Source organism: Phycisphaerae bacterium (assembly GCA_019636475.1).
Taxonomy (GTDB): Bacteria; Planctomycetota; Phycisphaerae; order UBA1845; family UTPLA1; genus JADJRI01.
The window spans coordinates 230,686-334,070 of the sequence record JAHBXN010000006.1 but is presented as its reverse complement, the minus strand read 5'-3'; the positions used below and the strand labels follow the sequence as shown (position 1 = coordinate 334,070).

The window sequence follows — 103,385 nt, the reverse complement described above, 5'->3', positions numbered from 1 at the left end:
GGGCGGCGCCTCGTGTCGAAGCGCCGCCCCGGTCATGTCAGCCTGAATGCCGGTGGCGGCCGACCTCGGACAGAATCCGAGCGGCTCATCCGGTCAGACGCGTTTAGTCCGCGTCTTCGACAAGCCACAACTGCCGCGGCGAGAAGAGATTCGTATCGTTGCCTTCGATTGTCCGGGCAGGGTTCTGGGTGTTGTCGAGCGTCCCGATGTTCAGGTAAGCATGAATTGCGTGGTTGCCGCTATCGGCGACGAAACACACATCATTGCTGCTGATGACAATTCCGCGAATCGCGACGTTTGTCCCGGGCACGGTGATGGTCGCGCCGGAGGTGACTGCGCCGGACGCCTGATTCTTGGCATCATCGACACGGTGAATTTTCTCAGTGCCGTCCACGACATACATATGGTTCAGCGAATCGACCGCGAGGTCCTCGATGACGGTCCAGGACGGGTTTGTGAGCACGATATCGGCCGGGTTCTCGCCTTGAAGGTTAGCCGGAGTCAGATAGATGAGAACCCGACTGCTGTTCTGATTGAGTCCAGACGTGTCGGCGACGTAGAGAGCGCCATCGGCGTCGAGCCACATTGCATTGATCGTCATTTCCGCGGTATCACTTGGCGCGCGGTCCGGCGGATTGAACGTTCTTGAGGGCATCACGTCGCCGTCGAAACTCATCGATGAAACATCGTCGAAGACAAGAATGCCCTGGTCGGCATTGATATTGCCGACATAGAGCGTGTCTGTCGCAGCATCGTAGGCGAACGCGATCGGCGAATCGAGATGGGAGTCGGTGCCTTCAACGATGCGATCCGCCAGAGTCGCGCCGGTTGTGACCAGCGCGTCGTCGTGCGCGGTGATTCCGCCGTTCTGCCGGCTGACGAGCAGTACCTCGTCCTTCGTCACCACGACGCTGCGCGCCTGGAAGATGTCAGTCGAAGCGCCGAGAGGCAACTCGGTGATTGGAGGCACGTCGCCGTCGGCCGTGGCGAGGAAACTAGAGACGCTGAATGCGTTGTTCACGACGAATAGGCGCGGCACATTGTTATCGTTGTTGTTGTTATTGTTGTTATTGTTGTTGCCATTATTGTTGTTGTTGTTGTTGTTCGGGCATTCGGCACCGAGCATGGCAACGACGAATGGAACAGCCAGCAGTCGCAATAGAAACGGCATTGAATTTCTCATCAACTTCTCCTTAAGAGCGAGGTTACGGCCGAGAGCGGGCCTCGACCGAGCGAAATACTAGATGGACGACCGATGTGGTGTCCAGCAACCCGCAGCCAGTTTTTAAGCTCGGCAGTTTGGCGGCAGACGCCGCCCACAAGGTATAACGAAATTGGCCGTCCCAATCCTCAAAAAAAGATCGAAGGCGCTCCGCATTTCGTCAGAAATTCAGGCAGAAACTGCGCGGCCCGGCGAGTCGCCATAATCGCTCGTGTTCACGGATTTTCCGTTTCATTGCGAAAAACGTTCGAGGGATTCCTCGAGGATGGCGGCCAGACGATCGCAGCCATCGAGCAGCGCGTCGATGAATCGAGCGTCTCGATCGAGCTGGCTGAGGGCCCGGCGTTGCTCGTTGCCGGCATTCGGATTGATTCTGCGATCGGCGGCGATCCGCTGAAACTCCGCCAACTGCGACACATCGCGGACCATTTGATAGATTGTCTCGTGTCCCTGCACGAGCGTTCTCAATTCGTCGATGCGAACCAGGCAGCGGTTGAACTCGGCGGGCCGATCGACAAGGCCGCGAAGGCGCGGCAGCAGGTTTCGCGTTTCGTCGCAAAGCGCTCTGAAGGCTTCCAACTCTTCGATGCGCGCCTGTATGGTCTGCGCGGCCGTGGCGAGCTTTGACGCGTCGTACCAATCGGACTTCAGGTAATCGAATCGCGCCGGGTCGATCGGTTTGGTGCAGAAATTCTGAATGACGTGTTCGAGCTTCATCGTCGCGGCGCCGCGTTTGCTTGCGCCGCCTTCGGTGGCATCAATCACCCGGGCGGTGGTTCGTGCGAAATCCCGCTCGAACTGCTGGAGGTAGGTGAACATCTGTTCGTCGGTATAGATCGGGCGGCCTTCGATGTCGGTCGTCTTTCGCAGGATGCCGCGATTGCGAACGATTCGCTCCCACTCCTTCATCTCCAGGGTTCCGTAGCGTCCCAGTTCCGCTGACCAGGCACGGTGTATCGCGACGCCCGGGGAATAGTAGCAGTGCCCGGTGAATGCGAGGTCCTGACCGATCATGATGATCGGATCGCACCCGAGCCACTCGGCGAGGTAGAACGCCAGGTGCATGACCGTCGCTCCGGCTTCGAGCGCGGCGCGCTTTGCGAGTCGCTCGGTCAGGCATCGATGGGCAAAAGGACTGTCGAGCAGAATGACCCGGCGTGTTTTGTCCGGACCGCGAAACGCATCGACCACCTGCCAGGCCGCCTTGGGCTCCGCGACGAGCACCAGATCGTCCGGGATGTCGATGCCGTCGAAGAACTGACGTGACAACTCGCTGTAGTCCAGCGACGTGACGAAATGCGGGCGGATCCCCCGGGACAGCAGCGGCCGCAGCGTGGTCTGTGCCGCGATGATGACCGCGCGGTCCTGGATTCCTTTCAACTGTTCAATATTCCTCGCCAGAGATGGTCCTGCCGCGACAAGCACGGCCGGCGACCCGGCAAAGCGGCGTCGCAGCACATCGAGCGACGGAGCCGTGACATAGGTCGGCAGATTGTTCGCGATATTGCGGCAAGTCACGCCCGCGTTACGCACGAGGGTCATGAGCGACATTCGTGCAAACGCGGCAAAGTCGGTGACGGCCTGCCGAAAGGCCGAGTGAAAATCGGCGTGAAGCTCTTGCGAAACGGGCGGCGCGACGATGTGGGTTCCGAGCATCATCGTGGCCCAGTCGTTTCGCAACCGTTCGTGGAGCATTGCGGTTTCGTGCGTCGGCAGAATTTCGAGCCGACCCTGGGCGATGTCGCTGGACAGATCGGTATTCTCGATTGCAGATTTGATTACCGCGAGGTCGGGTTCGCCGACGATGATTCGGGTTTCATCGCCATACCGACGGACGAGCGATTTTGCGATGTACCCCAAACCCAGTCCGCTCAGGATGATGCAGGCTGCGTCGTCGAATTCGAGCGTCCGCACGAATTCGTCGGCCTCTCGTTCCGGGTCGTAGCGGCTGTGCAGGAAAATTCGTCGCCCGTCGGTCGTTCGGGCGCTCGCGGTGGGCGGGCCCTTTCTTGATGGCTGGACATCGAGCCCGACATCAAAGGGCAGTTCATCGATCTGCTGCGCCAGCCTCGGATTGCGCCGCCAGAGGGCGCGCATGTTCTCGACGAAGATCGGATTTAGGGCGATATGGGCGGTCACGGAGCGGGATTCTAAGGCAAACAGGGCGGTTTGAGCATCCACGGTCGACGAGGGTAGTCTGCGTAAGGCGTCGAGCGTGAGTCGAAACGTCCAGGCAAATTCCGCATTGAGCCGCTACGCCCTGCGGTTTGGCACTCATGTTGCTGGTGGATATCATATCGAACCACAGAACAGAGGCCTTTCCACCACGGAGTGACTCCCATGATGAAGCTGCGACTTTTTACGCCCGGTCCCACGATGGTCAGCCCTGAGGCGCTGCTCGAGATGGCCTATCCGCTCGATCATCATCGCACGCAGGGCTTCAAGGACATGTTCAAGGAATGCACCGAGCTGCTTTCCTACGTATTCCAGACGAAATCGCTGCCGCTGATTCTGACGGGGAGCGGCACGGCCGCAATGGAGGGCGCGATCCTTGGCTGCTGCAAGCCGGACGCCAAGACGCTGGTGTGTCACGCCGGCAAGTTCGGCGAACGCTGGGTCAAGATTCTGAAGCGGTTCAAGCTGCCTCATGTCGAGTATTCAATGGAGTATGGCCACGGATTCCGGGCCGAAGGGGTTGCGGACCAGCTTAAGAAGCATCCGGACGTGAAGGCCGTCATCTTCGTGCACAGTGAAACGAGTACTTGTGCAGTGAGCGACGCGGCGGGCATCGCGAAGGTGTGCCGCGATCATGGCGCGTTGACTCTCGTGGACGGCATCACGTCGATCGGGACGATTCCGTTCAAGATGGACGAATGGGGTATTGATGTGGCGGTGACGGGATCGCAGAAGGCGTTGATGCTTCCGCCGGGCCTGGGGTTTGCGGCGGTGAGCGACCGCGCGTGGGAGGTGATCGACTCGCACGACGCGGCCTGTTTCTACAATGACTTCAAAGCCTATCGCAAGAGCCAGAAGGACTGGGACGTGCCGTGGACGCCGAACAACCAGCTCGTGAAGGGCCTTCGCTTCACGCTGCGCCAGATCAAGGCGGACACGATGGAGGCAATCTGGGCGCGATCGGCACTGATGGCCCGGGGCACGCGTGCCGCATGTAAGGCACTCGGTCTGACGCTCTATGCGACCGATCCGGTGGACAGCGTCACGGGCATCAATGTGCCCGGCGGCGTGGCGGATGACGTCTGGCGCAAAACGATGCGCAGCAAGTTCGGCATTCATGCCGCGGCGGGCCAGGGCGAACTGAAAGGCAAAATGATCCGAATCAATCACATGGGCTATGTGGACGCGGTGGACACCGTCGGCGCAATTGCTGCGATGGAATGGACCCTTGCGGAGCAGGGCTACAAGTTCGAGATGGGCGCGGGCGTCGCGGCGTTCATGAAGACCGTGGCGCAGGGCAAGTAGGGGCGCCGGGCGGGAACCAGGTTTTCGATGCGGATCGTGCATCCTTCCACCTGACGAGTCCCGAATCGCAACCAGGATCCACCGAATGAACCCGGCTCTTGCCAGATTCAGTCTTGCCGCTGTTCGCGCATTCATCCGAAGGTTTCCCGACGCGCGCGGCGTGTCTCGCCTGCGGAAATTCATCGAGCAGCATGTGCTTTCCTCGTTGCCGCCTGACATGCGGGTCACCGTCACGACCGCCGATGGCCGGCGATTCGAGGAAAATGTTCATGAGCCGTGGTTTTTCATGCTCATGATGATGAGCCGTCGCGACCCGGCTGAAACAGCACTGCTGTCGAAACTGATCGATGGCGGAGACACGGTGATCGACATCGGCGCGAACTACGGATGGTATGCCACATGGCTGGCCCGTCTGGTCGGTCCGACGGGGCAGGTGCATGCCTTCGAACCGACACCGACGACCATGGCGCTGCTACGGCGCAACTGCGCCGAGAACCACTTCGATGATCGCATCGTCTTCAACCCGGTCGGCCTCTCCAACGCGCCGGGCAAGGCCACAATACATGTTCCGCGACAGCACGGCGGCGCCTCACTCAAGCCGCACTATGACGAGCCGACGACACTGTTTGAGATCACGCTGACGACACTTGACGATTACATTTCGCGGAACGCCATCGGCAAGGTGCGGCTGATCAAGATCGACGTGGAGGGATGCGAGCTGGCGGTGATTCAAGGCGCGGGAAAGCTGCTTTCGACGCCGCACCCGCCAATGTGGCTGATGGAGGTCTCGCGCCTGACATCCAAGGCATTCGGCTATACGTCCGAAGAGTTGCTCGAAAGCCTGATGCGATACGGCTATCACATTTGTCGGATTCTGGAATCGCCGCGTGGCAAGCTGGCAAAACTGGAGGATCCGAAATCGTGCGACGTGGTTGAGAATGTCCTCTGCTATCATGAGTCTGATCGCGGGCGGGTGGCCGGGCTGATCGTTGGATAACGAGGTCCGGCGCCGCGTGACATGGCGGCCATGCCCGGCTGAACCGAGGTGGAGATACGCACATGAACGACTCGCGGATCCTGCAGATTCGAAATATCGCGATGATGACGTTTGCGATACTCGGCGCCCTGGTGATGTGGGGCAACGTGATCAGCCTGTCAGGCACGCCGTCGGTGCTGGTGCATGTGCTTTTGGCAGTGAATCTCGGCGCGCTGGCCTATTTCGTCAATCGAACCGGATTGGACAGTCTAACGACCACACCGCTGCCGCTCATTCTGATCGGCCTGTTGGCGCTTGCGTCGATCGCGCGGTTTATCTACGCGATGTCGTACGGGGACTGATCGACAATCCCGAATTCCGGCCTTGCCACCGGTGGAAATTTGTTGAAATTCCAAACATGGTTATCATCTCCCAGTGGAAGCAGAACCACATGGACAGAATCCACCACGCAGGGAGACAGCACACATGAGCGGCAGCAAAATCACGATGTCCGGCGGCAGACTCAATGTTCCCGATCAACCGATCATTCCATTCATCGAAGGCGACGGTACGGGACCTGACATCTGGCGCGCCAGCGTGCGCGTGCTGGACGCGGCCGTTCAGAAGGCGTACTCGGGCCGTCGCCGGATCATCTGGAAAGAAGTGTTTGCCGGCGAAAAATCGTTCAACATGTTCAAGAGCACGCTCGGCGAGGTGAAGGCGTGGCTCCCCGATGACACGCTTGCGGCATTTCAGGAATACCTGGTCGGCATCAAGGGTCCGCTCACCACACCGGTCGGCGGCGGCATTCGTTCGCTGAACGTGGCGCTGCGTCAGATTCTGGATCTGTTTGTCTGCCTGCGGCCGGTTCGCTATTTCAAGGGCGTGCCGACACCGGTGAAGCAGCCCGAACTGGTGGACATGGTGATCTTCCGCGAGAACACGGAGGATATTTACGCGGGCATCGAGTATGCGGGCGGGACGCCGGAATCGCAGAAAGTGCTGGACTTTCTTTCGGCCAACTTCGGCAAGGAGTTTGCCAAGATTCGCTTCGGCACGAGTGACAGAAATGCGGCATGGGGCAAACAGTTGGAGGCCATCGGCTCGCCCCCGCGGGATTTGCCCGTCCAGGTCGGTATTGGATTCAAGCCGGTCAGCTATCTCGGTACGGAGCGGCTCGTGCACAGCGCCATCGGATATGCCATCAAGAACGGCCGCAAGAGCGTCACACTTGTTCACAAAGGCAACATCATGAAATTCACCGAAGGCGCGTTTCGTGACTGGGGCTATCAGGTTGCGAAACAATTCTACGGTGCGCAACCGCTCGACGGCGGTCCCTGGCATGTCATCCCCAAGGAGACGGTTGCAAAGATCCAGTCGATCGAGGCTTCTCGCACGGGCGGCGCGGCGAAGACCGACGCGGAACAGATTGTCATCAAGGATGTCATCGCCGATGCGTTCCTGCAGCAGATTCTGACCCGGCCGGCCGAGTATGACGTGATCGCCACGATGAATCTCAACGGCGACTACATTTCGGATGCACTGGCGGCTTGCGTTGGCGGCATCGGAATCGCGCCGGGAGCGAACATCAACTATGTCACCGGCCATGCGATATTCGAGGCGACCCACGGCACCGCGCCGAAGTATGCGGATCAGGACAAGGTGAACCCCGGCAGCGTCGTGCTCTCGGGCGAGATGATGCTGCGCTACATGGGCTGGACCGAAGCGGCCGATCTCATCGTCAAAGGCGTGGAAGGGGCGATTGCGGCGAAGACGGTGACATACGACTTCGCTCGTATGATGGAAGGTGCAACCGAGGTGAAGTGCAGCCAATTCGGCGACGCGGTGATCAAGCACATGGCTTGACGCGCACGAGCGCCACAGGCAATCGCGCCTTGCGGCGACGTGTCATCCCGGACAAGCCTAGATTAGAAGCGGTTTCAAAATTGGTTCTTGGGGCCGCCGAACTGCCGTAACGAGCCCAAATCGCATGCTTTGAGGAGCGATGTCGAATATTGAAACCGCTTCTAGGATGCCCGTTCGAAGCGAGAATGCCGCCCCATGGACGGGGCCATGCTGTTGTATTGAATCTCGAGATTCCGACCCGCGAGTTTTTTTCGCCCACACAGATCGGGACCATGAAAGCCCGCTAGGAAACACCCATGATTGACTTCAAGAAAATCAACGCCAGCGCGAAGGCCTATCAGCCGCAGATGGTTCGATTTCTTCGTGATATTGTCGCGATCCCCAGTGAGAGCACTGAGGAAAAGCGCGTCATCGACCGCGTCGCCAAAGAGATGAAAGCCACCAGGGCTTTCGATAAGGTCTGGACCGACGGGATGGGCAACTTGTTCGGCCAGGTCGGCCGCGGCAAGAAGCTCATTGCCATCGATGCGCATTGCGATACCGTCGGCGTCGGGGATCGCAGCGCGTGGAAGCACGACCCCTACCGAGGCAAAGTCGCCGGTGGTCGCGTGTGGGGCCGGGGCGCGGGGGACCAGGAAGGCGCCATCGCCTCGATGGTCTATTCCGCCAGGATCATCCGTGATCTGAAGCTGCCCACCGACGAATACACCCTGCTCTATGTTGTCACCGTCATGGAGGAGGACTGCGACGGCCTGTGCTGGCAGTACATTGTCAACGAGGACAAGATTCGGCCGGACGTCGTCGTGGTCACGGACAGCACGAATTGCGAGATACTGCGTGGACAGCGCGGCCGAATGGAAATCGGTGTTCATGTCACGGGCAAGAGTTGTCACGGGTCGATGCCCCATCTGGGCGATAACGCGATCTACAAGATGTCCCGCGTTGTGCGGGAGATTGAGTTGATGAACGATTCGCTGGCGGAGTGCCCGTTCCTTGGCAAGGGGACGATCACGGTCTCCTACTGGGAATGCAAGACCCCCAGCATGAACGCGGTACCGGACTATGCCTACATTCACCTCGACCGCCGGTTGACGACCGGCGAGACGAAACAACTTGCCGTGCAGCAGGTGAAGGAGGCGTGCAAGCGTGCGGGCGTGAAAGCGAAGGTTGAGATTCCCCGCTACGAGCGAGCGGCATACACGGGCCTTGTGTATCCGACGGAGAAGTACTTTCCGACGTGGGTCATGCCAGAGAATTCGCGGCCGGTCCGCAGTGCGGTGGAAGTTTACAAGGGTCTATTTTCGAAGACGCCGACGGTCGGCCGCTGGACGTTCAGCACCAATGCCGTTTCAATCAACGGCCTGTTCAAGATTCCGTGCGTGGGATTCGGCCCCGCGCCGGAATCCGTCGCGCACACCGTGAATGATTCGGTTCCGATCGCGCACCTGGTGCGAGCGGCGGCGTTTTACGCGGCGTATCCGCAGGCGTATTGCGCGAGGGGATGAACGATCGCGTAGCCCGCCGAAGCCCGTCGAGCGACCTCAGCTCGGATCGGCCGAAGCGGGACGAACCCTGATTGAATCAGCAGATCGGAGGATGAGTCGATGGGTTCCCAGACGACGGAGGCGGTTATACCCAGTGAGGCACAGATTCGTGAGCTGATTTCCAAGGCCCAGCATTGCGAAACACTCCAATCGATTGACGACTTTCTGCCCTATCGCAATTTCGGTGAGATGTGGCAACGGCGCGTCATCGAATCGGCCGACAGCGCCTGGCTGACCTATTACCCGTGCGCGGGAGAACAGGAAACCGCCGAGTGCATGACCTACGGCCGGTTCGCCGAGTTGATTGACCGGGTCGCAGGCGTTCTGGCCAACCGCTACGGCATACGCGCCGGCGGCTCGGTGGCGACACTCACCATCAACCAGCCATTAACGATCGCGATTTACTTCGCGGCATGGCGGCTTGGCGCTCGGGTCGTGCCGGTGAATCCAGGCGAGACGGACGACCGTGTCGGATACATCGTGAGCAACTCCCAGGCATCGGTGCTGATCGCTCATCGATCCTGCCGGGAGGACTTCGACGGCGTCGCGCGGCATCTCGAAGCCAACGTGGAGCGCGCTATGATCGGCCCGAACGACGCGCCCGACGCGCGCGGTGGAGGCTGGCACGATTTTGAATCGGAATTGGCCGGTGATTTCGCCCGAGGCCCGCTACCGCAGATCGACAGCGTCACGTGGGAGGCCGAGGCGCTCGTCGTCTACACGAGCGGAACGACAGGCAATCCCAAGGGCGTCGTACTCAACCAGAAGCAGTTATTTTCCGACGCACATGCGATTTCACGATGGCATGCGATCGATGCGCATACCACGATGATGAACGTGCTGCCGATCCATCATGTGAACGGCATCGTCGTTACGCTCATTACGCCCTGTTTTGTCGGCGCCCACGTCGTGGTGAACAAGCGGTTCAAGAGCGCCGGATTCTGGAGGAAGCTCGAAAACCACGGCGTCTCGATCGTGAGCGTGGTGCCGACGCTTCTTCAATTCCTGATCGACGCCGACGAAGAATTCGTCGCCGAGCGAATCCCGAATTTCCGGCACTTCATCTGCGGCGCGGGACCCCTCTCGGTCGAACTTGCCCGTGATTTTCAAGACAAGTACGGCCTGAAAATCGTCCACGGCTACGGACTTTCGGAGACGGTTTGCTATTCGTGTTTTCTCCCGACGGATCTCGAATGGCACGAGCACTGCGCGTGGATGTACGACCACGGCTTTCCTTCCATCGGCTGTCCGATCGAGACGAACGAAATGGCGATACACGATGGCTCCGGCAAGCCCGTGCCCGACGGCCAGAAAGGCGAGATCGTCATACGCGGACATAACATCATGTGCGGGTACTTCAAGAACCCGACTGCCAATGCGGCGGCATTCACCTACGGCTGGTTTCGAAGCGGTGACGAAGGATTCAAGCTTCAGGGCAAGGACAAACGGGACTACTTCTTCATCACCGGCCGAATCAAGGAACTGATCATTCGCGGCGGCGTCAATATCTCTCCGTTCGAGATCGACGAAGTGCTTAACGGTATGCCGGGAATTCGAGTGGGCCTCGCGATCGGCTTCGACAATCGCTACTACGGCGAGGAGGTCGGAGCCTATGTGCAGTTGCAGCCGGGCACCGCGCTGACCGAGGAGCAGGTCATCGAATACTGCAAGTCCAAACTGCCGAGTTCGAAATGCCCGAAGGTCGTTCTTTTTGGGGACGACATCCCCGTGACATCGACCGGCAAGTATCAGCGCGGCCGACTGAAGCCGCTCTTCGAAGCGTACAAGGATCGACAGTTCAAGTGATGCGGCCGTGTCGGCTCGGAGGCGCTATGCCTCAGCGGACGTGGAACAGGATGACATCAGGGAGTGGGACGGGCGACTGACGGTTCGACTGTCCCGGATATTGAGAGATGCCGGACCACCTCGGACATCGCTTCTGCATCAAACCTGCCGCATACAAGGTAGGTCATTTCGTTTTCGTGCCACGCGATGAGCGAGCTGGAGTCGCAATCGCGCGTCGAATGCACGAAGGGGTCGTTCCGGTCCGGCGAACGGCCATTGCCAAGGTCAAGCCCGCTCCAATGAGGGACCGCAAAGAATGAGAGATAGGCGCCGTTGGCGTAGTTGACGTAAAGGAGGTGAAGCGAAGAGAGGCCGTCCTGATCCGTCGGATTGCAGAGGCTCGCCGATTCAAACTCGTAGCCGGCGCCGCTGAAATCCGGCGCAATTGACGCGAAGGAGCCCGACAGCCGCTCGTTCGCGCCGTTACTGAGTTCGCCCAATGCACTCGGCAGGTTCGGATCCTGATGCACGTGCTGCTCGCATCTGAGCACACACTTGTTGTGTCGAATGACGGCGAGCTGGGTCAGTTCATCCGCTCGAGACAGTCCGGCTATCGCGCCCAAATCGAAGTTCATCGACGCGCCGTCCGACGTCCAGAACTGCCAGGCCAAACCAATCGCAAGCACAAGCGACGCTGCGACGGCCAATGCGCGCAGCGGCCGAATCCGGCGCGATGAGGACGAAACATGGGCAGTTCGGCTGGTCGCGAGTGTCTCGGCGATGAGCGCGCTTCGAATTCTTGCTTCGAGACCGGCAGGCAGGGTGATTCGTCCTGACGCGTTCGCCAGACGGCGGCGCACGCCATGATGGTCATCGACGACTGCGCTGCAGGACGGGCACATCTTCAGGTGATCGAGCACGTCACAACTGACCTGCACGCTGGTCTGGCCGTCCGCAAACGCCAGGAGGTATTTTCGATACTTGTAACAGTTCATTTTTGGTCGCGCTCCGGTCTGGGTCGCACGCCGCTTGCGGCAGCGAACTCCGCAAGCACAACCCCCAACTGCTGACGCGCGCGAAAGAGCCGGCTCATCACCGTTCCCATCGCACACCCGAGAACCTTTGCGATCTCCTTGTAGCTTAAGTCTCCCAGCGCCCAGAGTAGCAGCACCGCACGATGATCGGGCGGCATGGCCATGACAGCCGCCTTTAATTCCTCGTCAAACAGTTCCCAATCCGGCTCGCCGACTTCGGAGAGATGCACGGGCGTCAGCTCCAGTTCGGCCGCGATATCGTCGAGGCTCATGTCCTCCGCCATGGTCGGCGCGCGAGCGGACGTGCCGCAGCGCGTAAAGAACACATTGTGCAGGATCCGAAGCAGCCAGGGTTTCGCGCCATACTCACGCAATTCGAATCGATCAAACGCTCGATGAGCGCGAAGGAACGTCTCCTGCACCAAGTCCTCCGCGGTATGCACATCGCCGGTCAACTGCAACGCGATGCGGTATACCAGATCGAGATGGCAAAGTGCCACCCGCTCGAAATCTCGCGTCCTGTGATCGCTGGACATCGGAAACCCTGGTCGGCGGGGTCCGGCCGCAAGCACCATCCCTATAGAAAGAGAACCGCGCCACACACCCCGATTATTCCGGAGGCCGAGCCAAAGCCCCCGGGGCATCGCCGAGTACGGAAATTCGCGCAAATCGTCGTCCGATCCGACTGGCGAAATCGCACCGCAGCACCCTATTAAGGCCGAGACGAGGTGCCGGGGTCAACCATTCCGCCTCCAAAATTTAGTATTGCTCACTGTGCGGGAGAAAAACGCTCGGACGAACGCCACCAGACGGCGAAGATGGCAATATCGGCCGTTGTCGGGTGCAACAACTGCGACTAGCCTATCGACTCGCAGAGCGCCCAGCGGCGGACCGGGCGAACGACGGTGAGGTGCGGGCAGTCGCACCTGGCAATGCTCGCCGCATGCCATTGCAAAATAGAAACTTATAGTGCATACCCATGATAGAACAATACCTTCAGGACAGGCAGAAGAAGCTGGACGAACTGGTACAAGCCGGAATCGATCCGTATGGCCAACGCTTTGAGGGCGTCGCCTCAAATCAGGACATTCGAAGTCTTGTTGAAAAATCGGGACTTAACCCGGGCGAAAGCGATGAGCGCAGTGCTGTACGGGCTGCCGGCCGGGTGCTGCTGCGGCGCGTCATGGGCAAACTGGCGTTTCTCACGCTTCGGGATTCGACCTGCGACTTGCAGATCGGGCTATCCAAGGCCGTGGTCGGCGACGCGACGTGGGACACGCTCAGGCTGATCGATCTAGGTGACATTGTCGGAATCGACGGCTACCTCGGCCGGACGAAGACGGGGGAAATCACGGTTTGGGCGCGGAGCCTCACGATGCTCTGCAAGGCGCTGCGTCCGCCGCCGGAGAAATGGCACGGCCTGACGGACGTCGATTTGCGCTATCGTCAGCGCTATGTCGATCTCTTCACCAACCCTGATGTCATGAGTACTTTCAAAAAGCGGTGCGTGATTGTCGAAGCGATTCGCGACTTCATGCGCGGCCGGGGATTTCTCGAAGTTGAAACACCGATGCTGCAGCCGATCTATGGCGGCGCGGCGGCACGGCCCTTCACAACGCATCACAACACGCTGGATCTCGATCTCTTCCTGCGCATCTCGCCGGAACTTTACCTAAAGCGGCTGCTTGTGGGTGGGATGGAGCGCGTGTTTGAAATCAATCGGAATTTCCGGAATGAGGGCATCAGTCCGAAACACAATCCCGAATTCACGATGATGGAGTGCTATCAGGCGTACGGCGATCTGTCGGACATGATGGAGATCGTCGAGGGCATGTTCTCGGCCTGTATCGAACGACTGGGCGGCGGCTTTCGACGTCAGTTTCGAGAGTACGAAATCGACTTCACGCCGCCGTGGCCACGACGAACCTATTCCGAGTTGCTCCGGGAGTATGCCGGTGTTGAGTTATCCGACAATACGGCGATTCGCAAGCGGGCTTCCGAGATCGGGATCGACGGCAGCAAGCTGGACGATGCGGTCGTGGCCAACCGATTGTTTGAGGCGGTCGTCGAGGACAAGCTGACCGGTCCGCTTTTTGTCACGGAGTATCCTGCGGCGATTTGTCCACTCACGCGGCGCAAACAAGGCGATCCGTCGATCGCACTTCGATTTGAGGCCTATGTTGCCCGGATGGAGGTGGGTAACGCCTACACCGAGCTGAACGATCCCGCGGTTCAGCGTGAGACGCTCGGCGCGCAGCTCAAAGGCGAAGGCGACGAGACGATGCGCGTGATGGACGATGATTTCATCTGTTCGCTGGAACACGGCATGCCGCCGGCCGGCGGATTGGGAGTCGGAATTGATCGACTCGTCATGCTGCTGACCAATTCGGCAAGCATTCGCGACGTGATCCTGTTTCCACTTCAGAGGCCGGTTGGTACGGCCGCGATGGTTGACGAGCGCACCGGTGCATAAACCTGCCGCAGCGGGTCAGTCGTCGTCGATGTCGCCATAGATGGGCGGATCCCTGCGCGGGCTCTGCGCGGCGTCGGTTCGGCTCTTCTGCCGCCGCGCCAGATCGATCGCGAGCCGGATCGCGGCCTTCATGGAACCTGGATCGGCCTTGTTTTTTCCAACGATGTCATAAGCCGTGCCGTGATCAACGCTGGTTCGAATGATCGGAAGCCCGAGCGTGAGATTCACGGCCTGATCGAATGCAAGCAGCTTAACCGGAATGAGCGCCTGGTCATGGTACATGGCGACGACGCCGTCAAACTCGCCATGAACCGCGCGCCAGAATAGCGTGTCCGCCGGGTAGGGTCCGCTGGCGAGAATTCCCGCGTTGTTTGCCATTTCGATCGCAGGCTGGATGACCCGCGACTCCTCGTCCCCAAACAATCCGCCCTCACCGGCATGCGGATTCAGCCCGGCGACCGCGATCCGGGGCGCCGCCACACCGAACCAATCCCGCAGGGCCTCATGCAGCAGATCGATCGGTTGAAACACGAGTCCGATCGTGAATTCGTTTCGCAATTCGAAGAGCGGCACATGCGCACTGGCCAGGGCGACGCGAAGCGGCCCGCCCGCGAACATCATGGTCACCCGCTTCGAGCGAAATCGGTGTGCGAACAACTCGGTGTGCCCCGGAAACGGGATGCCCGCCATCTGCCAAGCGGACTTGTTGATGGGCCCTGTGACGACGGCGTCAATACGGCCTTGCCATACATCCTTCATTGCTTCTTCGAGAAAGCGCATGGAGGCGCGTCCGCCCTCGGCGCTGGCGGATTTGGGCCCGCGCGGGGAGATGCTGAACTCGTCGAAATCCGCGACAAGAACGTTGCCTGTCATGTCGTGAACCGACTCATGTGGAGCGCGGCGCCAGTAGGGCAGCAACTCCGCGGCATCAGCGGCATAGGCGAACTGCTCATGAAGCCCATAGACGATGAGCCGCGCGTTTTCTCGCAGCGAATGATCGGCGAGCGCTTTGACGACGACCTCGGCACCGATGCCGGCCGGATCACCCATGGTGATGCCGATGGTCGGCCGGGTTTCGTGTTGTTCCTCGTACGGGGGCATCGGGTCAACCCACTCCGTGGCTTGAGAGAAACTCCCGGGTGATGCCGCCGACATTCGCGGCGCCGATCGATTTCAGATAGTGCACGACGGTTCTTGAGAGAATGTCCGTCTCGATGTTCACGAGTCGGCCCGCGCCCTTGTGACCCAGGGTGGTGCGGTCGAGCGTCGTCGGGATCAGGGCGACACTGAATTCATCGCCGCGCACATCCGCGACCGTGAGCGAGATGCCGTCGATCGCGATCGAACCCTTGGGCGTGATATATGCCATTGCGCTGTCGCCCGGCCGAAGCCACCACATGCTTTGTTCCGGGGATTGTTCGACGCGCGTGACGGTCGCGACGGCGTCGATGTGACCCTGCACGAAATGACCGTCGATGCGGTCGCCCACCGCGAGGGATTTCTGAAGGTTCACCCTGTCGCCGGACCGAAGCTCGCCCAGCGTCGATCGCCGAAGTGTCTCAGCGATGACATCGAACTCGGCGCATCGGTCGTCGCTTCCGGTCAACGTCAGGCAGACGCCGTCGATCGCGATGCTTGCGCCGGCCGGAACGCCGGTCCAGTACAACGGCGACTCGATACGCAGGACACGGCCGCCCGCGGTCTGGCGCGTGTCTCTGACGGTCCCGATGGCGTCGATTATGCCGGAAAACACGAGGAACACTCCCGAGGCAACCCTCGATTGGCCTGCGTCGGGTCGCGTGACGCAACTCTCAATCGTAGCGAAGAAACCACCAACCCGCCACAAATGGAACCCGGCGGCGACACCTGCGGCATCCGCAAATGAAATCGGGCGCGGTCACGGTATTCGACCGCGCCGCGCCCGACTGGCTTCCGATGGATCGCCCTCTACCGAGATCGGTCAAAGGCTTCCTGACGTCTCGAGTCCGAGGCCGGTAGAGCCGCTGCCGGACGCTCCGCTGACGATGTGGCCGAAGAGATCTCCCAACCGACTCGGGTCGAATTCGCCCTCGTCGTTATCGAAATCGCTGCCGGCAAATGCACCTGACAAATCGTCCCAACCCTGCACCGAATCCGGATCGGACTGAGCGGTCCGCGCGAGCGTCTCAAGATCCTGAATCGTGTCCAACTCATTCACCTGAAGGAAATTTGACACCGCGACTGCCTGTGGCGTCGTCAGGGTGACCGGCGGCAGGCCCGTGAACTGCGAAACGACACTTGCCGCAGCGCGATTCAGGACGAGAATCTCACCCGCGGTCAGTTGTGACATCTGTCCGCCCAGCACCTTCGATACGGCGGACAGGATGTTGTCGCCACCGCAACCGGACATGCCGACAACTGAAACACAGATGGCGCATGCAGCAATCTTCGTTCGGATTGAATTCATTGTTTCCCCCCTTGTCATATCGAACTCACTCAAGGCCGCGCCGCGGCATCAACAACGCCTCACACGCTGTGAGACCCTGCCGCATCACGGGACCACAAAGTTCAGCAGATAGTTGACCAGCCGATCACCCTCGACCGTATTCGGGATGTCGCCGGCCGTGCGGATCGCTTCACGTTTTTCGGCAAGGGTCAGGCGTTCGTCGTCCTGGATTCTCTCCAGTTCGGCAAGCGACAGGCCCTCGACGAGATCAGGCAAGGCCGGCGCAAAGCGATCGAACCCGCACCCCGTCACCATCGTCCATACAAGTCCAACTCCGAAGAAAGTTCTGATCCGTATCGCAGCAAAGTTTCGCAGTGCCATAAAATCCCCGATCGTGTTCCATATGCCGATGTTTCCGCGTCCGTTCACGGTGGACGCGAAAGTGCCGCACCGGGTTTCCGGGCGCGAATTCCTGCACGATCGCCGGACCCGTTCCGACCGGACGGCACCGCGAGTGCACACTTTTTTCTATCGTCGCGTTGCGGAGTGCGACACAATTTCCGCCCGTCCCTTTGCGCGGTGGTTATCGGTACTTAGAATCGCATGATCTGGTGTGGAGTGGATATCGCGAAATCAGCTGTGCGAACCCGTCAGCGCGGGCTGACGGCGAGCACGGCCGGGGAAAAGCGGCTCGATGGCCGCGAGGTTCGACATGAGACGATCCGTGAAGGTCCAGCCACTCCTCCGCCTCGGCTTAAGTTGCGCTATCGGCACTCTGCTGATTCCTTTGGCTGCGGCAACGCCGACCGAGGCCCCTCCGACGACGACTGAACCCGATTCGTTGCATCTGACTTCGTCGGCGCCGGACGGCGCATCTTCCGCGACGCAGCCCGCGACAGCCGGAGAAGCGGCTATCGCTCGGCGATGCGCCGGGCTCATCGAATCAGCCGATCGACAAACTGAACCCATCGCTCGCGCGCACGCGTTCATCGTGGCGGCACGCTGCCTGATTGTGGATGAGTGTGCCGCGCCGTTGTCGGTGGAGCTATGCTGGTCGGCTCGGCCAGCTCCGTCGCTTGGCGAGCTGCTATCGCGTGCAGAAGCGTGCCTCGCGAGCGCCGAGAGTTCGCTCCGCGCGGCGGACGCTTCGGCGGATGAGGCTGTTGTTCGGCGACTGGCCGATCGGCTGGAGATGCTGCGGTCGTTTGCCCGTCTGTTTTCAGCAATGGCGGACCTGGACGCCGGCTCGGAAGTCTCGCGATCGCGATTGATCGACGCGGGCGTGGGTGTTTCGACCTATCTTGATGATCCGAATGCCGCTGTCGCCCAGTCGGCGAGGCTGTGGCAGGGCGTCGCCTATCGGCGAGCAGGGCGTCCGGACCGTTCGTTGCAGATACTCTGGCCGGCGATCGGCTCGCTTTCGTCGAATCGCCTTGACTTTTTCGCTCGCGTCGAGCGCTGCCGCGCGCTGGCCGACCAGAAGCGATATGTTGCGGCACTGGCACTGGCCGTCAAACTCGAGGAACATCTGGACGAGTGCATGAAGCCCGAGGACGTCCGAGCGCGGGCGGCCGACAGCCTTCGATGGGCGAGAATCATCATCTATCGACGGTGGAGCGAGACGCTTCGCGCGGAAGGGAAGAACCAGCGTGCCCGATCGGCCGAATCTTCGGCCGCCGGTCTGCAGGGCGGTGACCCCGATCCGCTGCCGAGCGATCGCTGGCTGCAACTGACTGAGACGATTGCCGGTCTGCCGGACTGGGCGACACCCTAGCGGCGGGTCGCGCGGCGATCATTGCTCTCCTGATTCAATCGTCAACCGTCGCATGGGGATATTGGCGTGCTGAAGTTCGGCCAGGTCCTTGCCTGTCGCCGCCGCATCGAGGTCCTTCAGCTTCCGGGCGGCGGGCAGCGTGCGGGACTCCCAGTTTCCGACGGCCGCATCATAGTGTTTTGCGGCGTCTTCGATGCCGCCCCGCACCTTGTCGAGATGGAGCGTGAAGATGCACAATCGCTCGTGCAATTCGCGTCCCACTGCCGCGATTTTTTCGGCATTCTCGGCGACCTGCTGCTGCTGCCAGCCGTAGCGAATCGCCATGAGCAGCGCCGCCAGAGTCGTTGGTGACGCGATCAGGACACTTTTGGCGACTCCCTCCTGAAGCAGTTCCGTTTCCTCGCCGACAGCCGCTGCGAAGAATGCCTCGCCAGGCATGAACATGACGACGAATTCCGGCGTCTGTGCGAGACGATTCCAATACTCCTTTGCCGACAGGCTGCGCATGGTCGCTCGCACATCGCTGACGAACCGGATGAGATGCCGCTTGCGCGATTCCTCGTCGGCCGCCTGCATGGCGTCCAGGTAGGCGGATGTTGTCACTTTTGAATCAATCACGATTGATCGGCCGCCCGGCAGTCGCACGACCATGTCGGGACGCGCACGGCCGGCCTCGCTTTCCACCGAGGCCTGCTCAATGAAATCGCAATAGGCCGACATGCCGGTCAGCTCGACAACATTTCGTAGCGTGATTTCCCCCCATCGCCCCTTGGCTCCCGGCTGGCGGAGCGCGGCGACGAGCGCCTGGGTCTCGCGACTGAGCAATTCCCGCCCCTGCTCGATGCGCTGCATCTGCCGGGACAAGCCGCCGTACGCTTCGGACCGTGATTTCTCCAGCTCCTTGATCTGCGTTTCGTATCGCTCAAGAAGTTCGCGGAGGGGTTTGAACTTCTCGTCTGCCAGCGTGAGGAACTGCTCGTTGCTGCTCTTGAGCGCAGCGGATGAAAGCGCCGCGAAGGCGTCCTTCACCTTCTTTTCCATTTCCTCGATCTGTCGCCGCTGTTCGGCGAAGTGCTCCCGAGCCGCTTCAAGTCGCGCTCTGGAGTCGGCCGAATTTTTCTCCTGTTCGGACAGCACCTGTCGAAGTGCCACGATATCGGCATCGCGAATCGCCAATTGCGAACGCACCTCGGCCGTGGTCGCGGTGAGCGCCGAAACTTCGCCGCTTAGTCGCACCAGTTCGCCGGATGACGCGGCCCGGCCGCGAAGCACGCCGACCCACACGCCGGCGCCCGCACCAGCGAGCAGCCCCAACAGCAGGAAAACCGCTTCAGTCATCGTTTCTGAATCCCATTCGGTTCGACGGATCATTCAGACCCACGGCCCGGGCGGCCCGCCAGCCCCGGTCGGCAGTCATCTTATTCGATCCGCAAGGGAAATGCGTCGGGAGAATGAAGATCAAATTCGTGTCCGGAGGATTCGCGTCTCTCAGGAGCGTCCTGATTCGCGGTCGTCTTTCCCGTGGATGTCGCCCTCATCATCATCGTCGTCTTCCAGGTCGTACTTCCAGCTTTCACTCTCTTCGTTATCGCGGAGTTCACGCTCCATGTGCTCGAACATCTTCTCCTGAAGCGGCTGCATGCGCCGGTAGATGTTGAGCGTCGCTTCGTAGGCCGCCACCAGTCGGTCAACCTTCTGGCCCAATTCCGAGGACTTCAGCAACTGCCATTTTGTGAGACACTCCGGCTCCTTGATCGTGGAGAATGGATCACAGCGAAAGGCAACCTGGCCGTTGGAGCCGCGGACGAAGTGCTCGCAATTTTCACACTGGATCATTTCGAACCCCTTTTCGCGTTGCGGAGAGGAACCTGCCCTGATGGGCCTCAATACACATAGTCACCGAGTACTTCGATATTCTCCCGAGTCCGGGCCACGTCACTCTTCCACCATCGATCGATGTCGCGCAAGCGGAAATCGACTCGTCGCTGCCAACTCTCTTCGCGGCGAATGATTGATTCAGCCGTCCGGTTGAAGTGATCGACTCGAGCCTGAATGCGTTTCTGGGACGCGCGGTCTTCCGCACAGCCTGCCAGCGCGAAACCGAGCCCGACCACCACCGCCACACACTGAGCCGCACGTGACATTCCCGTTCGCATGCTCGCGCTCCAAGTAGAAACCCAGCCACACTCCGCGGGACCGGTCGAGCCATGAACCCGTCGCCCGTCATCACGGGCCTGTTCATCATAGTCGGCCGATGATCGGAAGTATCGTTACCCGAATCCGTTTATCAAATACTCGGCCGAAGCCCGGCCGATGCGTCGAAGTGCCGCGCGTAACTCTTTACCAGAACTAGCACAACTCAGGTATCGCCGGAGCCACACTCACGATGAACAAGGCACGACTCCGCCCGTGGGAGCGTTCGCGGCAAAAGCTCGTATTCTGCAATCCGGTGCCGTCAAATCGGACGTCGAATCCCGCTGGAACAAGCTGACGCCCGAAAATGCCTGGGACGTTCCGGACGAATTCCGCCACCACGGCCGATCGTCATCTCACGGCGATGTCGCACGGACCCCGATATACTCTCAATTGACCGTCCAGCCGTTCGTTTCCGCATGTGCAATGGACGGTCGCGACTTGAGGTTTGATTGATCGCCGCCTATGAAACGTTCCTCTCGAAACGATTTTAACGAATTCAGAACGAAATACCGTAAGGGTTACGAAGCGGAACCGACGCTGGAGTCGGGTAGCCCCACCGCGCCGAGCGCCACGCCGTCAACGGACGAATCCAGGTCGCGCGCTGCAATTGATCGAAAATCGAAACGGCGAAACTACCTTCGCGAGTATCTCTCGTGGGTGCGCCCGTACACTTCGCAGATTGTCTTCGTGCTCGTCCTGGCAGTCATCTCGGCCGCCCTGTCGATGGTACTTCCATTCGGCACAAACTACGCGGTGGATACGATTCTGCAACAGAACCGCGACGCCGCCGCCCTGACCCGATTCGGTCTGGCGATGATGGCGGTGACGGTCGTGCAGATGTCGGTTTTCATCTACCGACAATGGCGCGCCACGTTGCTTAACGCGCGAATCGTCGTCCGCCTCAGACAGCATCTTTACGAACACATTCTCAAGCTGCCGCTGTCGGATATCACTGACATGAAGACCGGCGGCATCGTCTCGCGACTTTCGGGCGACGTCGATCAGCTTTCCGGCATGCTGATGATCGCGGTGATCAGCCCCGGCATCGCGCTGATCAAGGTCATGATGACCGTCGGGATGCTGTTTTATATAAACTTCCGAATGGCGCTTGCGGCGATGGCGATCATTCCGCCGCTGGTGCTAATCAATATCATTTACCTTCGACGGATTCGACCGATCTACCGAGCGATGCGGGATGATCGCGCCCGGATCGACGGCCGGGTCGCAGAGACATTTGGCGGAATACGCATCGTGCGCGCGTTCGCTCGCGAGCGATCTGAAATGCGCGATTATGCGGTTGGTCACCACTCGGTCATCCGCAAGCAGCTCCTCGCACGGATGTTCGAACTGGTCGTCAGTCTCGGCTGGGGCTTGCTCATTCCGGCGATGAGTCTGATTGTCATCTGGTACGGCGGGACGCAATATCTTGCGGGAAAGGTGACGATCGGCGGCATCATCGCCTTTCAGATGTACCTGGCGATGATTCTTCAGCCGGTATCGGCGATTGTGGAATCGTATGGTCAGACGCAGCAGGCGCTTGCCGCCATGGAACGCGTGTTCGACACATTGCGGAAACCGATCGACAAGCCCGACCGCCCGGAAGCGAAGGAGGCGACGCGGCCGGTGTGCACACTGGAATTCGAGGACGTGCATTTCCACTATCGCGCCGATCGGCCCATTCTTCGCGGCATCAACCTGCGGGTGCGCGCCGGGCAGATGATCGCGCTGGTCGGCCCCAGCGGCGCGGGAAAGACGACCCTCACGAACCTGGTGGCGAGGTTCCACGATCCAACTTCGGGCGTCATTCGCCTTAACGGCATTGACCTGCGGGAAATCAAGCTGGAGTCATATCGCCGGCTGCTCGGAATTGTCACGCAGGATGTCTTTCTGTTCGACGGTACGGTCGCGGAGAACATCGCTTTTGGGCGACACGACTTTACACACGGGCAAATCATCAACGCCGCACGCCGAGCCAACGCGCATGACTTCATTACACAGCTTCCTGACGGCTTTGAGACCATTGTGGGCGAGCGAGGCGTCAAGCTCTCCGGCGGACAGGCACAGCGCGTGAGCCTGGCGCGGGCGTTTCTGGCCGATCCGCAGATTCTGATTCTGGATGAGGCGACCAGCAGCCTCGACACAGAGAGCGAAGAACTGATTCAAGCGGGGATGGAGGACCTGATCGCTGATCGAACGACCTTCGTGATCGCACATCGGCTCTCCACCGTGAAGCATGCCGATGTCATCGTTGTGATTGAGGACGGACGAATCGTCGAGACAGGTACGCATGCCGAACTCATGTCAAACGAAGATCGATACCGCGAGATGGTTGAACGGCAGTTGAAACTTCAAACGACTGAATCTGAGGCATGGCTGGGATGATTCCCAGGTTGTCGGCCACCTCAGATCATCGTACGCTCCTGCTCGAACGCCGAATCGAAAGGGGCCGACATGACTCTCGACACACCCTCTCCGGGCCGCGGCAGCGACCATGAATCGCAAAGCGATTCGGCGCCGATGTCGTCCGCCCAAGATATCACGCTCAGCCCCGCCCCGACCGCCATCGCGCTGCCGACAGCCACGCCACGCGCCGAATCGTCCTGCTATCCGATTGTTCGCATGAGAGCCTACGATGCGGCCCTGGACCTGTTGCTGGTGACGCTGGCCCTGCTGCTGGCCGAATCTTTTGTCGGTCGCGCCGTTGACTGGCTTGTCAATCGCTGGCCGGATCAAGGCATTCTGTTAATCAACACGGCGCTCGGCGTGGCGTCGCTGCTGATCATCGGAATCATCCTGCTGATTCGAAAGCAATCGTTGAGCAGCATCGGCATCCGATCCGCGTCACCCGGGCTGATCATCGGTGCATGGCTCGCGGCCATTCCGGCCTGCTATATTGCGATGATCCTGATGGCTTTGCTCTATGCGGTCGTCTCACATTCGATCGGAGGCGGATTGAGCATCGAGGAGATTGCAGCCGAACGAGAGGAATTCTTCGCGATGGCGCCAAGCCCAACGCTCGCAACGTTCGCACTCTTCGGCTTGTTCACGGGCATTCATGAAGAGTTGCTGTTTCGCGGATTCGCGATGCCGAGATTCATCGCGCTGTTTCGATCACGAACGGCCGGCGTGATTCTTTGTGCGGCGGTGTTCGGACTTCTGCACAGCTATCAGGGAACGATTTCGATTTTTCAAACGGCGGGGCTCGGGCTGGTGTTCTCGTTGGTGGCACTCTGGACACGGACCATCTGGCCTGCGATCCTCGCGCACGCGCTCTTCAATGGAATCAACTTTTCGCTGATTCCGCTGTTCAAGTCGATGATGCCGGAATTGATGAGGGAGTTGTCATCGCAGCCCGCGATGTGACGCCGCCAAGCGACGACTCCTTGCGATCAGGTCACATGAATGTCCCTGCGACAGAAGCAGACCAGCCCGGTCAACCAGAAAAGCAGGCCGGCGCAGCAAAGCACGGAAATGTCACCTGCCGGAAAAGTCGAATTGAGCACCACTCGCAGGGGCGCGAAGTAATAGAAGAAGCCTGTGAAGGCAATTTTCTGCGCGGCAGGCCAGAATGCGACAAGCAGATTGAGCACAGCCGAATAGAACACAATCACAAAGCAGGCGATCAGCGCCGAGGTCCGTCGTTCGAATACCGCCGAGAGGCAGATCGACAGGCCGGAGATCAGGATATAGGCCGCGTAAAGATTGACTGCGACGACCGCCAGTCTGCCCATCTGGGCAAGATGAATCACACCGACGATTCTCGCGCCGACCCACACGCCCAACCACGGCGCGATCATCAACGGCACACCCAAGATCAGAACAACGACGCTGACGGAGGAATACAACGTGGCTCGCGAAACCGGCAGAGTCGCGAGCAGATCCATCGTGCCGCGATCCATTTCGGCGGATAGCACGCCCGTCGAGATGGTGAAGACAAACCCCACGACGAGCACCCACGTCAGAGGATGGGTGAAAATGAAGCTGGATACGCCCGTCGGCGTCAGCGCTTCGGCCAAATCACCGCCAACCATCGCATTGACCAATCGGCGAACCCATTCAAGCTTCAGCCACTGCCGCCCTTCTTCCAGCGGAATCGAATTCGTCGCGAACACGAAGAGTACCGCGAACACGAAGAGCAGAACCGTCGCGCCGACGGCAAGTGGAAAATAATCGCGGAGCGTGCGTCTGATGAGAATGAAATTCATGAACGCGCCAGAGGGTGTCGGCTCAATTCGTCTTGTTTTCGAGGATCATCATACGAGACCACGTCGCCGGCATTGCCCAGTCGAAGTACTCTTCTCGCGGAATGAGCCACGGCGTGGCATGGAGCAGTTGCCTGACGCCGTCGTTGGCGTTTCCGTAGATAAGCGTGAACCGGCGAGGACGACGGTCCAGCGATTCACGCAACCGGGCCAGAACCTGTGAGAATAGACCCTCGGTGAACGGATTGAAGAAAAACGCAAAAGTCAGTTCATCCGGGACTTCGTAGGTTGTCGCGTCATGGACAATGATTCGCACGTCACGACACGCCAGCCGCCGAGCCGCCGATGAGACGTTTCGTTCGGCAATCTTTGCCAACTGCGGGCTGATCTCGACGCCAAGCACGCGCCGAAACGGCATCGTGGCCGCCACGACCACGATGCGCCCTTTTCCGCAGCCATAGTCGATGAACACGTCTTCGTCCGGCCGAATGGTCACGCGGGCCAGGCACCGCCGCAGGCTGCCGAAGGTCATCGGGATGTAATGAGCGAACTCCGCGTTGTCGATGTTCATCTCGGCTTTTTCGACGATACGGGTCGTTTCGATGCCCAGATGACGTTCGTTCCACGCGCTGGCGACGCGCTCCCAGACATAGTTTCGCGTCGCCGCGAAGCCCTTGCTGCGATAGAGCGCACTGAGATTGCGAATCTTTGAAAGCATGCCGCATATTCTAATCGCCGGGCCGCTCTCGACATAGCGCCGGGACGCGGCGGGCTGATCTCATTGGGACTGAATCAAATCGTCGCGATAATAGGCGGCGAAGAGGTCTTCCAGATCGGGCGCCCCAATGGTCACATCGGCAACCCCGATCGCCGATAGCCAGCTGAGCAGCGGCTGAATTTCGCCCTGCCATGTTCCCGTCGCTGAGCCATTCCGCCAGACCAGCTTACCCAGGCCGCCCGGCGGCGCGACGAGATCCGCCGACTTGCCGCCCGCTTTCAGCCGCAATTCCACATGTCGCAACGCCCGGGCCTTCAGCATGTCAATCGTACTATCTTCAATCAATCGACCCGATCTAATGATGGCCACGCGATCGCACAATTCCTCCACTTCGCTCAGCGTATGGCTGGAAAAGAGCACCGTCCGCCCTTGCGAAGTCACCGCGCGCAGCTCGTCGTAAAGCGCTTGCTGCATGAGCGGATCGAGGCCGGTTGTCGGCTCGTCAAGGATGAGAAGTTCGGGCCCGTGCATCATTGCCTGGATCAGACCGAGCTTCTGCTTCATGCCGCGCGAATACTCCCGGATGCGGCGGTTCAGATTCAATTCGAATCGACCACGCAGCCGCTCGATCTCCGCGGTGCAGTGTCCGCCGCGCATTGCATTGCAGAAATTGAGAAAGGCCGCACCGGTCATGTGCTGCGGAAACCGCACGTCGCCCGGAAGATATCCGACGCGCTCGCAAATTTTTGTAGACGCCCGCCACGCATCCAATCCGAACACCCGCGCCTTTCCGCTGGATGCGCGGAGCAGGCCGACAAGAATTCTCAGAGAGGTCGTCTTGCCTGCGCCGTTGGGACCAAGAAAACCGAACATGGATCCGGCAGTCACTCGAAGCGCCAGTTCGTCCAGCGCACGGTGCGCGCCGTACCGTTTGGTCAACTTCTCAGTTTCGACAATATGGTTGTCTGTGCTCAGTTGGACGGCTCCAACATGCTGTACGGAGTTTCGGCGCGCTGATGGAAGTCCATCGCCGATCCGCCAGGCGACGGCCGATCCACTCCTCGGTTCATGGTCAGACGCAAAACTGTAGCACAACGACAGCATCCACCGCTACACTGCCCCGCAGACTCAACGAGAAATCGACTGTCACGAGGACTCCTTAAATGAAAACGCCCTCGCGCGCCGCAATCATCACACTTGTCGGTCTAATCATGCCGAGCGGCTGTTCGCCGCGCCCGGATTACCACCCTGAGAGCGGAGCTATCGCAGACCCGGACGGTGATTTGCTGGTCATCAACGCAAGAATCTGGACCGCCGACGAATTGCAAAAGTCCGCCACTGCAATGCTTGTCCGCGAAGGCGTCTTCATCCATGTCGGCGACGAATCTTCCGCCCGCTCCAAAACGCGGCAGGGAGCGCGGATCATCGATGCAGGCGGCCGGATCGTGATTCCCGGCCTCATTGATTCGCACCTTCATCTGATCGACGGCGGCCTTCAACTGTCCAGGCTCAACCTGCGTGACGTACCTGATCGGCCAGCCTTTATCGAGGCGGTCAGACGGCGCGCGACCGAAACGCCCCCGGGCCGATGGATTCAGGGTGGGCGCTGGTCAACCGAAAGCTGGCCGGACCCGACCCAACCCAATAAGGAGTGGATTGACGCAGTCACGCCGGACAACCCCGCGCTGCTTTCTCGAATGGACGGCCACGCAGCGCTGGCCAATCGCATCGCGCTGGATAAGGCGGGCATCGACCTGCACGGCCCTGAGGATCCACCGGGCGGACAGATCGAACGAGACCCGGCGACCGGCGAGCCAACAGGCATTCTGAAAGACACAGCAATCGAATTGGTGCGGCGCCAGATTCCGGAACTCACTGACACCGAGCTGGATGCGGGGCTCGTTGCCGCCATGAAACACGCAAACGAGCACGGCATCACCTGCGTGCACACGATGTCAGGGTTTTCGCACCTGGCGGTATTCGACCGGGCGCGGGAGCGTGGCGCCCTGACGCTGCGAATACGTCAGTACATCAGCGAGGATCAATGGCAGGATTTCATCGGTCGTGCGAAGGCGCACCGAAACGACGATTGGGTGCGAGTGGCTGGTTTCAAGGCATATGCCGATGGCTCGCTCGGATCGCGAACCGCATTCATGAAATCGCCGTACGCCGATAATTCCGCGGAGCGACCGGACTGGCGCGGACTCGTGATCGCCCTCGGTGATTCCGCGGCGCTCACCAGCGCATGCGTCGAGATCATGAGACATTCGTTCGCGCCGGCCATTCATGCCATTGGTGACGAAGCCAATGCGGCCATCCTCCGGACCTATTCGACCGCACTGCGACAGGTTCGAGACACGGGCTCGGTCGGCGGGCCGCCACCGATGCCCCGAATAGAACATGCCCAGCATCTGTTGCCGGAGTCGATCCCGGAATTTGCGGCGTACGGTGTGGTCGCTTCGATGCAACCGCTTCACAAAGCCGATGACGCCCGATATGCGGAAAAGGCCATCGGTGTCGACCGCTGCAAGACGAGCTATGCGTTTCGCTCACTCATCGACGCCGGCGCGGTCGTTGCGTTCGGCAGTGACTGGCCGGTCGTTTCACTCGACCCATTTTCCGGTGTTCGCGCGGCTGTCACTGGCTTGTCACTCGACCGCAGGCTGTTTGTGCCGGAACAGAACATCACCGTGGACGAGGCGCTGATCTGCTACACTCGCAATGCAGCGTGCGCGGCCGGCGACGTTGCAACGCTCGGAATGATCCGCGAGGGGCTGCTTGCGGATTTCCTTATTCTCGATTTCGATCCCTTCACGATCGATCCGGCCAAGATCAACCGGTTCCGGGGCGAGACTTTCGTGGCTGGCCGGCGTGTCGCACAAACCTCGAACACGACCGAGCCGACACGGGTTATCTCGTGGAACGGGGACAAATCGCCCCAAAATGGCCGATAAGAATCGGTGAATTCGCACCGCGGATTCTGCTATGATATGGGCTTGCAGAGGCCGCGAAGGGGAAGGGCAAATTGGCAGGCTCGCGCGGCAGCTTACGTCCATCGCATCAACGGAAGGTTTGGCAATGCACTTACGCGCTTGTCGCGCACTCGGGCTCTTCATGGCCCTGATCGGCTGCACGGTCGTACCGGCGACGGCGATCGCACAGCAATTCATCGACAGCACCAACTCGCAGTTTCCATTTCCGAATCCGGCCGAGTACACAAACCAGTTGACCATCGGCGACATCGACAACGACGGCGACCTGGACATCATCTTCGCCAATGGCGCCGGATTCACCTCGGCCGAAACGCCGCAGGTTCAGCGTATCTTCATCAACAACGGAAGCGGCACATTTACCGATCAATCAGTCGCGCGCCTGAACTTCAGCGGCATCTGCCGTGGCGTTGAACTGGGCGATATCGACAACGATGGAGATCTCGATCTGGTCTTTGCCCAGGATTTCAATCGAAGGCCCGCGTTGTTTCTTAACGACGGCAATGGTTTTTTCACGAATGTGACGGCCGCCCGGCTTCCGGCCCTGAACCTCAGTAGCTCGCGCGTCGGGATGGCCGACATCGATAACGACGGCGATCTCGATCTGTACTTCGTCAGCGGCGGCGCAAGCCGGTTTGGCTGTGGGCAATCGCGCGTCTATATCAACAACGGATTCGGATTCTTCACGGACGAGACAGCCTCACGGCACCCGATCGAGAATTTCTGTGAACCCATGGACTGTATATTCGGTGACATCGACGGAGATTTTGATCTCGACATCCGAACCGCCGGCCGCGGAACCAATAACAGCAAGCTGCTGCGAAATAACGGCAACGGCGTCTTCACGCTGGTCGCGGGCGTACCGGCAGACAGCACCTGCTATTCCTACGACTTCGGCGACATGAACGGCGACGGGCATCTCGACCTGCTCGGAGCAAATGCCGGGCCGAACAATACCGAGCTCCTTCTGCTGAACGACGGCCTCGGCGGATTCACGAACGTCAGCAGCCAGTTGCAGACCAATCCGACGGTTGACGACAACGACAGCAAGTTCTTCGACTACGACAATGACGGCGATCTCGACATAATCATCGCCGCGCTCGGCGGGACATCCGAACGAATCTACACCAACGACGGGAACGGCATTTTCAGCCAGGCCGCCGGGATCATTACGGCCGTCAGCGATTCATCGCTCGATGTGAAGGTGGGGGACCTTAATAACAACGGCCGCCTCGATATCGTGACTGCGCAGGGCGAATCCGGAAACTTCGCGAACCGCATCTACACCAACTTTGGGCCGGCCGACACGATCCCGCCGCGCATCGTAAAGCTGGAGCAGCTCAGCGATACCGACGATACGACCGGCCCGTACGTTGTTCGCGCCGCCATTCTCGACGGAATGACGTCCGATCGGAACTTTTTCGACAAAGGCATCTTTCTGAATTTCTCAGTGAACGGACACCCCCCCGCGCGTGTCCCGATGCGATACAGCGGCGGCCAGATATATCGCGGCGTCATCCCGGGGCAGCCTTGTGGCGGGACAATTTCCTATTACGTTCAGGCCAAGGACTGGGCAGGCAATATCGCCGTCGGCGAGCCGCAGCAGTTCTACGTCACGCCGCCTGCGCCTTTGCGATTCGACTTCAATGGCGGCCAGCCCGCACCCAACCTGCTTCCGCCATGCGAACCGATCAGCTTCGAAGTGGACATCCGGGATTGCGCCGATGAGTTCCAACCCGGAACCGCGGTTCTCCACTATCAATATGGCTCGGCGTCAGGAAGCGCCCCGCTGATCGCGCTTAGCGCCACGCTGCATCGAGGGGAGTTGCCCGCAGCAACCTGCGGAACAGAAGCGAGCTACTACATCTCCGCTCAGACGACAATCGGACAGACCGTCTATTTTCCGTCAACGGCCCCGGGGACTCCCCGGAATCTGTCGATTGGCGTGCTTCAACTGCAGGATATCTATTCGGAGGATTTCGAAGACGGCCTGCCGCCCGATTGGACAGCGACTCAGCTCTGGCACGTCAGCGAAGCGTGTACCGTGCCTTCGCCGTGCGACGGGGCGGCATGGGCCTACTGCGGGATTGACGCGACCTGTAATTACGACGCCGGCGCGACGGACAGCCGGTTGACCACAGCCCCGATTACACTGCCCGACAGCGATCAGATCACGCTGAAGTATTGCTCCACGTTTCAACGCGAGGCGTTCGGCACGCTGGACTGGCCGTCGGTGCGAGTCAACGGCGCGGTCGTTGACGAGCCGGCGTCGGGCAATCTGGCGTCGTCGCCGTGGCAGCAGCGGGTCGTGAATCTCACTGGTTTTGCCGGACAGGCTGTAACGATCGAATGGCGATTCGATACGATCGACGCATTCGGCAACGAGCAACTGGGCTGGCAGGTTGACAACGTCGTTATCTCGGCAAACGTACCGGCATGCCAGGCAACCGGCATCACCGGCGATCTCAACGGCGACGGGTTGCTGGACGGCAACGATATCTGGCCCTTCACCGTCGCACTCATCTCACCCTCCGTCCCTCCCGAGGTTCTCTGTGTGGCTGACCAGAACGGCGACGGCCTGCTCAACGTTGACGATATCCCTCTGTTTACGGCGGCAGTCCTGGGTTTATAGGCTCAATAATGTGAAAAAACCGCGAACGCGAACACCGCATTGCCCTATCGGACGCAAGCGCGCCGTGCCGTCGGCGAACAGGGACAGTTAAATTCGTATTGATAATTGACCGGGACAATCCAGCCGATAGGATTTACTAAGTATGTTTCCGCGAATGCTCGTCAACATCCTTGTATGCTGGATGATTGCATTCTGCCCGCTGATTTGCGGTGCGGAGACGGCCGCTCATGCGCGGGAACATTCACAGCCGGAATCCCGCCACGCTTCCCATCATCACTCGGGAGACTGCGCTGCGGAGCAGCAACAGGAGCGCGGCGCGCCATGCTCGCCGCATGATTGTATCTGCACCGCTGCCGCACGGGCGCCCAAGCCGATCGAAGCCCCGCCAATGGAGCTTTGCAATGCCACTTCGGAGTGTTACTCCACGGGCATCGATGAAATAAGGCCGACTGATCGCATCCTGACGATGGATCGGAGCTTTCACGAACTCATCGGCCTGCCTACCTGCGTTCCCCTTCTGATTTGATTCGCCGTCCGTATCCGCCACTGCTCCGCGCGTTGGGCCCGTCGCGCCACGCGATCGCACCATGACACGGCCGTGTCGTGGTCGTGAGATTGTCTACAACGGAACATGAACGCCAGCGAGTTATTCAGATGAATGATCAAAAACGCCGGCTCGCAATCTGCTTATCCGCCGCGCTTGCCCTATCGGGTTGCGCAACGGTGGAGCCACGCGCCGACTACGAACGGGCGAACCGGTACATTGCCGATGTAACGGGGCAGGACGCATCCTATAACCCGGCTGATGAAGCCGCTGCAAGCAAGCGCGTGGAAGCCCTGCTGGCTTCAGGATTGTCAGCAAGCGGCGCAGTCGAGCTCGCCCTGCTGAACAATCCGACGCTGCAAGCGGCGTATCGCAATGTCGGAATCGCATGCGCCGATGTGGTCCAATCCGGTTTGCTCGCCAATCCATCACTCGGGCTTTCGATACAGTTTCCCGAAGCCGGCGGCCGCTCCAACATTCAGGCCAGCCTCGCTCAGAACATCGTGGAACTCTGGCAGATTCCCGTTCGGCGCAAGGCCGCGGAGAAGGAACTTGACGCCGCCATACTCGATCTGGCCCGGCAGGCGGCCGAACTGACAACCGAAGTCCGACGTGCCTATTACGCGGCACTCTCGGCTGACGCCGTGCATGAGATCGCCCGGAAAAACGTCGCGGTCGCCGATCGACTGCTCGCTGTCGTGCAGGCACGCAAGGACGCGGGCAATGTCGGAGAACTCGACCTGAACCTCGCCCGTGGTACGACGCTCGAAGCCAAATTGGAACTGCAACAGGCCCGCCTCGCCGCGCACTCCGAACGCCGACGGCTTGCGACGCTGCTCGGGCTGACGTTGGCGGCCGAATCGCTCGAACTGACCGATTCGCTTACGACGCCCAAAACGCTCAGGATCAACGCTGACGCCGTCGTCGCGATGGCAAAGGCCAACCGGCTTGACCTGAGCGCGGCGCGCCGCCAAGCCGATTCCGCCGCCGCCCGATTGCACCTTGAATACCTCAAAATATTTCCCGAAATCTCGATCGGCCCGTTCCTTGAACGATCGGAACGCCGCGCGCTGGGCGGCCGAAAGCCATTTGCCGATGCGGCCCGCGCGTCCATCGCTGCCGGCACGCCGACGATTCCGGCGATTCAATCGCGCGGCGAGCGGAATCTGGAGCGACGACAGGAGATCAATGCCATTCTGGGGCCTTCGATCTCCATCACGCTGCCGATCTTCGATCAGAACCAGGCCCAGATCGCGAAAGCGGAGATCGAGCTTGAGAAGGCTCAAAAACAGCTGGAGGCGATCGATCGTGCGATCGTCCAGGAGGTCCGACAGCGCGTCGATCAGGCGCAGACGGCTTGCCACCTCGCGCGATTCTATGCAACGGACCTGACACCACAGGCCGACCGCAACCTCGAACTCTCGCAGGAAACATACCGCGCGGGCCGAACAAGCCTCATTGTCGTACTCGATGCACAGCGAATTCTACTCGCCGCACGGCGTTCGGGTGTGCTCGCCGAACAGAGCGCGGCCGCCGCGCTGGCCGATCTGGAGTTAAGTACCGGCAGGCCGCTTGAGGCAATACTCGCCGCTGCGGAACCCAACCCCGAAACGACCAATCGGCCCGACGACGCAGACGAGTCGAGGTCGGTGCCCGATACAGGAGGGCCGCGCTGATGAGTCCGCTAAACAAACGCGCAAGATCCGTCGACCGATTCACCGCCGGCGCTTCAGACCTGAGAATCCTGAAGGTGGGTTCATCGGTGCATGAGACTTCGGTCACAAGAATGCTCCTGTCGGTCTTGTTTTTGCTCTTGATTCCCGTTGGCTGCCGTTCCGAGAAGGATGGGTCGCGCGAGGAAAAGTCCATCGAACACAAAGCCCACGATGAGACGGAGCAGTCCGATCATGTCGATATTCCGGAGACGGTCCGGCGCAACCTCGGTATCACTTTCGCCAAAGTGGAACGGCGATCCGTGACCCGGACGCTGCGAATGCCGGGGCGTTTCGAGTTTCAGCCGCAGGCACGGAGAGAATATCGCACAATGCTGGGCGGCCGTGTCGAGCTGAAGGTCGCTCAATACCAGCACGTCGAGCCGGGAACAACACTCTACATGCTGGATTCTCCAGCGTGGCGAGAGTTGCAGCAGCGTCTGAGTGACACGGAGTCCAGCATTCAGCGTGCCGAGGCGCGCGTCGCATCCGTCGAACCGCTGATGCAGGCTCATCGACGCCACGAAGAGAATCTTCAGGTAAGCGTCGAGATATGGACCCGGCGACTCGAGCAACTGGAACAGTCCGGCGAGCCGGGGATCATCTCGGCGCAGGAGTTCGCGCAGGTTCGCGCCGCGCTTGCCGTCGCCCGGGCGGAGCTATCGGAGGTCCTCGAAAAGGAAGCTGAACTTGAAGCCCGAAATGCGGAAATGCGCTCCGAACTGGCCGCGGCCCGCGAACGGTTTCAACTGTTACTATTGAACGCAAGCTCTCTCGTCGGCATTTCGCGCGAGGAACTGATCGGACCGGCAGGCCCCGGCATGGAACGCCATGCAATTGACACCGACCCCGATCCGCACCGGCATCCCTACTGGCGCGAGATGGGCGTCGTCGAGGTAAAGGCAACGACTTCCGGCGTCGTCGAAACGCTCGCCCTTACCAACGGCGCGTGGGCCTCTGAATCCGACATCGTGCTTTCGACCGTCCAGCCGGAAATGCTCCGATTCCGGGCGAGGGGGTTGCAAAGTGACCTCGGGCGTCTTCATGACGGGCTACCGGCATCCATCGTGCCGCCAAGGGGCGGTTCGATCCCGGCCGATCAAACCATGTCCGGCACGATCATGCTCGGTGTCGCTGCCGATGCCGACGAGCGAACCGTCGAGGTTCTAATGACGCCGACGACGGTTCATTCCTGGGCGCGGCCCGGCGTGTCCGCTCATCTTGAAATAATCACAAATGCGGACGGCCGCGAGGAACTGGCCATCCCGCTCGCCGCGACCATTCACGACGGCATTCAGACGATCTTCTTCCGCCGCAATCCGAATGATTCCGACGAGGTGCTCAAGGTCGAAGCCGATCTCGGGCCGGACGACGGCCGCTGGGTCGTCGTTCGCAGCGGAGTCAGGGAAGGAGATGAAGTGGTCGTCGACGGCGCATATCAGCTCATGCTGGCCACGTCGGGCGGCGCGCAAAAGGGCGGTCACTTCCACGCGGACGGCACCTTCCACCAGGAAAAGGACTGACCCTATGCTCAAAAGGCTGATCGCATTCTCACTCGAGCGATCCGCGCTGGTCATCGGCGCCGCCGTGCTGTTTCTCGGCTATGCAGTCTACCGCGTGCCACAGATTCCCGTGGACGTCTTCCCGGAACTCAACGCTCCCACGGTCGTTGTCCTGACCGAAGCGGGCGGCCTGGCCGCCGATGAAGTCGAACAGTATGTCACTTTTCCAATTGAATCGTCGGTCAACGGCCTGCCGGGTGTGCGCCGAGTCCGGAGTTCGAGTGCCATCGGACTGTCTCTCGTTTGGGCTGAGTTCGACTGGGGCACCGACATTTTCCGCGCCCGCCAGCTAGTAACCGAACGGCTCTCCGCCGTCCGCGAGGCGCTTCCGGAGAACGCCCATGCGGAAATCACTCCCATCACGTCCATCACCGGCGAGATCATGCTGCTCGCATTGTCTTCGCCGGGAAACAAGGTCAGCAGGCTGGAGCTTCGCGCCTACGCCGAATTCGACCTGCGAAATCGCCTGATGGCCGTTCCCGGCGTCGCCCAGGTCGTCCCCATCGGAGGCGAACTGCCTGAGTATCAGGTCAACGTGCATCAGGACCGGCTGTCGCTGTACGGGCTAACCGTCCACGATGTCGTCGAGGCGGCGCGCGGCGCCCACAGCACCGCGGCCGCCGGCTACCTGCCGAATGTCGATCGTCAGGAACTTCCGATACGTCAGGCAGCACGCGTACAGAAGGTCAGTGACATCGCCAACAGCCTCATCAAGTATCACCATGGCTCCCCCGTGCTGATCGGACAAGTCGCCGATGTTGAGTTGGGACCTGCTCCGGCTCGTGGTACCGCCGCGGACAGCGCCCGGCCCGCGGTCGTTCTCAGCGTGCAGAAATCGCCGGGTACCAACACGCTGTTGTTGACTGAACAGATCGACCGCGCGCTGGATCAGATCGAAAAATCAATGCCGGACGGGATCGTCCTCAACCGGAAGGTGTTTCGGCAGTCGGCGTTCATCCAGCGATCAATCGACAACCTACAGCGTCTGTTGATTGAGGCCAGCGTCATTGTCGCGGCGATACTCGTACTGTTTCTGCTCAACATCCGTACTACGCTCATTACGCTCAGCGCGCTGCCGCTCTCGATGGCTGTCGCCATGCTGACATTGGACTACTTCGGTCTGACCGTGAATGTCATGACGCTCGGCGGGCTGGCGATCGCGATCGGCGAGCTCGTCGACGACGCCATCATCGACGTCGAGAACGTCTTTCGACGCCTTCGGGAGAACGGCCACCGATCACCCGAGGAGCGCCGCCCCTTCGTACAGGTGATTTACGACGCCAGCAACGAGATCCGAAGCTCCGTCGTCTTCGCGACGATTCTCATCGTGCTCGTTTTCACGCCGTTTCTGTTCATGCAAGGGCTTGAGGGGCGGTTCTTCCGGCCCATGGGAATCACCTACATCGTCTCCATTCTTGCGTCGCTGTTCATCGCGCTGACGGTCACGCCCGCGTTGTGCAAGTACCTTCTGCGCGGCCGTCTCGGCGGATACACCCATGCGGACGGTCCGCTCGTGCGATGGCTCAAGCGGCTCTATGAACCCTCGCTCCGATGGGCCCTGCACAAACGCGGTCGCGTTCTTGGTTCGGCCTTCCTGGTGACGATTGCCGCGATTGGGCTCGGCGCCACCTACGGAACGAGTTTTCTCCCGGCATTCAACGAGGGAACATTCACCGTGTTTCTGATGGCGCCTCCCGGCACGTCGCTGTCTGAGAGCGACCGCCTCGCACGCGGCATCGAGCAAAGACTCATCGACCTGGAAGGCATCGAAAGCGTAACGCGACGTACCGGCCGCGCTGAACGCGACGAGCATGCGGAACCCGTCAGCAATTCCGAGATTGAAGTCACCATGCATCCGGGAGCGGACAAGTCGCGTGTGCGTCGAGAAATTGACGACATCCTGCGCGATGTCCCAGGCATCACCACGACCGTCGGTCAGCCGATCGAGCACCGTCTGTCGCACATTCTCTCCGGAACGCCGGCGGCAATCGCCATCAACGTGTATGGCGATGACCTGGCACGGCTCCGCAGGATCGCCAGTGAAATCGAATCAGAGCTCAGGCAGGTTCCCGGCACGCGCGACATCGCCGCAAACCGCGAAGTGATGGTCACGTCGCTGCCTATCCGATACCGACCGCATGATCTGGCCGCCGCAGGCCTGACACCCGCATCAGCCGCCGAGCAGGTGCAGCAGGCCCTTTACGGCGAAACCGTCGCCGAGGTCAACCAGGGAGTGCGTCGCTATCAACTGGTGGTGAGGCTGGCGCCAGAGGAACGGGAACGCGTCGAACAGGTGCGCGATCTGCAATTGCGGGGTCTGGGCGGCGCGACTGTACGCCTCGCCGAAGTCGCGGATATCGGCCCCGAACGAACAAACAATCTCATCGCACGCGAAAATGCCCAACGAAAGGCCGTCATTTCATGCAACGTCGCGGACGGATTCAACCTCGGCCAGCTCGTCGAGCAGGTGCGAAAGCGCGTGGACCCGATTGTTCATCAGGCCGGATACGCAGTCCATTACGGAGGTCAGTTCGAAGCGCAGCAGTCCGCATCGAGAACGATAGTTGTCGCGGGACTGGGCGTCATCGTCGTCATGGTTATGCTCCTGCAGATCTCGACCGGCTCGCTCCGTGCCGCGTTGCTCGTGATGCTTAACCTGCCGTTGGCGATGATCGGCGGCATCGCGGCCGTCTATCTCACCGATACGTCGAATCCCCTGCGCAATACGCTTGCACTGTTCGGATTGTCTGAACTGCATTACCAGCCGCCGGTCATTTCCATCGCCAGCATGGTCGGCTTCGTCACGCTCTTCGGCATCGCCGTGCGCAACGGCATCCTGCTTGTGAATCACTACCGGCATGTGCTCGACGAGGATGCCGCCGCAAATCGCTCCGGGACAGGCTGCCTTGATGAAGCCGTGATCCGAGGTTCGATGGAACGGCTCGTCCCCATTCTGATGACGGCGCTCAGTGCCGCGCTGGGACTGGTGCCACTGGCATTGCACATGGGCCAACCCGGCAGCGAACTGCTCGCTCCGCTGGCGATCGTCGTGCTGGGCGGACTCATCACGTCCACTTTCCTGAATCTGATCGTCGTGCCGGCGGGCTACTCGCTGGTCTTCACCGGCCGCAGCCTGCCCGGCCAAAGTGGCGTGCAGGATGCTCCGGCTTCGCTGGACCATTCCGATCGCATCGAGGCCGATTCCAACCCACGCGAGGATCACAAATTATGAACCGAATCGCTTACAGCCTCCTCGTCGCATGTCTTGTCTCTGGCACTTCCTGCGACCGGAAGCCGGTGGCTACGCCCGGATCGCAGACTCCCGGGACGCGCCAGCAGTCATCGACCCAATTAGAGAATGCCGATCGGCCGGAAGGCTCCAAGACCCATCATGAAGTACAATCGATTCCGCTCGGATCAACGGTTGTCGATGGCCTCACCGTCCGAGCGACGCGTGATCCGGGCGAACTCATGCCCGGCGGCGAGGCTGCGGTCGATGTCTGGATCACCCTGCCGGAAGGCAGACCACCGAAGGACACCATCGTTCGGTTCTGGATCGGCCACGAGGACGCCCGAGGCGCATTGAAGGCGAAGGCGGACATCGAGGATCCGAAGGAGCCATCGCACTGGCACACCCACGTTGAAGTGCCGGAGGACTTGTCACCGACAGTTCGGCTATGGGTGGAGATTGACACGAGAGGCCAGCCGCTTCGGACCGTTTCGTTCGAACTCGGGACATGACACCCCGGCCGACCGATGACCTTACAATGCGCCGCCTATTCGGCGCACGCACTCCGTGGTCGTCGGCGCCCCGTTCCTACCGGACGCGGCGATTCGCAAAAAAGAGTTCTTGACCGACACCTGGGCATATTGGATATAGAGAGTAGATAAAACCCGCACAAATATCCTCCCCCGGACTCTTCTCGAATGAGGCGCGGTATGGAAGCACGCTACGGCCCTTACCCGTGTTGCTTTGCGCTCATCCTCGTCGCGGCGGCACTCGGTGCGTCGTCGTTCGTCGCGTGCGAGAATTCAATCGGTTTAATCGACCTGCCTGGAAATTCAAATGCCTCAAACGCCAATAACAACGGCGGCCTGACAACCGACCCGAACGGTTCAGGGAATACTGATATCGGTTCGTTGCAGGTTTTCCCGCCGGATAACCCATGGAATCAGGATGTTTCGACGCTTCCTGTGCATCCGAATTCGGCGAATTTTCTGGCGTCGATGGGCCTTGATACCGGCCTGCATCCCGACTTCGGGACAGTCTACGAGGGCGCGCCGATCGGGATTCCGTTCGTGGTCGTCGATGGTAACCAGCCGAAGGTCTCGTTGACGTTCGACTATGCCGATGAAAGCGACGCGGGGCCGTATCCCATTCCGCCGGATGCTCCCATCGAGGGCGGGCCGAACGGCGACGGTGATCGACATATCATCGTCGTTGATACCGAAAACAAGCTGCTTTACGAGTTGTACGATGCCCATCGAAATGGGATCAACTGGTCCGCCGGCTCCGGCGCGATCTTTGATCTGACATCGAACGCCCTGCGGCCGGCGGGATGGACGTCGGCCGATGCCGCCGGATTGCCGATCTTCCCCGGTCTGGCTCGTTATGATGAGATTGTCATTCGAGGCGAGCTGACGCACGCGCTTCGGTTCACCGTTTCACAGACGCAACGCGCCTATGTGTCTCCGGCACGGCACTTCGCCAGTTCGTCCACAAACGCGAATCATCCGCCAATGGGGCTGCGCGTGAGGCTTCGGTCGGACTTCAACGAATCCGCTTTTCCATCGAGCGTGCAGGTGATACTGCGCGGATTGAAGAAATATGGCATGATAGTCGCGGATAATGGCTCGAACTGGTACATCTCGGGAGCGCCCGATCCGCGGTGGAACGACGACGAACTAGGCCGACTGCGCGAAGTGAAGGGACGCGACTTCGAAGTCGTGTACACCGGCGAACCCACAACAAGGTAGCCGGTGGCCGGCGCGCCCGGAAAACCATCCCGAAACTCCACCGCGTGATCGCCCGATGAGTCAGCCTCCCAGCGGGCCGCTTCAAGCTGATCGTTGAACATCAGAAACGGCGTAATCTTGTTCATTGCCGGGCCTCCCGGAGCCTGTCATTTGCAGTTCGCAAGAATTCCATCGAGCGCGTCGTAGCCCGCCGCCACGCCATGTTCCATGCCTGATGCCAGCGCTCCGTCACGACCTTCCTTCGTCGGGAAAAGCAGCGTCATTTTCAAATGGGTCTTCCCGCCCTGTTCAAGCAACTCCAACGTTGCCAGAAGCTCCCACGGATCGCCGCTCGAATCGCCCGCGCCGCATCCGCCGCCCGGTCCCATCTCCATGCGCTCGGTGTGGACGATCTTCGCCGGCGGACTCACCTCGCGGTGCTCGCCCCAGATCGTCAATGCCAATTGTCCGTCCGGACCGCTCCACGCCCAGCGAAACTTTCCGCCGACGCGCACGTCCATTTCGCATTCCGCCCAATTCCAGCCCGGGGGCATGAACATCCAGCGTCGGACCAGGTCCGGCTGGGTCATGGCATTCCAGACCAGGTGGCGCGGCGAATCGAATACCCGCGTCATGACAATTTCGAGATCGGTGGGGGTTGTCACCTTCAACTTGTGCGCCGTCTCCATTCATAGACTCCTTCCGCGTATCGTGAGCGAACCCGCATTGCCGAATTCGCCCGCAAACAATTGCCAAATCTGATTATTGCTCAGCGCTCCGGAGGAGCGCCACAACTCAAAATCAAGCAACTTATTTCAAACCACTTGGTTTAATATAACAGCCGCAACTTTATTGTCAACCTATTGGTTTAATATTTTTCCGTTCCACTGGCCCATGCGAACCATCCGAAGCTAACCCGCACCCCGGATACAACCGGCCCACGCCCGAAACCTTGATCCGCGCGGCATCGAACGGACCAACGACACGAACGGGATGACGGCCCCGGCACCAGAAGCCGCAGATTCGGCCCATGCCCGATGCTCACCTGGCGATACGGTTGACACTCGCCTTCCCTCTTCCGTAGATTGATGCCTCAGTGCGGGCACCGCAACCTATCTACGGAGAGCTACACGATGCACCAGCCGGTCCGTCTCGTTCGCAATCTGTCGTTCGTCGTCGTCACCCTGATTATGACGCTGAGCTTCCAGCGCTCGGCCAGCGCAATCGATGGAACCCCGACGTGGCTGTACTCACCTGTCGGCGCGCCTCCGGCGAACATGTTCATTTCATCGCCCTCGCTGGCGTTTGATCATTACGGCGTGCCTTCGGTCGCATGGTCCGTCACCCACAACACCGGCGTCGGCAACACGGTCTATCGCTCGAACACATCCGGATTGGGTTTCTGGACCCACCACACCGTCGAAGCCACGACGGGGGCCGGAATTTTGACATCGCTCTCGTTTGATCGCTCCGAGCGCCCCACCGTCGCATGGGTCAATGGTGACGGAGTCGTCAAAACACTGTTCAACAACACAACGCTTCAGACCATCGCCGCCTCCGGTGCGAACGTCAATCGCCCCGCGCTCACTATCTCGCACGACCTGACCGGCACACTCCGCGGCATTTACTCCACGCAGACGGCCGGCGGCATGATGGGCTTCAGCGGCGCGAATGGCAGCCACACAACCGGGTCGCTCGGAACCCTTCCGGGCGTCTCGAATGTGTTTGATCTCCGGCTCACCACGGATCACACCGGCCGGCGCCATGCAATCGCGGGCGCCCGTCTCACTTCGGGAGCAAACGCCGTCATCGTCGCCTCCGAACCGATCAGCGGCGGTTCATGGACTTCATCCATTCTTGCGACGGCTGATGACGTCAAGGGGGTCGCCATCGCCACCAGTCCGACGGACGGGAAGATCGCGCTGGCCTACACCACGCTGGATTCGACGACGAACACTTCGCGGCTCATGTACGCAAAGTCCACCGGAACCATGCTGGTGACAACGCAGGTCCAGTCGTCCACGACAGCCGTCTTCGAGGACATCGACCTGGCATTCGACCGCTCGGACGGACGGCCGGCAATCGCGTATGAACAGAAAGTCACTTCCCCCTTCGCACAGCAGATTCAGTTCGCCTACATGAATGCGAGCAGCGTCTGGCAGACGAGCCTGATCGACGCAACCGCCTCGCTCGACAATGCGATGGGACTGCCGCGGCGGCCGTCACTCGCCTTCGACGATTACGGCACGAGTTGGCCGGCCGTGGCGTACATCGATGCCGACGGCTCTCTCATGGTCGCGTTTGACCCGCCGGGCGCCGCGCCCGAGCCGGCGGCGTTGGCACTCCTTGCCATGTGCGTGTTCCCGCTCGCCCGTCGAAGGCGAGCCTGAGGCGCCCCGACAAGGCACGATCTGGCCTGAAGTTACTCAATTCCCTTTTTGTTGACCCCCCGGTCCGCTCCGATAGAATAGCACGACTCGACCCGTCCGAGGCGCGCACACCGGTTGCCGGCCTTGGTCGTGTCGCAAGTTGGAAACCAGAACAGCCCGGAGAGGTGGCTGAGTGGCTTAAAGCAACGGTTTGCTAAACCGTCGTACGGGCTTAAACCCGTACCGGGGGTTCGAATCCCCCCCTCTCCGTTTCCCCCTGTCCCTATTCATTCCAGCGCCGGCCAATTCAATCGCCCACCGCGATGACGGTACCGAGTCACCTCAACCAGACCGGCTGATTCCGCCCGGCCGATCGGCTATCATGATGGCCCGGGTCCAAAGCAACCACATCAGGGAGCGCCGCTGTGCCTGATACACCCCTCGACCGCAACGACGGCCTGTTCGCCGAAGTCTACAATCAACTTCGACACATTGCGCAGCGAAAGCTCGCGATGGAACGCAAGGATCACACACTTCAGCCCACCGCACTTGTGAATGAGGCATGGATGCGGCTCCAGGGGGCAAACGGACCCGAAAACGTGACCAACCGCGCACACTTCTTCGCGACGGCGGCACAGGCCATGCGACGCATTCTCATCGAGCACGCCCGCGCACGAGGCGCAATCAAGCGAGGCGGCGGCGCCCGCCCGGCCCGGTTCAACGACCTCATCGATCTCGCACGAGACGAGAATCTTTCGAACGCGCTTGTACTCGATGACCTGATTTCGCGCTTGGAACAAGAGGATGCCCGCGCGGCGAGCGTCGTCTGCATGCGATTCTTCGCGGGACTCAGCCATGAGGAGACCGCCGAAGCACTCGGCGTCTCCGTCGGCACGGTCAAGAACGACTGGAACTTCGCCCGTGCCTGGCTCAAGGCCCAATGGGAGGCATCGCCGAATGACTCAGCCGACAGCCAATGACAACCCCGAACGGGAAAGATCCGCCAAGGAGATTTTCGCCGAGGCGATCAAACTTCCGCCGGATGAGCGAGCGGCTTTCCTCGAGGTCTCGTGCGCCGGCAACGTCACTCTGCGACAAAAGGTGGACGCGCTCATCGCGGCCTTCGATCAGGTCGACGACTTCATGAGCGCCCCCACCGGCGGGGGCGGCGCCCGGATTCGCCCCCCGGCCGACTGGGCTGATGCCGGAGCCGCCAGAAGTGGAAGTCACCGGGCGTCCGGGGCAGACACCGATTCCCAATCCACCCGCCTCGCCCAAGGGCAAACGGGCAACGAACAAGTCGGGCAGGTTCTCGGGCGATACAAACTACTGGAGAAAATCGGCGAGGGCGGATTCGGCACCGTCTGGGTCGCGGAACAGACAAAGACCGTCCGACGCAAAGTCGCGATCAAGATCGTCAAAGCCGGCATGGACACGCGCGAAGTGCTCGCCCGCTTCGAGGCCGAGCGGCAGGCGCTGGCCGTCATGGACCATCCGAACGTCGCCCGGGTTTTCGACGCCGGCGCGACCGCCTCGGGCCGACCCTACTTCGTGATGGAGTTCGTCCCGGGCGTTCCCATCACCACCTACTGCGACTCTGCCCGATTGAAAATTCGAGACCGCCTCGGCCTCTTCATGGACATCTGCAGCGCCGTTCAACATGCCCATCAGAAGGGCGTGATCCATCGCGACCTGAAGCCCGGCAACATTCTCGTGACGCTGCTGGACGGCAAGCCGGTCCCGAAGGTGATCGACTTCGGAATCGCAAAAGCCACCATCGGCAAGCTGACGGAGCACTCGCTCTACACCGAGATGGGCCGGCTCATCGGCACCCCGGAATACATGGCGCCGGAGCAGGCGGGCACCACCGGGCTTGATATCGACACGCGGGCCGATATCTATTCGCTCGGTGTACTGCTCTATCAACTACTGACGGGCACACTGCCCTTCGACGCGGCCACCCTGCGCGGCGCGGGCATTGATGGACTGGCGCGCATCATCAAGGAGCAGGAACCGCCCAAGCCCAGTACACGGCTCTTGACGCTCACCACGGAGAAGGTCAATCGCACGAAAAACGCAACGCCGGAGACGATCCGAAAAACCCACGACACCGACATTCGAGCACTGACCAGGGAACTTCGCGGCGATCTCGACTGGATCGTGATGAAAGCGATCGAGAAGGATCGCACCCGACGCTACGAAAGCGCCAGCGCCTTCGCCGCCGATCTGCAACGTCACCTGACCGGTGAACCGGTTGTCGCCGCGCCGCCGAGCCTCGCCTATCGCGCAAGCAAGTTCGTGCGAAAGCACCGAGGCCCCGTGACGGCCGTGTCGGCGATTGGCGCGGTCCTGATCGGCGCCACGATCGGCCTGACCGCGATGTATCGCCACGCTCGGCAAAACGCGCGGGAGGCCGAGGAGCAGACCAGGATCGCAAAGTCGAACGAGTCCCGCGCTGTCGAGGAGTTTGAACGCGCGGAGACTGCGATGGCTTCCCTCGAAAAGGAACGCCAGCGCGCGGAACTCGAGGAATACATCGCAAAAATCGGCGCGGCACAACTCACCATGTCCGTGCACAGCTGGCCGGAGGCGCGGGCGCGGCTGGATTCCTGCCCGCCGAACATGCGTGGCTGGGAGTGGCGCTACCTGCGGTCCAAGGCGGAGGTGATTCACCTGACCTTGCCTGGCTGCTCGCCCACTGTTAGCCCGGATGGCAAGCTCGTGCTGACACGGTCAGAAGACAAGACCGCGAAGCTCTGGGACGCCGACACCGGCCAGCAGCACGGCGAAACCATGCGACACGAGCGTTCGGTCAACAGCGCCGTCTTCAGCCCGGATGGCAAGCTCGTGCTGACTGCGTCAAGCGACGACACCGCGAAGCTCTGGGACGCCGACACCGGCCAGCAGCACGGCGAAACCATGCGACACGAAGACTGGGTCTCCGGCGCCGTCTTCAGCCCGGATGGCAAGCTCGTGCTGACACGCTCAAGCGACAAAACCGCGAAGCTCTGGGACGCCGACACCGGCCAGCAGCACGGCGAAACCATGCGACACGAAGGCTGGGTCTCCGGCGCCGTCTTCAGCCCGGATGGCAAGCTCGTGCTGACACGGTCAGAAGACAAGACCGCGAAGCTCTGGGACGCCGACACCGGCCGGCAGCACGGCGAAACCATGCGACACGAGCGTTCGGTCAACAGCGCCGTCTTCAGCAGGGATGGCAAGCTCGTGCTGACACGCTCAAGCGACAAAACCGCGAAGCTCTGGGACGCCGACACCGGCCGGCAGCACGGCGAAACCATGCGACACGAGCGTTCGGTCAACAGCGCCGTCTTCAGCAGGGATGGCAAGCTCGTGCTGACAGGGTCAGAAGACAAGACCGCGAAGCTCTGGGACGCCGACACCGGCCGGCAGCACGGCGAAACCATGCGACACGAGCGTTCGGTCAACAGCGCCGTCTTCAGCAGGGATGGGGGAGAGATCATCACGGCCGAGAATAGGACGATATCGACATGGGACCTTTCTGGCGCGTTGCTGGACACATATCGAACTCTTACCGATGCAAATTGTCCGGAAATTCGACTTAAGGCAGAGGCCCCATTCAACTTCGTCTTCGCCGAAGAATATGACCAAACCAGGTCGTACATGCTTCGCCTCCCGCTGCAAGACGATCCCGAAAAACCGCTTCCGGCCCTGGACCTCGACATTGAGATTGCGCATCTGATGCAGTCTGATCCCGGCACCGGCACATCGAACGCATTTCACGGCTCCGAAACCTTTTCCATGAGCGCAGTCAGCCCCGACGGGCTTCGGCGGGTCATCGCGAATCCGGATCAATCGTTGCGGATATTCGGCCGCTTGCCGGATCAATCGGCCCTTCGCGGGAATCCGGCCAGCCTGCCTGCCCCGGAAGACCGCGAACTGGCGATAATTCGCCTCGACCGACGTCCCGTCGGATTGTCCCTCTCGCCCGACGGGGCCCAACTGATTGTTCGCCTTGATGATGAAACCGCCGTCGTGCTCGACAGCCGGTCGCCGGAAGCGCGTCGAGCCGATCGGGTACTGCGAAGCGACGAGCTCCGCGCGGCCGCTCCTTTCGTCGATGATCTGCTCGCCAAGCCGGAGCCGCCCGCGAGCGAACTGCGACAGCGGATACGTGGCGAGCCGGGTGTTTCGCCACTACGGAAGCTGGCGCGCCTCAAGCAACTGGATTTACGCGTGGCGGAAATCAACCAGAAAACCAACAATGTCTTGGCCTCCCTTAAGAAAAAGCACCTAATCGCGGCGCGGGTCCGCGCCGCGGCCGCGGCGTGGGATGGCGACGGCCATAATACGCTCACCGCTTTTTCGGCTCGACTGCATCGCGACCTGATCGTGCAAGCCGGGATGTGGGCCCCCACGGGCGATGAGCTGAATTCGGCGGCGTGGGAAATTGTCAGTGATCCGACCGAATCGCCCGAGCGTGTAGCGGCGGCCTTGGAGGCCGTGGGCCAGGCCGCCAAGCAACAGCCGGATGACGCCGATATCCTTAGTACGCTTGGCGTGGCACACTATCGAGCCGGTAACTATCCCGAGGCGATCGAAGCACTGGAGAAGTCTGAGCGGCAATATGCAAAAGGCAGGAATCCCGAAGCGCCGCCGACGGATCCGCAGGAGCCCGTCAACTGGGCGTTTATTGCGATGAGCCAGATGAAACTCGGCCGGACTGCGGAAGCCCAAACCGCACGCGAACGCCTCGTCCTTCTGATGAAGGACCCGGATAACGCAGAGGACGACGATTACCAGGCCTTCCTGAAAGAAGTTGAAGCCCTGGTCCCCAATTCCCCGCCGTGGTGGATGAGACAGGACGAAGCGACCACCCAGCCGGCCGACGGGGCGCAGGCGGCCGCCACACAGCCGGCCACATCCCAGCCGGACGACGCGTCATCGAAGGATTGACCGGCAGCCGGGCGCCTGCTTGGACTGCGGCCCCATTCGACCTTGGCTCGACGCCGTGGGCGCAAAATTCTTGTCTTTTTTTCAGGCCGGATTGCCCGGCCGGTCCGGATTTCTCGCTAGTCAGGGTGTGATTCGCGACGGTCGCGGCGGCAGTCGCATTTGCATGTATTCACTTGCGAGAGAGGACATATCCATGTTCGATAAATTAAACCCAGGCAGGTCAACACGATGGAGCCTTCGGCGGGACAACCCGGGGCGCGTCGTTCGGCTCGCGGTGCTTTGCGGGCTTTCGCTCGTGATCGCCCAGCCGGAGTTCGTCGCCGCGCAGGGCGGACGACGATCGAGCCGCCCGCGCGAAAAGCGCGTGGAACGAGCGAGAGGTTCGTCCTTCAAAATCGAGCCTTACGGTCTTGAGCTGCACGAACCGCTTGTCGGGGAATGCCTCGAACTGCTTGAATCCGGAAATCTCGAAGAGGCCGTTCAGAAGTTGGAGTCCGCCATTGCCGAATGGCCGCGGGGCGCGAATCTTGAGCCGTTGAATGAACTGCGTCTTGGTCTGGGCCTGTGCCTGCTTCGCGCGGGTCAGACGAAATCGGCACTGAAGAGCTACCTGAATCCGCTGGGTCGCATGCGAAACGGCTCGTCCGTGGTACCGCGCGCGAAGCTCACCTGGGCGATCTGCCAGCGCATGGGGCCGCCAGTCGAGGGCAGAATTCCGCTTCAGTCGCCGGAATCATGGGAACAGTACCTCTTGCAGGCGGCAAAACAGCGCGGTGAAGAGCTGGTCAAAGCGCACGCGGAACGCGCCCGGCTCGTCGAAAAAGGGTTGTGGAAGAAACTCAACACGATCCCCGACAAAACGACCGAACTCTGGGAACAAGTTTATTGCGTGCGAACGGCCGACATGGAACGGGAAGGCCCGCCCATTGCGCGTGCCCACATGGAGGCACTGGCCGATCAGGTTAATCTCGTGAACGATCAGATTGATGCCGGGGTTCGGCAGCTTCAGGCGATGCGAGCTGTTGCGATGCAGCCGGCGATCGTGTCGCCTCCACGCGGCCGGCGCTTTCGCCGTCAGGCCGTCGCGCCCGCGCCGATCGACAAGCAGAAGTACAACCGCATCTGCCAGGAGGTGCGCGAAGCGTGGAAGTTCGGGAACTCGCTGGTGAGCAAGTACCGGGCCCTCGAAGCGCAGGAGCCTTACGGCCTGACCATCCCCGCGGATGTTCGAATGCGAATCCCCCAGGGCGAGCTGCCCCGGCCCATGCGATAACGTCGCCCGGCGGGAGTTACTCTTCGCTTGAATCCAGCACAGCCATGAATGCAGATTGCGGAATGGTGACGTTCGCAATCTGCTTCATGCGCTTTTTACCTTCCTTCTGTTTTTCGAGGAGCTTGCGCTTGCGGGATACGTCACCGCCGTAGCACTTCGCCGTGACGTCCTTGCGCAGCGCCTTGATGGTCTCGCGGGCGATGATCTTTCCGCCGATCGCCGCCTGGAGCGGCACCTCAAACAAATGGCGGTCGATTTCCTTTCGCAGGCGCATCAACATCTTCCGGCCGCGGTACTCCGCCCGCGAGCGATGCACGATGATGCTCAACGCGTCGACGACGGTTCCGTTCACGAGAATGTCGAGCTTGACGAGGTCATCCCGGCGAAAGCCTGTGAGCTCGTAGTCCATGGTCGCATAGCCGCTGGTGACACTCTTGAGCCGGTCGAAATAGTCGTAAATGACCTCCGCGAGGGGAAAATCGTAGATGATCAGCGCGCGTTCCGGTGAAAGATACTCGGTGCGTTTGTAGATGCCGCGCCGGTCTTCCGACAGGCCCATGACATTGCCGATGAATTTCGCGGGGGTAATGATCTCGGCCTTGACGTAGGGCTCGCGAATCTCCTCCACCTTGTCCATGCCCGGCAGATCGGCCGGCGACTCGATCGTGATGACCTTTCCGCCGCGCAGCAGCACTTCGAACCCGACCGTGGGCGCGGTCTGCACGACATCGACGTCACTCTCGCGTTCGAGTCGTTCCTGGATGATCTTCATGTGCAGCAGGCCGAGAAATCCGCAGCGGAAGCCGGTGCCGAGCGCCGCGCTGGCGACCGGCGAGAAGTTGAAGCTGGAGTCGTTGAGCCAGAGTTGCTCCATCGCTTCGCGCAGCTCCGGACTCGTCGTGCCCGGGCCCGGATAAAAATCGCAGAACACCATCTGCTGCGGCGGCATGTAACCCGGCAGGGCTTCGTCGCAGGGGTCGCTGTCCATCGTGATGGTGTCGCCGATGTGCACGTCATGGATGGTCTTGATGCCGGCAAAGACGTAACCCACCTGCCCCGGCGCCAGCTCAGTCCGGCTCTGCATCTTCGGCCGAAACACGCCCAGATCAGTGACCTGATAGGTGCGTTGAGCGGCCATCAGCTTGATCTTGTCACCCTTGCGGAGCGTGCCATCGACGACGCGAACATGGCACACGACGCCGCGATGCGGATCGGACTTGGCGTCGTAAATCATCGCCTTGAGCGGCCCCGTCGTGCCGACCGGCGAGGGAATCTGCTCAACGATGGCCTTGAGGATGTCATCGACACCGACGCCGGTCTTGGCGGATGCGAAGATCGCCTCGTCCGCGGGCAGAGCAAGAACCTGTTCCAGTTCCAGCGCGATGTCCTCGGGGCGGGCCGAAGGCAGATCGATCTTGTTGATGACCGGTATGATCGTCAGGTTGGCGTCGATCGCCTTGTAGGCATTGGCCAGCGTTTGCGCCTCAATACCCTGCGAAGCATCCACCAGCAGCAGCACGCCTTCACACGCCGCCAGCGCCCGGCTGACCTCGTAGTGGAAATCAACGTGGCCCGGCGTATCGATCAGGTTAAGCATGTAACGGCCGGCCGGAAGCTGCCGGGCGCGCTTCGGATCCGAACCGGGAAAATCGTAATCGAGCGTACAGCGGTTGGCCTTGATCGTGATGCCCATTTCGCGCTCGAGGTCCATGTCGTCGAGTATCTGATCGCGAAATTCGCGCTGTGTGATCGCGCCGCAGCGCAGGAGCAGCCGATCAGCCAGCGTGCTCTTGCCGTGGTCGATGTGTGCAATAATGGAGAAGTTCCGAATCCGCGTGATTTCCATACGCGAATTCTAACCGCGAAAGGACTCCGCGTAACGCCGCTCCAATGGGATGCGTTGCCCGAGCGTCGCGCTCATCGGAGCGCTCATGTGGCGGGCCGGATTTTTTCGGCGTCGCCCGCTTCCATCTGATAGCAGTGATCGCCGGTCGGGTAATCGCCGGAAAGGATATCCTTCACGTAGCCCTGCACCGCGTTTCGGAGATATTCTCGGGCCTCGCCATATTTTCGGACAAACCGGGGAAGCGGCGTATTCGTCAGCCCCACCATGTCGTGAAACACAACGACATGCCCATCGCAATAGGGACCGGCCCCGCAGCCAATCACCGGCAGTCGGGTGGACTCGGCAATGATTCGCGCCGGCTCCGGAGGCACCGCCTCGAGAAGCAACGCGCAAGCGCCCGCATCCTCCAGAACCCGCGCATCGTCGATCAGCCGTTGTGCCGATTGTGCATCGCGACCCTGCGCTCTATATCCGCCGAACTGATGCACTGCCTGCGGCCGTAAGCCGAGATGCACCATCACAGGAATCGTTGCCGCTGACATCAGCCGCACCGTATCGGCAATGCGGGCATCGCCCTCAACCTTGACGCAATCGCAGCCGGCTTCCGCCATGAATCGCCCGGCGTTACGAATCGATTCCTCCGCGTTTACATTGAACGAAAGGTACGGCATGTCACCGATGAGCAGCGCATTCGGCGCGCCGCGCCGAACGGCCGCCGCGATCGTGATCATAAAATCGAGCTTGATCGGAAGCGTGGAGTCATAGCCGAGCACGACCTGGGCAGCCGAGTCCCCCACCAGAATGCAATCGACGCCTTCCTGATCCAGAATCTGCGCCGTGGGATAATCGTACGCAGTCAGCATCGTGATCTTGCGACCCTGCCGTTTGCGCGCCTGAAGCGTCGAAAGCGTGATTTTCTCGCGAGCTGCCATATGAATTAGCGTAGTTACCCGGCGGATCAAATTCAATGAAATCGGATGCGCCTGCGGCGCTTCACGGATCCGAGAAGCGAATCGGGATTGAAAACAAGGGCGCCGATGGCTATTCGACCGAATCCTGCACCCACGCGGCGCCGGCCTCGTTCAGAATGCGATTGAGAATCCGCTCTTCCAACGGCCCATCACGCCCCACATGGACCCAATGCTCAGATACCGGACTGTCTGCGACATTGGCCTCCGTTGTCGGCAGCACCCCCGAAAAACCATGCAAAACCGACGACGCAGTCGTGATCTGTGCCGAAGGACGGCTCAGGCGAAACACATCAACCTGCACCTGCATTGACCACGAGTCACCCTTCACAAAACGCACCGTGACAACCCGCTGAATGGAATGAATCGAAGCCTCAAGCAGCGCATAGCCTGTCGCGACATCCTGCCGCCAGGGTTCGTACCACTGCATCGAGGTTGTTGGGGAAGTCGTGATGACGCCGATCGCCCGATCCTGCCGGTCCGGCCGAAAATCCATCTTCTGAAGCACGGCGAGTGACGTTTGCCAGAGCTGTTCGAGGTCCTCATCGTCGGCTAGACGCGAGGCCGTCGGCCCCTCGGGCTGGGCAGGTTGCTGACAACCGGCAACAAGCATGGTGAGCTGGACTGCGACCATGCCGCAAAGTACCCGCGTTCCGGAAATAACTCGATCGCGGGGGCAACCGAGAAGGCAGGCAAATCCGCAGCGATTAGAATCCCGCATGATGGGCGAGATGATACCCGCACCGGGCGACCGGTCAAACGGGCGTGATGATCGATTGCAGCCATCGTTAATTTCCGCTGAGATCATCGGCCGACGCATCTCGGTACGCGGTGCCGAACTCGCGCACCCTTTCGAGGAATGTAACGACATGACCCTGATCCCCAATCGCTCAAAGCTATCCACGCCGCTCAGATGGACATTCGCCTGCCGCCTTTTCCTGATCGCCGCTTCACTATGCCCGGCCGGCGTGTTCGCCGAGACCAGCGGTCCCGAATCAAAAACCGCACCGGACCGGGAAGAGCGATGGTACGTCGTGATGATGCAGGATCCGCGAACCGAGCAGTATCAGCAGTGCGGCTACATGCACACATCGATTCGGCGCGAGGACGACGAGGTCCGCACCCAGATGAAAATGAAAATCGGCATTCGCCGTGGCGACGTCTCAATCGAGATCGTGCAGGATCAGAACTACCGCGAAACACCCGACGGCAAGCCGCTTTCATTCCAGTTCGTCTCATCCCTGGGCAAAGACCCCGAAACGCTCAAGGGTGAGATTAAAGACGGCCGCATTCACCTCATTGCCGAACAGTATGGACAGGTCAAGGAACGCCTCGCGTACGACTTTGATCCGGATATCAGGTTCCCGTGGGGACAGTCGCTCCTGCAGAAATCCAAGGGTCTCAAACCCGACACGAGCTATGTAATCAAGTCCTACGAGCCGGCCTACCGCAAGGATGGGCCGCTCGAAGTGCAATGCAGGGTCATCGGCCGATCGCGCCAGGATGTCCTCGGAGAGAAGCGCGATCTGACGCAAGTCGCCTCGGTCATGAACCTTGGTGGACTCGCGGTTGCAGGCGCACCCGCCGGCGCCGTGCCCGCGAACATGGCCGTCGAATCCGATACCTGGGTCGATGACGACTTCACGCCCGTGCTCATGACCATGAATGTCGGCTTCATGAAGATGAAAATGCACGAAACGACCCGCGAAGATGCGATGAAGCGCGGAGCGCCGCCGGAGATGTTCTTCGAAACCTTCGTGCCCACGCAGCGCGAGGTGGGTCGCGGCGCGAAAAAGGTCGTGCTTCGATTTAGGCTCAAGGATGGCGCGCCCGGCCCCCTGCCCGAACCGCCTGCCACACCGATGCAGTCATGCAAGCGAATCAACGATCGCGAGATGGAGATCACCATCCGCCGCAACGATTGGGACGCCGCGCGGAAAGCCGCGAAACCGGATTCAATCGATGAATTGCTTCGGCCGTTCCTCGCTCCATCGCATGTCTGCGACGCGGCGGACTCGCGAATACGCCGCCTCGCGAAACGCGCGTCGCGCGGTGCGTCGACGCCCGCCGAGATCGCGGCCGCGCTTCGCGAGAAAGTAACGGAATACATCACCAACAAGAACATGGATGTCGGCTTTGCCACCGCCTCCGACGTCGCCCGCAACCGCAGTGGAGACTGTACCGAACATGCCGTGCTGCTCGCGGCCATGTGCCGGGCTGCCGGCCTTCCGGCACGCGGAGTCAGCGGAATCATCGAAGTGCCCAGCGGTTACATTCACGACAAAAAGGGAAGTGCATTCGGCTATCACATGTGGACGCAGGTCTACATCGGCGGTAAGTGGATCGACATCGACGCCGCCATGCGACAGACGGACTGTGAGCCCAACCGCGTGGCCCTGACGATCATGCCTCTTGGCGATGAAGGCCTTGCGAACGCGGTAGCCTCGCTGATGCCGGTCCTGGGAAGAATAGAGATCGAAGTCATGTCCGTTGAAAAGTGAGCCATACCGCGCCCGCCGCCGGAATCAGAATCCCCAGCACATCGGGATCAGCAGCACCGCGAGGCCGAACCAGATCACGTTGAGCGGTATGCCGGTGCGCAGGAAATCGCTGAACCGATATCCGCCGGGCCCGAACACCATCATGTGCGTCTGATAGCCGATCGGTGACGCGAATGCAGCCGACGCTGCAATCGTCACCGCCATCACGAACGGCCGTGCATCCACGCCCAGCTTGTTGGCCGTCGCGACGGCAATGGGAAACATCAATGCCGCCGCCGCATTGTTCGTGACGATCTCCGTCATGACGCTCACAAGCAAATAAAGCGCCGCCAGTGCGCCGATCGCGCCCCATTCGCTCGCCACAGGCATGAATACTCCGGCGACCATTTCGGCGAGCCCTGTCTTCTCGATCGCACGGGAAATACCAAACGAAGCGGCAATCACCAGGAGCACCTGGAACTCCACGTTACGCCGCGCACTCGCTGAAGTGACGCATCGTGTCGCGATCATGACAGCAGCCGCGAGAAACGCCATCAAAACCCGGAGCGGCTCGATTCGCTCCCGGACCGCTGAAGGCAGACCAAGTGCAACGCAAATGTCCGGCAAAGCCATCATTAGGATCATTGCCAGCAAGATGCCCGTCGCCAGTCGCGACTTTTCGTGTCGAACCGGCTCGGCGTCGCCGATCTCGCTCACGAGAAAGAAATCGGGATTGTTTCGATGCACTCGCACGAAACCGGCCGATGCCTGAAGCAGCAGCGTATCACCGGATCGCAGTACGATGTCGCCGATTTTTCCTTCAAGCCGCTCACCGTTTCGATGCACACCGATCACCGCCGCGTCATAAATTGTACGGAAGTTTGAATCGCGAACACTTCGACTGACGAGCGGACTGCTCGTGCTCACCACAGCCTCGCAGTATCGCCGGCCGGATCGTGCCGAATCTCGAACGTCCTCACGGTCGTCATGAGCGGCCGGGCTCAGCCCCTTGATCTTCTGCAAGTCAACGATCGTACTGACCACGCCTGCAAAGACCAGCCGATCCCCGCTGCTCAGCAATTCGTCGGGACCAACAGGCGCGATAATCTGCCGACCACGCTGAATCTCGAACAGGAACAGGCCCGGAAGCTGTCGCAAACCGGCGACCTGCACCGTCATGCCAACGAAGGGGCACTCCGCCTGCACGACCATTTCAATCAGATACTCGCGACGGACCGCGTCGATTCGCTCCGAAATTTCGCCACGAACAGGCAACAACCGCGGCACCACGAAGACCAGGAACATGACGCTGACCAGCGCGATCGGCAGACCAACCGCCCCGATCTCGAAAAAAGTCATGCCCCGCATGCCGCTATCCAGCATCAGCCCCTGTATGACAAGATTCGTGCTCGTCCCAATCAGAGTACAGCATCCGCCGACGATACTGGCATAGCTGATCGGTATCAGCAGCTTCGACGGCGCGATCCCGTGCCGGCGACACCAGTCCAGCACCACCGGAATCGCCATCGCCACGACAGTCGTGTTATTCAGAAACGCCGATACCAGCGAAAGGCTTACGGTCAGGCGGACCAGCGCCTTCCGCTCGTTGCCGTCCGTCCCCAGCAAATGATGCGCGATGACATCCAATGCCCCGGTTTCGCGCAAACCGGTTGCAACGACAAACAGCGCCGCCACGGTCAGCATGCCGGGGTTCGAGAAGCCGGACAGCGCCTCCCGGGGTGTCACGACGCCGCAAAGACCCAGCAGCGTGACGCCGCTTAGAAATACAACGTCGGCAAGGTGTGCATACCGGATCAGCCCGTAGATCATTGCCACGAGAAGCGCAAGCGTGATCCAGCCGTCGATGCCCATGTTCAGTAAGCCCTGCCAGGCAAGCCACGCTCACGCCCACAGCGATGCCGATCGGGACGAAAGCCGCTCGAAGGTTCGATCGCCGCCCACACCATCGATAATATCGACCTGCCGCGCAGATCGATGAAATCTGTCGTCGCCGTTCCCGACGACGACGGGCCAATAACCCGAAGTCTGCAAACCCAGGTTCGGCGCATGGGACTTTACCCCGCTCGACTTCGCAGCCGATCAAGTTATAATCGTACGGAAGTATTTCGCGAAGATTCAACACGACGCATTGGTAGTCGAATGATCGCACGATACCAGCAACAGGTGCAACAACAGGCCGAGTGACCCTCGGCCCCCTTCGAGTTGCGCCGGTATTCGGTGCGTCGCCCATCACGAATCGATCGCAAGTCACCACCAGGCAAAACCAGTCTCATCGATCGTTCGTAGCAGGCATCCACTGAACTCAACGCTCAACCCGAAGGCTCCAGCGCGCGGCATCCGAGTCGCGTTCAGGACATTCTGGCTCAATCGGATGCGTTTGGGCTTCGCGCAGAGATGCCAAAGCCGGGCGATTCGGATGACGCCGATGCCTGCTGGCATGCGATCGGAAGTGCGAGTTTAATGACGCCCGGATGATGCAATTCATCCGGCGTCCGACACAAATTGCTGCCCACGCTCTCACTTCGCCGCCGGGTGTGGCCGGCCGAGGCGTGCTGGCAGCGCATAGGTTGGACACTTATCAATGGGAGACGAGTTTCAATGAGATCCGAGACCGCACGAGATCGTGCCGTGTCCGCCGCCATCAGTTGGCGCGAACACCGAGTCAAATCCACGACAGCTCACGAACGCGTTGATGCCTACTTCGGCTGCGATGTCTTCAGCCAGCGCGCGATGCAGCAGCGTCTCCCAAAGGCGGCCTATCGAAAGCTGGAAAAGACGATCAAACTCGGCGAACCGCTCGATCACGAGGTCGCCGACATCGTCGCCGCCACCATGAAGGACTGGGCCATCGAACGCGGCGCCACCCACTTCACGCACTGGTTTCAGCCGCTGACCGGACTCACCGCCGAAAAGCACGATTCTCTCTTTCAGCCTGATGGCGAGGGCAGCGTGATCTACGCCCTCTCCGGCACCGATCTCTGCCAGGGCGAACCGGACGCTTCCAGCTTCCCATCGGGCGGCCTGCGCGCAACCTTCGAAGCCCGCGGCTACACCGCATGGGATGCGTCCAGTCCCGCCTTCCTGATGCGAAGTGACAACTGCGTGACACTCTGCATCCCGACCGTGTTCGTCTCATGGACCGGCGAGTCGCTCGATCAGAAGACGCCGCTGCTCCGTTCGATGGAGGCACTCTCCAGACAAGCCTTGCGCGTACTTCGATTCTTCAGCAAGGCCGAAGGCGTCAACCGCGTCTACACCACCGTCGGCCCCGAGCAGGAATATTTCCTCGTCGACGAGCATCTGTACTATTCCCGCCCCGACCTCGTCCTGTGCGATCGCACCCTCTTCGGCTCCAGGCCGCCCAAGGGACAGCAGCTCGAAGATCACTACTTCGGCTCGATCCCTCCGCGCGTGCTTGCCTTCATGGCCGAGGCCGAGCGAGAACTCTATCGGCTCGGTATTCCAGTAAAGACCCGACACAACGAGGTGGCGCCGGGACAATTCGAAATCGCTCCGGTCTTCGAGACCTCCAACATCGCGTGCGACCACCAGATGCTCATGATGGAAACGCTCAAACGAGTCGCGCCGAGATTCGGACTGGTCTGCATCCTCCACGAAAAACCCTTCGCCGGAATCAACGGCTCGGGGAAGCACAACAACTGGTCCATGATGACCGACAACGGCCACAACCTGCTCGACCCGCAGGAGGAAACGCACACGAACATGCAGTTCCTGGTCTTCCTGTGCGCCGTGATTCGGGCCGTCGACCGCCATGCCGATCTGTTGCGCGCATCGATCGCGTCGGCCGCCAACGACCATCGCCTCGGCGCCAACGAAGCGCCACCGGCGATCATCTCGATCTTCCTCGGTGACATGCTCACCGACATCACCGAACAGCTTGAGAAGGGAAAGCCCAGCCGCACACTCAAGGGCGGCATGCTTGATCTCGGCGCAACGACCCTGCCTCAGATTCCGCGCCACTCGGGAGACCGAAATCGGACGTCACCGTTCGCATTCACCGGCAACAAGTTCGAATTCCGAGCGGTCGGAGCATCCGCGACTTCGGCATGGCCCAATACCGTTCTCAATACCATCGTCGCCGAATCGCTTGAACACATGGCGTCCCGGCTCGAAGAAGCCGCCGGCAAAAATCCCAACGAGGCCCGGATCGAGGCGTCCGTCAAGTCCGTGCTGAAGGATGTCGTTCGCGAACACCGGAGAATCGTCTTCAACGGCGACAACTATTCCACCGAATGGCACGCCGAGGCGGCAAAACGAGGCCTACCAAACCTCGCCAACACCGTTGAGGCCCTGCCGATCCTTCGAGACAAGACCAAGATCGATCTCTTCAAACGATACAAAGTGCTGAACCCGACCGAACTCGAAAGCCGCTATAACATCTTTGTACACCGATACAATGAGCAGATTCTCATCGAATCCGAACAGATGGTTCTCATGGCGCAGACGATGATTCTGCCCGCCGCACTGCAGCATCAGGCACTGCTCGCGCAGACGGTCGCCGCAACCCTCTCGGCAGGCGTGGACTGCTTCGAGCAGAAAGCACAACTCGAGGACTTCGTGAAGCTCGTGGATGAATTCAGCGACGCGGCCGACGAATTGGCGACCGCCGACGATCACCGCGACGACGACTCCTACGAGCACGCGAAACACCTGAAGGAGGTCGTGATCCCGCACATGCAGAAACTGCGGGCGCTCGGTGACAAGCTCGAGTCACGGGTCGCGTCGGATATCTGGCCGTTGCCGACCTACCGCGATCTGCTTTTTGTGAAATAGCGAAATGCGATCTCGCGGCGCAAGTACGCACGACCGCACAGTCGTCCGCGTACTTGCGTCGCGATCGCTTGCCCCCTTGGCCGCAGCAGGACGAGACACGTCGAGCCTGACGATTCCGAATAAGCACCCGCCCCGCTTCACCGCATCCCACGAACCCAAGTCGACTTAACACGCTGCAATCAATAAGCTTATACCGCCAATGCGGCATGACTCGCCATTCAGAATCAAGCCGTTGCCTGCCACGGGCCGACAGGCCCGCGCTCTCCCGACTCCCCGCCGACCCGACACGGCCCCCGACCCGACCCGGTCGCCCACCCCCAAGCGGCCCATCCCTTGCAGCGAACCATAAGACCTGTTACATTACTCGGCTCGATTCGGCCCGCCCCCGGTACTTCCAGGCGCAGGACTGAACTGAAAATCAGGATCGTGCTCGACCACGAGCCGTAAATCGTGGCAGACCATGAGCGTCGCTAAGAAAGGAGTCAGCATGGCCGCTGACCAGAATGCCGGACCTCCGTCCGAGCATGCCGCAGATCCATCCACAAAGACCAAGGCGTTTGATCCCGGAAAAGGCAAGGGCAAGGCCGCCAAGTCCGACCGCGCCGCTGAGCACGCAGCCGCTGCTGAGGGTTCGGCAAAGGCTCCGCGGGGCAAAGCCCCCGACTCGACCGACTCAACCGGAAAGCGCAAGCAGCGCGGCCGGCCGATGCGAGGCGAGAGCAAGCGTCACCGGGCGAATGCTGCCAGGATCGACGCGAAGAAGGCGTATCCGATTGATGACGGCATCAAGCTGCTCAAGGCCGTGACAAGTGGAACGAAATTCGATCAGACGATCAACATCGTGCTTTTCCTCGGAATCGATCCGAAGCATGCCGAGCAGATGATTCGCGGTTCGGTGTCGCTGCCGCGCGGCATCGGCAAGACAAAGCGAGTGATCGCCTTCATCGACGGACCGGAAGCGGACGATGCCCGCGCCGCCGGTGCAGTTGAAGTCGGACTCGATGATCTGATCAAGAAAGTAAGCGACGGCTGGACGGATTTCGACGTGGCCATCGCGCACACACGAACAATGGGCAAAGTCGGCCGGCTCGGTCGAGTCCTCGGACCGTCCGGCAAGATGCCCAGTCCGAAGAACGGCACGGTGACCGCGGACGTCGCGACGGCCGTGAAGGATTTCGCCGCGGGCAAGATCGAATTCCGAAATGACACCGGCGGAAATGTTCACGCGATTGTCGGCAAGGCAAGCTTCTCGGAGCACGACCTGAAGGAGAACATCAACTCCTTCATCGAGCACATCCGAAGACTGAAGCCGGCCTCCAGCAAGGGGCAGTACATCAAGAAAGTATGCGTAAGCGGGACGATGTCGCCGGGCATTATGCTCGAAGTGGCCCAGTAATAAGCGGGGTGTCAAATGAGTCGCACTGTCAAATCCCTGATCGAACAGGACATTCGCGATCGATACAGCAAGATCGATAGCGCCTTGGTCGTCAATGTGCTGCCGCTGACTGGTGTCGAAGCGAACGTGCTTCGCGGCGAATTGCACAAAAAAGGCATCGAGGTCCACGTAATCAAGAACGCCGCGGCGAGGCGCGCCCTGGCCGACACGCCCCTCGCGCCCCTGACGCAGACGCTCAAGGGCCCTTGCGCTTTCGTCACCGGACCTGCTCCAGTCGAAGCCGCCAAGGAAATCATGCGGCTGGTCAAGGATTATCCGAAACTCGAGTTGAAGTCGGCAATGGCCGACGGCGACCCCTACATCATGACCATCGAAGAGCTCTCCAATCGCCGCAGCAAGGCGGAGATTCAGGGCGAGGTGGTCATGGTCTTCCTCTCACCCGCAAGGCGGATCGCTGGCCAGATCAAGGTCGGTTCGAAAATCGCCGGCTGCGTCAAGGCCGTCGCCGACAAGCTGGAGAAAGGTGAGACCATCACGAAGGTGGCATAAGCAAGGGAGCATCGCGGAAACGGCATCGCGGAGAACATGCGATGGCTTCTCGGAATCCCGATTCCCTTCGTCACGAAAAAGTCATTCTCGGCCGTCCCCCTTGGCAGACTCGCGAATGTCGCGGGCCGGGGTTAAACGAAGTCACCGGGACTTCGGCAGCCGGGATCGGTTCGGATGAGCTTGGCTCATCCAGCGGCCGGGCGTCAGCCTTAAGCCGCGTCGCGAGCGATGGACTCGCGCGGACGATCGCGAATAAGAATCGCCTCGCCCGGAAACATCAGGAGTATCAAGAAAATGGCAACAGCACCTGCAAAGGAATTCAGCGCGGCCGTCAAAGAGATCGGCGACAAGATTGTGTCGCTGAGCGTCAAGGACGCCCAGTCGCTGGCGGACTACCTCAAGGACACCTACGGCATTGAACCGGCCGGTGGCGGCGCGGTCATGATGGCCGCCATGCCGGGCGCCGGCGGCGGCGCGGCAGCCGAAGCCGAAGACGCTCCAAGCATCTTCGACGTCATCCTCACTGATGGCGGCGCCAGCAAGATCAACGTCATCAAGGTCGTCCGGGCGGCGACGGGTCTCGGACTCAAGGAAGCCAAGGACCTCGTGGACGCCGTACCCAAGCCGGTCAAGACCGACCTCAGCAAGGAAGACGCCGACAAGCTCAAGAAGGAACTCGAAGAGGCCGGTGCCAAGGTCGATCTCAAGGGCAAGTAATTACCCTGCCCGGCGACGTCGACGAGCGGACCTCGCGTCACCTTGTCGATCGCGTCCATGCACTACAACCACCAGAAGCCGTCGCGACGCACCGATCGCGACGGCTTTCTTATTTTCACGATCGCCACTCCGTAAAAAAGAGCGGGCGGAACCGAGTGTGCCCCTCGATTCCGCCCTTGCTCCATTCCCCACCAGACCGAGGCCGCTGCCGCGCGTTAGCGAAGCAGCGACAGTATCTGAGCAGACTGCTGGCCGGCAACGCCCAGTAGCGAAATCGCCGACTGAAGCAGAACGTTTTGACGACTCAATTCAGAAGTCTCCAGTGCGTAGTCCACGTCGCGAATCAGACCGCGAGCCGAGGTCAACGCCTCCTTCGTCGCGTTCAAGGAGTTCACGGAGGACTCGACCTGGTACTTCTGGAATCCACCGATTCGGCCACGCTGCGTCGAAACCTGCGAAATCGCCGACTTCGCGATGAGGACGGCGTTGTTCGCATCGTTATTGAGCGCATTCGCGCCGCCGCTCTTGAGCGTATTGAGATACCCTACGACGCCGTCACCAAGCTGGTGCGCGAAAAGTCCGTTGATGCCGACCGTCGATTGGGTATTCGAGGCGGTTCCGAGCTGGAACGTGAGCCCGCCGTCGCTGATCGAGAGGTTTCCGGCGCTGCCGGCCGCATTCCCCGTCGATGTCAGCGTGAAAGAACCACTCGTGCCGTTCGAACTGAAGTTGACCCGAACGCCGTCCACGAACGCCCGCTGACCGTTGACCTCAACGACGGCATCGGTGCCCTCAGTGTGTGAAACAGTGAGGAAGTCCGCGTCGCCGCTGATGTAGCTGGCGGAGACAAACGCGTTCTTGCCATACTCGGTGCTCTGGATTGAGAGCACGTTGCTGTTTGTGGCGGCCGACACGCCGGTCTCCGACTTGGTCGCGATGATTTTGTCGCGAACGTTGTCGAGCGTGTCAGAATCGGAGATCGTGATGGTCGCCGTTCCGAGCGCGCCGGTGATCGTGAACTGGCCCGCGCTGACGCTCGAAGTGCTGGCGAGCGTTGCCGAAGCAACCGTTCCCGCGGTAACCACTTCCACCGCAAAGGATTGACTGGAGTTCGAGCTGGGGCGCGAGAACACGCGCAGGTCCGTCAGCTTGGACGGATCGCTGGCTGTCGTGCGAATGCTCTGTGTTCCGTCGAGCAGGCGCTTGCCATTGAAGCTTGTCGTCTGGACGATTCGGTTGATGGCATCGATCGCGTTATCGATCTGAGCCTGATTTGCGGCAATCTCCGCATTGCTTAGGCCGCCGCCGCTGGTGCTCTTCGCCGCAAGCGATTCAATCTCGCCCAGGAGTTTGCTCACTTCGCCAAGTGCCGAATCCGCCGTATTCAGAACGGAATTGGCACGCTGGCTGTTGCCGAGAGCGGCTTCAACGCCGGTCAGTTCGGCCGACAGGCTTTGAATCGCGATCAGCCCGGCGGGATCGTCTGACCCGCGGTTTACGCGAAAGCCTGTCGAGAGCCGAGTCAGCGAATTCGACTGCTCGGCCGTCGTGGAGTTGAGGATGTTCAGAATCGACAGTGTGTTGACGTTTGTGACTGTAAGGCCCATGGCACTCTTTCCCTTCTTTCTGGTAGAGAACGGGTTGACCGATACCCTTCTTTTCAGTACTGCGAACAGCACTCGGTCGCGTATCAGTGCAGCCAATGCGTTCTTCGCCCAGCCACGGGATGAAATTAAGATATAACAGGAATCTGTCCAAAAAAGTCGACGGCAGATTCAACTCTGCGGCAATCTTCGTATCTGACGTGACTTGCAATCGGCACTGCGAGTGGCATGAGGTCCGCTTTTTCGGGATCGCCAGCATTGCCGCGGCCGTTTCGCGCGCAGCGGCGCCAAACTCGGACCCAGACGTACCGATTCAGGCTGATAAACAAACAAACTTGAACGGATGAACGCCCCGCCGGCGACAGGCGGTCGCAGGAATTGGTCTATTAATCCTCTTCCGGTTCGATCTTGATTGGCTGGTTTGCCATGAACTTCGGCGCGTCATCATTCGCGGGCCGCGAGGAACTTTCCGTATCGCTCGCGGGCTTCGTCGTCGCGGACTCATGCGCCTCTATCTTCGCCACGATCTCGCGAGACACCGGCCCCAGCCGCCATTCCCCTTCTTCCTTGCGAATGAGCAGTCGAACCAGGTTGTTCGATTTCTGCGATTTCATGGCGTTTGGCTCCAGATCGTACTCCGCGACCAGCACATAGGCCGGCCCCGGTTCATTCGGTATCGCCGGCAGCTTCTTGATCGCTTTGATCCGCGCCTCCTTCATGATGTTGAACATGCTCTCGAAACGACTTGGGGCGAGCGTTTCGCTTGACTGCTGTGAAATCATCAGGCGAATGTCAGGATACTTTGCCTGCGCGCATAATCGAAAGAAACGGTCAATAAACCGATTGAGCGAAAGATCCGTGGTTCGAAGCTCCTCCGGAAATACGAATCGCGGCTGCTTCTCCGCATTCACGATGACGCCGGAATCGAACAGTTCATCCGGGTCATACAGGGGTTCTTCGTTGAAGATGACGTAGATCGTCGAACTGACCAGACCGACCGCCAGCAGCACCAGAAAGAATACAATGGACCGTCTTAAGCTGAAGAATTGTGCCATACAGAGTCGTCGAGTCGGCGCAGCCGTGGCCCGGGAAAGCCGCCGCCATTCCGATGAGATTATCGCCGTTTCATCACGCGAGCGATATCGCGCAGATCCTGCCGCTTCCGCTGAACCTGACGTTTGTCATGAATCTGCCGACCACGAGCCAGCGCCAGCTCCACCTTGGCCAGTCCGTTGGCATTGAAATACACTCTAAGTGGTATCAAAGTCTGCCCTTTGATCGTGACTTTGGAGAGCAGTCGCTTTATCTCCCCCTTATGAAGCAATAACCTTTTTATTCGCTTGGGGTTATGATTGAAAACACCGCCCTCTTTGTAGGGCTGAATCTGAAAATTGATCAACGAGACCTGGCGGCCGTCGATTCGAGCGTAGGCCTCGGTCAGGCTTGCGTCGCCGTTTCGTAAACTCTTGACTTCAGTGCCTTTAAGCGCGATTCCGGCCTCAATCTTCTCAAGTATTTCGAATTCCGCCGTCGCCTTTCGGTTGACGATCCGGGGAGTTTCTGTCGATTTTCTGGCTTTCTGTTTCGCCATGACAAAATCTTATCGCCCCCCTATCAGGTGGGCAATTCGCTCAACAATACGCAACGACCGATGAATCTGTCATGTATAATAGACACGGAGAGACGATGAACGAACGCGCGACGAGCGAGGGCATCACTCCGCTCCGCGAACGGCGGCTGATTGAACAGTGCCAGCGGGGGTGCGCAGAGTCTGCGCACGAGCTTATCGCGGCCCACCAGAATCGGCTGTATGCGTTTGTCTGGCGCATGGTCCGCCGGGACCACGACGCGGAAGAAATCTGCCAGGACGCTTTTTTGCGGGCCTTCCAATCCCTTGATGGATTCAACTTTTCCTATCGATTCAGCACCTGGCTGTTCACGATTGCATATCGGCTCTGCCTTAATCTCATGCGACGCCGAAAGGACTACTCCGGCGAGACGGATTTTTCGTTGGCGGACTCCGACGGCCGCAACCCCGAGTCGGATAACATCTTCGACGGCATTGCGAACAGCGACGAAGCCCGGCGATTGCGAGAAATAATCTGGAATTCCGTCGACGAACTGACACCGCATCAGCGCGCCGCTGTATTACTGTTTTACAGGGAGTCGCTGAGTTGTCAGGAAATCGGCGACATCCTCGAAATGCCCGCCGCAACGGTGAAGAGCCATCTGCACCGTGCGCGGAGCAGGCTGAAAGAGAAACTGGAAGGGCAACTGGCCACCGACTGGAACGGCGTTCGCTTCGGCGAAGCCGAGTCGGCCTGAGGCACGGCCGGTGCGCTCGAGGGAGTGTGTTTCGTGGTGATGACGTGTCGTCATGTGGGGCAGCTTCGTGATCGGCATTTGGACGGCGATTTGTCGCCGAGCCTGGCAGCCGAAGTACACGCGCATTTGCTTCAGTGCCCCGCTTGCCAGCGCCAATTCGAACTGCATCGCTGTGTCGGCGAAGTGATCACCCGGGATCGATCCGAACCGAAGCTCCCGGTCAATTTCACTTCGCGTGTCACCGCGGCGTTGTCCCAACTGCCTCGATCTTCGCAAACGCCGATCCGGCTTCATACGCGGCGAGCGTTGCGAGAGCGATTCTGGCGGTTGACGGTGAGTGCCGCGGTTCCGGCAGCCGCCGCGATGCTTTTCCTTACCCTCCTGATCTGGCCGACGAATGAGCGATCGATTCCCGGTGGATTGGTTGCCGGCGTCAGCGTCCGGGCGACAGAGGCCGTGGGCGTGAACGATGTTGCCGATCCCGCCCTCAGTGCGGTGAATGAGACTGTCCGCGCGGCAAGCAGTATCTCCCGCATTCAGGAGATCATTGTTGAACAGGCCCGGCAGACGGGTGGCGAATCGAAGCACTCCGCCGGCGCGGCAAAGCCGGAGATTACGCTGCTGAACGCCCTGCTTTTCCCGTTCAACGAGGCGATCGAGCCGGCCACGCCGCATGACGCCGACGCCGCGCCGAAAGACGATGGCGTGGTTCGCTTCTAGCTCATGCACTTTCAACAACTCGATCCCCTGCGCCAGTCGGTCCGCCCGCGCGGGCACACAAATGCCTGCATGATCGCATTGTGCTTCCTGGCGCTCACGGCGCTCCAATCCGCTTTCGCGCAGGCGCAACCCGCGGCATCCACGCGCACACCGGTCGATTGGCTTCGGTTCGTTCCCGGAGACGTCCGCTTCTATGTCGAGATAAACGATCTCGTCGGACTGCGTCGCCGTTTACAAACGCTTGGTATGTGGGACGTGGTGCGTGAGTTGGCCTCGGCGGACCGTTCACCCGGCGCACGGGGTCCACGTCTTCCCGGCCTGGGAGACGAACAAGCCATCAGTTTGCTGATCGGTCGTCGCGGCGCGCTTTTTGCGCCGATGTCGTCGCAATGGCGAAGCGGCGTTCTGTTCGCGCAGCTTGGCGGCGCCAATGAGGTTCAGCGATGGCGAACACTGTGGGGGGCGCGACGCCTTCCCGATGAGGGCGCGGTGCAATGCTACCTGCTTGACGGCGGCCTGCGCATGGCGGTGCTCGATCAACTGATGGCGCTGGGGCCCGCGGACGACCCGACGAATCTCTGGCGTCGAACCGTTGACCTATTGGCGGGGCGGCCCGGCGCGCACCTTCGTGGCCAATCAGAGTTCGCGTCACTTTTCTCGCGGATGTCATCGTTGCACGACGGTATCGGCTATGCGTCCTGGCAGGCGGGGGATCCTTTTGCACCTGGCGGATACGATCGGATCGCCGTCGGCTTTTCGATCGGCGATGACGAGTTGAAATGCGAGATTCACGGCGCTCGCACCGGCGCGGCCAGCAACCTCATTCCGTGTGATTCCGAGGCGGTGCGTCGTCTTCCGGCGGACACAATCGCGGCGTGGTCGGACAGTTCGCATTCATGGTTCGGCTCACACCGAAATGCCACAGGCGTGGCGTTGAACGAATTCTCGCCGCTCGGCCTTTTCCTGGGCATGTTCAGCAGCGCGACGATTGAAACCGGCAAGCTCGAGGAGATGCTCGGCCCGTGCTTCACTGTCGCGATCGGCCTGGACCCGAATGGACCTGATGCGTCGATGCTCCTAGTGCCGCAGGTCGTCGGGATCATCCAGTCACGGGAGGCGCCGCGCGTCGCGGAGCAATTCGGCGTGATCGCCGATTTTGTCCTGACTGTCGCCCGCCTGACGGACGCGCCGACCAGCGCCCCAGCTGGAAGCTCCCTCGTCGAGCGGCGAGAATTCGAGGGGCTGACCCTTCGTAGCGTGCGGATCGGGACCGCACTGGCTGATCGGCTCGGGTTCGAGTTTCTCAAGGATATCGAGCTCTGCTGGGCCGGCGCGTACAATCGGCTGTTTGTCGCCACGTCGGCAACCCGGCTTCAAACCGTCCTGAAAGCATGGGACGGTGGCGGTCCCGCGCTGCGGACAGATGGCGCCGATTCAGCGACCGACGAGCGCGAACCGGTCGTCCGCTGGGGTTTCGTCCGCGGACGGAACGTTTCGCGGATGATGATGACCTGGCTGGCACATCTTCGTAAACAAAATCCCAAAGCGCTTCGCGATGACTGGTGGCAGCAGTGGGCCGCGGAGCGGACTCGCAGCCGCACGCGTCTTGGCGTGGGGTTGAGAGATTCGGAAACCATTCGCGGGGGCGCAACTGTCCTCGAACTGGGCTCGGCTTCGCCGGCGCTTGGAATCCTTCAGGTCGGCGATGTCATTCTTGCCACGGGCGGGCGGCCGCTGCCGACGACGCAACCTGCCGCTGAAACGGCCCGGCGCTACAACGAGCGCGGTCCGGAGAAGCTGTTTCGCGTGACTGTGTTGCGGAACGGCCGGCGGGTGACATTTGGCATTCCCGTGGAGCCGCTCGATCTCTCGGAAATTCATCAAATCGAGCCGATCCGCGCGATGCGGCAGTTGATCGTCCTGTTGCGCCGGATCGAGTCGATCCGGTTCGAGCAGCTGGGCCGCGATCTGAACCGGCTGCATCTTCGCGTGCGCGTGGAATGGGAGCGGATGGAATCGGCGGAAACACCTCACGAATAGCCGATCAGCGATCCCCGCGACACCGCCTCACCGAACATGCTATGATTCCGTCTCACTGATGGCGGTGAACCCAGGCCGAGCCAGGCGCTGCACCGGAATCGAGCCGCACGAAACGTTTCGCCCGAGGCAGTGGACTGGGAATGCCCGGCGGATGCAGGCCGACGAAAAGGGTGAACCGTGCGTAACGGAAGGAATGAAGCGAGATGGCGTTGACGGCAGAAGCGATTCGACAGGCACTGAGCCGCGTGATGGACCCCGAATTGGGGAAAGATCTCGTCACGCTGAACATGATCAAGGCAATTGCCATTGATGGCGGCCGCGTCCGGGTGGATGTCGAGCTGACGACACCCGGCTGCCCGCTGAAGGACAAAATCAAGAGCGACATTGAGCGGGAGTTGAAAAAGCTCGATGGCGTTCGCGAGATTGATATCAACTGGAGTGCTCGCGTGCGCGAAACACCGAAGCTCGCCGCGGCGATGCCGGGGGTTAAGAATGCCGTTGCCGTCGGCGCGGGCAAGGGCGGTGTCGGCAAGTCGACAATCAGCGTTCTGACGGCGATCGGGCTTGCCCGCGACGGAGCGCGCGTCGGCCTGCTGGACGCGGACGTGTACGGGCCTTCCATCCCGAAAATGGTGGGGCTTGAATTTGAACGCCCGACGGTTCGCGGTGAGAAGCTTGTCCCGCTGGAAGCGCATGGCATCCGTATCATGTCGATGGGCTTTCTGGTCGAGCCCGAGAAAGCGGTCGTGTGGCGCGGGCCGATGGTTCATGGCGTGATACAGCAGTTCCTGCGGCAGGTGGACTGGGGCGAGCTGGATTATCTCATCGTGGATCTCCCGCCGGGAACAGGTGACGTTCCATTGACACTCGCTCAGTCGCTTCCCATGACCGGCGCCGTGATCGTCTGCACGCCGCAGGAAGTCGCGCTGCTCGATGCACTCAAGGCGCTGCGAATGTACCAGCAGTTGAATGTGGACATTCTTGGCATCGTCGAGAACATGAGCTACTTTCGCGCGCCCGATACGGGAAAGGAATATGACCTGTTTGGACGAGGCGGGGCCCGGCGTGCGGCCGATCGCGTGGGCGTGCCTTTCCTCGGCGAGGTGCCCATCAACATTTCGATTCGCGAATCGGGTGATTCGGGCACGCCGCTGGATAACTTCGAACGTTCGGACGCAGCCACCCGCGACGGTATCATGCACTTCGTTCGGAACATCGCGGGACAGGTGAGCATTCGAAACATGGCGGACAATCAGCCGCTGGAACTGAAGATCACATGAACGCGTGAAGGGGTCGAGCCGTTGCCGGCGGGCCATCCGCCGGGATACTGCTCTGGCGAAGGGTGAATCGATGCAGAGCAAGGCGAAGACCGTCGAAGCATACCTCGCGGAATTGCCGGAGGATCGGCGCGCCGCGATCGAGGCCGTTCGAGCCGTCATCCGGAAAAACCTCGATCCCGAATACGAAGAAGGCATGCAGTACGGAATGATCGGGTATTATGTGCCGCACCGGGTGTACCCGCAGGGCTATCACTGTGATCCGAAACAACCGTTACCGTTCGGCGGGCTGGCCTCGCAGAAGAACCACATGTCGCTGTACCTGATGTGCCTGTATGGCGCGAGCGACGCGTTCGACTGGTTCCGGAAAGCGTGGGAAGCGACCGGCAAGAAGCTGGATATGGGCAAGGCCTGCATTCGGTTCAAGAAACTGGATGATCTGCCGCTCGAGCTCATCGGCGAAGTCGTACGGCGGACGCCCGTCAAGGTGTATGTTTCGCGCATGGAGGCCGCCCTGCGCAGCGGGAGCGGTCGCACATCGGGCGCAGCCAAAGAGACTCAGAAGAAGACATCCGCGAAGCCTTCGAAAAGGCCGTCCGGAAAGAGCAAGCGACCATAGCCGTCGAATCCGTCGCAAGGGGCACGCCTCGACAGCCATCACAAGAGACCAGGATCAGCATGCACGAACGCGGCCGCGAAAATCGATCGCCGGAAGATGTCGCCGAACTGCCGAACACACGTCACTATAAGTACTACGATCTCATCATGGCCGTCTTCGTGACGGTGCTGCTTTGCTCCAACCTGATTGGTCCGGGCAAGACGTGCGGCATTCGACTTCCTTTTTCGCTGCCAGGCATCGGGGACTTTCTGACGTTCGGCGCGGGCAACCTCTTCTTCCCGATCAGCTATATCTTCGGGGACGTGCTGACGGAGGTTTACGGCTATGCCCGCACGCGAAAAGTCATCTGGGCCGGCTTCGGTGCCATGATTTTCGCAACCCTCATGGGCCTGTTCGTCATTCACTTTCCGGCCGATCCCAACGAACCATTCAACAAGGTCATTCAGCCGGCGTTGGAGGTCGTGTTCGGGAATACGTGGCGTATCGTGCTTGGATCGATCTGTGCATTCTGGGCTGGAGACTTTGTTAATTCGTACGTCATGGCCAAGATGAAGATCATGACCCGGGGGAAGGCACTGTGGACGCGAACCATCGGATCGACCGCAGTCGGCCAGCTGGTGGACAGCGCGCTGTTTTATCCGATTGCGTTCGCTGGAGTCTGGGCACCGGACACGATGGTCAAGGTGATCGTGTTTAACTGGACATTCAAGGTGACGGTCGAAGTCGTATTTACGCCGATCACCTATGCGATCATCGGTTTCCTGAAGCGCGCGGAGGACGAGGACTACTACGATACGAAGACGAACTTCACGCCGTTTTCGCTGTCCGATTAGCCCGCTCGGATTTACCACCACGCCGGGTTCCAACCGGCCGCAATCACTTCGATGTGATGATCCATGGCGCGACGAACTTCTTCAGCCACGGGATGTTGATGAGAAAATCGAGATGTTCGCCGCGGTTGTCGAATTCGCTCAGTTCCTCGGACCATGCAACCTGAGTCAACCGCGGGTCAACCTGGTCGAAACCGAATGAACATGCCGGATCGAGCCGGGAGCTGTCGGCAAGCCCGAAGATGCGCGAAACCAGAATCGGACCGTATTCAATCGGCGACCAGTAGTTGATCATGCCTTGTGTGGTATTGTCGAGCGCGCCGGTGAGATCGATGCCCTTCCAGATTCCGGGGCTCATGGTGATGAGCCGATCAAGCTTCACGTCGAGCGGCATATTCTCCGCGACGCGGATCACCGCGATTGCGCCGCCTGAATAGCTGATGAGTGTCACCGGCCGATTGGGGTAGGCTCGAATGTAATCGGCAATGCGGTTGGCTTCGGCCTTGCAGCGCTCGGTGATTCGATCCTGCACGCCGTCCGGCGACAGAATCGTTTCGAGGTACTCGGTCCAGAGCGTTTCCTCAAAGGCCAGATCGATTCCCGCCTCGCGAAAGGCGTAATAGAAACCAATGGCCTCGATGTTGAGTCCGGCGGTGCCCGGATAGAACACGATCAGCCCTTTGTCGTATTGCTCGGGCGTGGGTGTGGGCGCTGTCCAGACGTCGATCGCTTCGCAGCCTGAGAATAGACAAGCCAAGAAGGCGATACATAGACTCCGGATATATATATTCTGACGCATGCTCCTGCTGCTCCTGTGTCCCACTGCAAGTTTTTGAATCAGCCTGTCTTTTTACGCACTGACTGCGCATTTTTCAGCTGGCCACGCGCACCGTTCATGCTGAAGACCGCATAGCTCTCCAGTCGAGCCGTGTCGTGCCGCGCTGAACGCCGAACACCTCATCGACACCCGGCCGTTCCGAGCGGAAGAGAATACCCGTAGTGTGACTAGAATTCCAGAGATGTTACTTCAATGCTCGCCAACTCAGATACGAAGTCGGTCCCACGTCATCTGCTTGTAACACATCAGTCAAGGGCGAATTTCAGAACGATCCGCGCTGCGCCGATCGCGTAGGATTGATGTACGAAGGTACGAAGAGGCAGGTCGACTAGAAATATCCCGTATCGGCATGTGCTTTGCCAAGCACGCCTCGTCGTGATCAGCGAGTTCCGATGGGACAATGAGATGAGTGCCCCGAAAGTGAGACACTCCTTAAATGAAACCGACACGAGTCTTTATTGAGTGCCATATGTGAGACATGACATATTCGATGGATTTATCATGTCGCGAAATCAACTTGAGTTTTGGTCGAGATTTGTCGTTAGTTATTACGTGGGTGGCCGGCTACACCGGGAGGGCTGCGGAGGGTTCTCACCGGCCCACATTAAGCGTGACAAGCGACCCAAATGGGCTCGTCTTGGGGATTAGAAAGCTTCTGTGGACGAGGAGTGGATGCGCGCAGATTCAACCACAGTGAGAACTCGAAATCGGAGCGTCAGCGTGATCCCCGACGTCGAACTGCCGACTTCTGTCCACTTGATCCAACATGGAGGGTGGACGAGGCCCGGTTAATTCCCGCGTGTTCCAAATACGAGCACCTAACCATGACAACTCCCGCGGTACATCAATTGGGATTCGGCAAGGCAGCAACCTACGCAATGATTGCCTTGATCCACATTGCCGAACAATCCAATGGCCACCCGATTCAGGGACGCGAAATCGCCAGCGCGCGGAAACTTCCGTTCGGGTATCTGCTCAAGATCCTTCAGCAACTGGTTCGCGGACAGATACTCGCAAGCCAGGTTGGACGAGCCGGAGGATTCAAGCTGAATCGACCGGCCAATGAGATTTCCGTCCTTGAGGTGATCGAAGCGGTCGACGGGCACCTGGTGGCGAGCACGAGCGCCGAAGATCGAACACTCTTTTCGCCGCACGCACTCGGTCGCATGGAGACGGTCTACAGCATGATGGTCAAAACCATGCGAGAATTCCTTGGCCGCGTCACCATCGCCGAGCTGACATCGGCCGACAGCGAGCCGGATTGAGCGCCTCGAGCGTTTTATCTGCGATTGCATTTCCGATTCACCGGGCGAATCGGCGATGGGACGGCTCGCTCTCCACGGCCGAGTCGATCGGCGGCAGCTTCTCCAACTGCGCCACTATTTCCTGAACGTCGGGGTGCTGCAATCCGTAGAGCGCCTGCCCATTTTGAAGCGCTTCTTCCAAGCTCGATCGCGCGACGCGCATGTCGCCTTCAACGAAGGCGATTCGACCAAGTTCCGTCAGCGCCGGAACGAGCGCCGGATGACCGGGCCGCACCCGCGCCCGCAGGATCGCGATTCCCTGGATGACCTGCCGGCGGGCTTCGGCCATGCAGCCGCGCTTTGCAAGCACGCTCCCGAGTCGCACATGGGATGCACCGATGTCCGGATGGCCCGCGAGCAAATGGCCTTCCCTCAGCGCCAGGGCCTCGCGCGCGTCCCGCTCGGCATCATCCACCGCGCCGATCGCAAGATTCAATCGGGCCAACTGGTCAATTCCCGCGGCGACACTGGCGTGACCCTCGGGGAAGCGCTGCCGTCGAATGGCCAGGGCATCCGTCAGGAAGCGACGAGCCTCATCAAATCGCTTCAGATCGATTGCGAGGCTTCCCAGCCCGGCCAGGCTGGTCGCGACATCCGGATGATCGGGCCCGAGGGCGACCCGCCGAATTTCATACGCCTGTTGATACAGTCGTTCCGCTTCATCAAATCGGGCCTGCTGCTGATACAAACTGCCAAGATTGAATATCAGGGTCGCGACCTGTGCGTGTCGTTCGCCCAGTCGTTCCCGGTGCGCCTTGAGTGAGTGGTGAAACAGCGCGTCGGCTTCCTTGAGGCGACCGGCGGAGAGAAGGAGCATCGCGAGATTATTTTCAGTCAACGCGGTCGAGGGGTGTTCACTGCCAAGCAGTCGCTCCTGCAAAGCAAGCGACTCCCGGTAGAGCGGCTCCGCCTCGTCATCAAAACCCTTGGCATGAAGCAGCGCCGCAAGATTATTCAGCGTGGTGGCGAGCGCATGATGTTCGCCGCCTCCGCCGCGCCGGCGCACGTCAATGGCCTCGCGATACATGTGCTCAGCCCGGCCCAGATCGCCCCGCAGCTTGAGAAGCAGTGCGTAGTTATTCAAAGTCTGGGCTGTTTCGACGTGTGACGGGCCGAAGAGATGACGCTTCAGAGCCAGTGCACGCCGATACAACGGCTCGGCACGTTGATACTCGCCCTTGTTGCGGACAATCACGGCCAGATCGTCGAGCTTCGACGCAAACGACTCGTTGATTTCTCCGGTCAATGATCGTTGTGCGTCCAGAGCAGCAGATGCCTTGCGGTCGGCCTCGTCCAATTCGCCCTTCTGGAAGTGCATGATGGCCAGGTCGTGCAGGCTGTCGACCGTATCCTGATTTCGATCGCCATACAGCCGGCGGCGAATCTCATAGGCCGCTCGGAGGTGCGGCTCGGCCTCGGACAATCGCAAACTGAGATAGGCACTTCCGATTGCGGCGTGCAATCCGGCCTCGACATCCGGATGTTCCTTGAAATCTCGTGCGACGCGATCGCCCGCGCGGTTCAGCATCTCAAGCACCGTCAGATCATGGCCGGCCTGGTTGACGTCCGCCTCAGCGATCATCCGCTTCAGAAACTGATTCATCACCAGGGTTCGATCCTGCGCGCGCCGAACCTCACCCAGCGTGTAAACGGCGAATATCAACCCGCCGACCAGTGCACCGAGGAACAGCGTCGAAACCAGAACGGCCAGTCGATTCCTGCGAACGAATTTCGCGGCCCGATACCCGAACGTGTCGCGCCGCGCGATGACCGGGCGCCCGTCCAGATGCCGCCGCAGGTCCTCGGCAAGCTGTTCGGCGCTGCCGTAGCGGCGACGCGGTTCCTTGCGCAGCGCCATGAGGCAGATGTTGTCCAGATCGCCGGAGAGCCTTCGACTCAATGCTGCCGGCTGCATGCCGCGGTCCCGGGCCGCCGCCCCGCAGACCGCGCTGGGGCGCTCCGGCTCTCGCTCGCATATCTCCGCCGCGAAATCCATCTGTGATCGCCCCGCGCGAAGATGCGGCCGACGACCTGAAAGCAGCTCAAACAGTATCACTCCAAGCGAATAGATGTCGCCGGCGGTGGTGATGCCCTCGCCGCGAAGCTGTTCGGGCGGTGCGTATTCCGGTGTCAGAAACGGAACAGAGTTGATGCGTGTGGTGAATGCGGCATCGTCACCGTCGTTTTGCCCATCCATGACTTTCGCGATGCCGAAATCAAGCAGTTTCGGAATGCCGTCGGCCGTCACAAGAATATTGCTCGGCTTCAAATCACGATGAATAACCAAACGCTGGTGTGCGTAGTGAACGGCCGAACAAACCGCTCGGAAAAGCTCGAGCCGACATTCGACCGAAAGACGTCGCCAGTTGCAGTATTCGTCGATGGGCCGGCCTTCGACATATTCCATGACCAGATACGAAAGATCATCCGAAGTGATGCCGCCATCAATGAGGCGGGCGATATTGGGATGATCAAGTGCGGCCAGCGCGCGCTGCTCGTTCCGGAAGCGCCGGCGCATCTCGTCGTTGTTGAATCCGCGGCGGATAATCTTGATGGCGACGGAGCGTTCAAACTGGCCGTCGACCCGGTGAGCGAGATACACCTTCCCCATGCCGCCGGCATCGATCAGCCGATCGAGTTCGTATGGACCAATCCGCGAGCCGATTCGGGCGTTGATCTCGGCGCGTTCAAACGCAAGCGCGACGGACCGTGCGTCGGGGGGACCGTGTTCGGCGCCCTGCCGCTCATGGTGCGTGAGAAGTGAGCGCACCTCAGAGAGGAGCGACGCATCCCCATTGCAAACGCCGGAGAGAAACTCATCGCGACGATCGGCCGGCAGATCGATCGCCGCGTGAAAGATCGTCTTGGTCCGTCGCCATCGCGTTCCGGGCATGCATGATCTCTCGTGAGGATCGCATCAACCCCCGGTGTCATCCAGCTCGCGCCGAAGCCAGGCCCGCGCCATGCTCCACTCCCGCTCCAGTGTGCGGACCGACAAGCCGAGCACCGAGGCCGCCTCGTCGGTCGTGAGGCCGCCAAAATAGCGAAGTTCGACAATCCGACCCTGGATTTCGTCCAGTTCCGAGAGTTTGGCCAGCGCTTCGTCGAGGGCAATGATGTCGATCGAGGTTCCGCTGAAAATAGCAACGGCCTCGTCCAGCGCGATCTCACGCCAGTTTCCGCCCCGTTTTTGCGCGCCGCGGTGGACAGCATGGTTCACCAGTATCTGGCGCATCGCTCGGGCGGCGATCAGGACGAAATGAGACCGATCGTTCCAAGTATCGCTATTTTTTTCGGACAGGCGCAGGTAGGCTTCGTTGATCAGCGCGGTGGGCTGGAGGGTGTGATCCGGCCGTTCGCGGAAAAGAAATCGTTCCGCAAGGGCGTGTAGCTCGTCATACACCTCGGGCAGCAGCTGGTCGGCGGAGCGCTCCGACGGCGCGGACGAGTCCGGATCGTGGGGGTGGTGGAGTTCAGAGTCCACGTTCCATTCCCGTTTGGCGTGAATCCCATGCGTCGCGACACCCGAAGCGGCGATGAGTCTTCCCATCACCGACCGGCGGTCGGATCATCAACCGCCATTGTAGCCGATTCCGCCGGAATTTGCGCGCACCTGTCATCCAGTTTGTCGAACCGGACACCATGCAGCGGGCCGAATCCGAAAGGCGAGCGCCCCGCGTTTGACAGCAACGAAGGACAGAGTTAGCGTCGTTCGAAACAGGCTGGTTGTCTACGGCCTAAACGTTATTCGAGGGATGTGGTCCATGAATCGAGTCAAACGCTCAGCGTGGGTTGCCATTTTGCTCGGCAGTCTGATGAGCCTTGGCGGGGGCGGATGCAGCTCCGCCATTTCCGGCGCGTACGACGGTGGCGCCATGCCCGAAGGGGCCGACTTTCATATCGCGCGAGCCACTTTCAAGGACGACAAGACGTTCACCGCCTACGCCAAGCGCCCCGGAAGCGAAGGGCAGGTGCTCAACGGGAGCTATGCATTCAACGGGTTCAAGCTCGAGCTGAAACAAGCGGGAAAGGAAGCTCGCGTGTACAACGCGACTTACAACAGCTTCTCGCGAACGCTTCAAATCTCCGACGCAAAAGGCGCGAAGCAGACTCTCAAGCGAATGTGACGATCCTCGATCGCAGGTTCCAACGAGCGCATCCAACCCGCGTCAGAGCGGCAGCTTGACGACTTCGCCGGTGATATCGCCGTCGGCGGTTCGAGCGGTCAGCCTGGTCCCCGGCCGGGCCTGAGCCGATTTGACATATGCCAAAGACAGCGCGGCGCGATTCAGCGCCGGACTGATGCAGCTCGACATCGTCCTCCCCACTTCGGTCTCGCCCACATGGAGCGGCGTGGATCGCGGCAGAGGCCGGAGATCGGCTGACGCGGCGGCATCGAACTTCACTCCGACCAGCATTCGGGCGAGTACGCCATGTGAGCGCATCCGCTCGATGACCTCCTGTCCCAGGTAGCAGCCCTTGTGATAGCTGATGCCTCGCTCGATCTGCCCTGTCTCCGGCGGGATCACCTCTTCGTCTATGTCTTCGACGCTGGCCGGAATCCCGGCTTCGATGCGCAGCGTGTCGGCCATGGATGTGTCGATTTCGATGCCGCCGATCGAGGCAACCGCGGCTCGAACCCGGTCGATCACTTCAGGCGCACGGGCACCGAAGGCGACAAACTCCGCTCCGGGCTGGCCGGTGAAGTCGTGCCGGAACATGAGGACAGGCGAGCCGTCCCAATCGGCATCGACGTTCTGCAGCCACGCCATCGGCGTGAGGTTCCCCAAGCCGAGCCTTTCAACCGCCTCGTGCGCCCTGGGACCGATGATTGCAGCACGGCGGATCGAATTCGTTTCATCGCGAATTTCGACGCGCTCAACAACGATGTATCGATGCAGAAACTTCGCGGCCGATTCAATCCAGCGTCGATCAATATCGAGCAAGAGGCAGTCGGGCCGGACGAGGATATTCAGATCAAACTGTGTCCGACCCTTGACATTCACGACGAATGCGTAGTTACCTTCTCCAGGGTTGAGCGTTGTCAGCACATTGGTGACAAGATTCGAGAGCCACCCGGCGCGGTCTTCGCCGCTGATTCGCAGGAGACCGCGCGTTTCGCGGCGCACGAACGCGGCATGATTCCGGCATCGATCGTAAACTTCCTGTTCCAAGCGATCCCCCTTATCTGGCGCGGCCGTACCGCGATGCGTCCAACGACTCAAAGCTGGGACGGCGCATTCCACACCCGGGATGCCTGACGGGTCTATCGCCTGCGCTGGGCAATCCCGCGCGTTTGAACATCTCTTAGCTTTCTTCCGTTCGACGTGAGGGGCGCACTGGTAAGCGGATCCGCCGCCCCGTCGAGAGGATCGCCCGGCGAGACGGCGGAAAGCCGTCGCTGTGCGTGCATGGCATACTGTTCGGACATCTCGAAACCGATCGGCGTTCTGCCGAGCTTTCTCGCAACGGCGAGCGTCGTGCCGCTTCCCGAAAAAGGATCAAGCACCAACTCGTTTTCATTGCTGCACGCCCGGATGATGCGCCCCAGCAACTGCTCCGGCATCTGGCAACCGTGCCAGCCCTCGCGCTCCTTAAAGGTGCCTGCGACGCGAGAGAAATACCACGTGTCGGAATCGGCCTCGAACCGATCGGGTATATCCTGCGGCCGCAGCGTGAAACCGTCCACCGTCGATGCCGTTCGCAGGTGGCTGGACGATCGATCGCGCACGGAGGTCGCGGCTTCATCCTTCTGGTTGGTCACGGCCGGCGGGATGATCCAAGTGTCATCCGGCGTGCGGCCCGTGGAGTTGGCGCGTTTATCGCCGTAGACAAGCTGCCGCGCAGATGGCACTCGTATCGCGTCGACGTTGAAAGTGAACCGCGCGGGATCCTTGACGAGTTGGAAGAGATGGGCATGGCTCCGAGTGAACTTGTTCTGGCAATGCACGCCGAAGGTGTAATACCAGATGACCCAGCTTCGGCAGTGGAATCCGCCGGTTTGACTTGAAGCCCCCCCTTTCACGACGGGCTTGCGCCGTTTGCCGACCTGGAAGGGGCTCGCGCCGGCTTCGCGGGCCACCGCGCATTGGCGGCCTTCGTCCGGTGCGCCGCAGTTGGCGTTCAGGGGAATGGTCGGAAACGCGTTCTGGGCAATGAGCTTCAGCTCCGCAGCGTACTCATCACCGATCGCAAGCCAGAAGGTGCCGTCCGGCTTCAGAACGCGATACACCTCGGCCATCCAATCCCGGCACCATGATAAATATCTTTCTCGATCCTGCCGATCGTCGTAGCTGTCGTATTCATATCCGATATTGAAGGGGGGATCTGCAAAAACGAGATCGACGCATCCGGCGTCAAGCATCTTCATGCCACTGATGCAATCTCCATGATTCACGATCCCGATCTTCGGCTTCAACGTCGCACCCTCACATCCGACGAAAATCCCGACGACCATTCTAGCGCCGGCGCGCCTCCATGCAATGTGATAATCCCGCAAACCCGCCGGTCGCCTGCGCCGCACATGAGGACCATTCAGGATCGCTGGCTCAGCAGATTCATTGCCGCGCCCTTGTCCGCAAGCCATTGGGCGGCGCGCGTGCGAACCGCCTTAACCTCCGGATTTGATCCGGCGTCCACGCCGATCAATCTCGAATAGACCAGCGTGATGTCCGCCCAGAGTTGGCCGAGCCACGCGGATGCTTCGAGACTCGGTGCATCCACGGTGATCAGCAGGGTCGGCATTTTCTCGCTGCACCGCTTGACGTTTGCCAGCGCCAGGATGAGATCGACATCGGCCGCCGTGAGCCCCTTGTGCGCCGAGTCAATCGCATCGGCGCCCGCCAGAAGCAGCGGATGCCCCGTTGGCATTGGGTTGGGCGCTTTCATCCCGTCATGCCGCGCCGGGTTACCTGTTCGCAGCAGAAAGATCGCGAGCTTGTGTTCGCTGGTGCCCAATATCGCCTCCAGATTCATATGGGAGTCTCGCGGCAGGCCGAGGTATCGCGACATGGTCATGTCATTGCCATCGCGATTGACGCCTTCGTTCCAGAATTGGCAGAATTCATCGGCGCTTCGGAGCAGTCGTGGATCGTTGGCGCCGAGATAGATGTGGTTGATTCCGCGTCGCAGCTGCTGCGTGCGAATGTAGCGGGCCGCGACAACCGGCAACGAAGCCGGATCCGACAACGGCATTGCCCGACAAGCCGTATCAATCGTCGCCCAGTATGCCGGGACATCCAATCCGGAGATATACATTGGCGCCATCAGAATCGGCGTTTTGTTTCGTCCGTATCGACCGGAGACCTCGCTCGGTAATTCGAGAATGAGATTGCCGTCGCGTTTCGCGAGGTCCAGCAACGGGCCGCTGTTTGCGAAGACAATTCGTTTTGCTCCGCGCGGGGTCAGTTCGTGCTGCTTGACGGTTTCCTGCGTGATGCCGCTCCGGGAAAACTCGACAAACAGCGTGTTATGCACAGTCGCGTCCGCGGGCAGATACAGGATGTCGCGCGGCGAATTGGCCAGCAGCCATGTCACACGCCTGTCAGGCCTTGAATTGGCCACCTCGGAAACGAAGTAGTTGAACTGCTCATTCGCGCCAATACCGCTGTTGATCATGTACCTCGGACCGTCCGTCCCGAAGTGTTGCCGGATGTATCCATCGATCGTCGGTGCATCGGTCGCAAGCCAATGATTCATATAATCGGATACATCCTGGCGATATAGCACGCCAAGCGCGTCTTCCTCCGCGCCGGAAAGAAACGCACGAACCGCACTCTCCACGCCGTCCGCTACCTGCCTCGGCGCTCGGAGCGGCTCCGCGAATGTCGGACTGAATGCCCGCGCCGCGATGCGACCCTCGGCGAGCAAATAGCGGTCCGTATTCGCCAGCGGCGCCGACTCAATCTCATCCGGGCAGACGCCCGCCCGCGCGTCGACGGCCAGACGTGACAAAGCCGTCGCGAAGCCGTGGGTTTCGAGTATTGCGCGGGCCATATCGTTCGTCGTACGCCAGGCCTCGGCAAAATTATCGATGAGCTTTCTGGGATCGATCGCGTTGGTGATGGCGTCGTCGATGCGACGGGCATCGATCGCGGGCTGATTAAGTTGCCGGCTCGCGTCGTCCGCGGCCGCGAGAAGACGAGCGGATAGATCGACGTGCTGCGCCATGATTACCACTCCATTCGGCAGGTACTAATCGCGGCAGAATCAGGGCTCCGCGCGCTTCGCCCGCCGACGAAGCACGGAGTCGAGTTCGAGGAAACGGAAATTCACGAGTTGCACGATCACGCCGATGGCCACAGCGCCCAGACTCATCGCCATCAGCGTCGCCGACCCGATGATGACCGAGAGTCGATAGCCGGAATTGTCGCTCCATCCGCCGAACCATGCCCAAAGCCCGCTCGCAAGACTGAGTACAAAGAAGAAAATGCCCATCCCGCCAAAGAAAGTCAGCGGCTTATAAGAACGAAACAAAGCGAGTATCCGGCGGATCACCTTGAAGCCATCGCGAAAGGTGCTCAGCTTCGAGACGCTGCCCTCGGGTCGCTCGCGATATTCGACAGGCACTTCGCGTATCACCCACTTGCGATAGAGACACTGCACGGTCATCTCGGTTTCGATGTCGAAACCATAGGCCATGATCGGAATGCTCTTGGCCACCTCGCGTGTGAACGCGCGGTAGCCGCTCATGATGTCGTGCAGTCGGCTGCCGAAGATGAAGTTGATGAGCGAACGAACCAGCCAGTTGCCCAGCACGTGAAATCGTCGATAGGCCTTCGACTGGTCCACGGCCTGACGCACGCCGACCGCCATATCCGCACGGCCTTGGAGGACCGGTGCGAGCATCGCCCGGACCTGCTCGGCCGGGTACGTGTCATCTCCGTCGGCCATGATGTAAAAATCGGCATCCACTTTCTCGAACATTGCAGCGACGACAAAGCCCTTGCCCTGCCGTTTTTCGTACATGACGACCGCGCCCGCACGGCCGGCGATGGCGGCGGTGTCGTCGTCGCTGTTGTTGTCGAAAACGTAGACGGTTGCCTCCGGCAGTTCGCGTCGAAAATCGCGCACGACCTTGTCGATCGTGGCGGCTTCATTGAAACATGGCACGAGGACGGCGATTCGCGGATTGGGCGGCGAGGCTTGATTCATGCAAAGTCCAAAGCTGCGGCGACCCTTCGTCCACCGAGGCGGAAATTTCCATGAGCATCGCGCCGTGCCCACTTGAGTCACGATCGCGCTGCAACCTGAACACCCGGATCGTTCCAGGCTGTTCACTAGCTTGTCGGCCGCCGCGCGCGATGTCAACGCGGTGGGCATCGGCGGGCTCGTTTTGCACGGATTTACGCCGCCGCCCGCGTCGGTACAATTTCGCGGTATGGTCAAGCATCGCGATCGCCAGCGTACGTCGTTTCTGACGGCGATTGCCGTGTGTCAGTTCGTCGCATTCGGCGCCTGCCAGAAGGATGACGGCCAAAACCGCGATGTCGCGGAACGCTGGGCCGAACGCCGATCGCAAAATGACTCCGCCCCCACTTCACAATCCGCCCAGCCGGCCGCCGACGACGACGGTTCACCGACCGCCCCGATCCATGCCGTGCTCTCCGACGGCCTCATGGTCAATAGCGAAATCATCACGGTCAACGACATACTTGAACCCATTCAACCGGAAATCGACAAACTGGCGGCTTCGCTGACCGAGGAACTGTACTATCGGCGCGTACTGGAGCTTGTCCGACAGCAGATCGTCGACGCCGTCGCGCACCTGCTCATCTATCGCCGGGCGTCGCAGTCGATCACCACGGAGATGGAACCCGCAATCAAAAAAGCAATCGAGCAGATGGAGCGCGAGCGCATCGGCCGCGAGTTTCACGGCCTGGAAACGGAGTACGAGAATCACCTTCAAAAGAAGAAAACCTCGCGCGAAAGCGTCAAGCAAAGACTGCGGCGAGTCATTGTTGTCGATTCGTATCTTCGCGAACGCCTGCTGCCCAGAATTCCCGCACCGAGCAAACGTGAGCTATACAAGTACTATCAGGAGCACATCGCGGATTACACGATTGTCGCCTCGCGAGAGCTTTACCTTATTGATATTCCCATCGCCGCCTTCTTCGAACGCGACATACTCCTGCGCAAGCGGCCTCCGCTGCCGGAGGAGGAGCGACTTGCCGCTCAATTGGCGCGCGACGAGGCCGAGGCCGCCCTGCGCGAGTTGAACAGCGGCAAGGACTTCGAGGAAGTCGCGAGAGTGCGGTCGCACGGGCCCCACAAGGAGGACGGCGGCTTCTGGGGAGCGCTCCGTTCACCGATGGCGGGTCGCTGGAAGACGCCCTATGAGCACTTCATGCAGATGAGAGAAGGTGAAGTCAGCCCGATCATTGAAGCGTCAAAGAGCTTCTTCATCGTAAAAGTCGGCAAAGTCGAAGAAGCGCGCGTGCGATCATTCGAGGAAGTGCAGCCCGAGATTGTCCAGGAATTACGCAACGAGAGATTCCACAGACTGAAGTCGGAGTTTCTGCAATCGGAACTGGAAACATCGACCATCGGCTCGCTAGAGCTGTTCGTGCGACAGGTCATGTCCAACACGCCGCCGCCCGAGCGCGCGAGCGAGGAATCGAAGCCCGGGCGAAATTGATCGGGCGCGCACATTCGATCACAATCCCGCACCATCAGTTCGCAACGCCCCTGCCAGCTTGCCCCTCAAACTCGTAGCTCGCCAGCACGGTATGGACGGGCCCCTCCGGCCGAAGTGTGGATTCATAAAGCGTCATCGACGTGACGCGCATCGGAGCCAGCCTGAACGGCGGTTCGCCGGCCAATGCCTTCAGAATGTGCCGGCTGAGGTTTGGATTCTTGTTTCGGGCCAGAGTCAGATGCGGCTTGAACGGCCGATCCTCGGGCGGAAAACCAATTTGAGACAGTCCCCATTCCAGATCCGAATGCAGTCGATGCAGTTCGCCGCTCGGATCACTGAAGCCGGCCCACAACACCGACACGCTGCCGCGCGGCCCGAACGTGCCGAGTTCCCTCGGAACAATTTCAAACGGACCGCGCCCCCGGGAAACCGACGCGAGCTGCCGCATCAGTTCGCCAAGCGGGCCATTGCCTGAGGCCGACCCATTCGGTTCCACATCCATGTCACCCAGAAACTTCAAGGTCAAATGAAGCTGATGGTCCGGAACGAACTTGAGATTCGGCACGGCCTTCCGTATGCGCGACTGGGTCTCGGACAGACGCAGCCGAAGCGCTTCCGAAGCATCAATTGCGATGAACGTGCGCATACGGAGCCTTTCCTCGCCAACAGCCCTATGACTGGATGCAACTCTACGCAATTGTATCGAGGACTCTCGGTCGCGCCGTCTGGATTGCGATCAGCTTTCAATCGGGATTTGCCTCATGGTGTGTGGACCCGCCATGGCGGGTCATCGGCCGCGTGCTACACCCGCCGTTGCACGACGAACTCGGCCGCCGCAATGAGCCGGGCCTTCGCTGTCGATTCCGGGAGGCAGGCGAGTCGATCAAGTGCGAATTGAATTCTCGCTCGCGCCGCATCCAGCGCCTGTTCGACGCAATTCGAGTCCGCGATGAGTGTCCGAATGCGCTCCGATCGGTCAGTTGACGAGGACGAGAGAATCTCCCGAAGCGCCGCGCGGCCGGTCGAATCGGCCTGCTCCAGATAGCGGATGAGCGGCAGGGTGAGCTTGCCGAGATCGGCATCGCGGCCGACTGACTTGCCGGTTTCCGCCTCGGACCCGGTCAGATCGAGCAGGTCGTCCACAATCTGAAACGCCATGCCCAGCTCGGTCCCGAAGGCCGTCATGCACTCAACCACGTCGGCGGTCGTTCCCGAAACCGCCGCCCCCAACTCGCAGCAAAGGCCCGTGAGTGCCGCCGTCTTGCGCCGAATAATCTCATAGTATTCGGTTTCGGTCAGTTCGAGATTGCCGCGGTTATCAATCTGCATCAGTTCGCCTTCGCACACGATATTGGTCACGGCTGCCACGCGCCGCGACGCCCAGGTCGAACCCAGCGAACTGCAAAGATGGTAGGCATGGGAAATGAGATAATCGCCCAGCAGCACGGCGCCTTCGTTTCCGATCATCCGGTTGATCGTCACATTGCGCCGGCGGACGTCAGCCTCATCGAGCACATCATCGTGCACTAGCGTCGCCATGTGCACCATTTCGACGACAGCCGCGAGAACAAGATGATCGTGCTCGATCCGCCCCGTCGCTTCGCCCGACAACAGCAGGAGATTCGGCCGTAGCAGCTTGCCGCGATAGCGTCGAACCTGTTCCGTCAATCGATTGACGAACGGCAGATCAGACCGAATCTCGGCATCAAATAATTCAATGACTCGTTCAAGCGAATCGGAGACTGGGCTGGCTAAATCGATCGTCGATTTCATGACGCTCACCGCGACCGTGCTATCGTCGCCTTGCAGAATTGTAAGGAACCGCCCGATCGGCTCACAATGCAGCCCGCGTCGTTTCATTATTTTTGAAAGCGCGGAGGACAGTGCACGCGTATTCAGGTCAATTTCGCGGTCGTTGCATCCAGACTGGGCAGGAAGGTGCATGGCCCTCCGACGATTCCTCGGCTGATTATCGACCGTCGAATCGCGCGATCGGTATCACCGGTTTATCGACGCCATTCGCCGGATCCGCCGCCGGATTTTTCGTCGAGCCGGATCGGCCCGATGGTGATTCCGCGATCGACCGCTTTGCACATGTCATACACCGTCAGCGCTGCGACACTAACGGCCGTGAGTGCCTCCATCTCGACGCCCGTGCGCGCCTCGACCGTCACGGAGCCGACAATGCGAATCCGATCAGGAGGCTGAAGCTTGATTTCCACATCCACCCCATGAATCGGCAGCGGGTGGCACAACGGAATCAGACTGCTCGTGCGCTTGGCGGCCTGAATACCAGCGATTCGAGCGACCGCCGCGACGTCACCTTTAAGCATTTTGCCGTCCTGGATCAGACGCAGTGTGTCGGGCGAGACGCGAAGCTCCGCGGAAGCGACGGCCCGTCGCGCCGTCACGGCCTTCGCCGAGACATCAACCATTCGCGCCGCGCCGCGCGGACTGAGATGAGACAGACGGGAGCTGCTTTTCCTTTGAATCGGCCTGGCCACATTCAGTCTCCGCGGTACATGGTGGAACTCGACCACCGATCACCCGTGATCCCACACTACGAATTGAGCGAGCGACTGGAGGTCGACGCCGCGTGGCTTATTCGTAGAGCTTTTTGATCCTTGAGGTCGGATAATAGAAGCTGAGAATCTCGCGATAGGTCATGCCGCGAAGTGCCTTGGTCTCCATGCCGTATTGACATAGCCCGCATCCGTGGCCGAAGCCCTTACCATCGGAAAAAACGAAATACCCCGGGCCGTTCTCAATCGCAAAGCAGGTGGATTTCAGCGCACGTCCGCCGATGCACAGTCGAAAGTCCTCGCCGACGAGCGTTTCATTTTCACCGTTTGAACCATCCAGCTGGATCCGGACGATGCGGCCGTCCGATCCGACTTCCTTCGGTCGCAGCCGAACGATCCGGCCAATGCGCTTGACGCTCGGATAGCGAGCAACGATTCGCTTGGTGACTTCTTCGTGAGTGAGCTTGACTGGCTCCCAACGATACAGGCGAGACAGATAGCAGTCCGTGCAGATGATATTGCCGACAAGGGGTGGCACGCGCGGATCATTCGGCTTGAACTGCGAAATAGGCTGAGTGACGCCGCCGCAGGTGGATGAGTAGTAGGTGCAGAAAATCTGCTCCTTACCCCCCTCCTCATACACGCAGATCTCCCCGGTTGTCGCCGCGACGGCCGCATCTGATTTGGCCTCTTCGCCGCGAACGCCGATGTACATCTGGCTGCCTTCGTGATCGAGCACGTCCCAGTCGCGCGCTGGAGGCGTTCCGAGTTTCTGATACACGGCATAGGTTCTGGCTGCGACGCACTGGGCCTTGAATGCTTCCGGGTGAAAATGGCCGGGCAACTCGCCGCGCAGCACGCCGCGAAGATAGGATTCAAGTGCGACATGGTTCGTGAGCATCACGCGGCCGTCGTCAACGTGCAGCCGGAGGTTGCCGCGATAGGTATCGTCTCCGACGACAATCGCGGCGTCCCGTTTCGGCTTGATGAGCACATCAGTCGACGCAATGCGATCGCCGCCGAGCATGATGCCGCCTGGTGCCGCGCCGACGACGGCAGATGCCATCGGACCGTCATACGATTTCAGCAGTTGATTCGTACTTGTGGCGACGACGTCGAAGGGCGATGTGACGCGAAGCCGAATCGATGCGCCGGACTTCCCGTCGTTCAGACGCACGCGGATGGTGCGGTCGACCGCGACAGTGGGTGGCGATTCTTCCGGCTGCCCGGACGGGCCAAACCAGGAACGCCCCCCGTCGCGAATGCAGTAACAGCCCCAGAGAATCAGCGTGGCGCAGCCTGCCACAAACGCCGCCCGCCGGATTCCCGCCTTGCGCAGCACCGCGCGCTTAAAACGCCTCCATGCCTTTCGGGCTCGCCTGCGATCGGCCAACGCACAGCTCCTTCAACATGCGCGGGGCGGCGTTGCCGCAACATCCTCAATGGCCCGCTCGCCGTTCGTTGCCGGACACGCGGACGCGAATCGATCAACCTTCGCGAAGCGCCAGACCATATTCCGAAAGACACTTCTTGATTTCGTCGAGGGATGTCTGGCCGAAGTTCCGTGCCGACATCAATTCCGCCTCGGTCCGGCCGGCCAGATCGCCCAGCGTCGAGATACCCAATCCCTGGAGGCACTTTCGCGAACGGACCGACAATTGCAGCGAGGCGACGGGCTTGGTGTGCACTTCCGGATTAACCGGGCGGAGCGGCACTGCCATCGTGGCAACCGGCAACGCAGCGGACTTTCGCTCATGGGCCAGTTGGCCAAGGACGAGCCCCTTCTGGGCGAGCATCGCCTTGATCTCCTTCAGCGACGTTTCGCCGAAATTCTTGTACGACAGCAATTCAAGCTCCGTCGTGCGAAGTAGATCGCCGAGCGTGTGGATGTTCATCTTCTTCAGGCAGTTCCGGCTCCGAACAGACAGCTCGAAATCCGTGACGGGAATCTCGAGAACGGCGTTCCGCCGCTCCGAATCCTGCATCTGGAATTCGTCGATCATCATGTCGCCGGCCGCCATCACGTCCTTCAGATAAAGGCGAGCTCGCAAGTTCGAGGGATCAACCGCCAAAATCCGCTTGATGCAGTCAACAGCCTTCTCGTACTCAGCGTGATCCTCGTAAATGATCGCGAGATTCATCAGCGCGTGAAGATGAATGTAGGGCTGATCAGTGGCCCGAAGGTAAAGTTCACGCGCCCGCTCGTCGCTTCCATGCAGGTCGCAGAGGTATGCGAGATGGAAATTCGCATAGGCATGGCGCTCATCCAGCGCCAGAGCGCGCTCGAATTCGCTCATCGCACCATCCAGATCCCCCGTGGCATGCAGATAGCGGCCGCGCGTATAGTGCCACTGCGCCGACTCCCGACCGGCATCGGACGTTTGATCGAGAATCGCGCCGGCCTTCTCGACTTCATCCAACAGAATGTAGCTCTCGGCAACCTGGCAGCGGCATTCGAGCTTGTCCTCGGCGCGTTCCACGGCCGACTCGAACGCCGACAGGGCCTCCCGATGACGCCGTTGATCGCGAAATGCGATGCCCAGGTACTTGAACTTGTCGGAGCTATCCTCCGCCTTTAACAGCCACTGAATTGCACGGTCGCCGGCATTCAGCAGCAGATAGCACATGCCCAGCTTCAGCGCGGCGCGGCCTGTATCGACAGCCCCGGCGCGAGCATTCCGCTCCAGGTCGGAGACCAGCTCCTGAAATCGGTTCACCGACTCCTTGCCGGAGAAGGCAACGTCTTTCAGTGTTTCGTATGCGTTGGCGTCAAATCGTTCCTGCTCGAAAATTGTCGAAAGGTCGAGGGTCGTATCCATGATTCGAGGTAGTTCTCCAATCGATGAGGCTCACGGCGTTTCCGGTTGCGGCGCATGACGTGCCGTCGAACCGCGTCCGGCCCACTTCCAGGAATCCGCCGAAAATAATCGAACCAAGTATCATAAGCTCTGGTACCGAACTTGCAACCCCCGGGTTTTCCCCAAAAGGCAGCCATCGGAGCCGCAGCTATCGGGTGGCAAGCCACGGAAATCAACCGCGAAACCCGCGTATCCCCCGCTCCAAAAGGCCAATCACCGGTCAACTTTTTGAATCATTAGTCAATCTGACGAGCCCCTCGAGTACCCGACCCGCATCTCCGCTGTCGATCGCGGCCGCCGCCCGATTCGCCCCCTCCGCGAAATCCGGCGACAACCCGGCGACCACCAGCGCCGCAGCCGCGTTGAGCAGCGTATGATCGCGGGCAGCACCCCGAGCACCGGCAAAAATTGCACGGATCATCTCGGCGCTTTCCTCCGGGCTATCGATGCGCAGGAGCTTAATCGGCTGAACGGCGAGGCCTGCTGCCTCGGGGTCCATCGTTCGGATCCTGATTTGACCGTCCTGTAGCTCCGCGAATCTGCTCGGACCGGTGATGGTGAAATCACATAGGCCGTCGTCACCGTTGACCACCATCGCGCGAACCGCCCCGAGCCGCCGCAGTGCGTCGGCCATCAGCGGTACCAGATGTAGCCGTGGGACTCCGATGATCTGTCGGCGAACAGCGGCGGGGTTGGCCAATGGGCCAAGTAGATTAAAAAACGTCGGCGTTCCGATTTTTCGCCGGATCGGCGCAACCCGCCCCATAGCCGGATGCAGCTTGGCCGCGAATAGAAAGCCGATGCCGAGTTCATCCAGACAGCGTGACACGACGGAGGGCGGGACGTCGATCTGAACGCCAAGCGCAATCAGCACCTCGGCCGAGCCACTCCGGCGAGAGTTGGTTCGATTGCCGTGCTTGGCGACCCGCGCGCCGGCCGCAGCCGCGACGATGCCCGCGGCCGTCGACACATTGAACGTGCTGATTCCATCTCCACCGGTACCGCAGGTGTCGATGGCGTCGGGGTGACGGCACTCCACGCGCGAAACGTGTTGTCGCATCGCTGACGCACCACCGACCAGTTCCTCGATCGACTCGCCTTTGGCGGCCATCGCTCGCAAGAACCGCTCGATTTCATCGTCGGTCGCGCCGCCGGCCATGATCGCTCCCACAGCAGTGGCAGTCTGCGAAGCACTGAGACCACGACCGTGGACGACGAGAGATGTCAGTTGTTCGAAAGTGTCCGACATTGGATCACGCCGTCTCCCGCGGCCGTCAATTCGCGATTGCGCTCCATGCGGCAACCACCCTTCCAACTCTCTGACATTCTTGATGTTCAGGCAAGTTCACGCGTATTTACATTGACCGCGGCGAATCCCAGTTTGATAATAGGCACGTCGTTTATGATTGCGAATCTCGAGACTTCGTTGCATGGCCTCACCGGCTGAATCTTCGCCGGATCCGCCGAATGGAGCGCGAGATGGCGACTCCAATTCTTATCGACACCGACATGGTTGCCGACAGCGCCGCGGCCCTCGCGCTGGCTGTCGCCTCCCAGGCTGTTGAGGTGCGCGCCATCGTCGGAACAGCCGGAAGCGTCTCTCTCAACCAGGCGATGTCCAACATCGGTCGTGTCCTCGACGCACTCAAGCCGCCTCAATCGCCGATAATTGGCCTGGGGTTGGAGCAATCCGGACCCGATCTGAAGGACCGGCGACATCTGTTCGGCGCAGACGGTCTCGGCGGCCGTCCGCAGCCATCACCGACGTCGCAAACTCCCGAACACTTCGAGAGGGTGTACGAACGGGCCATTTCGGCCGCCCCGGGCGAACTGGTCATCGTCTGTCTCGGGCCGCCATCCAATCCGGCCGCCATCCTCGAAAGCACACCCGAGCTCCTGAGGAAAGTCCGACGAATTTTCCTCACGGGCGGCGCGGTTTGGTGTCGTGGCGATGTCAGCAATCATGTCGAGTTTAATTTTCATCGGGACCCGAAAGCCGCGGCACGCATTCTCGGTTCGCGCTTGCCGGTGTCCGTCGTGCCGCTCGATGTCACCAGCCTCGTCTGCCTGGATCAGTCGCACCTGGCACACCTCGCCGCCTGTGGCTACCGCACCGGCGAAGTCCCGGCCGCAATGCTCGAACACGCGCTCGAGTATGACGGCGAGCCGACTTACGGAAAGATTCATGTCGCTCCGGTTGTCACGCTCGGCAGCCTCATCTGGCCGGAACTGTTCATGAAAACACGCGCGCGACTGCAGGTCACCACCGATGGGCCGGAGGCCGGCCGCGTCAAACCCGCCATCGGCGGCGATAAAGCCGAGCAGGTCGATCTACTCACGGCGGTCAACGCGGCGGATTTGCTTGAAAACGTGCTCGAATCCATCTGCCACGAAGCATTCGTCGTCTGACCATCCTGTCGCGGGGTTTGGCGTTCCTCGCTTCGCATCACTAAACTTCTTAAGTGCTTTCGGGATCGATCGAGCAATTGCGCCGAGGATCAGTTCAACCGAAGGCAGAGGACGCCGCGTGAAACGATACACCCTCGACATCGTCGGAATGACCTGCGACCACTGTGTGACCATCGTTCGGAATGCCCTGGTTCAGGCCGGCGCAGCACAATGCGACATCACTCTCAGTGCCGGCCGGGCAGCCGTCGCGATTGAAGAATCCGCCACGACGATCGCCCGCCTCGTTGCCGCCGTTACGGCCGCCGGGTACACCGTCACAGGATTTCGCACGGTGAAAGATGCTTCCGCCGGAAGCGCCCCGACAGGAGCCACCGCTTGAGCATCGCTGGGCAGGAGTGCCAGCTTCGTATCATCGGCATGACCTGCGGCGCGTGCGCCGCTCGCGTGGAATCCGCGCTCCGACGAGTTCCCGGCATCCAGAGCGCGGCGGTGAATCTGCTCGCCGAGACGGCGGTCGTCGGCCTTCCGACCGATCAAGCGGGCCAGCCCGGCTCCACCGGCCAGGCATCAGCGGATCGAAATGCCGTGCAAGCCGCGCTCATCGAATCGGTCCGCGCCGCCGGTTACGACGCGGAAGTCATCGCGGGCGGGCGACAACTGCTTGACCACATGGCCAAAGGTGGCGACTCGCGGGAAACAATCCGGCGCCAGCGACAGGGAATGATCCAGGCCGTCGGACTCGCCCTGCCTGTCATGTTCCTCGACCACGGCATGCACTGGCTCTGGGGGCATTCTTTCGACAAGCAGATCACCGCCCGGTACATGCAGCTCATCCTGCTTGTCATGATGGCCCTGAGTCCGGGGGCCGCTCCCATCCTCGTCGGGGGCCTGCGCGCCGCGATCCACAGAGTCGGCAACATGGATTTGCTGGTGACATTGGGTGTGTGCGCGGCACTCTTGAGCAGCCTTTACGGAATCTTCATCGCCCACGATTCAGCCTTCATTCACATCGATGCGGCCGCGATGATTCTCTCACTCGTCTGTGTCGGAAGGTACCTCGAAGCCCGGGCCAAGGCCCGAACGGCGGACGCCCTTGCAGCCATCGCCCGGCGAGCGCCCCGCACCGCGCTGGTCCGGCGCGAAGGACAGTGGGTGGCCACGCCGGTCGAGAAGATCAGCACCGGCGACGAAATCAACGTACCGCCGACCGAACCGATTCCCGTCGACGGTGAAGTGATTGAGGGGGGGGCCGCCGTGGACGAGAGTCTCATGACCGGCGAGCCGATGCCTGTTCGCCGCGGACCGGGCGACCGGATTCTTGGCGGCTCGCAAGTGGTCGAGGGGCAGATCGTCGTTCGAGCGACGACGACCGGAGCACGATCGGCGCTCGGCAGAATCGTCGAACTGGTCCAGCAATCGCAGGCCAGTCGAACCGACTCGCAACGGCTGGCGGACCAGGTCGCAGGCGTGTTCGTACCCATCGTGGTCGCAGTCGCTGTTGCGACATTCGCCGGTTGGCTGTTCTTCGCCGGCGCCGCGCGCGCTGCCGATGCGGCTCAGGCAACAGCCGCGGTTCTGGTCGTGGCATGTCCTTGCGCCCTTGGACTGGCCACGCCGACGGTGGTGGCGGTCGCGACCGGCTTCGCAGCCCTTCGCGGCATCCTCGTTCGCGATGCCGCCACGCTCGAACGCGCTGGCGCGATCGAGCGCGTCATCTGGGACAAAACCGGAACGCTCACATCCGGCAGGCCGCATGTCGTTCACATGGCGCCGAAGGCCCCGATGAACGAATCACAATTGCTCCAATTGGCAGCCGGGGCCGAGCAATTCTCCTCCCATCCGCTGGCCAGCGCGATCGTCGCCGAAGCCCTGCGACGCGGACTGTCGCTCCCTGAGCCCGAGAAGTTCAACGTGATGCCCGGCCGAGGCGTTTCTGCGACAATCGACGGCCGCGAAATCCTTATTGGTAAAGGCGGAAATGATCGCGCCCACCAACTTCCGAGCACAAGCGATGCCGTCTCGGTTGTCGGCATCTGGGCGGATAAGGCACCGGTGGGGACAATCGAACTTCGCGATTCCATTCGCCCCTCCGCCCGAGCGGCGATCGAACGCCTTAAACGTCTTGGCATTCGGAGCGAGATGCTCACCGGCGATCGGCTGGCCGCCGCGCAGCACGTCGCCCGCGAACTGGGGATCGATGAAGTCGACCTCACGGCCGAGGTTACACCCGAAGGCAAAATCGAGCGCATCCGTGCGGCCAGGCAGAATGGCGACAAGGTCGCAATGGTTGGCGACGGGATCAATGATGCCGCGGCGCTCGCATCGGCCGATGTCGGGATCGCGTTTGCCGCAGGCGCTCAGACCGCATGCGACGCGGCGGGGATTCAGCTCGTCGGGTCCACCCCACAGCTCGTTGCCGATGCGGTGCAACTGGCCCGTGCCGCGCGACGAATCATCCGGCAGAATCTGGTCTGGGCATTCGCGTACAATGTCCTGATGATCCCGCTCGCGGCAGCCGGAAGGCTTTCACCGATGCTTGCCGCCGCCTCGATGATGGTCAGTTCGTTGACCGTGGTACTGAACGCCCTTCGGCTGCAGCGGCTTCGACTTGACTGATTGGCTGAAGACAACCAGAACCTGGCAGGTATGACACCCACAATCTTTCACGGCGTGGCCTCCATCGATCCCGTGTTTCGCGGCGCGGTGCTCGCGGTCGGTAATTTCGATGGGGTGCATCTGGGCCATCAACGCATTCTTCGCACCGCCCGCGCGCTGGCCCATGTCTCCAGTGCTGCGGTCATTGCCATGACGTTCGAGCCACACCCGGTCGAACTGCTCAGACCGGAGCAGGCCCCCAGGCGGCTATCGCCGTGGCACGAGAAAGCGCGCCAACTCGCAGCCGCCGGCGCCGATGCGGTCGTGCGCCTTGAAACGGATTGGCCGCTGCTGTCGCTCGAAGCCGAAGAATTCGTCCGGGAGATCCTCATCAAGCAGATTCATCCATCATACATCGTCGAGGGACCGGACTTCGGCTTTGGCCGCGGCAGAAAAGGCAACGTGGAAACGCTCCGACAGCTATCACCCAGAGGCGGATTTCAGGTCCACGTTGTCGAGCCATTCCAGATTCACATCGACGGCGACGACACCCCATGTCTCGTATCGAGCACCCTGATTCGCAAGCTGCTCTGTGCGGGAGATATCCCGCGCGCAACGGCGTGCCTCGGCCGGCCTTACACCCTCATCGGCACGATCATCCGAGGCGCCGGCGAAGGAAAATCGCTCGGTTTCCCAACCATCAATATCGACTTCGGCGAACAACTCGTCCCGCGCGAAGGCGTCTACGCCGGCACGGCTGAAATTGACGGACACGGAAAACCCGCCGCGATCAGCATCGGATACCGCCCCACGCTCGGCGGCGGAGGCACGCTGGCGGTCGAAGCGTTCATCCTCGATGATGCACGCGACACCTACGGCCGCACGGCGCGGCTGGATTTGACCGCGTTCATCCGTGAGCAGCGCCGATTTGAGAGCCGCGAGGCGCTCTCGGCCCAGATAGCGCGCGACGTCGCGGAAGTCAGGCGACTGGCAGAACCGCGGTCGTGAACCGCACCGGTTTTCTCGCAGCCGCCACCGGCGTGTGAAGCGCGGCCGATTCGCCGCCAGGTACAGTCGAATGCACGAAGCCACCAAATAAACGAGCCAAGATGTCAATCGATACGCAGCCCCGATCCATCGACGCCGCCGCGGCAGCAGACCGCCTCATCGGCGCATCCGAGATCATCATCACCACACACGCGCGCGCCGACGGAGACGCCATCGGCTCGGCCCTCGGAGCAGCCCGCGCCCTTCGGCTCGCGGGGAGAAACGCGCGGGCATATTTTCATGAACCGGTCCCGCCGCGATATTCCGATCTGCCTGATGCCCACACCGCGCTTGTCTGGCCCACAGGGGACCCGGAAGCCTTGCGTGCCGCATTCCAATCGGCCGACCTGCTGCTGATCGTCGATACCTGCGCGGCAGGCCAGCTCGACGGCATCGTGCCGGTTCTCGCCGAATCGTCTGTCCGGAAGCTCGCGATCGACCACCATGTGACTCGTGATCCGATCGTGGACGAAATCCTTGTGGACACGTCAGCCGGCGCCTGCACCCAGTTGATCGCCCGCGTCTGCGACGCCGCCGGTTGGCGCATCGATCCCGAGCTGGCGACACTCCTCTTTGCCGGACTTGCAACCGACACCGGCTGGTTCCGTCACTCAAACGCCGATGCCGTCGTCTTCGCGACGGCCGCCCGCCTCATCGAGGCCGGCGCCCGCGCCGATGTCCAGTATGAGCGACTCTATCTCACCGAGCCGCTCGCACGCGTTCGACTCATGGGCGCAGTCATGTCATCGTTCGAACTGCGCGCCCACGGCCGCCTCGCCGTCATTCGTGTCACACGGGAAATGCTCAGCCGCTGCGAGGCAAGCTCCGGCATGACCGAGGAAGTCATCAACGAAACGCATCGAACCGGATCAGTTATCGCAAGCGTCATGTTCGTCGAGCCGGAGACGCCGGACGAACCGGTAAGGGTCAGCTTCCGCGCCAAGCGCGATATAAATGTCGCGAAGGTGGCACAGAGATTCGGCGGCGGCGGACACGCATGCGCCGCCGGGGCAAAACTGCGAGAAACCTTCGACAACGCAGTCCGCCGCGTGGTCGAAGCGCTTGAGCACGAGCTTTCGAGTTCTTGACCCCGCCACCAACTCACGAGATGCTGATGCCACACCCATGAACCGGACGCCGACACACATTCCGATGAAAGGAAGGCTCGCCGAGCTACCAGCCGCCCTGAAACTGCTGCTCTCGATTTTTCTCGCCATCGTCGGCGGCGGCTACATCGTCGCGGTAGCCAATATCTACTATTCGCACGCCATGGCAGACGGCCGGCCCGGACTTTCCATGGATGACATTCGAGCGGTCTATTCCGGCATCGAGCTTTCTCGAACCACAGCGGATGCCGTGCCGTCCCGCATGCTCACGATGCTCCGCGGCGCGATGAGGCAATATGTCGAAGACGACGCGGATTTCGACACGCTCGAATCCTGGCTCAAAGCCGGCGGGACGCCCGACGGGCTCGAACAGGGCGAACCGGGCAAAACACCCAACCGCGCGATCATTCGAAACTGCCTCCGATGCCATGCCCGGAGTTCCGGCGAAGAAATCGCCGCACGGGCGCCATTCGGAACCGATGAGCTCACGGTCGACTGGGACATGATGAAGCCGCTACTGGCATCCGTCGAATCACAGACCGTCGAGCGCGCGCGGCTCGCCCCGCAATACAACCTGCCGCGTCTGATTCTCGTCAGCCATGTGCATATGCTCTCCATTCCCATGTTCACGCTTATCGTGGGACTGGCATTCTCAATGACCCGGTTTCCGAATCGTGCGGCCGCCTGGCTGATTCCGATGCCGATGTGCGCCCTCGTCCTGGATTTTGCCGGCTGGTGGCTTTCCCGATTAGGCGATCCCTTTGTCTTCCTCATCGCCGCCGGTGGTGGCTTGTTTGGTCTGGCGTTCGGCATTCAGATCGTCGTGACGCTTTTCGACCTCTGGTGGCCGATTCGACGTATAATGGAAACGCGGTCTTAGCGCGCGGGTGAGACAGAGGTGTCGCTCGCCGAATACCGCGCCCGATTCGGCCGCATGGTGCCTCGGACACAACATCAAAGTATGCCCCGCGCGACAACGCAGCGCGGGACGCGAGCGCAATCGTATGACCTCGACCATCACAAAAGAGCACGGACCGCTACTCGAACGACTTCAGTCACTCCGTGCCAACATCGAGTCCGTCTTCATCGGGAAGGAGGAAGCCGTCACGCAGATCCTCGTAGGCCTCTTTGCCCGCGGTCACGTGCTCATCGAGGATGTCCCCGGCGTCGGCAAGACCGTGCTCGCCAAGGCCGTCGCCCGCAGCATTGATTGCACGTTTTCGCGCGTCCAGATGACACCGGACCTGCTGCCGTCCGACATCCTCGGCGTGAGCGTGTATCACGAAGGATCTGGCGCATTTGTCTTCAAACATGGGCCGATCTTCGCCAATATCGTGCTGGCGGACGAAATCAATCGCACCACGCCGCGTTCCCAATCCGCCTTGCTCGAAGTCATGGACGAGGCACAGGTCAGCGTAGAGGGAAAGCCCGTGGCGCTCGAACGCCCCTTCATGGTCATTGCCACTCAGAATCCATTCGAGTTCGAGGGCACTTACTTCCTGCCGGAGAATCAGCTGGATCGCTTCATCTTGAGAATCCGCATCGGCTACCCCTCCCGCGAGGATGAACGCCAGATTCTGCGCGAACAGCCCGACCGCACCGCTCTCGAATCTCTTGAACCCGTAATGGGCGGCGCGGATGTCCTGGCCGTGCAGTCGCTCGTCGACCAGGTTCGCATCGACGACGCGCTCATGGACTATCTGCAGGACATCGTCGAAGCAACCCGGCGACACGATGCGATCGAAGTCGGCGTTTCGCCGCGCGGCGCGCTTTCGCTTCTTCGCGCGGCAAGGGCGTCCGCTTTGCTGCACCGGCGCGAATATGCCGTACCTGACGATTTCAAGCTGCTCGCTCGACCCGTTTTCGCCCATCGCATCGTGACCAAGTCCTATCTGCGCGAAGGGCACTCCGCGTCGGCCGACCAGATTCTCATGGAGATTCTGGAGAGCATCCCCGCTCCGAGCTGATTCGATTTCGCCCCGTCACCCCGGCCGCCGTGCGGGCCGGTCCGATCAGGTCGCGAATTTCGCCAGCAACCGGTCAATTCCGTTATCAGCCAGATAACGCACGCGAAGCCGCGCCGCCTTCGAACCGAGCTCCGGCAAGCGCCCGGCGCTGCGATCGATGATGCTGATGGCCCGTTGGACATCCGCCACGCCGAACAAGCCTCGTCCACTGGCCGCGGCGTTGCACCGCGCCAACCATCCGGCCGCCGCAACACTCAACAACAGAGCGATCAGTCCGTCCACAATCGGCCAACCGTAGTAGCCGCGCCCGAAAACCGTGCGGGCCTGCAGCCGGGCGACCAGATAGCGCGTCAGCAAATCGGCCGATTCGTTCATGCCGACGACTTGTGACGTCGCCGCTGCCGCCTGCTCAGATTGCATGGACTCAACGCCGGAGAAAGCTGCGACGCCGTCAATGCCGCGAAGCGCCGGTGTCATCCCCGTACCGCGTGTCATGATTCCGGCACGACCAAGCTGATTCCACCGCAGCTTCATCGCAGGAAGAAAACCTGAAAACATCTGCCGAAAAGTGATGTACTCGCAATGAGAAAAAACTGTCTGTCTCAGAAGGCGCATGCTCCGAGAACTCGGCTCGCCCGGTGGCTCGTCCCACTGGTCAGCCGCCAATTCCTGTATCCCGCCGCCCAGCATCACAACAAGCTCCGCCAGGGACTCTTCGTCGAGCCGGCCGAGTCTGGCTTCGCCGAGCGTGACGGCCAGTCGACACAAGCCGAACAACCGCTTCCCCATCGGGATCGAGGCGCGCTGAATCCATCGCTCAATCTGCGAGGAGAAGTCGTCGGCCGTCCGCGCCGAAACGCGCACACTGTGTGCCACTTCCACGGCATCACTGCCCGATGGCGCGGTGATGGCTCTGGAATTGAGCAACGCCTCGGCAACGAGCTTGACGTCGCTCTTGTGGGCTGCCAGCGCCAAACCCGAATTCGCCGCGACGGTCGGACAATCGTACCGCAGACCGACATGGAGCCTTTGCGGCCCGGCTTCAATTGTGAAAGGATACAACCGGCAGGCCAGCGGCTTCTGCGCCGCGCCGAATTCCGCATGGATGCGGCAGCGCCCGTCTTCGGCCAGAAACACGCATCCGCCCTCGGCCGCATGATTCAATACGAATGATCGCCCCTGCTGAACGTAGGGCGCCACCGGAAGCCTGCCGCCCCACTTCTGTGCGTCGATTCGCTCCCGATCGTCACGCGTTAGATGAACGACCAGTTCCCGGCAGCAGCGCGTGCAACCGCGGCATTCGAAATGCTGCTTCGGAATATCAGGCCAGATTATCGGCAGGTTCATGCCGGGAATGATAGCGTAAGCCCGATTGAAAAAGCACCGCCCGCGGCAGAACTTCCACCACGGCGCTAGTGCGACGACGGCGATGCACCAATCTGTATCGTCTGATGACGCACGGTCAGTTGCCGGTAGAGGCGAACGAATTCGCTCACCATGCGCGACACGGAATACAGCCTCGCCGCCGCCTCACGGGCATTCGCTGCCAGACGTCGAGCCTCGTCCCGTCGATGACACAGTCGTCGAATCGCGGCGGCAAGCTCGGTCTCGTCGGCGTTGGGAATCAGTATCGCGTTCTCCTGATGAACCAAGCCGTCACAGTAAACGCCCTGCGCCGCGATGATCGCGAGACCGGCTGCCATCGCATGGATCGGTTCCTCGCGAAAAGTGCCGATCGCTCGAGGCACGCAAAAAATGTCGGCCGCATCCAGCGCGGCATGCAAATGATCGAGCCGACCCGTGAACGTGACGTGTTCAACCATCTTGAGCGAAATCACAAGATGGCGAAGCGCCAGCTCGGCGGGACCCTTGCCCGAAATAATGACGAGAACCCGATCGCCCTCCTGAATAACCCGGGCGGCCGCACGAATCAGGACATCCGCGCCGCAGTCCAGCGTCAGCGCGCCTGCGAACACAATCGACGGCACATGGTCCGCGGTCTGAAACGCCGCGATTGCCGGATCGATCGCCACACTCGGACGAATCAGCTCAACGCGTTTTGACACAAGCGGTGTTAACTGTATGACATCCCGCAAACCGGCGGCGGGCACAACAAGCGCACTCGCGCGGTCGAGAGACTGAATGATGCGCGGCTGATGACGAAACGCCGACGAGGCAACATTCGACACAAATTCCGATCCCAGTCCCGATGCAATGTCCTGCGCCAGCGGTGCCGCCGTGATCGAGAGGGAGTGGACGACGATCGCGCTGCCGGCCGCACTGCCTTTCGCGGCCAGATGTTCGCGAATCTCACGAGTGACACGCGGCGATGTGAACCGGTCCAGCGGCCAACGGCGCCGGCAGTAAGTGACGGCTGCCGAAGGCCCGGCCACAAGTGATTCAGCCCGCGAACAATCGGGCAGCACGAGGATCGCATCGACCGACTCATCAAGCAGGCCGATCTGGAGGTAGCGAATGGCTGCGGGAAACCGATCAATGACCTCGTCATCGGCGATGAGGCAAAGCGTCAGGCGCGCTGATGTCCCTGAATTCTCGGACCCCACGGTTGATCGCTCCCGCCGATTGCCGATCTCCTACAGCCCGACGAACAAACCTGCCCGCGCCGACCTCCGCGAAACCGCCTTCGGCCCGGCTCACATTATACCGCTGATGACACCTTCATGCCGACATGGGCGGCCGTATGGCCACATGGCCACATCCGGCACCGCGCCGCACTCCGTCGGAATTGGCAGAGAACACCCAACGACCATTCGCAATCAGCCTGTATTGCGTGCGTTCTGCGGCAATCGACGCTATGCTGGGCAATCACTGCGGATAAGCCGCGAACCGACGGTTTCACACCCCATGCGGGATCGGACAACCATGCTCGACCAACTTTTTCGACATCAGGCGGAACTCAACCGGAGGATCGGATTCGATCCGGACAAACTACATGACAACTTCGACCCGAAGCTCGCCGGTGAATGGCTCAATAACTACATCATGGCGGCGGCCAACGAATTGGAGGAGCTTCGCGACTGCACCTACTGGAAGCACTGGTGCGCGGAAGCCAGGGACGGCCGGCGGTTCGAGTTACACGACCTGCAGAATGCCCGGGTCGAGGTGATTGACCTCCTGTTTTTCTGGATATCAATGGCCCAGTGCGTCGGCCTGAACGCCCGCGACGTGCTCGACCTCTATGAGCAGAAGCTCAAGATCAACCAGATGCGTCAGGACAATAACTACTCGATGGCCGGCAAGACCGAGGACGACAATAAGTCGATCACGCTGAAGCGAGATCAGTAACCCCGGCCGATCGGCCGCCGTCCTGAAACCGGACCGGCCGAAAATGCGCACCCATCGCACAATCGTCATCCCTCGCTTGTGAGTTGTCTTCGCGGAAACTACAATAGCGAGTCCTCGTTCGGATCGTCCCCGATATGGAATATCCGCGAGTCGGCCTGACAGCCTCCCCGCCGGCACGTCGGACGCAGGATGGCGGCCTATCGGCGCGGAATTCCGCGGCGGCAGGTTCCATTAAACGAAGAGCATAGAGGGTGTCCGACTGTCGGCGCCCGGAGAGGAGGTTTCTTCGGAGAATATATGGCCAGTACTGATGTCATCGAAGTCGAAGCAGACGTGATTCAAGCGCTACCCAACACCATGTTCCGGCTGGAGTTTGAGCACGAAGGCAAAAAACACCAGGTCCTTGGGCACATCTCGGGGCGACTGCGCAAGAACTTCATCCGCATACTGCCCGGCGACCGGGTACGCGTCGAACTCAGCCCCTACGACCTGACCCGCGGCCGAATCACTCGCCGGCTTTGACGCCCGACCCTATTCGAAGCTGATCATCCGCCACTTGCAGTCAAGCGCCCGCATCCCGTGGAAAAACGCTGAGGAAGATATCGATCCAGCGCGCCGGAACACTCACCGCATGAGGCGAGAGGTGACAGGCTATGAGCCGATTACGGATGGAGCAGTTCAGCCCGCAGCGGACTCAGAATCAGCAGCTAGTTTTTCGATGTGACGGATGAAGCCATCCAACATGATCTCCCAGCCCTGCAACGCTTCATCAAGCTCGTATCGAATCACGTCCGCCAGCGTCACATGATCGCGCGATTGAATCGCATCGCGAATGTCCCGCAATCGCTGATTCAGATCGCCGAGCCAGTCCAGTACATGCCGCCCGCCAAGCACCAGACGATCGAACTCAACTCCGACCAGCGCCCCGCCCCGGACAACCGCCTCGTGCATGTTCGACCACGCTTCCACGCACTGCGACAGGCCGCCCATCGCACCCGGCACATCGCCTGACGACAACCAGGCCGACACTTGCTTGATTGTGGAAAACGATTCGGCAAAAACCGCACGGGCCTGATTCAATGCCTCAATCACGGCGGAGTACGGCGAGCCGGAAATCAGCTCCACTTTTGAATAATTCGCATACGGCGCGGACAGGATCCCGCGAAGCCGCGATGGTTCCACTTCGGCCCCATTGCAGTAGATGCCGAGAATCAGTCGCCCGCTGCCGCTCAGGCGCGCCTTGGCAAGATCGATCGCATGACTGACGGTTGACCCGTCGGGCAACGCCGTGTCATTGATAAGGCATCCGTCGAGCAGCAGGGACATAGGTTTCCTTCGTCGAGTCGCGCCATGCGCCGGCAGGTCGCGCGCAGTTGGCCGTCGAATCTCAATTCAAGTCAACATTCGCCGCGCGGATATATTCCCGAGCCACTCCGGCCCGCAGTCCGGCAATCAGGCCGCAACGGCTCGAAGCAGCCAGATGATCGCAAGTGTGCAGACCGTCGTGATACACGCCGACGTCAGCATCAGTTCCCACCGAAACCGAGGCGCGCTTTTTTCACGAACGCCGTTGCCGAACGGGTCTTTCGGCATCCAGGTCAATTTCGCGGGCACAAGGCTTCCGCTGCCGATGCGCTTCGGTAAGCCGCCCTTCGAACCCGCCAGACGGGCAATGTCGCCACGAGGAGGCAATTCGGGCATCGGCCGCGCCACCGACACCGACGCCGAAGCCGGCGACGATATCGACTTGCCATCGGCTTGATCCATGGACCCGATACTGATCACTGGCTCCGCCGGCACCGCCACCGATGCCGCGCCTCGCGTGCGCGATCGGATTGTCGTCCGGCTTGAGCCGTCGGCGTATCGGCCGAACCGGGGCGGCAGCCGCAAATCAAGCATCGCCATCCGCGCGGAACGGCCTTCGGACACAATGATGTCCGACG

At 60.7% G+C, this 103,385-nt stretch carries 83 protein-coding genes and 1 tRNA gene (1 of these 84 running past the window's edge); 45 read left to right on the top strand and 39 right to left on the bottom strand.

All coding sequences use genetic code 11. From position 1 onward, the window contains the following. Window positions 1-103 precede the first annotated feature (103 nt). Entirely contained in the window at window positions 104-1,183 is a 1,080-nt protein-coding gene (locus tag KF841_12050) for a hypothetical protein (protein MBX3396089.1), read from the bottom strand. Between the two features lie 270 nt (window positions 1,184-1,453). Beyond that, entirely contained in the window at window positions 1,454-3,361 is a 1,908-nt protein-coding gene (locus KF841_12045; protein MBX3396088.1) for a motility associated factor glycosyltransferase family protein, read from the bottom strand. Between the two features lie 201 nt (window positions 3,362-3,562). Here KF841_12045 and KF841_12040 point away from each other — a divergent pair, with 201 nt between their 5' ends. The 6 genes from KF841_12040 (at window position 3,563) to KF841_12015 (ending at window position 10,894) form a co-directional block, all read left to right on the top strand. After that, window positions 3,563-4,702: an alanine--glyoxylate aminotransferase family protein gene (locus tag KF841_12040; protein ID MBX3396087.1), complete on the top strand. Its 1,140-nt coding sequence runs from the start codon at window positions 3,563-3,565 to the stop codon at window positions 4,700-4,702. An 85-nt stretch (window positions 4,703-4,787) separates the two neighbouring features. Continuing rightward, window positions 4,788-5,699, top strand: coding sequence for an FkbM family methyltransferase (locus tag KF841_12035; GenBank protein ID MBX3396086.1), 912 nt, complete (start codon window positions 4,788-4,790; stop codon window positions 5,697-5,699). Window positions 5,700-5,761: 62 nt separating this feature from the next. After that, window positions 5,762-6,040, top strand: coding sequence for a hypothetical protein (locus tag KF841_12030; protein MBX3396085.1), 279 nt, complete (start codon window positions 5,762-5,764; stop codon window positions 6,038-6,040). 124 nt (window positions 6,041-6,164) lie between these two features. After that, window positions 6,165-7,544 (top strand): isocitrate dehydrogenase (NADP(+)), encoded by a 1,380-nt coding sequence (gene icd, locus KF841_12025; GenBank protein MBX3396084.1) that lies wholly within the window; start codon window positions 6,165-6,167, stop codon window positions 7,542-7,544. A gap of 299 nt (window positions 7,545-7,843) precedes the next feature. Next, on the top strand, window positions 7,844-9,049 hold the full coding sequence (locus KF841_12020; protein MBX3396083.1) for a YgeY family selenium metabolism-linked hydrolase: 1,206 nt from the start codon (window positions 7,844-7,846) through the stop codon (window positions 9,047-9,049). Window positions 9,050-9,148: 99 nt separating this feature from the next. Continuing rightward, window positions 9,149-10,894: an AMP-binding protein gene (locus KF841_12015; protein MBX3396082.1), complete on the top strand. Its 1,746-nt coding sequence runs from the start codon at window positions 9,149-9,151 to the stop codon at window positions 10,892-10,894. Between the two features lie 56 nt (window positions 10,895-10,950). On the opposite strand, the gene KF841_12010 is transcribed toward KF841_12015, so the two are convergent. Together KF841_12010 and KF841_12005 are read right to left on the bottom strand one after the other, a co-directional pair. After that, window positions 10,951-11,868 (bottom strand): hypothetical protein, encoded by a 918-nt coding sequence (locus KF841_12010; protein MBX3396081.1) that lies wholly within the window; start codon window positions 11,866-11,868, stop codon window positions 10,951-10,953. Then, on the bottom strand, window positions 11,865-12,443 hold the full coding sequence (locus KF841_12005) for a sigma-70 family RNA polymerase sigma factor (GenBank protein MBX3396080.1): 579 nt from the start codon (window positions 12,441-12,443) through the stop codon (window positions 11,865-11,867). The genes KF841_12010 and KF841_12005 overlap by 4 nt, the downstream gene beginning before the upstream one ends. Window positions 12,444-12,886: 443 nt before the next feature. On the opposite strand from KF841_12005, the gene lysS reads away from it, so the two are divergent. After that, window positions 12,887-14,380, top strand: a complete 1,494-nt coding sequence (gene lysS / locus KF841_12000; protein MBX3396079.1) for a lysine--tRNA ligase — start codon at window positions 12,887-12,889, stop codon at window positions 14,378-14,380. A gap of 15 nt (window positions 14,381-14,395) precedes the next feature. On the opposite strand, the gene pdxA is transcribed toward lysS, so the two are convergent. The 4 genes from pdxA to KF841_11980 all read right to left on the bottom strand — a co-directional run bounded on the left by pdxA (window position 14,396) and on the right by KF841_11980 (window position 17,186). Continuing rightward, complete coding sequence (gene pdxA, locus KF841_11995; GenBank protein ID MBX3396078.1) at window positions 14,396-15,481, bottom strand: 4-hydroxythreonine-4-phosphate dehydrogenase PdxA; 1,086 nt, start codon at window positions 15,479-15,481, stop codon at window positions 14,396-14,398. A gap of 4 nt (window positions 15,482-15,485) precedes the next feature. Further along, a complete protein-coding gene (locus KF841_11990; GenBank protein MBX3396077.1) occupies window positions 15,486-16,133 on the bottom strand; it encodes a riboflavin synthase in 648 nt (215 codons plus the stop codon). 207 nt (window positions 16,134-16,340) lie between these two features. Then, complete coding sequence (locus KF841_11985; protein ID MBX3396076.1) at window positions 16,341-16,826, bottom strand: hypothetical protein; 486 nt, start codon at window positions 16,824-16,826, stop codon at window positions 16,341-16,343. A gap of 84 nt (window positions 16,827-16,910) precedes the next feature. Continuing rightward, window positions 16,911-17,186, bottom strand: coding sequence for a hypothetical protein (locus tag KF841_11980; protein MBX3396075.1), 276 nt, complete (start codon window positions 17,184-17,186; stop codon window positions 16,911-16,913). Window positions 17,187-17,517: 331 nt separating this feature from the next. Here KF841_11980 and KF841_11975 point away from each other — a divergent pair, with 331 nt between their 5' ends. Then, on the top strand, window positions 17,518-18,579 hold the full coding sequence (locus KF841_11975) for a hypothetical protein (GenBank protein MBX3396074.1): 1,062 nt from the start codon (window positions 17,518-17,520) through the stop codon (window positions 18,577-18,579). A gap of 18 nt (window positions 18,580-18,597) precedes the next feature. Here the strand turns inward: KF841_11975 and rmuC are convergent, their stop codons facing one another. From rmuC to KF841_11960, 3 genes are all read right to left on the bottom strand, one after another. Then, window positions 18,598-19,917 (bottom strand): DNA recombination protein RmuC, encoded by a 1,320-nt coding sequence (rmuC, locus tag KF841_11970; GenBank protein ID MBX3396073.1) that lies wholly within the window; start codon window positions 19,915-19,917, stop codon window positions 18,598-18,600. Between the two features lie 150 nt (window positions 19,918-20,067). Next, window positions 20,068-20,415 (bottom strand): hypothetical protein, encoded by a 348-nt coding sequence (locus KF841_11965; protein ID MBX3396072.1) that lies wholly within the window; start codon window positions 20,413-20,415, stop codon window positions 20,068-20,070. 47 nt (window positions 20,416-20,462) lie between these two features. Then, a complete protein-coding gene (locus KF841_11960; protein ID MBX3396071.1) occupies window positions 20,463-20,735 on the bottom strand; it encodes a hypothetical protein in 273 nt (90 codons plus the stop codon). 502 nt (window positions 20,736-21,237) lie between these two features. Between KF841_11960 and KF841_11955 the strand changes: the two genes are divergently transcribed. Both KF841_11955 and KF841_11950 read left to right on the top strand, forming a co-directional pair. After that, a complete protein-coding gene (locus KF841_11955) occupies window positions 21,238-23,157 on the top strand; it encodes an ABC transporter ATP-binding protein (GenBank protein MBX3396070.1) in 1,920 nt (639 codons plus the stop codon). Between the two features lie 135 nt (window positions 23,158-23,292). Then, window positions 23,293-24,138, top strand: a complete 846-nt coding sequence (locus KF841_11950; GenBank protein ID MBX3396069.1) for a CPBP family intramembrane metalloprotease — start codon at window positions 23,293-23,295, stop codon at window positions 24,136-24,138. A 26-nt stretch (window positions 24,139-24,164) separates the two neighbouring features. Here KF841_11950 and KF841_11945 read toward each other — a convergent pair whose 3' ends face one another. Genes KF841_11945 through KF841_11935 form a run of 3 tightly spaced genes read right to left on the bottom strand, consistent with a single transcriptional unit; the run spans window position 24,165 to window position 26,634 of the window. Continuing rightward, the gene (locus KF841_11945) at window positions 24,165-24,980 is read right to left on the bottom strand and encodes a hypothetical protein (GenBank protein ID MBX3396068.1); all 816 of its coding nucleotides are present in this window, start codon (window positions 24,978-24,980) and stop codon (window positions 24,165-24,167) included. 22 nt (window positions 24,981-25,002) lie between these two features. Further along, window positions 25,003-25,695 carry a class I SAM-dependent methyltransferase gene (locus tag KF841_11940; protein MBX3396067.1) on the bottom strand — a complete coding sequence of 231 codons (693 nt, stop codon included), beginning with the start codon at window positions 25,693-25,695 and terminating at the stop codon, window positions 25,003-25,005. Window positions 25,696-25,755: 60 nt separating this feature from the next. Beyond that, entirely contained in the window at window positions 25,756-26,634 is an 879-nt protein-coding gene (locus tag KF841_11935; protein ID MBX3396066.1) for an ABC transporter ATP-binding protein, read from the bottom strand. A 224-nt stretch (window positions 26,635-26,858) separates the two neighbouring features. Here KF841_11935 and KF841_11930 point away from each other — a divergent pair, with 224 nt between their 5' ends. From KF841_11930 to KF841_11895, 8 genes are all read left to right on the top strand, one after another. Beyond that, window positions 26,859-28,649 carry an amidohydrolase gene (locus KF841_11930; protein ID MBX3396065.1) on the top strand — a complete coding sequence of 597 codons (1,791 nt, stop codon included), beginning with the start codon at window positions 26,859-26,861 and terminating at the stop codon, window positions 28,647-28,649. Between the two features lie 124 nt (window positions 28,650-28,773). Beyond that, window positions 28,774-31,317: a VCBS repeat-containing protein gene (locus KF841_11925; GenBank protein MBX3396064.1), complete on the top strand. Its 2,544-nt coding sequence runs from the start codon at window positions 28,774-28,776 to the stop codon at window positions 31,315-31,317. Window positions 31,318-31,459: 142 nt separating this feature from the next. Continuing rightward, window positions 31,460-31,843, top strand: a complete 384-nt coding sequence (locus tag KF841_11920; GenBank protein MBX3396063.1) for a hypothetical protein — start codon at window positions 31,460-31,462, stop codon at window positions 31,841-31,843. 128 nt (window positions 31,844-31,971) lie between these two features. After that, on the top strand, window positions 31,972-33,537 hold the full coding sequence (locus KF841_11915) for a TolC family protein (GenBank protein MBX3396062.1): 1,566 nt from the start codon (window positions 31,972-31,974) through the stop codon (window positions 33,535-33,537). Then, window positions 33,537-35,096, top strand: coding sequence for a hypothetical protein (locus KF841_11910; GenBank protein MBX3396061.1), 1,560 nt, complete (start codon window positions 33,537-33,539; stop codon window positions 35,094-35,096). The genes KF841_11915 and KF841_11910 overlap by 1 nt, the downstream gene beginning before the upstream one ends. A gap of 4 nt (window positions 35,097-35,100) precedes the next feature. Next, the gene (locus KF841_11905) at window positions 35,101-38,367 is read left to right on the top strand and encodes an efflux RND transporter permease subunit (GenBank protein ID MBX3396060.1); all 3,267 of its coding nucleotides are present in this window, start codon (window positions 35,101-35,103) and stop codon (window positions 38,365-38,367) included. Then, a complete protein-coding gene (locus KF841_11900; GenBank protein MBX3396059.1) occupies window positions 38,364-38,876 on the top strand; it encodes a hypothetical protein in 513 nt (170 codons plus the stop codon). The genes KF841_11905 and KF841_11900 overlap by 4 nt, the downstream gene beginning before the upstream one ends. 354 nt (window positions 38,877-39,230) lie before the next feature. Further along, a complete protein-coding gene (locus KF841_11895; GenBank protein ID MBX3396058.1) occupies window positions 39,231-40,112 on the top strand; it encodes a hypothetical protein in 882 nt (293 codons plus the stop codon). A 146-nt stretch (window positions 40,113-40,258) separates the two neighbouring features. Here KF841_11895 and KF841_11890 read toward each other — a convergent pair whose 3' ends face one another. Continuing rightward, window positions 40,259-40,780, bottom strand: coding sequence for an SRPBCC domain-containing protein (locus tag KF841_11890; protein ID MBX3396057.1), 522 nt, complete (start codon window positions 40,778-40,780; stop codon window positions 40,259-40,261). A gap of 444 nt (window positions 40,781-41,224) precedes the next feature. Here KF841_11890 and KF841_11885 point away from each other — a divergent pair, with 444 nt between their 5' ends. The 5 genes from KF841_11885 (at window position 41,225) to KF841_11865 (ending at window position 48,668) form a co-directional block, all read left to right on the top strand. Beyond that, a complete protein-coding gene (locus KF841_11885) occupies window positions 41,225-42,481 on the top strand; it encodes a hypothetical protein (GenBank protein MBX3396056.1) in 1,257 nt (418 codons plus the stop codon). Between the two features lie 158 nt (window positions 42,482-42,639). Further along, window positions 42,640-42,730: transfer RNA gene (locus KF841_11880), tRNA-Ser, on the top strand. A 155-nt stretch (window positions 42,731-42,885) separates the two neighbouring features. Beyond that, a complete protein-coding gene (locus KF841_11875) occupies window positions 42,886-43,440 on the top strand; it encodes a sigma-70 family RNA polymerase sigma factor (protein MBX3396055.1) in 555 nt (184 codons plus the stop codon). After that, window positions 43,418-47,395 (top strand): protein kinase, encoded by a 3,978-nt coding sequence (locus KF841_11870; protein MBX3396054.1) that lies wholly within the window; start codon window positions 43,418-43,420, stop codon window positions 47,393-47,395. Before KF841_11875 ends, KF841_11870 begins: the two co-directional genes overlap by 23 nt. Window positions 47,396-47,588: 193 nt before the next feature. Next, entirely contained in the window at window positions 47,589-48,668 is a 1,080-nt protein-coding gene (locus KF841_11865; GenBank protein ID MBX3396053.1) for a hypothetical protein, read from the top strand. A 16-nt stretch (window positions 48,669-48,684) separates the two neighbouring features. Here the strand turns inward: KF841_11865 and lepA are convergent, their stop codons facing one another. The 3 genes from lepA to KF841_11850 form a co-directional block, all read right to left on the bottom strand. Further along, window positions 48,685-50,514: a translation elongation factor 4 gene (gene lepA / locus KF841_11860; GenBank protein MBX3396052.1), complete on the bottom strand. Its 1,830-nt coding sequence runs from the start codon at window positions 50,512-50,514 to the stop codon at window positions 48,685-48,687. Window positions 50,515-50,597: 83 nt separating this feature from the next. After that, window positions 50,598-51,446, bottom strand: a complete 849-nt coding sequence (panB, locus tag KF841_11855) for a 3-methyl-2-oxobutanoate hydroxymethyltransferase (protein ID MBX3396051.1) — start codon at window positions 51,444-51,446, stop codon at window positions 50,598-50,600. 109 nt (window positions 51,447-51,555) lie between these two features. Beyond that, window positions 51,556-52,116 (bottom strand): hypothetical protein, encoded by a 561-nt coding sequence (locus tag KF841_11850; protein MBX3396050.1) that lies wholly within the window; start codon window positions 52,114-52,116, stop codon window positions 51,556-51,558. 235 nt (window positions 52,117-52,351) lie between these two features. Here KF841_11850 and KF841_11845 point away from each other — a divergent pair, with 235 nt between their 5' ends. Beyond that, window positions 52,352-53,983: a transglutaminase domain-containing protein gene (locus KF841_11845; protein ID MBX3396049.1), complete on the top strand. Its 1,632-nt coding sequence runs from the start codon at window positions 52,352-52,354 to the stop codon at window positions 53,981-53,983. A gap of 24 nt (window positions 53,984-54,007) precedes the next feature. Here KF841_11845 and KF841_11840 read toward each other — a convergent pair whose 3' ends face one another. Continuing rightward, window positions 54,008-55,834, bottom strand: a complete 1,827-nt coding sequence (locus tag KF841_11840; protein ID MBX3396048.1) for an SLC13 family permease — start codon at window positions 55,832-55,834, stop codon at window positions 54,008-54,010. A 747-nt stretch (window positions 55,835-56,581) separates the two neighbouring features. Between KF841_11840 and KF841_11835 the strand changes: the two genes are divergently transcribed. From KF841_11835 to rplL, 4 genes are all read left to right on the top strand, one after another. Further along, window positions 56,582-58,777: a glutamine synthetase III gene (locus tag KF841_11835; protein MBX3396047.1), complete on the top strand. Its 2,196-nt coding sequence runs from the start codon at window positions 56,582-56,584 to the stop codon at window positions 58,775-58,777. 706 nt (window positions 58,778-59,483) lie between these two features. After that, window positions 59,484-60,173, top strand: a complete 690-nt coding sequence (gene rplA, locus KF841_11830) for a 50S ribosomal protein L1 (GenBank protein ID MBX3396046.1) — start codon at window positions 59,484-59,486, stop codon at window positions 60,171-60,173. 15 nt (window positions 60,174-60,188) lie between these two features. Beyond that, window positions 60,189-60,722, top strand: coding sequence for a 50S ribosomal protein L10 (gene rplJ / locus KF841_11825; protein MBX3396045.1), 534 nt, complete (start codon window positions 60,189-60,191; stop codon window positions 60,720-60,722). A 294-nt stretch (window positions 60,723-61,016) separates the two neighbouring features. Further along, the gene (gene rplL / locus KF841_11820) at window positions 61,017-61,439 is read left to right on the top strand and encodes a 50S ribosomal protein L7/L12 (GenBank protein MBX3396044.1); all 423 of its coding nucleotides are present in this window, start codon (window positions 61,017-61,019) and stop codon (window positions 61,437-61,439) included. Window positions 61,440-61,654: 215 nt separating this feature from the next. Here the strand turns inward: rplL and KF841_11815 are convergent, their stop codons facing one another. The 3 genes from KF841_11815 to smpB form a co-directional block, all read right to left on the bottom strand. Beyond that, window positions 61,655-63,046 carry a flagellin gene (locus KF841_11815; protein ID MBX3396043.1) on the bottom strand — a complete coding sequence of 464 codons (1,392 nt, stop codon included), beginning with the start codon at window positions 63,044-63,046 and terminating at the stop codon, window positions 61,655-61,657. A 383-nt stretch (window positions 63,047-63,429) separates the two neighbouring features. Continuing rightward, window positions 63,430-64,098 carry a hypothetical protein gene (locus KF841_11810; protein MBX3396042.1) on the bottom strand — a complete coding sequence of 223 codons (669 nt, stop codon included), beginning with the start codon at window positions 64,096-64,098 and terminating at the stop codon, window positions 63,430-63,432. Window positions 64,099-64,157: 59 nt separating this feature from the next. After that, window positions 64,158-64,634, bottom strand: a complete 477-nt coding sequence (gene smpB, locus KF841_11805) for an SsrA-binding protein SmpB (GenBank protein ID MBX3396041.1) — start codon at window positions 64,632-64,634, stop codon at window positions 64,158-64,160. 95 nt (window positions 64,635-64,729) lie between these two features. Between smpB and KF841_11800 the strand changes: the two genes are divergently transcribed. The 6 genes from KF841_11800 (at window position 64,730) to KF841_11775 (ending at window position 70,857) form a co-directional block, all read left to right on the top strand. Then, window positions 64,730-65,368, top strand: coding sequence for a sigma-70 family RNA polymerase sigma factor (locus KF841_11800; GenBank protein MBX3396040.1), 639 nt, complete (start codon window positions 64,730-64,732; stop codon window positions 65,366-65,368). A gap of 36 nt (window positions 65,369-65,404) precedes the next feature. After that, window positions 65,405-66,088, top strand: coding sequence for a zf-HC2 domain-containing protein (locus tag KF841_11795; GenBank protein ID MBX3396039.1), 684 nt, complete (start codon window positions 65,405-65,407; stop codon window positions 66,086-66,088). 3 nt (window positions 66,089-66,091) lie between these two features. Continuing rightward, window positions 66,092-68,128 (top strand): hypothetical protein, encoded by a 2,037-nt coding sequence (locus KF841_11790; protein ID MBX3396038.1) that lies wholly within the window; start codon window positions 66,092-66,094, stop codon window positions 68,126-68,128. 203 nt (window positions 68,129-68,331) lie between these two features. Further along, a complete protein-coding gene (locus KF841_11785; GenBank protein ID MBX3396037.1) occupies window positions 68,332-69,408 on the top strand; it encodes an Mrp/NBP35 family ATP-binding protein in 1,077 nt (358 codons plus the stop codon). A 70-nt stretch (window positions 69,409-69,478) separates the two neighbouring features. Next, a complete protein-coding gene (locus KF841_11780; GenBank protein ID MBX3396036.1) occupies window positions 69,479-70,024 on the top strand; it encodes a DUF1801 domain-containing protein in 546 nt (181 codons plus the stop codon). Window positions 70,025-70,083: 59 nt separating this feature from the next. Next, complete coding sequence (locus KF841_11775; GenBank protein MBX3396035.1) at window positions 70,084-70,857, top strand: queuosine precursor transporter; 774 nt, start codon at window positions 70,084-70,086, stop codon at window positions 70,855-70,857. A 43-nt stretch (window positions 70,858-70,900) separates the two neighbouring features. On the opposite strand, the gene KF841_11770 is transcribed toward KF841_11775, so the two are convergent. Next, the gene (locus KF841_11770) at window positions 70,901-71,653 is read right to left on the bottom strand and encodes a hypothetical protein (GenBank protein ID MBX3396034.1); all 753 of its coding nucleotides are present in this window, start codon (window positions 71,651-71,653) and stop codon (window positions 70,901-70,903) included. 863 nt (window positions 71,654-72,516) lie between these two features. Here KF841_11770 and KF841_11765 point away from each other — a divergent pair. Beyond that, on the top strand, window positions 72,517-72,957 hold the full coding sequence (locus tag KF841_11765; GenBank protein ID MBX3396033.1) for an Rrf2 family transcriptional regulator: 441 nt from the start codon (window positions 72,517-72,519) through the stop codon (window positions 72,955-72,957). Between the two features lie 37 nt (window positions 72,958-72,994). Here KF841_11765 and KF841_11760 read toward each other — a convergent pair whose 3' ends face one another. Both KF841_11760 and KF841_11755 read right to left on the bottom strand, forming a co-directional pair. Beyond that, window positions 72,995-75,889 carry a serine/threonine protein kinase gene (locus KF841_11760; GenBank protein MBX3396032.1) on the bottom strand — a complete coding sequence of 965 codons (2,895 nt, stop codon included), beginning with the start codon at window positions 75,887-75,889 and terminating at the stop codon, window positions 72,995-72,997. A gap of 24 nt (window positions 75,890-75,913) precedes the next feature. Further along, window positions 75,914-76,546 (bottom strand): sigma-70 family RNA polymerase sigma factor, encoded by a 633-nt coding sequence (locus KF841_11755; protein MBX3396031.1) that lies wholly within the window; start codon window positions 76,544-76,546, stop codon window positions 75,914-75,916. 214 nt (window positions 76,547-76,760) lie between these two features. Between KF841_11755 and KF841_11750 the strand changes: the two genes are divergently transcribed. Beyond that, window positions 76,761-77,123: a hypothetical protein gene (locus KF841_11750; protein MBX3396030.1), complete on the top strand. Its 363-nt coding sequence runs from the start codon at window positions 76,761-76,763 to the stop codon at window positions 77,121-77,123. A 42-nt stretch (window positions 77,124-77,165) separates the two neighbouring features. Here KF841_11750 and KF841_11745 read toward each other — a convergent pair whose 3' ends face one another. The 4 genes from KF841_11745 to KF841_11730 all read right to left on the bottom strand — a co-directional run bounded on the left by KF841_11745 (window position 77,166) and on the right by KF841_11730 (window position 82,149). Continuing rightward, entirely contained in the window at window positions 77,166-78,170 is a 1,005-nt protein-coding gene (locus KF841_11745) for an aminomethyltransferase family protein (GenBank protein ID MBX3396029.1), read from the bottom strand. Window positions 78,171-78,262: 92 nt separating this feature from the next. Further along, complete coding sequence (locus KF841_11740; protein ID MBX3396028.1) at window positions 78,263-79,414, bottom strand: site-specific DNA-methyltransferase; 1,152 nt, start codon at window positions 79,412-79,414, stop codon at window positions 78,263-78,265. Window positions 79,415-79,530: 116 nt separating this feature from the next. Beyond that, entirely contained in the window at window positions 79,531-81,165 is a 1,635-nt protein-coding gene (locus KF841_11735) for a hypothetical protein (GenBank protein MBX3396027.1), read from the bottom strand. Window positions 81,166-81,204: 39 nt separating this feature from the next. Beyond that, entirely contained in the window at window positions 81,205-82,149 is a 945-nt protein-coding gene (locus tag KF841_11730; GenBank protein ID MBX3396026.1) for a glycosyltransferase, read from the bottom strand. Between the two features lie 226 nt (window positions 82,150-82,375). On the opposite strand from KF841_11730, the gene KF841_11725 reads away from it, so the two are divergent. Continuing rightward, window positions 82,376-83,632: a peptidyl-prolyl cis-trans isomerase gene (locus tag KF841_11725; protein ID MBX3396025.1), complete on the top strand. Its 1,257-nt coding sequence runs from the start codon at window positions 82,376-82,378 to the stop codon at window positions 83,630-83,632. 34 nt (window positions 83,633-83,666) lie between these two features. On the opposite strand, the gene thpR is transcribed toward KF841_11725, so the two are convergent. The 6 genes from thpR to trpD form a co-directional block, all read right to left on the bottom strand. Next, the gene (gene thpR / locus KF841_11720; protein ID MBX3396024.1) at window positions 83,667-84,278 is read right to left on the bottom strand and encodes an RNA 2',3'-cyclic phosphodiesterase; all 612 of its coding nucleotides are present in this window, start codon (window positions 84,276-84,278) and stop codon (window positions 83,667-83,669) included. A gap of 155 nt (window positions 84,279-84,433) precedes the next feature. After that, entirely contained in the window at window positions 84,434-85,405 is a 972-nt protein-coding gene (locus KF841_11715; protein ID MBX3396023.1) for a polyprenyl synthetase family protein, read from the bottom strand. 233 nt (window positions 85,406-85,638) lie between these two features. Beyond that, window positions 85,639-86,067, bottom strand: coding sequence for a cyclic pyranopterin monophosphate synthase MoaC (moaC, locus tag KF841_11710; GenBank protein MBX3396022.1), 429 nt, complete (start codon window positions 86,065-86,067; stop codon window positions 85,639-85,641). 166 nt (window positions 86,068-86,233) lie between these two features. After that, window positions 86,234-87,547, bottom strand: a complete 1,314-nt coding sequence (locus KF841_11705; protein ID MBX3396021.1) for a SpoIID/LytB domain-containing protein — start codon at window positions 87,545-87,547, stop codon at window positions 86,234-86,236. 94 nt (window positions 87,548-87,641) lie between these two features. Continuing rightward, a complete protein-coding gene (locus KF841_11700; GenBank protein ID MBX3396020.1) occupies window positions 87,642-88,973 on the bottom strand; it encodes a tetratricopeptide repeat protein in 1,332 nt (443 codons plus the stop codon). 259 nt (window positions 88,974-89,232) lie between these two features. After that, complete coding sequence (gene trpD, locus KF841_11695) at window positions 89,233-90,261, bottom strand: anthranilate phosphoribosyltransferase (protein MBX3396019.1); 1,029 nt, start codon at window positions 90,259-90,261, stop codon at window positions 89,233-89,235. 1,020 nt (window positions 90,262-91,281) lie between these two features. Here trpD and KF841_11690 point away from each other — a divergent pair. The 6 genes from KF841_11690 to KF841_11665 all read left to right on the top strand — a co-directional run bounded on the left by KF841_11690 (window position 91,282) and on the right by KF841_11665 (window position 98,136). Beyond that, complete coding sequence (locus KF841_11690; protein ID MBX3396018.1) at window positions 91,282-91,800, top strand: heavy-metal-associated domain-containing protein; 519 nt, start codon at window positions 91,282-91,284, stop codon at window positions 91,798-91,800. Beyond that, complete coding sequence (cadA, locus tag KF841_11685) at window positions 91,797-94,037, top strand: cadmium-translocating P-type ATPase (GenBank protein ID MBX3396017.1); 2,241 nt, start codon at window positions 91,797-91,799, stop codon at window positions 94,035-94,037. The genes KF841_11690 and cadA overlap by 4 nt, the downstream gene beginning before the upstream one ends. 30 nt (window positions 94,038-94,067) lie before the next feature. Then, window positions 94,068-95,024 carry a bifunctional riboflavin kinase/FAD synthetase gene (locus KF841_11680; GenBank protein ID MBX3396016.1) on the top strand — a complete coding sequence of 319 codons (957 nt, stop codon included), beginning with the start codon at window positions 94,068-94,070 and terminating at the stop codon, window positions 95,022-95,024. A 101-nt stretch (window positions 95,025-95,125) separates the two neighbouring features. Next, entirely contained in the window at window positions 95,126-96,151 is a 1,026-nt protein-coding gene (locus tag KF841_11675) for a DHH family phosphoesterase (GenBank protein ID MBX3396015.1), read from the top strand. 37 nt (window positions 96,152-96,188) lie between these two features. After that, window positions 96,189-97,049: a hypothetical protein gene (locus KF841_11670; protein ID MBX3396014.1), complete on the top strand. Its 861-nt coding sequence runs from the start codon at window positions 96,189-96,191 to the stop codon at window positions 97,047-97,049. A 124-nt stretch (window positions 97,050-97,173) separates the two neighbouring features. Then, complete coding sequence (locus KF841_11665; protein MBX3396013.1) at window positions 97,174-98,136, top strand: MoxR family ATPase; 963 nt, start codon at window positions 97,174-97,176, stop codon at window positions 98,134-98,136. 45 nt (window positions 98,137-98,181) lie between these two features. Here the strand turns inward: KF841_11665 and KF841_11660 are convergent, their stop codons facing one another. Together KF841_11660 and KF841_11655 are read right to left on the bottom strand one after the other, a co-directional pair. After that, window positions 98,182-99,483: a YkgJ family cysteine cluster protein gene (locus tag KF841_11660; protein ID MBX3396012.1), complete on the bottom strand. Its 1,302-nt coding sequence runs from the start codon at window positions 99,481-99,483 to the stop codon at window positions 98,182-98,184. 65 nt (window positions 99,484-99,548) lie between these two features. Then, on the bottom strand, window positions 99,549-100,700 hold the full coding sequence (locus KF841_11655) for a glycosyltransferase family 4 protein (GenBank protein MBX3396011.1): 1,152 nt from the start codon (window positions 100,698-100,700) through the stop codon (window positions 99,549-99,551). A gap of 319 nt (window positions 100,701-101,019) precedes the next feature. Here KF841_11655 and KF841_11650 point away from each other — a divergent pair, with 319 nt between their 5' ends. After that, the gene (locus tag KF841_11650) at window positions 101,020-101,442 is read left to right on the top strand and encodes a dUTPase (GenBank protein MBX3396010.1); all 423 of its coding nucleotides are present in this window, start codon (window positions 101,020-101,022) and stop codon (window positions 101,440-101,442) included. Window positions 101,443-101,739: 297 nt separating this feature from the next. Then, a complete protein-coding gene (infA, locus tag KF841_11645; GenBank protein ID MBX3396009.1) occupies window positions 101,740-101,964 on the top strand; it encodes a translation initiation factor IF-1 in 225 nt (74 codons plus the stop codon). A 156-nt stretch (window positions 101,965-102,120) separates the two neighbouring features. Here infA and KF841_11640 read toward each other — a convergent pair whose 3' ends face one another. Together KF841_11640 and KF841_11635 are read right to left on the bottom strand one after the other, a co-directional pair. After that, on the bottom strand, window positions 102,121-102,768 hold the full coding sequence (locus tag KF841_11640) for a hypothetical protein (GenBank protein ID MBX3396008.1): 648 nt from the start codon (window positions 102,766-102,768) through the stop codon (window positions 102,121-102,123). A 126-nt stretch (window positions 102,769-102,894) separates the two neighbouring features. Then, window positions 102,895-103,385, bottom strand: the 3' portion of a protein-coding gene (locus KF841_11635) for a hypothetical protein (GenBank protein ID MBX3396007.1). It continues 178 nt past the right edge of the window; only the last 491 of its 669 coding nucleotides appear in the window; its start codon lies beyond the right edge, outside the window; the stop codon is at window positions 102,895-102,897.

Excerpts from the sequence above, each read along its gene's own strand:
- KF841_12050 (MBX3396089.1), bottom strand. The coding sequence starts at position 1,183 with ATGAGAAATTCAATGCCGTTTCTATTGCGACTGCTGGCTGTTCCATTC.
- KF841_12040 (MBX3396087.1), top strand. The coding sequence starts at position 3,563 with ATGATGAAGCTGCGACTTTTTACGCCCGGTCCCACGATGGTCAGCCCT.
- KF841_12035 (MBX3396086.1), top strand. The coding sequence starts at position 4,788 with ATGAACCCGGCTCTTGCCAGATTCAGTCTTGCCGCTGTTCGCGCATTC.
- KF841_12030 (MBX3396085.1), top strand. The coding sequence starts at position 5,762 with ATGAACGACTCGCGGATCCTGCAGATTCGAAATATCGCGATGATGACG.
- icd (MBX3396084.1), top strand. The coding sequence starts at position 6,165 with ATGAGCGGCAGCAAAATCACGATGTCCGGCGGCAGACTCAATGTTCCC.
- KF841_12015 (MBX3396082.1), top strand. The coding sequence starts at position 9,149 with ATGGGTTCCCAGACGACGGAGGCGGTTATACCCAGTGAGGCACAGATT.
- KF841_12010 (MBX3396081.1), bottom strand. The coding sequence starts at position 11,868 with ATGAACTGTTACAAGTATCGAAAATACCTCCTGGCGTTTGCGGACGGC.
- KF841_12005 (MBX3396080.1), bottom strand. The coding sequence starts at position 12,443 with ATGTCCAGCGATCACAGGACGCGAGATTTCGAGCGGGTGGCACTTTGC.
- lysS (MBX3396079.1), top strand. The coding sequence starts at position 12,887 with ATGATAGAACAATACCTTCAGGACAGGCAGAAGAAGCTGGACGAACTG.
- pdxA (MBX3396078.1), bottom strand. The coding sequence starts at position 15,481 with ATGCCCCCGTACGAGGAACAACACGAAACCCGGCCGACCATCGGCATC.
- KF841_11985 (MBX3396076.1), bottom strand. The coding sequence starts at position 16,826 with ATGAATTCAATCCGAACGAAGATTGCTGCATGCGCCATCTGTGTTTCA.
- KF841_11980 (MBX3396075.1), bottom strand. The coding sequence starts at position 17,186 with ATGGCACTGCGAAACTTTGCTGCGATACGGATCAGAACTTTCTTCGGA.
- KF841_11975 (MBX3396074.1), top strand. The coding sequence starts at position 17,518 with ATGAGACGATCCGTGAAGGTCCAGCCACTCCTCCGCCTCGGCTTAAGT.
- rmuC (MBX3396073.1), bottom strand. The coding sequence starts at position 19,917 with ATGACTGAAGCGGTTTTCCTGCTGTTGGGGCTGCTCGCTGGTGCGGGC.
- KF841_11965 (MBX3396072.1), bottom strand. The coding sequence starts at position 20,415 with ATGATCCAGTGTGAAAATTGCGAGCACTTCGTCCGCGGCTCCAACGGC.
- KF841_11960 (MBX3396071.1), bottom strand. The coding sequence starts at position 20,735 with ATGCGAACGGGAATGTCACGTGCGGCTCAGTGTGTGGCGGTGGTGGTC.
- KF841_11955 (MBX3396070.1), top strand. The coding sequence starts at position 21,238 with ATGAAACGTTCCTCTCGAAACGATTTTAACGAATTCAGAACGAAATAC.
- KF841_11950 (MBX3396069.1), top strand. The coding sequence starts at position 23,293 with ATGTCGTCCGCCCAAGATATCACGCTCAGCCCCGCCCCGACCGCCATC.
- KF841_11945 (MBX3396068.1), bottom strand. The coding sequence starts at position 24,980 with ATGAATTTCATTCTCATCAGACGCACGCTCCGCGATTATTTTCCACTT.
- KF841_11940 (MBX3396067.1), bottom strand. The coding sequence starts at position 25,695 with ATGCTTTCAAAGATTCGCAATCTCAGTGCGCTCTATCGCAGCAAGGGC.
- KF841_11930 (MBX3396065.1), top strand. The coding sequence starts at position 26,859 with ATGAAAACGCCCTCGCGCGCCGCAATCATCACACTTGTCGGTCTAATC.
- KF841_11925 (MBX3396064.1), top strand. The coding sequence starts at position 28,774 with ATGCACTTACGCGCTTGTCGCGCACTCGGGCTCTTCATGGCCCTGATC.
- KF841_11920 (MBX3396063.1), top strand. The coding sequence starts at position 31,460 with ATGTTTCCGCGAATGCTCGTCAACATCCTTGTATGCTGGATGATTGCA.
- KF841_11915 (MBX3396062.1), top strand. The coding sequence starts at position 31,972 with ATGAATGATCAAAAACGCCGGCTCGCAATCTGCTTATCCGCCGCGCTT.
- KF841_11910 (MBX3396061.1), top strand. The coding sequence starts at position 33,537 with ATGAGTCCGCTAAACAAACGCGCAAGATCCGTCGACCGATTCACCGCC.
- KF841_11905 (MBX3396060.1), top strand. The coding sequence starts at position 35,101 with ATGCTCAAAAGGCTGATCGCATTCTCACTCGAGCGATCCGCGCTGGTC.
- KF841_11900 (MBX3396059.1), top strand. The coding sequence starts at position 38,364 with ATGAACCGAATCGCTTACAGCCTCCTCGTCGCATGTCTTGTCTCTGGC.
- KF841_11890 (MBX3396057.1), bottom strand. The coding sequence starts at position 40,780 with ATGGAGACGGCGCACAAGTTGAAGGTGACAACCCCCACCGATCTCGAA.
- KF841_11885 (MBX3396056.1), top strand. The coding sequence starts at position 41,225 with ATGCACCAGCCGGTCCGTCTCGTTCGCAATCTGTCGTTCGTCGTCGTC.
- KF841_11870 (MBX3396054.1), top strand. The coding sequence starts at position 43,418 with ATGACTCAGCCGACAGCCAATGACAACCCCGAACGGGAAAGATCCGCC.
- KF841_11865 (MBX3396053.1), top strand. The coding sequence starts at position 47,589 with ATGTTCGATAAATTAAACCCAGGCAGGTCAACACGATGGAGCCTTCGG.
- lepA (MBX3396052.1), bottom strand. The coding sequence starts at position 50,514 with ATGGAAATCACGCGGATTCGGAACTTCTCCATTATTGCACACATCGAC.
- panB (MBX3396051.1), bottom strand. The coding sequence starts at position 51,446 with ATGGCAGCTCGCGAGAAAATCACGCTTTCGACGCTTCAGGCGCGCAAA.
- KF841_11850 (MBX3396050.1), bottom strand. The coding sequence starts at position 52,116 with ATGGTCGCAGTCCAGCTCACCATGCTTGTTGCCGGTTGTCAGCAACCT.
- KF841_11845 (MBX3396049.1), top strand. The coding sequence starts at position 52,352 with ATGACCCTGATCCCCAATCGCTCAAAGCTATCCACGCCGCTCAGATGG.
- KF841_11840 (MBX3396048.1), bottom strand. The coding sequence starts at position 55,834 with ATGGGCATCGACGGCTGGATCACGCTTGCGCTTCTCGTGGCAATGATC.
- KF841_11835 (MBX3396047.1), top strand. The coding sequence starts at position 56,582 with ATGAGATCCGAGACCGCACGAGATCGTGCCGTGTCCGCCGCCATCAGT.
- rplA (MBX3396046.1), top strand. The coding sequence starts at position 59,484 with ATGCGAGGCGAGAGCAAGCGTCACCGGGCGAATGCTGCCAGGATCGAC.
- rplJ (MBX3396045.1), top strand. The coding sequence starts at position 60,189 with ATGAGTCGCACTGTCAAATCCCTGATCGAACAGGACATTCGCGATCGA.
- rplL (MBX3396044.1), top strand. The coding sequence starts at position 61,017 with ATGGCAACAGCACCTGCAAAGGAATTCAGCGCGGCCGTCAAAGAGATC.
- KF841_11815 (MBX3396043.1), bottom strand. The coding sequence starts at position 63,046 with ATGGGCCTTACAGTCACAAACGTCAACACACTGTCGATTCTGAACATC.
- KF841_11810 (MBX3396042.1), bottom strand. The coding sequence starts at position 64,098 with ATGGCACAATTCTTCAGCTTAAGACGGTCCATTGTATTCTTTCTGGTG.
- smpB (MBX3396041.1), bottom strand. The coding sequence starts at position 64,634 with ATGGCGAAACAGAAAGCCAGAAAATCGACAGAAACTCCCCGGATCGTC.
- KF841_11800 (MBX3396040.1), top strand. The coding sequence starts at position 64,730 with ATGAACGAACGCGCGACGAGCGAGGGCATCACTCCGCTCCGCGAACGG.
- KF841_11790 (MBX3396038.1), top strand. The coding sequence starts at position 66,092 with ATGCACTTTCAACAACTCGATCCCCTGCGCCAGTCGGTCCGCCCGCGC.
- KF841_11785 (MBX3396037.1), top strand. The coding sequence starts at position 68,332 with ATGGCGTTGACGGCAGAAGCGATTCGACAGGCACTGAGCCGCGTGATG.
- KF841_11780 (MBX3396036.1), top strand. The coding sequence starts at position 69,479 with ATGCAGAGCAAGGCGAAGACCGTCGAAGCATACCTCGCGGAATTGCCG.
- KF841_11775 (MBX3396035.1), top strand. The coding sequence starts at position 70,084 with ATGCACGAACGCGGCCGCGAAAATCGATCGCCGGAAGATGTCGCCGAA.
- KF841_11770 (MBX3396034.1), bottom strand. The coding sequence starts at position 71,653 with ATGCGTCAGAATATATATATCCGGAGTCTATGTATCGCCTTCTTGGCT.
- KF841_11765 (MBX3396033.1), top strand. The coding sequence starts at position 72,517 with ATGACAACTCCCGCGGTACATCAATTGGGATTCGGCAAGGCAGCAACC.
- KF841_11760 (MBX3396032.1), bottom strand. The coding sequence starts at position 75,889 with ATGCCCGGAACGCGATGGCGACGGACCAAGACGATCTTTCACGCGGCG.
- KF841_11755 (MBX3396031.1), bottom strand. The coding sequence starts at position 76,546 with ATGGGAAGACTCATCGCCGCTTCGGGTGTCGCGACGCATGGGATTCAC.
- KF841_11750 (MBX3396030.1), top strand. The coding sequence starts at position 76,761 with ATGAATCGAGTCAAACGCTCAGCGTGGGTTGCCATTTTGCTCGGCAGT.
- KF841_11735 (MBX3396027.1), bottom strand. The coding sequence starts at position 81,165 with ATGGCGCAGCACGTCGATCTATCCGCTCGTCTTCTCGCGGCCGCGGAC.
- KF841_11730 (MBX3396026.1), bottom strand. The coding sequence starts at position 82,149 with ATGAATCAAGCCTCGCCGCCCAATCCGCGAATCGCCGTCCTCGTGCCA.
- KF841_11725 (MBX3396025.1), top strand. The coding sequence starts at position 82,376 with ATGGTCAAGCATCGCGATCGCCAGCGTACGTCGTTTCTGACGGCGATT.
- thpR (MBX3396024.1), bottom strand. The coding sequence starts at position 84,278 with ATGCGCACGTTCATCGCAATTGATGCTTCGGAAGCGCTTCGGCTGCGT.
- KF841_11715 (MBX3396023.1), bottom strand. The coding sequence starts at position 85,405 with ATGAAATCGACGATCGATTTAGCCAGCCCAGTCTCCGATTCGCTTGAA.
- moaC (MBX3396022.1), bottom strand. The coding sequence starts at position 86,067 with ATGGTTGATGTCTCGGCGAAGGCCGTGACGGCGCGACGGGCCGTCGCT.
- KF841_11700 (MBX3396020.1), bottom strand. The coding sequence starts at position 88,973 with ATGGATACGACCCTCGACCTTTCGACAATTTTCGAGCAGGAACGATTT.
- trpD (MBX3396019.1), bottom strand. The coding sequence starts at position 90,261 with ATGTCGGACACTTTCGAACAACTGACATCTCTCGTCGTCCACGGTCGT.
- KF841_11690 (MBX3396018.1), top strand. The coding sequence starts at position 91,282 with ATGGGCCGGAGGCCGGCCGCGTCAAACCCGCCATCGGCGGCGATAAAG.
- KF841_11680 (MBX3396016.1), top strand. The coding sequence starts at position 94,068 with ATGACACCCACAATCTTTCACGGCGTGGCCTCCATCGATCCCGTGTTT.
- KF841_11675 (MBX3396015.1), top strand. The coding sequence starts at position 95,126 with ATGTCAATCGATACGCAGCCCCGATCCATCGACGCCGCCGCGGCAGCA.
- KF841_11670 (MBX3396014.1), top strand. The coding sequence starts at position 96,189 with ATGAACCGGACGCCGACACACATTCCGATGAAAGGAAGGCTCGCCGAG.
- KF841_11665 (MBX3396013.1), top strand. The coding sequence starts at position 97,174 with ATGACCTCGACCATCACAAAAGAGCACGGACCGCTACTCGAACGACTT.
- KF841_11660 (MBX3396012.1), bottom strand. The coding sequence starts at position 99,483 with ATGAACCTGCCGATAATCTGGCCTGATATTCCGAAGCAGCATTTCGAA.
- KF841_11650 (MBX3396010.1), top strand. The coding sequence starts at position 101,020 with ATGCTCGACCAACTTTTTCGACATCAGGCGGAACTCAACCGGAGGATC.
- infA (MBX3396009.1), top strand. The coding sequence starts at position 101,740 with ATGGCCAGTACTGATGTCATCGAAGTCGAAGCAGACGTGATTCAAGCG.
- KF841_11640 (MBX3396008.1), bottom strand. The coding sequence starts at position 102,768 with ATGTCCCTGCTGCTCGACGGATGCCTTATCAATGACACGGCGTTGCCC.